Raw genomic sequence first — 113,075 nt, 5'->3', positions numbered from 1 at the left:
CTGGAAGACGAGCCCGAGCAACCCCTGCAGGACGAAGATGCCGACCTGGTGGCCTTGCTCAAGGCCCTGGCCGAACACCCGATGGTCGAAGCGCTGAACATGGGTACCGAAGCGGCGGGCCAGCAATCACTGGCCAACCAGTTGGCGTACCTGTTGCCCTTCGCCGAAGAGGACAAGATCGATCTGTTGCAACTCGATGATCCGCAGCAGCGGCTGGATGCGATTCAGGCGTTGCTGGATGAGTTGCAGGGCGAGTTGTTCGCCTGACGCGGCCAAAAGATCGCAGCCTGCGGCAGCTCCTACATGAATTTGGTATGCATTCTGTAGGAGCTGCCGCAGGCTGCGATCTTTTGCTTTTGGCTAATACGCGTACCGCAACATCGTATGTGGCAAATGCCTCAATATGAAGAACCCGAACAATGCCACCAGTGACGGCAGCACCAGCCACCAGACTTTTGGCGGCATGGCGTTCAGCGAGGTCTGGCGCTGGCTGAGCCACAGGCTCGCGGCGCAGACGCACGATGCCAGCATCGCTCCTGCCAGCACATCTGTCGGCCAGTGTGCGCCGAGGTAAACCCGCGACAGGGAAATTGCCAGCGCCGGCAGGCACGCCACCAACAGCCAGGTCAGGCGCATGCGCGGGGGTTGTCCGCGGCCGGCCAGTACGGCGAGGGTCAGGAACAGCGCGAATGACCCGGAGGCGTGGCCGCTGGGCATGCTGTAGCTGGTCAGCGGGTCGCTCAATACTTCGGGGCGCAGGCGGGCAAAGAAGTGTTTGGTCAGGGTGTTGCCCAGGGCGGTGCAAAGCAGGGTGGTGGTGGCGAAGATCAGCTGGCGCCATTGCCGTGTAACCAGCAGCAGCACCACCAGCAAGGCGCTGAAGATCAGCATGTTGCGGAATTCGCCGATGAGGGTGAAGACCACCGCCACTTCATCGAGCATCGGGCTGCGGTGTTCCTGCACCAGGGTCATCACGCCTTGGTCGAGGGCATTCAGATGCGGATAGCCGATAAACAGGCCCGCCAGAATCAGCAAGCTCATGCCGGCAATGAACACCGTGGCCTTGCGATGGCGGCGCAGGCTGCTGGTGGCGCTAAGCCCGATCATGAGTGTAATGCTGCCGGCGACGATGCCGGCTTCAGGCCAGAAGCCTTCGGGCAGTGGCAGGCGAATCGCCGCGCCCGTAGCCCATCCCGGTAGCAGGTACGCCACCGACCAGCCCGCACCGGCTAGCAGGCTGACCGCAAAGAACCGTGGGAACGGCATGTCGAACATCCCGGCGACCATCGGCAACATGGGGCGCAAGGGGCCGATGAAGCGTCCGACCAGCAGGCTGGCGATGCCATAGCGCTGGAAATACGCCTCGGCCCCGGCGATCCATTCCGGGTGATGACGCAAGCCGGGCAGGCGCCGGATGTTCTGATGGAAGTGTCGGCCGAGGAAATACGAGACCACGTCGCCCAGCACGCCGGCGAGAAACCCCAGCAGCAGCGTTTCACTCAGCGACAGCGCGCCGCTGCCGGCCAGTACCGCCACGGCGAACAGCAATACCGTGCCCGGCACGATCAGGCCGGCAATCGCCAGGCATTCAACAAAGGCCACGATGAATACCGCTGCCGCCAACCATTGCGGGTTGACCGTCAACCAACCGGTCACGCTATCGAGCCATGGGCCCATAAAAACAACTCCATTGAATTCAAGTGGCCCTTGGCGGGCGAACAAAATCTACACAACACCACAAACCTCTGTAGGAGCTGCCGCAGGCTGCGATCTTTTGATCTTGACCCTTTAAAAGCAAAAGATCGCAGCCTGCGGCAGCTCCTACAGGGACCGGGCTCACAGCAGGATGTAGTCGCGACCTTCGACCTGGCCCCGCCGCAGCGGGTTCCGCGTGCAATAGGCGGCATAGGCCGCGTCAACGAAGCGGTACATCAGGTGGTCGTCGCGCCCATGGGGAATGCCCAGGCGCGTGGCCTGGATAACATGGGCGGGCGTCTGGCCGACGTCTTCCACCAGCAGCACCTCATGGTCGAAGCGCTTGGCGTCCCAGACCGGCACTTTCAGGCCCAGGGCCTTGCACAGCAGCGTTTGCCCCGCGCAAAGCTTTTGCGACGGGCGAGGGCGGCCCTGGGCGTCGGGGTTGTTCAGCAGCATCTGCGCCAGGCTCGAAGGTCCGCTCAGTTCATCGACCCAAGGGTAGGCGGACTTGATCAGCACTGCGTTACCCGGGCCCTGGGCGCTGAAGTTCAGCGAGTCACCTCCGCGGGCGTAATACATATAGATGTGCCCGCCATCCAGAAATAAAGCCTTACGCTTTTCCGTATAGCCGAGGGAGGCGTGGCTGCCTTTTTCTGCGCAATAGTAGGCTTCTGTCTCGATGATCCGCGCGCTGAGCCACAGATCACCGACCCGATGACGAATGACTTTGCCCAGCAAGTCGCGGGCGAGAATTTGCGCGTCGCGGTCGAAAAACGCGTCTGGGAGGCCCTTGGGCAGGCTCGCGGAGGACACATGAACAGGCAAGTTGGACATGGTGGGCAGCGTTTATCAAGGCTGAGTGAGTCGTGATGATAACAATTTGCTGCTTAATCCCGGCTGAACGTCGGCAAATTGCCCTCGATTTCGACCATCCGCCCGTCACCGCTGTTAGTCGGCGGACGCGACAGCTATAATCTGCCGCTTTACTCTTTACCAAGACCTAATCAAAGACCACTCCAGACCATGACTGAGTCCGTTCTTGACTACATGACCCGTTTGGGTCGCGCCGCCCGCGAGGCTTCCCGCGTCATCGGCCGTGCCAGTACCGCGCAGAAGAACCGCGCGTTGCAGGCCGCTGCCAATGCGCTGGATGCTGCCCGCGGCGAATTGACCGCTGCCAATGAGCTGGACTTGGCGGCTGGCCGCGCCAATGGTCTGGAACCGGCCCTGCTCGAGCGCCTGGCGCTGACCCCGGCGCGAATCGACGGCATGATCGTGGGTCTGCGACAGGTCGCGGCGCTGCCCGACCCGGTCGGTGCGATCCGCGATATGAGCTATCGTCCGTCGGGTATCCAGGTGGGCAAGATGCGCGTGCCGCTGGGCGTGATCGGGATCATCTACGAATCGCGACCGAACGTGACCATCGATGCCGCCAGCCTGTGCCTGAAGTCCGGCAACGCGACCATCCTGCGCGGCGGCTCCGAAGCCATTCATTCCAATCGTGCCATCGCCGCCTGCATCCAGCGCGGCCTGGCCGAGGCCGATCTGCCGGCCGCCGTGGTGCAAGTGGTCGAAACCACCGATCGCGCTGCCGTCGGCGCGCTGATCAGCATGCCTGAGTTCGTCGACGTCATCGTGCCCCGTGGTGGCCGTGGCCTGATCGAGCGCGTCAGTCGTGACGCTCGAGTGCCGGTGATCAAGCATCTGGACGGTATCTGCCACGTCTACGTGGGCGAGCACGCCGATCTGGCGAAGGCCCAGCGCATCGCATTCAACGCCAAAACCTACCGTTATGGCATCTGTGGTGCTATGGAAACGCTGCTGGTCGATCAAACCGTTGCGAAAGATTTCTTACCGGCGATGGCTGCCCAGTTCCGCGAAAAAGGCGTCGAACTGCGCGGCTGCGAACGCTCCCGGGCAATCATCGATGCCCTGCCGGCCACGCAAGAGGACTGGAGCACCGAGTATCTGGCGCCTATCCTGTCGATCCGCGTGGTCGATGGGCTTGACCAGGCCATCGAGCACATTAACCATTACGGATCCCATCACACCGATTCGATTGTCAGCGAACACCAGGGCGACACCCGGCGTTTCGTGGCTGAAGTCGATTCTTCGTCGGTGATGATCAACACCCCGACCTGCTTCGCCGATGGCTTTGAATACGGATTGGGTGCCGAGATCGGCATTTCTACTGATAAGCTGCACGCCCGCGGCCCGGTCGGTCTCGAAGGTTTGACCTGCGAGAAGTACGTGGTAGTGGGTGATGGCCAGTTGCGCGGACAGGAGCCGGCCTGACTTGGGCGACTTCGACCCGTCAGCCCCGGTAACCGCCAGCGCGCCTCGACCCAGACGCATCGGTGTACTGGGCGGGACCTTCGACCCGGTGCACATCGGCCATTTGCGTGGTGCGCTGGAAGTCGCCGAAACCCTGGCGCTCGATGAACTGCGCCTGACGCCAAATGCGCGGCCGCCCCACCGGGGTACGCCGCAGGTATCGGCCAAGGACCGGCTGGCGATGGTCAAGTGCGCGGTAGCCGGAGTGGCACCGTTGGTGGTAGACGCCCGCGAATTGCAGCGGGACAAGCCGTCCTACACCATTGATACCCTGGAGTCGATGCGCGCCGAAATGCCCGCCGAGACCCAGGTTTTTCTGCTTTTGGGTTGGGACGCATTTTGCGGCCTGCCCACTTGGCACCGCTGGGAAGAGTTGCTCCAGCATTGCCATATCCTGGTGTTGCAACGCCCGGATGCCGACAGCGAACCGCCGGATGCCTTGCGCAACCTGCTGGCAGCGCGCTCGGTGAGCGACCCGCTGGCCCTCAAAGGGTCGAGCGGACAGATTGCATTCGTCTGGCAGACGCCGCTCGCGGTATCCGCCACCCAGATCCGTCAACTGCTGGCCAGCGGTAAGTCGGTACGTTTCCTGGTGCCCGACGCGGTCCTGGCCTACATCGATGCGCACGGGCTTTACCGTGCGTCGAACTGAATAGGAGTGCCTCAAGGCACGTGGCAACAACGTGTATTGAAGCGCCCGAACATACGAGCAAAACGAGTTTTATATGACGAACAACGACGTAAACAAAGTTAAGCGTAAAGGCACGTTCAAGAGCGCCCCGCTGCCTGAGAAGGTCCTGGCAGCCGAGCCGCCAAAAGGCGACGAGCTGGTCAAGATCGCCGTCGCTGCCCTGGAAGACGTCAAGGCCCAGGACGTGCTGGTCATCGACGTTCGCGACAAGCAGAGCATCACCGACTACATGATCATCGCCACCGGTACCTCCAACCGCCAGATCGGCGCGATGCTGGACAAGGTCCGCGAAGCGGTCAAGGCCCTGGGCATCAAGCCACTGGGTGAAGAAGGCAAGGGTGACAGCGACTGGGTCCTGTTGGACATGGACGACGTGATCGTCCACATGATGACCTCCAATGCCCGCCAGTTCTACGACCTGGAGCGCTTGTGGAAAGGTGCCGAGCAGAGCCGTGCCGCCGATGGCAAACACCACAGCCCTGAAGTTGGTCACGAGCATTTCACCAAGCTCAACAAAGACCAGGAATAAGGAACGGCTGTGCGACTGCGACTGATCGCCGTCGGTTCACGCATGCCCAAATGGGTGGAAGAAGGCTGGCATGAATATGCCAAGCGTCTTCCGTCCGAGCTGGCGCTGGAACTGGTGGAAATACCGCTCAATACCCGTGGCAAGAACGCCGACGTGGCACGCTTCATCCGTCAGGAAGGCGAAGCCATGCTGGCCAAGGTCGGGCCCAATGAGCGCGTTGTCACCCTCGAAGTCCACGGCAAGCCCTGGAGCACCGAGCAGCTGGCGGTCGAGCTCGATCGCTGGCGGCTGGATTCGCGCACGGTAAATTTCATGGTCGGCGGTCCTGAGGGGTTGGCGCCGGAAGTCTGCGCCCGTGCCGATCAGCGCTGGTCGCTATCACCGCTGACGTTGCCGCACCCGCTGGTGCGAATCCTGATCGGCGAGCAGCTGTATCGTGCCTGGACAGTGTTGTCCGGTCACCCTTACCACAAGTAGTTCTGCCCTCATGTCCCAACCGATCCGCATCAAGGACCACGAAAAAGACGCCCGTCTGGTGCGTGGCCGCGTCGTGTTCGGGGCTATTGCGGTGGTGCTGCTGATTGGTGTGCTGATTGCGCGCCTGTATTTCCTGCAGGTCATCCAGTACGAATACCACTCGACCCTGTCGGAAAACAACCGCGTCCATGTGCAGCCGATTCCGCCGACTCGCGGGTTGATTTTCGACCGCAACGGCGTAGTGATTGCCGACAACCGACCCAGCTTCAGCCTGAGCATGACCCGCGAGCGCTCCGGCGACTGGCAGCAAGTGCTCGATGTAATCGTCGAGGTGCTGGAGCTGACGCCCGAGGACCGGGTGATTTTCGAGAAGCGCATGCGCCAGGGGCGACGGCCGTTCGAGCCGGTGCCGATCCTGTTTGAATTGACCGAAGAACAGATCGCCCGCATTGCCGTGAACCAGTTCCGCCTGCCCGGGGTGGAAGTGGTCGCGCAGCTGGTCCGTCACTATCCGCAGGGGGCGCACTTTGCGCACTCGGTGGGGTACATGGGACGGATCAACGAGAAAGAGTTGAAGTCGCTTGATCCGGTCAATTACAGCGGCACTCACCACATCGGTAAAACCGGCATCGAGCGTTTCTACGAGCCGCAATTGCATGGCCAGGTGGGTTACGAGGAAGTCGAGACCAACGCTCGCGGCCGTGTGTTGCGAGTGCTCAAGCGCACCGAACCGATTTCCGGCAAGGACATCGTCCTGAGCCTGGACATCAAGCTGCAGGAAGCCGCCGAAGCTGCACTCGGTGGTCGTCGTGGCGCGGTAGTGGCACTGGATCCGAAAACCGGCGAAGTGCTGGCGATGGTCAGCCAGCCGAGTTTCGACCCGAACCTGTTCGTCACCGGCATCAGTTTCAAGGCCTATTCCGAGCTGCGCGACTCCATCGACCGACCGCTGTTCAACCGTGTCCTGCGTGGCCTGTACCCGCCGGGCTCGACCATCAAGCCGGCCGTTGCGATCGCGGGGCTGGATGCGGGTGTGGTGACTGCTTCATCGCGGGTGTTCGACCCGGGTTACTACATGCTGCCCAACTACGACCACAAATACCGCAACTGGAACCGTACCGGCGACGGCTTCGTCGACCTCGATACGGCAATCATGCGTTCCAACGATACGTACTTCTATGACCTGGCCCACAAGCTGGGGATCGATCGGTTGTCGGCGTACATGACCAAGTTCGGCATTGGCCAGAAAGTCTCCCTGGACATGTTCGAAGAATCGCCAGGGCTGATGCCGACCCGCGAATGGAAGCGTGCGACCCGCCGACAAGCGTGGTTCCCGGGTGAAACGTTGATTCTGGGGATCGGGCAGGGCTACATGCAGTCGACGCCATTGCAGTTGGCCCAGGCCACGGCACTGGTGGCCAACAAAGGCGTATGGAACCGTCCGCACCTGGCCAAGACCATCGAAGGCGAGAAGCCGGTGGATGAGAACCCGATGCCGGACATCATCCTGCGTGACCCGGCGGACTGGACGCGGGTCAACCATGGCATGCAACAGGTCATGCACGGTGCCCGGGGCACCGCGCGCAAGGCCTCGATCGGCGCGCAATACCGGATTGCCGGCAAGAGTGGTACGGCCCAGGTGGTGGCGATCAAGCAGGGCGAGAAGTACGACCGATCCAAGGTCCAGGAACGTCATCGCGACCACGCCCTGTTCGTTGGCTTCGCGCCGGCCGACGATCCGAAGATCGTGGTCTCGGTGATGGTCGAGAACGGTGAGTCCGGCTCCGGCGTGGCCGCGCCGGTGGTGCGTCAAATCATGGACGCCTGGTTGCTGGACCAGAACGGTCATCTCAAGGCCGAATACGCCAGCCCTACTACCGCAGAGGCTACCGCCCGTGATGAATAATTTCGATCGCATGCTCTCCAGCGAGGATGTGATGCGCCGCCGTGCCACGCTGTTGCAGCGCCTGCACATCGATGGACCGTTGCTGATCCTGTTGCTGACCCTCGCCGCCGGCAGCCTGTTCGTGCTGTATTCGGCCAGTGGCAAAAGCTGGGACCTGCTGGCCAAGCAAGCCACTTCGTTCGGTATCGGCCTGGTGTCGATGATCGTCATCGCCCAGTTCGAGCCGCGATTCATGGCGCGGTGGGTGCCGCTGGGTTATGTGGTCGGGGTGATGTTGTTGCTGGTGGTGGACATCATGGGGCATAACGCCATGGGGGCCACACGCTGGATCAACATTCCAGGGGTGGTGCGCTTCCAGCCTTCGGAATTCATGAAGATCCTCATGCCGGCGACCATCGCCTGGTATCTGTCCAAGCGCACGCTGCCGCCGCAGCTCAAGCACGTGGGTGTCAGCCTGATGCTGATTGGCGTGCCGTTCATCCTGATCGTGCGCCAGCCCGATCTCGGCACGTCGCTGCTGATCCTGGCGGGCGGCGCTTTCGTTCTGTTCATGGGCGGCTTGCGCTGGCGCTGGATTCTCAGTGTGCTGGCCGCCGCCGTGCCCGTGGCGATCGCCATGTGGTTCTTCATCATGCATGACTACCAGAAGCAGCGAATCCTGACGTTCCTCGATCCCGAAAGTGATCCGCTGGGGACCGGCTGGAACATCATTCAGTCCAAGGCCGCGATCGGTTCCGGCGGCGTGTTCGGCAAGGGCTGGTTGCTGGGCACCCAGTCACACCTGGATTTCCTGCCGGAAAGCCACACCGACTTCATTATTGCGGTGCTGGGCGAAGAGTTCGGCCTGGTGGGCATTTGCGCGCTGTTGCTGATCTACCTGCTGTTGATCGGTCGCGGGCTGGTGATCACCGCCCAGGCGCAGACATTGTTCGGCAAATTGCTGGCAGGCGCCTTGACCATGACATTTTTTGTGTATGTTTTCGTCAACATCGGTATGGTCAGCGGCCTGTTGCCGGTGGTGGGGGTGCCGTTGCCGTTCATTAGCTACGGAGGAACTTCGCTGGTGACGCTGCTGTCAGCGTTTGGGGTTTTGATGTCGATCCATACCCATCGCAAGTGGATCGCGCAGGTTTGAATAAGGTGAAGAGTTCAATGCAAGTAATGCGTGGCTGGGCGACTCGATACGCGCCATGGGTCGGCCTGGTAAGCATCCTTGGTACTGCGCAGCAGGCGGTGGCAGGCGATTACGAAGGCTCGCCCCAAGTGGCCGAGTTCGTTGGTGAGATGACTCGCGACTATGGCTTCGCCGGTGAGCAATTGATGGGCGTGTTCCGCGAGGCGCAGCGCAAGCAATCGATCCTGGACGCCATTTCGAAACCCGCCGAGCGGGTCAAGCAATGGAACGAATACCGGCCGATGTTCATCACCGATGCGCGTATTGCCCGTGGCGTTGATTTCTGGCGTCAGCATGAGGCAGTGCTGGCCCGTGCCGAACAGGAATACGGCGTACCGGCGCAGGTCATTGTCTCGATTATTGGCGTTGAAACGTTTTTTGGCCGTAACACCGGAAATTTCCGGGTCATCGACGCGTTGTCGACCCTCGGTTTCGACTATCCTCCCCGTGCCGAATTTTTCCGCAAGGAATTGCGTGAATTCCTGTTGCTGGCCCGGGAAGAGCAGGTCGACCCGCTGACCCTCAAGGGTTCCTACGCCGGTGCCATGGGCCTGCCGCAGTTCATGCCCAGCAGCTTTCGCGCCTATGCGGTGGACTTCGACAGTGACGGCCACATCAATATCTGGAACAACCCGGACGATGCCATCGGCAGCGTTGCCAGTTATTTCAAGCGACACGGCTGGGTCGCCGGCGAACCGGTGGTCAGCCGCGCCGATGTGCGCGGCGAACAGGTGGACGAAGGTTTGACCACCGGTATCGAGCCGACTAAAACCGTTGGAGAGTTGCGGGCCCTGGGCTGGTCAAGTCATGATGCGCTGCGCGATGATATGCCGGTTACCGCCTTCCGCCTGGAAGGCGACAATGGCCCTGAATACTGGATGGGCCTGAAGAATTTCTACGCGATCACGCGTTATAACCGCAGCGTGATGTACGCCATGGCCGTACATCAACTGTCTGAACAGCTGGTCCAAGCACGGGGCGTCAAGTAATGCGGGCATTGCCTATGAATAAACCCCTGAAGCTGATGGCATTTGCCGCGTTGGCTATGCTGGTTGCCAGTTGTTCCACCAGTCGTGCGCCAACGCAGAAGTCGTCCACCGCCGTACGCTCGGCGCCGGGGCTGGACATCAACCGTGCCCACAAGGATGGCGCGCCATGGTGGGACGTCGACGTTTCACGCATCCCGGACGCCACGCCAACCCTGCACACCGGCCCGTACAAGGCCGCCCCTTACTCGGTACTGGGCAAAACCTATTTTCCGTTGCAAGAGTCCAAGACGTACGTGCAGTCGGGTACGGCGTCCTGGTACGGCACCAAGTTCCATGGCCAGAACACCGCAAACGGCGAAGTCTATGACCTGTACGGCATGAGCGCCGCACACAAGACCTTGCCGTTGCCGAGTTACGTCCGGGTGACCAACCTGGACAACAACAGGACTGTGATCCTGCGGGTCAATGACCGCGGCCCGTTCTATTCGGACCGGATCATCGACCTGTCGTACGCCGCCGCCAAGAAGCTCGGCTACGCCGAAACCGGCACCGCGCGGGTCAAGGTCGAAGGCATCGACCCGCAGCAATGGTGGGCTGCCAAGGGCCGTCCGGCGCCTTTAATGCTCAACGAACCGCAAGTCGCGCAGAATAACGCCCCGGTCATTACGGCTTCGGCCGGCACCATCGAGCAATGGACACCTCCGCCGCAGCAGCACGCCGCCGCAGTCGTCCCTGTTCAACTTGCCGATGCAAAAAAAAACGCTTCTGCACCAGCGTCTGGCCAGTATCTGCAGGTGGGCGCGTTCGCCAACCCGGACGCTGCCGAGTTGCTGAGGTCCAAGCTCAGCGGGATGGTGAAAACTCCGGTGTTCATCAGCTCGATCGTGCGCAATCAACAGACACTGCATCGAGTGCGCCTGGGGCCGATCGGTTCGCCGGGTGAAATCCAGCAAGTGCAGAACAGCGTGCGCCTGGCCAACCTGGGTTCGCCCAGCGTTGTGACGGAGTAATACGTAGAACTTGATTGACGGTTCATCTGCGGTTTTGGGGGGTGGACCAGGTTGTTGGCTCTATGAAGAACAAAAGCCCGGCAAGGGTTACAGAGTGAGCAGCTGAATACGCGATGACTCGTTAGAAAGTCATCTGATTAGTTTTGCCTTCGGGCAGTTTCCATTAGCGATTTCGAGAGACGGATGAACATCACCACCTTTGCCAAACGCCTGTGCCTTCTAGTCCCGCTGCTCCTCTCGCCTGCCGCATTCGCGGTCGAGATGATGCCGTCGCCACCGCAACTGGCCGCCAAGGCCTACGTGCTCATGGACGCCAGCAGCGGCAACGTGCTGGTCGAGAACAATGGTGACCAGCGTCTGCCGCCAGCCAGCCTGACCAAGCTGATGACCGCGTACATCGCGACCCTCGAAATCCGTCGTGGCCAGATCGGTGAAAACGATCCGGTGACCGTCAGCGAAAATGCCTGGCGTACCGGCGGTTCGCGGATGTTCATCAAGGTCGGCTCGCAAGTGACCGTCAGCGACCTGCTGCACGGCATCATCATCCAGTCGGGTAACGATGCCAGCGTTGCACTGGCCGAACACATCGCCGGCAGCGAAGACGCGTTTGCCGACATGATGAACAAGACCGTGGCCGACCTGGGCATGACCAACAGCCACTTCATGAACCCGACCGGCCTGCCGAACCCGGAACACTACTCGTCGGCTCACGACATGGCAGTGCTGGCCCGCGCGATCATTCACGAAGACCCGGCTCACTACGCGATCTACTCGCAGAAAGAGTTCTTCTGGAACGGCATCAAGCAACCGAACCGCAACCTGTTGCTGTGGCGCGACAAGACTGTCGATGGCCTGAAAACCGGCCACACCGACGAAGCCGGCTACTGCATGGTGTCTTCGGCCGTGCGTGACGGCATGCGCCTGATCGCCGTGGTGTTCGGCACCAACAGCGAAGTGGCTCGCGCCGCCGAGACCCAGAAACTGCTGACCTACGGTTTCCGTTTCTTCGAAACCCAGACCTTCTATCAGAAAGGTGCCGAGCTGGCCCAGGCGCCTGTCTGGAAGGGTTCCACCAATCAAGTCAAGGCCGGCCTGGCTGAAGACCTGACCATGACCCTGCCGAAAGGCCAGCTGAAAAAGCTCGCCGCCAGCATGACCATGAACCCGCAACTGGTTGCGCCAATCGCCAAGGGCGACGTGATCGGTAAAGTCGAAGTCAAGCTGGAAGACAAGGTGGTGCACAGCGCCGACCTGATCGCTCTGGATGGCGTCGAAGAGGGTGGTATCTTCCGTCGCATGTGGGATAGCATCCGTCTATTCTTCTACGGCTTGTTCAACTGATAGTGTGCTCCTGCAAGGTCTCGTGCTGATCCGGCGCGGGGCCTTGTCGTCGCCACGGCTTACGCTTACGAGGCCGTTACGCCATGACCGATACCGAAGTAAAGGCGCCTAAGATCGAATTCCCCAACGTTGATTACCCGGTTAAGGTGATCAGCGATACCGGTGTGGGCAACAAAGACAAGATCATTGCGATCGTCAAGAAGCATGCGACGATCAACCATGACCGTGTGGATGAACGCCAGAGCACCAACGGCAAATACACCACGATCCAGTTGCACATCGTTGCGACCGACCAGGACCAGCTGTACAACATCAACAGCGAACTGCGGGCCACCGGTTTCGTGCACATGGTGCTGTGATGTCCGGCACGCTGGGCTTTCGCGAACTTGGCCAGATGGCTTACGAGCCGGTCTGGCATGCCATGCAACGCTTTACCAACGAACGTGGCAGCGATGCCGCCGACGAGATCTGGTTGGTCGAGCACCCGCCAGTCTTCACCCAGGGCCAGGCCGGCAAGGCCGAGCACTTGCTGGTGCCGGGAGATATCCCGGTGGTGCAGGTTGATCGCGGTGGCCAGGTGACGTATCACGGCCCCGGGCAGTTGGTGGCCTACCTGTTGCTGGATGTGCGCAAGCTGGGGTTCGGCGTGCGTGACCTGGTGACTCGCATGGAGTCATGCCTCATTGAGTTGCTCGCCAGCTACGGTGTGACGGCGGCGGCCAAGCCCGATGCACCGGGCGTGTACGTCAATGGCGCGAAAATCGCCTCCCTGGGTCTGCGGATCCGCCACGGTTGTTCCTTTCATGGGCTGGCCCTGAACGTGGACATGGACCTGGAACCGTTTCGACGGATTAATCCCTGCGGCTACGCCGGGCTGGCGATGACCCAGCTGAGCGATCACGCAGGATCGATTGAATTTGCCGAGGTAAGTGCCCGGCTGCGCGCGCAGCTCGTCAAACACCTCGACTATGCTGAGCAGACGACCCTCACGGGCGGAATCGACTGATATGACTACTGATGCAGTGCAAACCATGATCCCGACGCTCGATGTCACTGAGCGCCCGGCCCCGCGTCCCAAGGTTGAAGCCGGCGTCAAGCTGCGCGGCGCCGAGAAGGTTGCACGCATCCCGGTAAAGATCATTCCGACCACCGAGCTGCCGAAGAAGCCTGACTGGATTCGTGTGCGTATTCCGGTCTCACCGGAAGTCGACCGTATCAAGGCGTTGCTGCGCAAACACAAGTTGCACAGTGTGTGCGAAGAAGCCTCCTGCCCGAACTTGGGCGAGTGCTTCTCCGGCGGAACCGCGACCTTCATGATCATGGGTGACATCTGCACCCGTCGTTGCCCGTTCTGTGACGTTGGCCACGGCCGTCCGAAGCCACTGGACGTCAACGAGCCGGAAAGCCTGGCCATCGCCATTGCCGACCTGAAACTGAAATATGTGGTAATCACCTCGGTAGACCGCGACGACCTGCGTGACGGCGGTGCCCAGCACTTTGCCGATTGCATCCGCGAGATCCGCAAGCTGTCGCCGAACGTGCAGCTCGAAACCCTGGTCCCGGACTACCGTGGCCGCATGGACATCGCCCTGGAAATCACCGCCGCCGAGCCACCGGATGTGTTCAACCACAACCTGGAGACCGTGCCGCGCCTGTACAAGGCCGCGCGCCCGGGTTCGGACTACCAGTGGTCGCTGACCCTGCTGCAACGCTTCAAGCAGATGATGCCGCATATCCCAACCAAATCCGGTTTGATGCTGGGTTTGGGTGAAACGGATGAAGAAGTCATCGAAGTCATGAAGCGCATGCGCGAGCACGACATCGACATGCTGACCCTGGGTCAATACCTGCAACCGTCGCGCAGCCACTTGCCGGTGCAGCGTTTCGTGCACCCGGACACCTTTGCCTGGTTCGCCGAGGAAGGTTACAAGATGGGCTTCAAGAACGTTGCTTCCGGCCCGCTGGTACGCTCTTCCTACCACGCCGACGAGCAGGCCAAGCTGGTCAAGGCCGAGTTGATGTCGTCCTGATTCGGTCATGAAAAACAGCCCGCAACGTTCAATCGGCCTTGCGGGCTTTTTTTGCCTGTCCCACAGCGACATCAGTCTTTTCCTGCGACTGCGCGATGCTTGATCCGCTTCTGTTTGTCTACGTTCCTGACTAATGTGTGTTTGATGTTTTCACGCAGGGAGATCCATGGATGAACGCAAGACCTGACCCGACGCTGCTTCCTCACACGCCTGTACCGGCTTTGCCGATGCAAGGCCTGATCGCTGTTATCGCGCCTGCAGGTCCGGCCGCGCTGGACACTAAAAAAGCCATCGCCTGGATGCGTGCTCGTGGGTATTCGCTGCGGATATTTCCCGGAGTGTTCGAAAAGGACGGCTATCTTGCCGGCAGCGACGAAGTGCGACTCAATGACCTGCACGCCGCGTTCACTGACCCTGAGGTCGATGCCATCATTTGCCTGCGCGGTGGCTACGGTACGCCGCGGTTGCTTGATCGCATCGATTTCCCGCTGCTACGCCAAAACGCCAAGCCATTCATCGGTTACAGCGATATTACCGCGCTGCACCTGGCAATCAGCCGTTATGCGGGTTTCGTAACCTTCCATGGCCCGCTGCTCAATGCCGATCTGCTGGGTGAGCGGCTACCACCGACCGAGTCCTCCTTCTTCAACATGCTCAGGGGCCAGTACAGGGCCGGCATGGTGCTTGCCCATCCGGTTGGCCGGCCCTTGACGACGATCGTGCCGGGTGTCGCCCATGGGCGCCTTCTGGGCGGCAACCTGTCGATGATTGCTGCAACCATGGGCACGCCTTACGAGATCGATGCAGCAGGTGTCATCCTGTTTATCGAAGACATCAACGAGCCGCTGTACCGCATCGACCGGCTGCTGACCCATCTACGCCTCGCGGGCGTGCTGCACAAGCTGCGTGGGGTTCTGGTAGGTGATATAGCGGGGGTAGAGGCCCAGGCCCTGGACCGATTGCTCAGGCAGACCCTGGAACCCTTGTGCATCCCGGTACTGGCCGGGTGGCGCAGCGGGCACTGCAATCCGAACCTGACTCTGCCGATGGGCGCTTTGGTGAAGCTGGATGCGGGGAGCCAGCAACTGTTTCTGGAGCAGAATGTCGTAAGGCGGTAGGTAGGAGCGAGCATGCTCGCGATGGTCGTGAACGATAATGCGGGAAATCTGACACCCCGCGGTGTTCTCGGGTTCATCGCGAGCATGCTCGCTCCTACAGCGATAAAGCTTTAGCGGTTACGCAACCCTTCCAGCAATTTGTGCGTCGGATACCCGTCTGCCGGCCAGCCAAATGACTGCTGGGCGCTACGGATCGCCTTGCGGGTGTTGGCACCAATGATCCCGTCGGCAGTGCCCGCATCGTAGTTCTGCGCACTCAGCAGGTTTTGCAGTTCGATCCGTTCGGTGCGGCTCAGGGGTAGATCATCCTTGGGCCACGTGCCGCTGATCAGCCCTGCGCCATTGAATCGCTCGGACAGCAGGCTCACCGCCAGGGCGTAGGACGACGAGTTGTTGTACTTGAGAATCGCGCGGAAGTTGTCGAGCACCAGGAAGGCCGGGCCGCGGTAGCCTGCTGGCAACAACAGCGCCGCGGACAATTGCTCGGAGCCTGCCGGGAACTGGCCGCCGTTTGGCAGCACTACGCCCATTTGCCGCCATTCGGCAACGCTCTTGCGAATCGAACCATCGGCGAGAACGTAGTTGAAGTTGCCCGGCAACTGCACTTCGAAGCCCCACGGCTGGCCTTTTTGCCAGCCGGAGCTTTGCAGGTAGTGGGCGGTCGACGCCAGGGCGTCGGTGGCGCTGCCCCAGATATCGCGGCGACCGTCGCCATCAAAGTCCACGGCGTGAGTGTTGTAGGTGGTCGGGATGAACTGGGTCTGGCCCATGGCGCCCGCCCAGGAACCCAGCATTTTGTCGGGTTCGATATCGCCTTGCTGGAGGATTTGCAGGGCGGCGATCAATTGTGCGTGAGCGAAGCCTGGGCGGCGGCCTTCGTAGGCCAGGGTTGCCAGGGAGTTGATCACCGACTTGCTGCCCTGGAACTGGCCGAAGTTGCTTTCCATGCCCCACACCGCGACCAGCGCCTGGCGGTCGACGCCGTAGCGTTGTTCGATGCTTTGCAGGATGCCAGCGTACTGGTCGACCAATGCCTGGCCTTTGCGAACGCGCAGCGGCGACAGGGCGCCATCGAGGTATTCCCACACCGGTTTTGCGAATTCCGGTTGGCTGCGGTCGGCACGGATCACGGCCGGGTCGAAGCTGACATTGGCGAAGGCGCGGTCGAACAGGCCGGCACTGATACCGGCGGCCAGGGCGTCCTTGCGAAAACCCGCCTGCCATTCGGCGAAGGTCTGGGTTGGCTGGATGTCGAGGTTTTCACCGCTCGGAACCACGGGCGCGGTGACCGCCGGGGCGGTGGCGACAGGGAGGGTCTGAATTGGCTGGGCGTCGGCGGCGGTGGGTTTTTCCGCGCAGGCGACTAGCAAAATGAGGCTGGAGGCAGCAATCAATTGGCGAAACTGCCAACGACGGGAAAGACAAAGGGGCATGCACGGGTCCAGGGCAAACGAATCAGGTACAGACCTTAACATGTTGAGCGAATGCTTGCCTTTCAGGCCGCCAGAAAGTAAGAAGCCTCCCAGTTGTCAGACTGGAAGGCTTCGCGGCGGTAGCTGCCTTTGCCTTTGCCGGCGCGTTCCTGGCGGCTGCGGAACAAGGGCTGGGCGACGATGGATTTGGCCTTGTTGGGGCCATGTTTAGATGGCTTTCTGCTCATGATGGGCTCTCGCAAGTGGAGTGGTTTTTGCGGGGCAAATCATCGGCCGAATTTGGGGTTCTGTCTAGTCCCTACAATATGTAGGACCTTTCGGACGTCTTTCCTGTAGGAGCGAAGGCGCCAAGCCTTATTCTGCGGGCAACGACAGTTTCTGCCCAGCCATCAACAGCGTCAGGCGACTCAAGCTCATCCACGGCGAACCCGCCGCCTGGCCCTTGATCTGTGCGTCGATGCGCTGGGCTTCGAGCAACAATTGCGCCCAGCGTTGTGCCGAATAACGTTGCAGGGCTTTGCTCATCAGCGGTTTACGCTTGTCCCACACCGGCGGCCTGGCCTGGCTGAAGGCCTTGTCCAGTGGGGTACCCTGGCTGTATTGCAACGAAATATTGGCCAGCAGGCGTAGTTCCCGGGCCAGGGCCCAGAGAATCACCGGGGGCTCGACACCTTCACCGCGAAGCCCTTCAAGCATGCGCAGCGCATGGGCGGCTTCGCCATTGAGAATGGCGTCGGTCAAGCCGAAAACATCGAAGCGCGCACTGTCGGCCACCGCGGCCTGTACGGTTTCGATGGTGATCTGGCCGCCTTCGGCCATCAGCTTGAGTTTTTCGATTTCCTGGGCGGCGGCCAGCAAGTTGCCCTCCACCCGTGCGGCGATCAGCTCGACGGCGTCCTGGCTGGCGGATAGCCCGGCCTGGGACAAACGTTGCCGGATCCAGCTGGGCAACTGGTTGGCATCCACCGGCCAGATCTGGACGAACTGGGTCTGCTGGCCTTCGACCAGCGCCTTGCCCCATTTGGTTTTCTGCGCACTGCCATCGAGCTTCGGCAGGCTGATCAACAGCACCGTGTCTTCGGCCGGGCGCGAGCAGTATTCAATGAGTGCAGCGGCACCTTTGTCGCCGGGTTTTCCGGAAGGCAGGCGCAATTCCAGCAGGCGTTTTTCGGCGAACAGCGACATGCTGGCGCCGGCTTGCAGCAAGGTACCCCAGTCGAAACTGGCGTCGGCGGCGAACACCTGGCGTTCGTCGAAGCCTTGTTGGCGAGCCGCCGCGCGGATGGCGTCGGCGGCTTCCTGGCACAGCAAGGGGTCGTCGCCACTGATGACGTAAACCGGCGCGAGGGCGCCTTGCAGGTGTTTGGCGAGTTGGGCGGGAGCGAGCTTCATAAGAGAGGGCAAACGGGGCGCCACAGCGCCCCGTAAGTCTTACTGCCGAGGCAGGTCGATGGGCGACTGACGCGGCGTGTTCGCCTCAGCCTTCTGCGCCGCTTCCAGTGCCGCGGCTTCCGCCTTGGCCTTGGCTTCGGCAGTCTGCTGCAACTGGTCCAGCTGGGCCGGGGTAAATTGCTGCAGGCGCAACATCATGCGTTGAACCAGCTCGCGACGCATTTCCTTGCGAGCGTCGGCGGCTTCCTGGTCGGAACCTACCAGGTTGTTGCCGTCATGGATGAACACCTTCTGCACTTCGAGCTTGTCGTTGAGCAGGGGCAGGTTGCCCTGGCCGCGAATGTCATAGCTGAGCACCGTGCTCAGTTGATATTCGCCCGTACGACCGGCGCCAGCGTAGCTGAGGATGCGCTGGGATTCCTGCTGGTCGGTCAGGATGAGTTTGTAAGGGGCGCCGTTGTAGACCTTGACGCCGCTGCTCACCAGCATCTGGCGCAGTTGCGTCACGGTATCGCCGTAGGCGTCGCGGGCGCTCAGGTCAAGTTCCTTGAGTGCCAGGTCGGTGGTGCCGGTGCCGCGCAGCTGGAAGCCGCAGGCGCTCAACAGGACCGCGAGCCCTATCACCAGCAAGTTGCGTTTGATCATTGTGTTGCTCCCCTTGAAACCATGTGGGCCAATCGAGCGGCCCGTAAGGTTTTGTTCGGCGCCCGGCACGGCCAGGCGCCTGATCCAATTAGCTGGCGACGATGTTGACCAGTTTTCCGGGCACCACGATCACTTTGCGAATGGTCAGACCATCGACGAAACGCAGCACGTTTTCGTTGGCCCGGGCGGCGGCTTCGACTTCTTCGCGAGTGGCGCTGGCCGGCATTTCGATCTGGCCGCGCAGCTTGCCGTTCACCTGGATAACCAGCGTCAGGCTGTCTTGCACCAGCGCGCTCTCGTCCAGCACAGGCCAGCCGGCATCGATCACCGGATCGGCGTGACCCAGGCGATGCCACAGCTCGTGGCAGATGTGCGGCGTGATCGGTGCCAGCAGCAGGGTCACGGTTTCCAGGCCTTCCTGAACCAGCGCGCGATCCTGCTCGGTGCCTTGTGCGGCTTTTTCCAGCACGTTCATCAGCGTCATCACCTGGGCGATGGCGGTGTTGAACTTGTGGTTCTGGCCGACGTCGTGGCTGGCCTGCTTGATCGCCTGGTGGATCGAACGGCGGATGGCTTTCTGCTCGTCGTTGAGGCCGGCGACGTCCAGTTGGCCCGGCAGGCCCTGGGTGACGTGCGCTTGAGCCAGGCGCCAGACGCGCTTGAGGAAGCGGTGCGAACCTTCTACCCCGGAATCGGACCATTCCGCGCTCATGTCAGGCGGCGAGGCGAACATCATGAACAGGCGGCAGGTGTCGGCACCGAACTGGTCGATCATCGACTGTGGGTCAACGCCGTTGTTCTTCGACTTGGCCATCTTCTCGGTGCCACCGATTTCCACCGGCAGGCCGTCGGCGATCAGCTTGGCGCTGATGACTTTGGCCTTGCTGTCGCGCTCGAGCTCGACGTCCGCCGGGTTGAACCAGGTGTAGGCGCCGTTGGCTTCACGACGGTAGTAGGTCTCGGCGATCACCATGCCCTGGGTCAGCAGGTTCTTGAACGGCTCGTTGGAACTGACCAGGCCTTCGTCGCGCATCAGTTTGTGGAAGAAGCGCGCGTAAAGCAGGTGCAGGATCGCGTGTTCGATGCCGCCGATGTACTGATCCACCGGCAACCAGTGGTCGGCTGCGGATTTTTCTACCAGGCCACCCTCGAAGTGCGGCGAGGCGTAGCGGGCGTAGTACCACGAGGACTCGACGAAGGTGTCCATGGTGTCGGTTTCACGCTTGGCAGGCTGGCCGCATTTCGGGCAGCTGCACTCGTAGAACTCGGGCATGCGCGCCAGTGGCGAACCGGCGCCATCGGGAACGACGTCTTCCGGCAGTACGACGGGCAATTGATCTTCCGGCACCGGCACGTCACCGCAAGTAGTGCAGTGGATGATCGGGATCGGGCAGCCCCAGTAACGCTGACGGCTGATGCCCCAGTCGCGCAGGCGGAACTGGGTGCGCGAAGCGCCGAGTTCTTTCTTGATCAGTGCGACTTCGATGGCGTCGAAGGCGCCGACGAAGTCGAGGCCGTCGAACTCGCCGGAGTTGATCAGCGTGCCGTGCTCGCCGTAGGCGTCTTGCCACGGGGCAGGGTTGGTGTCGCCTGCACTTGTACGAACCACGGATTTGACCGGCAGGTTGTACTTGTGGGCGAACTCGAAATCGCGTTCGTCGTGCGCCGGAACCGCCATGACTGCGCCGTCGCCGTAATGCATCAGCACATAGTTGGCGACCCATACTGGCAGTTTTTCGCCGGTCAACGGGTGCTCGACGAACAGGCCGGTTGGCAGGCCTTTTTTCTCTTGGGTCGCAACGTCGGCTTCAGCAACGCTGCCGCCCTTGCATTCAGCAATGAACGCTTGCAGCTCGGGGTTGTTTTGCGCGGCCAGGGTGGCCAGGTGGTGCTCGGCGGCCACGGCAACGTAGGTCGCACCCATGAGGGTGTCCGGACGCGTAGTGAAGACTTTCAGGGTGCCGGCTTCGCCGATGGAGTCGACGTTGTACGGGAACTGCACTTCCATGCCGCGGGATTTGCCGATCCAGTTGCGCTGCATGGTCTTGACCTGCTCAGGCCAGCCAGTCAGTTCGTCGAGGCTCTCCAGCAGCTCATCCGCGTAGGCGGTGATCTTGAAGTAGTACATCGGGATTTCGCGCTTTTCGATCAGCGCGCCGGAACGCCAGCCGCGGCCGTCGATCACTTGCTCGTTGGCCAGGACGGTCTGGTCGACCGGGTCCCAGTTAACGGTGCCGCTTTTTTTGTAGATCACGCCTTTTTCGAACAGGCGAGTGAACAGCCATTGTTCCCAGCGGTAGTAATCGGGCTTGCAGGTGGTCACTTCGCGCGACCAGTCCACCGCCAGGCCCAGGCTGCGCAACTGGCTTTTCATGTAGGCGATGTTTTCGTAGGTCCACTTGGCGGGCGCTACGTTGTTCTTCATCGCGGCGTTTTCCGCCGGCATGCCAAAGGCGTCCCAACCCATGGGTTGCAGGACGTTCTTGCCTTGCATGCGCTGGTAGCGGGAGATCACGTCGCCGATGGTGTAGTTGCGCACGTGCCCCATGTGTAGCTTGCCGCTGGGGTAAGGGAACATCGACAGGCAGTAGTAAGTCTCCTTGCCTGGCTGTTCACTGACTTCAAAGGACTTTTGCTCATCCCAGAATGACTGGGCGGCGGCTTCGATTTCACGGGGCTGATATTGTTCGTGCATGGCTACTTTTGAACTGAATAGGGGTGGCCTAATCCTCTTCAATGCGACGCTGGACGGTGAACACGCCAATTTGGCGTTTTTCGTTGCCCAGAGGAGCTGGAAGTGGAGTTACAGGAAGCGCCGTAGCATACATGACCGCACTCTATCGAGGGAAACCCTGATTACTGCCGCGCGTCTCGTGAAAACCGCTGCGAGGGCCGTTGGTCGCGGCGTCCAGCCGGTTTGTCGATGGAAGCTAAGCTCTAACTGGGGAGTAGTTCTTATCTTCCAATGAGGTGAGGGATGGTTGAGTCACGGCAAAAAGTTACAAAACCGGAGCTGTACGAAAGACTGATTGACCGTCTTGGAATGGCCCTGGATGCGGCGAAAACCGCTGGCCGGTTGCGTGATGAGCGTCCACTGGAGCTGGAGTTGCGTGGCCTGAGCCCCGCAGAGTTTGCATTGGTCAAGGCGTACCTCGATCGCAGTGAGCGTGAGACACACGGATGCTTGTCTGAGGCAGTGAAGCAACTCGACGCACCACGCACAGCCAAAATTATCTGGCTCAAGGACAAAGTAGCTGGCAGAGACGCGGTAAAGGTCCGGTCCCTGCAGTGCAAATAAGGCATAGAGCCATGCTCCACGGTATTTTGAAGCATAGTCCTTGCGTATTTATTGTCGCATTGCGTCAACCCACTTAGGCTTCGGGCATCTTTAAGGAGATGCCCGATGCCTTTTCGCTATTTCGTCAAACACCTTCTGATGCCGCCCGGCGTTCTTATCCTGTTGCTGGTGCTCGCCTGGTGGTGGCGCCGCTCAAGACCGCGACTTGCCGCTGGGTGCTTCGCCCTGGGCGTGGGTGGTTTCTGGTTGATGAGCCTGCCAGTCATGGTGCAGTGGGGCGCCGGGCTTCTTGAGCGTGAGGCACCCTTGGCACGCGACGAATGGGCAACGTTGGCCCAGCGCGCCGATGCGATCGTAGTGCTGGGCGCCGGGCGGGAGCGGGGCGACCTGGCGTGGGGCAGTGATCAACCCACCGGGATGGCACTTGAGCGAGAGCGCTATGCCGCTCGCTTGGCAAAGGCTTCGGGCTTGCCGATCCTGACCAGTGGCGGATTGCACTATGGCACGCCGCCCACCGAGGCCAAGCTGATGGCGGACTCATTGCACGATGATTTTGGCGTGGCGGTGCGTTGGCAGGAAGGGCGAAGTCGCACCACCTGGGAGAATGCTACGTTCAGCGCCGAGGTCTTGTTGCCTGAAGGCATCAAGCGCGTGGTGGTGGTTACCCAGGCCTGGCACATGCCGCGAGCGGTCTGGAGTTTTCAGAAGGCCGGGTTTGAAGTGGTGCCGGCGCCAGTGGGATTCTTGAGCGTGGACAACGCCGAGCCCCTGGGCGGATGGATGCCGGAGTTCAAGGCGATCTGGCGCAGTGGGCAGTTGTTGAATGAGGCTGCGGGGCAGGTCGGGTATTGGTTGTTCTACCGCTGAAGATCAAAGGATCGCAGCCTTCGGCAGCTCCTACATTTGGAATGCAATCCCCTGTAGGAGCTGCCGCAGGCTGCGATCTTTTGCAGGCGCCACAAATATTCAGACGGTCTTGGCCATCCGGCTGGCAATCAACGCCCAGCCAAACAACAGCACACACACAATGATCAGCGGCCATGAACGCCATTGCAGGTACGGTGTGAGGTTGTGCATGGGCACCACTTCGCCGTACAGGATGCCGCGTTCGAACTGCGGGATCTGCGTGGTGATCTGGCCGAACGGGTTGATCAGGCCGGTCACGCCATTGTTAGTGGCGCGGATCATCCAGCGGCCGGCCTCGAGCGCGCGCATTTGCGCCATCTGCAAGTGCTGCAGCGGGCCGATGGACGTGCCGAACCAGGTATCGTTGCTGATGGTCAGCAGCAGGTCGCTTTGCGCGGCAAGGCCGGCGGCGAACTCTGGATACACCACCTCGTAGCAGATAAACGGCGCAATCTGGTACCCCTTGGCCTGCAGCATGGCCTGGTCGGAAGGGCCGCGGGCAAAGTCCGACATGGGCAGGTCGAAGAACGCGATCAGGCCACGCAGCACATCCTGCAAAGGCACGTACTCGCCAAACGGCACCAGCTTCTGCTTGAGGTAGGTGCCATCGCCTTCGCCGACCACGGTAATGCCGTTGTAAAAGCGTTTTTCGTGATGGACCATTTCGCGGATCGGCACGCCGGTGATCATGGCCGAATCCCGTTCGGCGGCGAATTTGCCCATCATGTCCAGGTAGCCCTGGGCAGACTCCTTGAGCACCGGGATTGCGGTTTCCGGCCAGATCAGCAAGTCGACCCGTTTCGAGCTGAAGCTCATGTCGCGGTACAGTTCCAATTGCGCGTTGAGCTGCGCCGGGTCCCACTTCATGCTCTGTTCGATGTTGCCCTGAAGCGCCGCGACACTCAGTGGCGCGCCTGATGGGCTGGTCCAGGCGTATTGCTTGAGCGCCATGCCGGCCACCCATGGGCCAGCGAGCAGCGCAATGCCCACGGCGATGAAACCTTTGCGTCCGGTGCGCACCAGGCGCATGGCGTTGTAGATCAAGGCGGCCGTCAGGGCCAAGGTAAAGGATATCAGCCACATCCCGCCGACAGGCGCGAGGCCGGACAGCGGGCCGTCAAGCTGGCTGTAGCCGGAGTAGAGCCATGGGAATCCGGTCAGGAACCAGCCTCGAAATGCTTCCTGGCCGACCCACAGCGCCGCAAATGCCAAGCTGTCCGCCAGCGGTGCTTCGTTGCGTCGCAGCCAGCGCGCCCAAATCCAGGCAGGCAGGGCGAAGAACCAGGCAATCGCCGCGGTGAAGATCAACATCAGGAAGCCGGCCAGCAGCACCGATGCACCACCGAAGTGATGAATGCTGTAATAGATCCAACTGGTACCGGCGCCAAACAGGCCGAAGCCGAAACACCATCCACGGCCCAAGGCCTGCCGGGGATTCAGTTCACGCAAGCCGGCATAGAAAAGCCCGACCGCCAGCAGTGCCAGTGGCCAGATATCGAACGGCGCCAGGGCCAGGGTGGTGATTGCACCGGCCGCCACGGCCAGCAGGTTACCGGGCCAGCCGGGGCGGGTTGTCCAGCGCATTTCAATCCTTAGGTTTTTACCGGGCGATAGGTGTCAGTCGCAGCAAATGAATCCGCCGACTGTCGGCGTTCAGGATGCGAAAGCGATAGGCGCCGATTTCGGTGATTTCGTTGCGTTTTGGCAGGTGCCCGAACGCGCTCATCACCAGGCCACCCACGGTGTCGAACTCATCGTCGGAAAATTCGCTGTCGAAGAACTCATTGAAGTTCTCGATCGGCGTCAGGGCCTTGATCAGGAAGTCGCCGCTGGGCAGTGGCTTGATGTAGCTGTCTTCTTCGACGTCGTGTTCGTCTTCGATGTCGCCGACGATCTGTTCCAACACGTCTTCGATGGTCACCAGGCCTGCCACGCCGCCGTATTCGTCAATGACGATGGCCATGTGGTTGTGGTTGGCGCGGAACTCACGCAACAACACGTTCAGGCGTTTGGATTCCGGCACGAAGGTAGCCGGGCGCAGCAGGTCCTTGATGTTGAAGCTGTCGCCGTTCTCCCTGAGGATCAACGGCAGCAAGTCCTTGGCCAGCAGCACGCCCATCACGTCATCGTGGCTTTCGCCGATCACCGGGTAGCGGGAGTGGGCCGAATCGACCACGGCAGGCAGGAACTCGCGGGGTGTCTGGGTCGCCTTGATGCTGATCATCTGTGAGCGCGGGACCATGATGTCCCGTACTTGCAGGTCGGCAACCTGGATAGCGCCTTCGACGATGGCCAGCGCTTCGCTGTCCAGCAGTTTGTTCTGATGTGCATCGCGCAGCAGCTCCAGCAGCTCCTGGCGGTTCTTCGGCTCGTGGGCAAAAGCCTGGGTGAGCTTACCCAGCCAAGACTTCTGCCCGTTGCTCGATCGATCTTCGCTCATAGCGATTACTCTGAATCCTTTGTTGTTTCGGTAGGGGATAAATCGGTTTCGTCGTCCGCGTACGGATCGCGATAGCCCAGTTCTGCAAGCAACGTTCGTTCCAGTGCTTCCATCTCTTCGGCTTCGTCGTCATCTATATGGTCGTAACCCAGCAGATGCAAGCAGCCGTGAATCACCAGGTGCGCCCAATGGGCCTTGAGCTCCTTGCCCTGCTCGACGGCTTCTCGCTCGACCACGGCCACGCAGATCACCAGGTCGCCCAGCAGCGGGATGTCGAGGAACTCGTCCGGCACATCGGCAGGAAACGACAGGACGTTGGTGGCGTAATCCTTTTGTCGCCAGGTGTTATTCAGTTCGCGGCCTTCGGCTTCGTCGACCAGGCGAATGGTCATCTCGGAGTCGGCGCTGCGCTGGCGCAAGGCCAGTTCGCACCATTGGCGGAACTCGGCTTCGCTGGGGGCGGGCGCTTGAGTCGCAATTTGCAGATCAAGCTCAAGCATCGCGTCGGCTGTCCTTTGGCGTTTCATCGATGGCACGATTTTCGAAACGCTCGTAGGCCTCGACAATGCGCTGCACCAGCGGGTGACGCACGACGTCCTTGGGCATGAAATGGGTAAAGCTGATACCCGGAACATCCTTAAGCACTTCGATCACGTGGTGCAGCCCGGACTTGGTGCCTTTAGGCAGGTCGACCTGGGTGATGTCACCGGTGATGACGGCGGTGGAGCCGAAACCGATCCGGGTCAGGAACATTTTCATCTGTTCGACCGTGGTGTTCTGGCTTTCGTCGAGGATGATGAAGCTGTTGTTCAGCGTACGGCCGCGCATGTACGCCAGTGGGGCCACTTCGATCACCTGGCGCTCGATCAGCTTGGCGACGTGTTCGAAACCGAGCATTTCGTAGAGCGCGTCATAAAGCGGGCGCAAATACGGGTCGATTTTCTGCGACAGGTCACCGGGCAGGAAGCCGAGCTTTTCACCGGCTTCGACCGCCGGACGCACCAGCAGGATACGCCGGATCTGTTCACGCTCCAGGGCATCCACTGCGCAGGCGACGGCCAGGTAGGTCTTGCCGGTACCGGCCGGGCCGATGCCGAAGTTGATGTCGTTGCCAAGGATTTCCTTCACGTAGCGCACTTGATTCAAGCCGCGAGGGCGAATCATGCCTTTCTTGGTGCGCAGGGCGACGGAGGCATCGGCAGGCGAATGGTTGTCCAGCTCTTCGACGGCCGATTCCTGCAGGAACAGGTGAACCATGTCCGGCGACAACTCGGTACCCTTGGTTTCCCGGTACAGGCGGCGCAGCAGGTTTTCCGCGGAGGTGGTGTGCTTACGCTCGCCGATCAGTTCGAACTGGTTTCCGCGGTTGCGGATCTCGATAGTCAGGCGCTGTTCGATCAAGCGCAGGTGCTCGTCGAACTGCCCGCACAGATTGGCAAAGCGGCGGGCCTCGAAAGGCTCGAGGATGAAACGATGTGGTTCGATGGGTGCGTTCAAGGTCGTATTTAGCCGCCCTGGGGCAATTGGGATGATTCAAGGATAGCGCCAGTGGCGCGGGTGCGAAAGCTCTTAAATATCGCAACGCAAAACACCGCCCTGTAGGAGCTGGCTTGCTGGTGATAGGGGCGCCACGGTACATCAGGCGCACCGCGTTATCGTTCATCGCCAGCAAGCCGGCTCCTACATCAACGAGCCCCGCAGCGAGTGCGGCTGTGCGGCGTCGATGTGCACATCGGCAAACTGGCCGATCAGGGTCGGATTGTCGCAGCGGAAGTTGACGATACGGTTATTCTCGGTTCGCCCTTGCAGCTCGCCAGGGTCTTTCTTGGAGTAATCGGTTACAAGAATCCGCTGAGTCGTACCGACCATTTGTCGGCTGATTTCAAAGCCCTGCTGGTTCAGGCGATGTTGCAGGGCGTTCAAGCGCTCTTTTTTCAGCTCTTCCGGGGTTTCATCGACCAGGTCGGCGGCCGGAGTGCCCGGGCGCTGGCTGTAGACGAACGAATAGGAGAAGTCGAAACCGACGTCCTGAATCAGCTTCATGGTTTGTTCGAAGTCTTTCTCGGTTTCGCCGGGGAAACCAACGATGAAGTCCGAACTGATGCAGATGCCCGGCACGGCAGCGCGCAACTTGCGCAGTTTGGATTTGTATTCCAGCGCCGTGTGGTTGCGTTTCATCGCCGCGAGGATGCGGTCCGAACCCGATTGCACCGGCAGGTGCAGGTGTTTCACCAGCTCCGGTACTTCGGCGTGGGCCTGGATCAGGCTGTCGGAGAATTCCAGCGGGTGCGAGGTGGTGTAGCGGATGCGGTCGATGCCATCGACTGCGGCGACCACGCGGATCAGTTCGGCCAGATCCGCCAGGCGACCGTCATGGGTCTTGCCGCGATAGCCGTTGACGTTCTGCCCCAGCAGCGTCACTTCGCGCACGCCGTGTTCGGCCAGGTGAATGATTTCGGCAATCACGTCGTCGAACGGGCGGCTCACTTCTTCACCGCGGGTGTAGGGCACCACGCAGAACGTGCAGTATTTGCTGCAACCCTCCATCACCGACACGTAGGCGCTCGGGCCATCGATGCGTGGCTCGGGCAAGTGATCGAATTTTTCGATTTCGGGGAACGAGACGTCGACTTGCGGCAGCTTGGTGATGCGCGCGGCGTCGATCATTTCCGGCAGGCGGTGCAAGGTCTGCGGGCCGAATACCACGTCGACATAGGGCGCACGGTCGCGAATGGCGGCGCCTTCCTGGCTGGCTACGCAACCGCCGACGGCGATTACCATGTCCGGGTTGGCCAGCTTCAGCTCGCGCCAGCGGCCCAGTTGGGAATAGACACGGTCCTGGGCGCGCTCGCGGATCGAGCAGGTGTTGAGCAGGATCACGTCGGCGTCTTCAGCGCGCGCCGTGACTTCCAGGGCCTGGTGTTCGCCCAACAGATCGACCATGCGCGAGCTGTCGTACTCGTTCATCTGGCAACCGTGGGTTTCGATGTAAAGCTTCTTGGCCATGGATAGAGTCATCACGTGATTCAAAGAACCGCGCATTATAGGGAACATGCACTCAGGTTCCTACCGCTGCGCGTCCGGCGGCTATGCTATAGTTCGCGCCCTCATTTTTATCCCCCGATGTGTTGCTCGCCCACCATGACCAAACGTGAAGCTCCAATCTACAAGGTGATTTTCCTCAATCAGGGCCAGGTGTTCGAAATGTACGCCAAGCAGATCTATCAAAGCGATCTGTGGGGCTTCCTGGAAGTGGAAGAGTTCGTCTTTGGCGAGCGCACACAGGTAGTCGTAGACCCGAGCGAGGAGAAGCTCAAGGCCCAGTTCGAAGGGGTCGTGCGCAGTTTCGTGCCAATGCATTCGATCGTGCGCATCGACGAGGTCGAGCGCCTGGGTACACCGAAAATCAGCGAAGCCCGCGGCACGGTCGGCAATGTGATGCCGTTTCCGGTGCCGATGCCTGAGAAGTAGTCTTCAAGACCGAGTCGCCTCATTCGCGAGCAGGCTCGCTCCCACAATAGATCAACTGTGGGAGCGAGCCTGCTCGCGAAGGGGCCGTCAGATCAATACTGAAGTCAGGGAAGCGGCGCGAACGGCGTCCGCCCATCGGCACTCTGCAATTCCATCAGGTATTTACGGAAGATTTGCCCCAGCACCTGAGTGGCGACTTCCAGTTCCTGGCGCGGCATCTTCTCGGCGACTTCGTCGGCCGTGTCCAAGGCTTCTTCCGCACCGTTGACCGCCGCCATCTTCAGTACGATGTACGCCTGAATATTATTGGCCGGTACGCCCTCGCCGTGAAAGAACATGGTGCCGAGTTTGAATTGGGCCTGCGCATGGCCTTGCAGCGAGGCTTTTTCGAAGTAGTTCAGGGCTTTATTGAGATCGCGTGGCGCGTTATTCCCATCGTAGTAGAACTCACCCAACTCGTATTGCGCTTGGGCATCCCCTTCATCCGACGCTTTCTGGCAGGCAGCCAGTGCCTGTTCCAGGTCTTGCGGCTGGGTATTGAGGGTGCAGCGACCCATCGCTGGGATTAACAACGAGTTACCGCCTGCTTGTGCGAGCGCGAGCAGGGGCTGAAGGAGCAACAGGCAGCCCAGTGAAAGGGCGCGGCCGGTGCGGTTCATGGGAATCGACTTACCTCTGAGGGGCGCGCGGACCCATCGAGGGGATCCAATAAGCGCGCATTATGAAATAAGCAGGGCCAACCTTACAAAGTCTTTACTCGTTTTTCTGCTGCGCGGGAAATATATCGGCCACTTAACAGGGATTATTAGCAGATGAGCAGGAAAAAGGGCAGGAGTGAAGGCTGACGCCGGCAATGGCCAGCGTCAGCGCTACGGCGTTACTTCAGCGCAGCAAAGGCGCGCTCGGCGGCATCCAGGGTCAGTTTCAGCTCGACTTCGCCGTGGGCGATCGAGGTGAAGCCGGCTTCGAAAGCGCTTGGCGCCAGGTATACGCCACCTTCGAGCATCAAGTGGAAGAAGCGGCCGAACAAGGCGGCATCGCTGGCCATCACGTCGTCGAAGGTCACAATGTCGTCGGCACCGCTGAAGTACAGGCCGAACATGCCACCGGCCTGGGTGGTCACGAAGGGAATACCAGCCGCATCGGCTCGCACTTGCAACCCGTCGAGCAGGCGAGTGGTGTAGTCGGTCAGTTCGTCGTGGAAGCCCGGGCGGCTGATCAGGCGCAAGGTGGTCAGGCCCGCCGCCATCGCCAGCGGGTTACCCGACAATGTACCGGCCTGGTATACCGGACCCAGCGGGGCGATACGCGACATGATTTCACGCTTGCCGCCAAAGCAACCGACCGGCATGCCGCCGCCAATGATTTTGCCGAAGGTGGTCAGGTCCGGTGTCACGCCGTAGTGAGCCTGGGCGCCGCCAAGGGCAACACGGAAACCGGTCATCACCTCGTCGAAAATCAACACCACGCCGTGCTTGTCGCACAGGGTCCGCAGGCCTTCGAGGAATCCTGGGGCCGGCGGCACGCAATTCATGTTGCCAGCGACCGGTTCGACGATGATGCACGCCACGTCCTGACCGACTTCGGCAAGCATGGCCTCGACGGCATCAATGTCGTTGAATGGCAGGGTCAGGGTGTGTTTGGCGAACGCGGCGGGTACACCCGCCGAGCTCGGCACGCCTTGGGTCAAGGCCCCGGAGCCGGCCTTGACCAGCAGGCTGTCGGAGTGGCCGTGGTAGCAGCCTTCGAACTTGATGATGCTGTCGCGACCGGTAAAGCCACGGGCCAGGCGGATCGCGCTCATGGTCGCTTCGGTGCCGGAGCTGACCATGCGCACCATTTCCATCGACGGCACCAGCGAGCAGACGAGATCCGCCATCTGGGTTTCCATCTCGGTCGGCGCGCCGTAGGACAAGCCGTGTTCAAGCTGCTTGCGCACGGCATCCAGGACTTGCGGGTGACTGTGGCCCAGGATCATCGGGCCCCAGGAACCGACGTAGTCCACATAGCGCTTGTCGTCTTCGTCGGTGACGTAGGCGCCTTCGGCATGCTTGAAGAACAACGGCGTGCCGCCAACGCTCTTGAATGCACGGACCGGCGAGTTCACGCCACCGGGGATGTGTTTCTGGGCATTGGCAAACAGGGTTTCGGAACGAGACATGATCGGGCTCTCAAATCAGATTTTCAGTAATTCGTTAAAGGCGCGGGCGCGGCGGGTCACTTCAGCCGTGCTCTCGGCGCCAAACAGGCCATGTACCACGGCGAGCAGATCGACCCCATGGGCCACTAGCGGGGCGGCGTTGTCGAGGGTGATGCCGCCGATCGCGCAGATCGGCAGATGCAGTTTGCTGCGGGCCTGGTCGAGCAGGTCGAGACTGCAGGTCGGGGCGCCGGGCTTGGTGTTGGAATTGAAGAAGCGGCCGAACGCGACATAACTGGCGCCTTCCCTGGCGGCTTGCTCGGCCAATTCAAGCTGCGCGTGGCAGGTCGAGCCGATGATCGCTTTGGAGCCGAGCAGGGCGCGGGTCGGCGACAGCGGGCCATCGGTCTGGCCCAGATGCACGCCCACGTTCAGGCGGGCCGCCAGCTCGGCGTCGTCGTTGATGATCAACTGGGTCTTGTAGCGTTCGCACAGGTCGCGCAAGGCTTCGGCTTCACGCAAACGACGGGCCTCATCGCTGCTCTTGTCGCGGTATTGCAGCAGGGTGACGCCACCTTCCAGCGCCGCCTCCACGTACGAAAGAAATTTACCGGCCAGCAACTGGCTGTCGGTAATGGCGTACAGGCCACGTAGTTTCATCAAGCAAGCCTCACCGCAGCTAATAGAGAGTTACGAACAGAAGTCCAGTGGCAGGCGGCGTGGCACGAATTGGCCTTTGCCCAACTGCTCCGCATCGCGCAGGGTGCGCCACGTGTAGTTAAGTGCAGTCTGTACGGCGCTGGCGAGGTTTTCACCTTGGGCCAGACGGCCGGCAAGCGCACTGGCCAAGGTGCAACCCGAGCCGTGATAGCTGCCCGGCAAACGTTGACAGGTGTAGGTTTCGCGCAAGCCGTCGCGGCTGTACAGGCGGTTGTGGATTTCGGTTTCGTCGCCATGGCCGCCGGTGATCAGCAGGTGTTTGACGAACGGCAGGAGTTTTTCAGCGCACTCATCCGCGGTGCCTTCAGGCAGTTCGGCGAGGATACGGGCTTCGGGAAGGTTGGGGGTGGCGATGATCGAGAGCGGCAGCAGGCGTTCGCGCATGGCGTAGCCGACTTCGTCCTTGCCCAGTCGACCTCCGCCACCGGCGCGCAGTACCGGGTCACAGACCACCGGCAAGTGCGGGTGCGCCGAAAGCAGTTCGACCACGGTGTCGACCATTTCCAGGGAACCGAGCATGCCGAGCTTGACCGCCGCGACTTCGGAATCGTTGAGCACGGCATTGGCCTGGGCCAACACCCACTCACGGTCGAGCACGCGAAAGTCAGTGACATTGACGGTGTCTTGCACGGTCAGGGCGGTGACGGCCGGAGCCGCATGGCAACCCTGAGCGAGCAAGGCTTCGATATCTGCCTGCAAGCCGGCGCCACCACTTGGGTCGTGGCCGGAGAGACAGAGGACAACGGGGCGAGAGCTGTAGATATTCATGGTGCGCGAGCTTACCACCAAACATCTTTTTTCGAAGCCCGCTGCGCGACAGTCAAAAGATCGCAGCCTTCGGCAGCTCCTACAGGGTCTTCAGGTCGACGCGAAAACCGTAGGAGCTGCCGAAGGCTGCGATCTTTTGATTTTGTGACCAAACCAAACGCTCTATCTCAATAATCTTCGCTGGAACTACCGTTCTAGAGCCTTTGTGTGAAAAATTTCGGTAGTGCTCATTAGCCATCAACGGCTATGCTAGAGTGGATCCAAACCAATAACAGGTATCACCGGTTTTACGTCTACTCAAAAGGAATGGGGGGCTTCCTGACAGGACCGGACAGGCCATGCTGGGGCATAAATGCGCTATTTGCTGATGTTTGTGTTGTGTTTGCCCCTCTTGGCGAACGCCGTTGAGTTCAATGAACTCACCCGAAGCCTTCCCCTCGGGCGAACCCTGCAAGTGTTTGAAGACGCGGGTGGTCAGGCGACTGTCGCGGATGTTCGTGCGCAGGCGGCAGCTGGCAACTTCAAGGCGCATGACAAGACCACCCTTAATGCCGGCTATTCGCGCTCGGTGTTCTGGCTGAAAATCGACCTGCATTACCGCCCTTCAAACCCGACTGCGCAACGGACCTGGCTGCTGGAGTTGGCTTACCCACCGCTTGATCACCTTGATTTGTATCTGCCTGACGAGAGCGGCAACTATCAATTGGCCAGGCAAACTGGCGACGCCTTGCCGTTCTCTAGTCGTGAAATACGCCAGAACAACTATCTGTTCACTTTGGAATTTACGCCTGACCAGGCGAAAACCCTGTACTTGCGCCTGCAAAGCCAGGGGTCGATCCAGGCGCCGGTTACGTTGTGGTCCAGTACGGCCTATCTCGAAGACCAACCGGTGCGCCTCTATGTGTTGGGGCTGATCTACGGTGTATTGCTGGGCATGCTGGTCTACAACCTGTTCATTTACCTCAGCGTGCGCGATACCAGCTATCTCTACTACATCTTCTACATCGCCTCGTTTGGCTTGTATCAGCTGTCGGTGAACGGCGCGGCCGTGCAGTATTTCTGGCCAGATAATCCCTGGTGGGCCAACGCTTCGACGCCTTTTTTCATCGGTTGTGCCGGATTGTTCGGTAGCCAATTCGCCCGCAGCTTCCTGCAGACCGCCACCCTCAGCCGCTGGATGGACCGCTTGCTGCTGGCGTTGGTGGCATTCGGCGCGTTGGTAGTCGGGTTGTCCCTGATGACCAGCTATGCCTTGGCCTTGCGCCTGGCCACGACCCTGGCCCTGACCTTCACGGTGGTGATTTTTGCCGCGGGGATTTTCGCCTGGTTGCGCGGGTTGCGGGTTGCGCGCTATTTCATCATTGCCTGGTCGGCGTTTCTGCTAGGCGGCATCATCAATACATTGATGGTGCTCGGTTACCTGCCGAATGTGTTCCTGACCATGTACTCCAGCCAGATTGGCTCGGCCATCGAAGTGGCGCTGCTGTCCATGGCCCTGGCCGACCGTATCAACGCCATGCGCGAGCAGCAGGCGCAAACCCTGCTCGACGCCGGGCAAAAACTTGAGGCGCTCAACCAGCAGCTGGCACACAGCAACAAGCTCAAGGACGAATTCCTCGCCACCCTGACCCACGAATTGCGTACGCCCATGAACGGCGTGATCGGATCGCTGGAGCTGATGCAGACCGTCGAGATGGACCCTGAGCTGGAGCAATATCAGCAAACGGCTGCGGGATCGGCGCGGGACATGATGCGCATGGTCAATGGCATTCTCACCCTGACCGAACTGCAGGCGGGCAAGCTCAAGGCTTCTGCGACCACCTTCAGCTTGCGCAACGTGGTGGAGGCATTGCGTGCCCAGTTCTACGGCAATGCCGCGAGCAAGTCGCTGGACTTCAAGGTCGACGTGGCACCGGGTGTGCCGGATCGCTTGGACGGCGATAGCGCCAAGCTGGCGCAATGCCTGGAGTGCCTGCTGGATAACGCCATCAAGTTTACCCGGGTCGGCGGGCTGGCGTTGCGGGTCACCGGGAAACCAGTCAACCCAGAGCGACTGGCGTTGTCCTTTGCGGTGATCGACACCGGTATCGGCTTCACTGACCTTGGAGAGGCGACGATGTATCAGCGCTTCTTCCAGCTCGATGGTTCGATGACGCGCGAGTACGGCGGCCTGGGTGTCGGCCTGGCCATCTGCCGGCAACTGGTGGAATTGCTTGGCGGACGCCTGACGCACCGCTCCGAGCCCGGGCGCGGCAGCCGTTTCCAGCTTGATGTCGAGTTTGACATTGCCACACCGCAGCGACCTGCCACACCGATCGCGACGCGGGAATCGCCGCGGCTGCGCCAGCCTCAGGATTGCAGCGTATTGCTGGTGGATGACAACAACGTCAACCAGTTGGTGATGCGCGGCATGTTGCTCAAGCTCGGGTTTCGCGTGCGCACCGCCGACAGCGGCCTGGCCGCGCTGGATTTTTTGCAGCGCGAAACCTTCGATGCGGTGCTGGTCGATTGTCAGTTGCAAGCGCTCGACGGCGTTTCCGTGTGCTGCCGGATCCGGGCATTGCCCGGTTACGCGCAAGTGCCGATATTCATGATCGCCCTGGGGACTGAGCTGGAGCGCTGCGAGAGCGGCGCGATGATTGACCATTTGAGCAAGCCGGTGAAATTCGAGGACTTGCAGGTCGCGCTTTATCGTCGCGTGCTCTGTTCAGAGCAGGGCGAAAGCGCCGACAGTTAGGCAGATATGACACTTTGATCGGCCAGGGGGCGGTGCTTAACTGAAGTCCCTTGGCTGAGCAAAGGAGCCCCGTCATGAACCTGCATCAGTTCGCCGAAACCCACGAAGTCACCAACCAGCCACCCTCGCTGGATGGCACCAACCTGTATCGCATCGACCTGCCCCTGCAGGAGTGGGCGCGGCGTTTCGGGGCCGGTTGGGCCGAATCGCGGATCGATGCATACGGCGCGCTCGCCGGCGGACCGTTGATGGCGGCGGGTTTCCTGGCCAATCAGAACAAGCCGATTTTCAGCAGTCATGATCGCTATGGACATCGTATCGACCTGGTGGAGTTTCACCCGGCCTATCATGAATTGATGCGCGCAGCGATCGAGCATGGCCTGACCTCGTTGCCCTGGGCGCATCCGCAGTCCGGTGCGCATGTCGCCCGCGCCGCCATGACCTATCTGCATAGCCAGGCCGAAGCCGGCAGCGGTTGCCCATTGACCATGACCTTCGCCAGCGTCCCGGCGTTGCGCCTGCAACCGGACCTGGCGGATCAATGGCTGCCGAAGATCCTGTCCACGGAGTACGACCCGCGTAATGTCGGCATGGCCCACAAGGCTGGCGTCACGATTGGCATGGCCATGACCGAGAAGCAGGGCGGCACCGATGTCCGCGCCAATACCACCAAGGCTTATCCGGTGGGCGCCAGCGGTCCTGGTCAGGCGTACGAACTGGTGGGGCACAAGTGGTTCTGTTCGGCGCCCATGTGCGATGCCTTCCTGACCCTGGCGCAGACGGACAAGGGGCTGACCTGTTTCCTGCTGCCGCGGCATCGTCCGGACGACACGCGCAATCAGTTCTACATCCAGCGCCTGAAAAACAAACTCGGCAACTGTTCCAACGCCTCCAGCGAAGTGGAGTTTCGCGGGGCCTTGGCGTGGATGGTCGGTGAGGAAGGGCGCGGCGTGCCGACGATCATCGAGATGGTCGCCATGACCCGTTTCGATTGCATGGTCGGCTCAAGTTCGTTGATGCGCCAGGCGCTGACCCAGGCCAGCCACCACTGCGCCCACCGCAAGGTTGGCGGCAAGTTGCTCAGCGAACAGCCCTTGATGCAGAACGTGCTGGCGGACCTGGCGCTGGAAAGCGAAGCCGCCCTGGCCTTGAGCCTGCGCATGGGGCGGGCGCTCGATCATCTGGACGACTCACAGGAAGCCAAGTTCGCCCGGCTGGTGACAGCGGTGGGCAAGTACTGGATCTGCAAGCGCGCGCCGGCCATGATCAATGAAGCCGCTGAATGCATGGGCGGGGCGGGGTACGTGGAAGACAGCATCTTGCCGCGCCTGTACCGCGAGGCTCCGGTGAACTCGACCTGGGAAGGCTCCGGCAACGTGCAATGCCTTGATGTGCTGCGCGCCTTGTCCAAGGAACCGGGCGTGCTCGATGCATTGTTCAGCGAATTGGGTGATGGTCATGGCGATAAACGCCTGGCCGCGCACATCGCCCAATTGCAGTCGGCCTTCAAGGATACCGACGATATTCAATACCGTGCCCGGCAGTTGACCGAAGACATCGCCCTTGGGTTACAGGCGAAGCTGTTGTTGGAGGCGGGGAATACGGCGGTGAGTGACGGGTTTATCGCCAGTCGCCTGAATGGCGGTGGGCGGGTTTATGGCGGGTTGCCGCGTGGGTTGAATGTGGAAGCGATTGTTGCTCGTTCGACTCCGCAAGGTTTCTGAACTGTGGGAGCGAGCCTGCTCGCGAAAGCGATCTGTCAGCCACATCGATATTGGATGTGCCATCGCCTTCGCGAGCAGGCTCGCTCCCACAGGGGATCTGCGGCGCTCCCTGCATTTGTGTCGCCACTGTTCCCGTGAAGCGACGATACAGGCAAGATGAAGGCCTGCAAGTCAGAACACAGGATGCTGATCGTGACCGAAGCTTTTATTGTCGTTCAAACCGCCGAGCAAGCTGTAGACCGGCTTGCTCTCTTGCACAATCGTGCAACCACCGCTCTGAGCCAGGCGCTCAAGCGTTATCTCAAGGATCGTGTCGAGCCGGACGCCGAACAGCGGGCAATGTTTCGTTATCCCGAACTGCGTCTGACCTACCACTGCCAGGGCGAAGTCCCGCAGACCACGCGGGCCTACGCCAAGGTCCAGTTGCCAGGCACCTACAGCGTCACCGTCACCCATCCCGCTGCCTTCCGTAAATACCTGCTGGAGCAACTCGTGCCGTTGATGCACGACTTCACCGTGACCGTGGAGGTCGGTGTCAGCCAGCAGAACATTCCTTATCCATACGTGGTCGAGCAGGGCGATGAGTTGGCCGGCTCCGGTGTCACCGCCGCCGTGCTGGCGCGGGTGTTCCCGAGCACCGACCTGTCGGCGGCGACCGACGGTATTGCCGACGGCTTGTACGATTGGGAAAACACCGATCCGCTGCCCTTGGCGCTGTTCGATGCCGCCCGAGTGGATTTTTCCCTGCGCCGTCTGGTGCATTACACCGGTAGCGACTGGCGGCATGTGCAGCCATGGATCCTGCTGACCAACTATCACCGTTACGTCGACCAGTTCATCGTCCATGGCCTGGAGCAACTGCGCAAAGATCCGCGCTTCGTGCGCATGGTGCTGCCGGGTAATGTGATCATCGAAAAGAGCATGGATCACGGTGAAGCCTCGGCGATTGCCGCAGGTGTGGTCTGGCATCGCTACCAGATGCCGGCCTACCACCTGATTGCTACTGATGGCCACGGCGTGACCCTGGTCAATATCGGCGTCGGCCCGTCCAACGCCAAGAACATCACCGACCACCTGGCGGTACTGCGTCCGCATTGCTGGCTGATGATCGGCCACTGCGGCGGGTTGCGTCAGTCCCAGACCATTGGCGACTACGTGCTGGCCCACGCCTATATGCGCCGTGACGGCATTCTCGACCGGGTCGTGCCGCCAAATATTCCGATTCCGGCCTTGGCCGAAGTGCAGCTCGCACTGCAACAGGCGGCGGCCAACATTACCGGCGAAAAGGGCGACGAGCTGAAAAAGCGCCTGCGTACCGGCACCGTGCTGACTTACGACGACCGTAACTGGGAGCTGCGCTGGGCCCAGGAACGGCCGTTGATCAACTTGTCCCGCGCCGTGGCAGTGGACATGGAAAGCGGTACGATCGCGGCCCAGGGTTATCGCTTGCGGGTGCCTTACGGCACGTTGCTTTGTGTGTCGGACAAGCCCCTGCACAGCGAAATCAAGTTGCCTGGCTCAGCCAACGCCTTTTATGAGCGCGCGGTCAGCCAGCACCTGAAAATCGGTATCGAAGCCGTGGACTTGTTGCGCACAGAGCTCAACTCGTTGCACTCGCGCAAACTGCGCAGCTTCGACGAGCCGCCGTTCCGCTGATTTGGCGATGGTCATTTAACGGTCGGGCTACTAGCATTAGCAGCCCTGACCGTTAGATGTTCCTTCACCATGTCCCGTGTGCAACGTCCTGTTTCCCGCCGCCCTGGCGCAAAGCCATCCCCAGCAGCCCCGCGCCGTGTCGCCAAGGCGCCTCCCGCTGCGCCCAGGCTGATCCTGTTCAACAAACCCTTCGATGTGCTGACGCAATTCAGTGACGCAGAAGGGCGCGCGACCCTCAAGGACTACATCGATGTCCCGGGGATCTACCCCGCAGGACGGCTGGACCGCGACAGCGAAGGTCTACTGCTGCTGACCAACGACGGCCAGCTCCAGGCACGCATCGCCGACCCGAAACACAAACTGGCCAAGACCTACTGGGTGCAGGTTGAAGGCGAGCCGAGTGCCGAACAGTTGCAGCGCTTGCGTGACGGTGTCGAATTGAACGATGGCATGACCTTGCCTGCGCAGGCGCGGCAACTGGATGAGCCGCCGTTGTGGCCGCGTAACCCGCCGGTACGCTTTCGTAAAAGTGTGCCGACCAGTTGGCTGGAACTGGTGATTCGCGAGGGTCGCAATCGGCAGGTGCGGCGGATGACGGCGGCGGTCGGGCTGCCGACGTTGCGGTTGGTGCGTGTCAGGATCGGCGACTGGACGATCGAAGGGCTCGATCAGGGCCAGTGGAAGGAAGTGCCAGCGCGCTTATAAAGTGCCGGATTCGATCAGGCCAATGACCACGCTCTTGATCACAAATGCAGCAACGCCAAGGCCCAGCACGAAAAACAGAATAAACGAGCCAAACCGTCCGGCCTTGGACTTCTTCGCCAGATCCCAGACGATGAAACCCATGAAAATGATCAGTATGCTGACCAGGCCGGTCATCATCCACTCTTCGAAAACTGCAGGATCCATTGAACATCTCCGCGCGGGCGAGGCTAAAAGGGCGCGGCGAGTATACGCCAATGGATGTTGGCAATGAGTTGACCTGCGGCAGCGTGTCGCAGCTATTCGTCGCCCGACCTGCTCTCGTAGGAGCTGCCGAAGGCTGCGATCTTTTGATTTTGCTTTTAATAAACAAGATCAAAAGATCGCAGCCTTCGGCAGCTCCTACAGAAGCAGTTCAGCTGCGCAGATGAGTGAGCGGTAACTCAGTGCTGTTTAAAACCTGATTGAGCACAAAACTCGAGCGCACACTGGTCACCCCTTCAATCCGCGTCAAATGCCCCAGCAGCAATTTCTGGTAATGGTCCATGTCCGGCACCACGACCTTGAGTTGATAATCGGCATCCATCCCGGTCACCAGGCTGCACTCCAGCACCTGCGGCAAGGTGCGAATGGCGGCCTCGAAGTTTTCGAATCGTTCCGGCGTGTGCCGATCCATGCCGATGAGCACATACGCCGTCAGGCTCAAGCCAAGCATCTTACGGTCGAGCAGGGCGACCTGGCGGGTAATGTAGCCGTCGTCTTCCAGTTGCTTGACCCGCCGCGAGCAGGGGGAGGGCGACAGGCCAATGCGTTCGGCCAACTCCTGATTGGAGATGCGCGCATCGCGCTGCAATTCAGCCAAAATGCTCAGGTCATATCGGTCAAGTTTGCTCATCGAACGGTCCCTTGTCATAACTATTGCGACAGATTATCTATCCAGGGTTAAAAATTGCGCAAGTGATGTTTATTTGAGCAATATTCGCAATCCTCTGCCGGTGCTCCGGGCCTATTCTTATCACCAGAATCACTGCTCGGACAAACAGTCCAATGCGGCCCGCCGAATCAGGCCCGCCGCGGTCGCCACCCCCACAGGGGATGTGCTGACCCCCGAGCTGCACACTGTCCAGAAGACGGCGTGAGGTGAGCCGACGTCAAAAGCGTCGAGCACGGACGAAGTTCTCAAGGGGAGGCCGACGGGTCTCCCCTTTTTCTTGCCTGTCATTTGGCACCCGCCCTCAATAAATAAGTTCCGCGACTGATAACCTGTTGCAGAACCGGCCTGTGCATTTCCAGTCTTACCTACAGGCCCTGACCCGTATAGAGGAAAAGCATGAGATTGCGCATCTGGCGGTTGGCCGGTGTTGGGCTGTTGTGTGTCAGTGTCACCGCGCAATCGCTGGCCGACCAGCCGCAAAACCGCGGTCCGGATGGCGGACAACACGAGGGCGGTGGCCATCAGGGCCATGCTGGCAACAACCCGCCGCGTCCGCAAAATGGTCAGCAACCGAATCAGCACAACGGCCAGAACCAAAATCAAGACAACGGCCAATGGCAGACCCGTCCAGCGCCGGACTACAACAGCCGGGTGCGTTCGCCGCCACCACCGCCGCAACTGCCGGCCAATGACCTGCCCATCCAGCCACGACCCGACACCGTGCAACAGACCCAACAGCCTCGGCGTGGTTACTATCAGGACGAGCCGCGGCGCAACGATTCCAACGCGCACTGGAATGGCTATATCGGCGCACCTTCCAACGACAGCAACCAGTGGCAGGGCCGTCCCAGTGGCCACGGCAACGGTTGGGGCCCCGGCCCGCAGTATCGTCCGGGGCACGTGATCGACCGCTTCCCGGACCGCGACTACCGTGTGCCCTATGGGGGCCGGGATTACTACTACTCCGGCGGCTACTGGTATCGCCCGCAAGGCCCGCGCTATGTGGTGGTGCAGCCGCCGCGCGGGATTCGCGTCCAGTACCTGCCTGATTATGCCCGTGAGGTCTGGATCGATGGCTCATTGCTGTTCCTGGTAGCCGGCGCCTACTACGCCTATCAGGAAAACACTCAGGACTACAGGGTGGTCGAGCCGCCTGGCCAGCCGTTGGCCACCGGCAATGGTTACGACGTGGAGGCTTATCCGGCCAACGGCCAGTCACCGGAGCAGATCAACCAGGATGGATACGATTGCTATCGCTGGGCGGTCGAGCAGAGTGGTTTTGATCCGAGGGTCGACACCTGGCAGCCGGACCCGGCGGTGGTGCAGGCCTACCGCCAGGCCCAGGGTGGTTGCCTGGATGGTCGCGGTTATCGGGTGACGTTCTGAGCACCGGCCTTGACGACTTCCTGCGGATCGGCGTGCACCAGCACTTCGGCCCGCGGGTAGGCGGCGTGAATGGCGTCGGCGGCCTGGTCGCTGATGCCATGGGCGACTGACAGGGTCAGTTCCCCCGGCAACTCCAAGTGCAGCTGCACAAACCACTGGTTGCCGGAAATCCGCGTGCGCAAATCATGGGCGCCCAGTACCCCCGGTACTCCGCAGGCCAGCTCCAGCATGTGCTGGCTGACATCCGGCGGCAGCTCCTCATCCATCAAGACCGCAAAGCTTTCCCGAGCGATCGTCACCGCGCTCCAGAAGATGTAGGCGGCAATGCCCAGGCCGAACCACGGGTCGACCTGATGCCAGCCAAACCCGGCCAGCACCAGCGCCACCAGGATGCTGCCATTGAGCAGCAGGTCCGAACGGTAATGCAGGGAGTCGGCGCGCACCGCGTTGGAGCCGGTGGCCTTGACCACGCGATGCTGCACCATCAGCAGCGCCAGGGTCAGGCCCAGCGAGAACACGATCACCCCGATGCTGATCCACGGTGCACCCACCGGTTCCGGATGCTTGAGCCGATCCCATGCCTGTAGCGCAATCAACACCGCACTGCCGCCGATAAACAGCGCCTGGGCCATGCCGGCCAATGACTCGGCCTTGCCATGCCCGTAGCGATGGTCGTCGTCGGCCGGGCGCAAGGCGTAGTGCACGGCCAGCAGGTTGAGCAGCGAAGTCACGCCGTCAAGCGCCGAGTCGGTCAACCCGGCGAGCATGCTCACCGAGCCGCTCAGCCACCAGGCGATGGCTTTGGCGACGATCAGTGTGCAAGCCACCGCCACCGAGGCACGGGTTGCCAGCCGCAGCAGGCGGGCGTGTTCGACGCTTGAGATCATGGGTGCGGATTTTCCTTATCGTGCCCCGATTACGCGGCGGGTTGCAGGCCGAACATGGCCAGTTGCTGGGCGCTGCCCTTGTGCTGGATCAGGCGTGGATCGTCCAGCGGCAAGCTGCGGCCCGTTTCACGCTCCAGGATGGTCTGCAACTTGAGGTTATCGACCTTGCCGTCGGCACCGATGGCTTCCTTGAGTTTTTCCGGCGCCACCTGTGCGGTTTCGCCCGGTGCGTAGTAAATCGCGCCGGTGGCGAAATCCACGGCGAACGCGATCAGGCCGGGGATGATATAGAACAGCAGGCCCACGGCATCGAGCACGGCAATGGCCGGGTCGATCTTGCCGTCGATCTGGCCACGGCGATCAGGGTAGAAAATCGAACCGCATGCGGTGATCTGCGTTAGCAGGGTCGCGATCAATACACCGCCAATCAGGCGAAAGGGAACACGCATGTGAAATCTCCTGGGTAATTTCAAAACGAAGCGTAGTCGGTAGAAATTAAGACCCTGACGAACGCCCCGCAGTTCGCCGTTATACTCGCCGCTCTGTTTGGGAGCCAGCATGATTTCTTTGCCGATTGATGAAGTTTTACCCGCTCTGCGTGAAGCCCTCGCTGCACGCCACGAAGTCGTGCTCGAAGCACCGCCCGGTGCCGGTAAGACCACCCGTGTGCCCTTGGCCTTGCTGGATGAGCCGTGGCTGGCCGGGCAGACGATCCTGATGCTCGAACCGCGCCGCCTGGCCGCGCGGGCGGCAGCGGAGCGCCTGGCCAGTGAGCTGGGCGAGAAGGTCGGCGAAACCGTGGGTTATCGCATTCGGCTCGACAGCAAGGTCGGCCCCAACACCCGAATCGAAGTGGTTACCGAGGGCATCCTTACCCGGCGTTTGCAGGACGATCCGGCGCTCGAGGGCGTGGGCCTGTTGATCTTCGACGAGTTCCACGAACGCAGTCTCGACGCCGACCTGGCGCTGGCCTTGAGCCTCAATGGCCGGGAACTGTTCCGTGACGATCAGCCGCTGAAAATCCTCTTGATGTCGGCCACCCTGGAAGGCGAACGGCTGGCCGGATTGCTCGACGACGCGCCGATCCTGCGCAGCGAAGGGCGCATGTACCCGGTGGCAATGCGCTGGGGCCGGCCATTCCAGGCAGGCGAATTCATCGAGCCACGGCTGGTGCAGACCATTCTCGAAGCCTTGAGCGACGAAACCGGCAGCGTGCTGGTGTTCCTGCCGGGGCAGGCCGAGATCCGTCGCGTGCATCAACAACTGGCCGATGCGCTGGGCAATAACACGCAAATCCTGCTCTGCCCATTACACGGTGAACTGGACCTCGCCGCGCAACGGGCGGCGATTGATCCGGCGCCGCCGGGTCAACGCAAAGTGGTGCTGGCCACCAACATCGCCGAGACCAGCCTGACCATCAATGGCGTGCGGGTGGTGATCGACGCCGGGTTGGCGCGGGTGCCGCACTTCGATCCCGGCAGCGGCATGACCCGTCTCGATACACAACGGATTTCCAAAGCCAGTGCTACCCAGCGTGCGGGCCGGGCAGGGCGACTGGAACCGGGTGTGTGCTATCGCTTGTGGTCGCAGGATCAGCACGAACAATTGGCGGCTTATGGCAGTGCGGAAATTCTTTCGGCGGATCTCGCCGGGTTGGCGCTGCAGCTGGGGCGTTGGGGCGTGACACCGGGCCAGTTGGTTTGGCTTGATGTACCCCCGGCAGCCGCTTATGCACAAGCTCAGGACTTGCTGGTTCGTCTGGGCGCGCTGGAGGGCGAAGCACTGACACGCCATGGTCAGGCCATGGCCGAGCTGCCAGCGCATCCTCGTATCGCGCACCTGTTGTTACGTGGACAGGCGCTCGGCTTGGCGGACATGGCTTGCGATGTCGCGGCCTTGCTCGGCGAGCGCGATATCCTGCGTGGCGCCGGTGCCGACTTGCACAGCCGATTGGCGCTGTTGTCCGGCGAAGCGCGCGGCGCTCGTGGCGCCCAGGGTGGCGTACAACGGGCCCGGCAACTGGCGCGGCAATATCGCGGTTATCTGCGCGCCAAGGCGTCGGAGCCGGTCGCCGATCCAGATCATCCACGCTGGCTCGGTGCGCTGCTGGCCTTGGCCTATCCCGACCGCGTCGCCCAACAGCGCCGTGCCGGCGGTGCCGAGTATCGCCTGGCCAACGGTCGCGCCGCGCTGTTCGCCGAGGCCGACAGCCTGATGAAGCAGCCGTGGCTGGTGATCGCCGATCTCGGCAGCCGTCAGGGCCAGCGTGAGGAGCGGATTTATCTGGCGGCGGATTTCGATCCGGCGTTGTTCGACTCGGTACTGGCCGAACAGGTGCGATGCGTCGATCAGCTGGATTGGGATGAGCGCGAAGGTGTGCTGCGGGCCGAGCGCCAACGCAAGGTGGGCGAGCTCATCCTCAGCCGCGAACCGCTAACCGGTCTCGATGAAGCCGCCCGCAGCCAGGCGCTGGTCAACCTGGTGCGACGCAAAGGCCTGGAGCTGCTGCCGTGGACTCCGGAGTTGCGCCAGTGGCAGGCACGGGTGGCGTTATTGCGCCAGCTGGACCTGGGTGGAAAGGGCGAAAGCGATTGGCCAGATGTCAGCGATGCTGCGCTGCTGAACACCCTTGAGCATTGGCTGATGCCGTATCTGGGCAAAGTCTCGCGCCTCAGTCATTTCGCCAATCTCGACCTCTCGAGCATCGTTCACAACCTGTTGCCATGGCCGCTGCCACAACGCTTGGACGAGTTGGCGCCGCACCACCTGAGCGTGCCATCGGGTTCATCGATTCGTCTGGATTACAGCGAGCAGCCGCCGATTCTGGCCGTGCGCTTGCAGGAGCTGTTCGGCCTGGCCGAAACCCCACGCATCGCCGGTGGCCGGCAGGTGGTCAAGTTGCATTTGCTGTCCCCGGCGCGAAGGCCCGTGCAGGTGACCCAGGACCTGGCGAACTTCTGGCGCAGCACTTACGCCGAGGTGAAAAAAGACCTCAAGGGACGCTACCCGAAACTATTCCATAAGTTAGACCCTTGGGTTGAATCACTTAACAAAAAAGGATTGACAAAAAAGGATTGATATTCATCTCGTAACTGTGAACATTGACGCATCTACGCATTGAGAGGCGGATGTGCACATGTCGTCATACGAGAACTCTGCTCATACAGGCAGGCTGGTCATTGTCCCTCGAGTGCGGGATGCTTTTGCTGATCTGTACGTTTCTAACAAACCTCGTGGAGCGACCCCCACGCTCTTGGTAGCCACTCAGCCACCCATTGAACTATTCCAGGTCAATGAGTTTGGTAGCAAGAACGGCGAGCGCGATGTGTACAACTTCCCTGTGTTGTTCCATCGCTGCGGTCTGCCGTGGATCGAGGCGAACTCATATCTTCTTAACCTCGTCAAAAATAAGCATGCACGGACTAGGCCGACAGACAAGGCCCGTCGCACTGCAAGCAGGCTCTTAGACTACCTGTTGTTCTGTGAGGATCAGGAGATTGATTGGAAAGACTTTTCCGGCAAGCGACCACCGCTTAGACCAACATACCGCTATTTCAGGCATTTGATTGATGATGGCGGAAAGTCTCCTGCGGTAATTAACCAATATACAAATATCGTATATGATTTCATTAAGTTTGTTTCGTTGAATTGGCACTATGAAATTGATATGGAGCGCGTTGATACGGTAAAGAAAGTTAGGCTCTTGCTGGAAAGTGGTCGCGGAGCCAGGATGATTGAAGTTGAAAAGCGCAGCCAGACGCTTCCAACGTCTAAGAAAAGTAATGTTCCCATTGGCTTTGTCCGTGACGATGGTGAAGATTTAAGACCGCTCACCAATGAACAGCTTTCCGAGTTGTTGGCGATAATAGATGATGAGAGAAATTGGTCGCAGCAGGAACGACTGATACTTCTTGTTGCATTGATGACTGGCGCGCGGAAGCAGACAGTCCTGACCTTACGTATGAAGCACCTTGAGGGTTTTACAGAGGACAATCTTCATCGTGACAAAACATACCATCTGCATGTGGGGCCTGGGACTGGTATTGATACCAAACGCGATAAGCCTCAGATGCTTCATGTACCGAAGCAACTGGCTGATGACCTGAAGGTTTTTGCTAGCAGTCCTATGGCAGTCAAGAGACGGGGATTGTTGCGCGAGAAATTAAAGAAAGAGCATAGCAGTCTTGAAGCGTTGAATGATGACGATATGTATGTGTTTCTATCTGATCAAGGTAATTGCTATTACATGGCGGAAAGTGATCCGCGTTATTTAGAGGTTAAGTCAAGGCCGACGGGGCAGGTGACCGAAACCATAAAACGAAAATTGATTAAGTATGCATCAAAAGAATTTCCTCTTGGTTTTACGTATCATTGGTTAAGGGCAACCTTTGCTTTTCAGTTGTATCAGCATTTGCTGCCGTTATTGGCGTCGGGGCGCTTGCAATATGGTGAGGAGGTTTCACTTGTTCAGAGGCGCCTGTATCATTCAAATCGAGAAACGACAGAGAATTATCTGAAGCTCTTTCGATTGCACTCTGATAAGTTGGCTGCTCAAGAGCTTTACGAAGATGAGATTTTCGGATTCGGAGACTACAGTGATCTGAGATTGGAGAGCGCTAATGAGTGATTTGGACCAAATGGTTATCCGTGAAACGGATGTGGTCACCTTGTCTCAGCTAGGACAAGATTTTCTGTATCCAGAGCGTTTGCGATTGAAGCTTGATCCTCGTGCCATTAAAAGCCCTATTGATATAGGTTCATTTGCCTATTCGGTTAGGTACATGGGAGTCAGGTCATGCAGGGAAGGGGTTCCAGTTGTTATTGGATCGTTCATTAGTGGTCGGAGGATGCTGGTAAGAACCATTGGTGATTATTTCAATACTGGTGGATTAAGAGATAGAAGCATCCTTGGTGAGTTTAAAAGTTTTAAGTTTGTATTGGATTGGTGTGATGCCAGTGGGCATGTAGACGCGTTCGACAATGTAAAGTCTGCTAGGGTGGCATACAAAGGATTTAGAGAATTTCTTCTGCATCAAATTTTGGCTCTGGGGAAGTTAAAGCCAATCAGTTGCTTTGCTCGTCAGAGGGCATTTAAGCTTCTTATTGGTCTTCACTTCAAAGATGGTGCTGATTATATTACAAGAGGCGTGCCTGGTATTAAGGCGAACCGGAAAAGCCCTGAGCCTCCGAGAGAAGATAATGTAAAAAGCTAAATAAATGTCTGCATTGATGTTGCGTCTCGATTTAGTTCTTTTGTCATGAGCGGGGAGCCATTCCCCTGTCGGGTTAAATTTTCAGGTCTAGAGGCTGTAGTTTTCCCTATTTATGGCGCGACGCTAACCCCGTATTCGAATGGTAAGAGGCTTCACTGCCTTAATCTCGTGGAAGCACGGGTGGCTACGCCAGAAGAATATATGGCTAGTGGAGCACGAGTTAGTAAGCTGGATATAATTCGCCGGTCGCTTGGCGATACGCAAAAAACCATAGATGAAGCGAATACGGATCTTCGGCATGAGCAAAGGATGCGTTTGGCATCCATGTCTGCCAGTGCATATGCATGTCTTTTTATTTTGATTACAGGGGCAAATCCTAGCGAGTTTGTGCAGTTTGAATATGCAGAAGCTCTTGAAATTGAGCGGTCGGCGATAAAGAAAGAGTTGACGGCGGTGAAGTTTCGGGCGAAGGGAAGGACGACGCGCTATCCAATCGGTAGAAAGGGGCTTCAGTTGCTAAGAGCCTATTTGAAGCTAAGACAATGGATGCTTAACGGACAGAGCTGCGAGTATCTTTTCTTCAGAATGCGTAAGGATGGGGTCTATTCTGGAGAATATAGTCAGTTGAACGAGAATTTTTCTAGTGCATTTTTTAGGCGGCTTAGAGGAGTGTATTTGCCACCTGATGCGAAGAATATCCCAGCATCTGCGGTAAGAAAGTTCAAGAGTTTGGTTTTACATGAATTGAGAGTTTCGCCATCATTAGTAGCCGAGTCGCTGAATCATTCACAGCGTACGAATGCATCAAATTACTCAGAAACCACGGTGGAACGGCAAGAGCAGGAGTTCGGTATCTACTGGGAAGCTGTGCGCAAGGCTGCGGAGGTGGTTCGAGAGCGTGGTGCCAAGGAGGAGGCTGCCACTGTTGTAGGGCACTGCGAAGACTTCAATCATCCAGTGCAAACACGCGAGGAAGTGCCGATTCAACCGAATTGCGAGACGCAGTACGGGTGCCTCTATTGTGAGAACTATATGTGTCATGCGGATGAAGAGGATGTTCACAAACTCCTAAGTCTTCAGTACGTTGCTAACGCAGTGAGGAAAACTACCGCAGATTTACAGCATGCCGAAAGGCTATTCAAGGACCTTTCTATTCGCATTGAGTTTATCCTTGAAGCTGTCTCCGAGCGCTCAAAGGAGAGTTCGACCCTAGTCGCTGAAGTTAAGTACAGGGTGCAAAAATTGGGCGATCTGACGCCTTTTTGGGAGAGGCGCTTGCAACGTTATGAGAAGGTGGGGGTGGTATTTTGAGTTCTACGTTTTTTAGTGATTTGTTCTCTGGCGTGGCGGGAGTCGGCTCTGTTCCACCGGATCCTTATGATGAAGAGGACGGCGTCCCTCCTGATAGCTTTGTGATGTGTCGCGATAGAGATGGGAATGCTACAGCGGTCTATGGGGATGATGTGTGGGATTTAAATCCTTATCGCCTTAGCGCGAACAGAGTTAATTTGTTTCGGTTTGACGGCATGTTGGATGGTGAGGGCGTTGAACGGCGGCGCTTGATAAATGAAGTAAAATATATTTTTTTCTGCCTTATTTTTTATGTAAGTGCGGGGCATATTGGTCGGCTTAGCCCGTCTTCTTTGTTACAGTATTATACTGTTCTTCGCTCTGCCGTTCGGTATTGTTATGCGCAGAGGGATAGAGAAATGGTCGGGGTGTTGTCACTCCAGCAACTTTTTACTATTCCGATATATCTTGCTGCCTTCCTCAGGGAATGTAAGATGTGTCAGAGTAAGGTCAAGAAGCTTCGTGCGCTGCTGCGGCACTTAGTTTCGGTAGGGGAGAAACGCCTTGGGTATCGAATTCAGGGTGTTTTTGATGTGGATTTCGGATTGGAAGGGTATAGGGAAGGATTGCAGCACCCTGTTATACCAACTCGTATCTATCTTGAGATAATAAATATTCTCGGTGATAGGGTTGATCAGATTTTTTCTGGTATTGATTCTCTTGAGGAGTTTATTGCCTCCTTTGAGGATAGAGTTTACGGCACAAGTATCAATTTTCAACGCTGCACTATGAAGGTTTCGAAGCGGGATGTCCGGCCTATATTTGAGGAAGCTATTGCGCAGCACCAGTTGAATAGCGTTTTTGCTGGGGATTTTATCTGTAAAGAGCGAATGGGGTTGTCGTTAGCGTTAGCTAAGGTCCAGTATATTATTAAAACTATTATCCACACCTATACAGGGATGCGCGATCAAGAGGTCGCGAGACTTCCGTATAATTGTCTTTCACAGTCTGTCGTTGTTCCTGATACGACGGATAGTCGGGGTGTTGTCCGAGATCGAGCAAGGATGGTTGATCTTATATCCACCACGACAAAATTTGAAGGGTACAGGCAAGTCGAGGCTTGGCTTGCCACTGAAGACGTAATTAAGGCGGTCAAGGTGGGGCAGGCAATCTGCCGAGGTCTTTCAAAAATTTATAAGACTGATGTCAATGATATGCCGCTTTTCCTTAATCCATCAATCATTGTGAGAAAAGGCGATATAGAGGTTGGCGTTACGATTTGGAGGGTCGAAGCAAAGCCTGAATCACTGGCAACATCAATTCTGATTGAACAGTCGGATTTGGCTGAGCTTGCGGCCACCGACCCAGGAAGAGATTTTTCTGCTGAAAACTCTTTTGCCGTTGGCATGCCTTGGAATTTAACTAGTCATCAGTTTCGACGCTCACTGGCATTTTATGGTAGCAGTAGCGGCTTTATATCACTGCCTAGCTTGAAGAAACAGTACAAACACATGACGTTACAGATGGCGCGCTACTATGCCAACAATTTTGAAAATCTCAAAACTATCTTTGGCTATTACGATTCGGAGAAGAAAGAGTTCGTTCTACCCCAGAATCACATGGCGTATGAGTTTCAGATGGGAATGCCGATGAGTGTCGCCTATGACATTCTGACGGAGGTTCTGGGAGAAAACATACCTCTCTTTGGAGGCGTTGGAAGTTACATCAATAAGCAGCGTCAGCGCCTTGAAAGCGGGGAGGCTCAAATTGCTGATGTGCGCGCTGAAACGATGAAGCGGGTCGCTAATGGTCACCTCCGATATCGCCCAACGCTGCTCGGTGGTTGCACTAAAGTTGGGGAGTGCGATTCCTATCTTCTTGGTGACTTTACGACCTGCTTGAGCTGTGAGGGCTCAATCATCAAACCTCAGAAACTAGATGAAGCTATTAAAGACGCTGAAAGAGAACTTGCGGTGTACGAGGAAGGTTCTGGCGAGTATCAGATTACAAAGGGTGATTGGGATAGACTGGTTCGATACAGACATCGTCTGATTAATGTTATGGAGGTTGAATGATGTCTGGTGGGATCACATCTGACGGCGTTAAAATATGCGAGGCGGCGTTTGAGCGCCTTAAAGCGGGGTGCCCAGTCATTTCCGCACATGTAGGTATCGACGGATCAAAGATCACGGCAGGTATTGTTAGTGTTGAGGCTGGATTCGATCGTGGTTATTTGAAAAGGTCTCGCGGCTCGCACATGCCTTTAATTGCCAGAATAGAGGCCTATCGAACAGAGTGCAGCACGACAAGCAACTCTAAGGCTTTACAGATTAAGCGCGCCCAGAATAAGGCCGGGAGGGCTGTGGTTGAGCTTGAACAAGCCCGAGAGCAACTTTACCAAGTGCTTACGCAGAATCTGCAGCTAGTTGAACGTGTAAAGGAATTGGAGAATAAATTGAAGCGCTATCAAAGTAGCTTGGATTTTTAATTTGAGGGAGTGGCGTATTCGTAAATTCATGCCTGTGCAATGGCCAAAAAATTAGTAACCAGAGGTAGCCATATCCAGTTCTTTCATCAGATATCTTGTCTCACTTTGAAGGGCCACAAGCGTCCTAAGTTGATCTTCAATTACCAAAGCGAACACACCGAAATTTGGGAGAGCAAGGTGCTTCAAATGGCCCGGGGGGATTCCGTGGAGTACGGTGATGAAGCGGGAGCCCTTGTGAAGCTCAGTCAGTGATCGACTGCACCCTAAAAGCCCTCCCAACCATGCTTTTTGCTCTAAAGGATCCTTGATTACCGCGGCGTTATACTGAATAAAATAATTCAGACCCTGGCACTTCCCCACAATGTGCGAAGAATCATGGTTGATTGAAAACCAGGTATTTGCACAGTTGTGCCAACCCTTTGCATTCGACCTGAAGGGCACTGTGCATAGCACAGCCCCTTCCAGCTGAGTTTTCGGTTAGTTGGCTTCTTTCACTGCGCTAAGGAACGCGCAAGTTCGTTCCTGTTGCGGGTGTTCAAAGATCTGCGCGGGAGTGCCCTGTTCGTGAATCTGCCCCTTATAAAAGAAGCATACGCGATCGGCGAATTCCCGGGCGAAGCCCATCTGGTGCGTGACCATCAGCATCGTCAGGTTGTGCTCGGCGCCGAGTTTGCGGATCACGTTAAGTACTTCGCCGCACAGTTCCGGGTCGAGTGCCGAGGTCACTTCGTCGAACAGCATGACTTTGGGCCGCATGGCAAGTGCCCGGGCGATCGCCACCCGCTGTTGCTGGCCGCCGGACAGCTGCGAAGGGTAATGGCCAAGCTTGCTGCCCAGCCCCACCAGTTCCAGCAAGTCTGCTGCCCGTTCGCGCGCTTCAGCGGGTTTCATGCCAAGGACTTGCACCGGCGCTTCGATGACATTTTGCAACGCAGTCATGTGCGGGAACAGGTTGAAGCTCTGGAACACCATGCCGATCTTGCCGCGCACCCGGCGGATATGCCGATCATTGGCCGGCACTAGCACACCGTTGCGATTGGGCATGTGGGTCAGCAAGTCATCCTCGATGCGGATCAACCCGTCATCGATGCCCTCGAGCGTCATCAGCACCCGTAATAATGTGGATTTACCCGAGCCGCTGGGACCGATAATCGCGACTTTCTCACCCGGCGTGACGTCTAGGTTCAAGTGGTCGAGCACGGTGAAGTTGCCGTAGCTCTTGGTGACGTCCTGAAAGCTGACGATCGGCTTGACCGATCTGGTTTCCTGCATGGCCGTGGCCTCCTGCGAATGCAGCGGGGTCGGGTTGCTGCGCCGGGAAAGGTCGCTGGGTGTCGAGAGTGGAGAAGTCATTAGCGTAGCTCCAGGCGCAGTTCGAGGCGCCGTACCAAATAAGCCAAGGCGATGCTCAGGGCGAGGAAAAACAGACCGACCATGGTGATCGGTTCCAGGTAGCGGAAGTTCTCTGAGCCGATGTTCTTGGCCTGTTGCATGATCTCCACCACAGTAATCGCCGACAGTACCGGCGTGTCCTTGAGCATCGCCACTAGGTAGTTGCCCAATGGCGGCAGGATCGGCCGCAGGGCTTGGGGCAGGATGATGTTGCGGTAGGCGCTGTACGGGGCGATGTTCAGCGCCGTGACCGCCTCCCATTGCGCACGCGGCACGGCGTCGAGGCCGCCGCGATACACCTCGGCGATGTAGCAGGCGTAATGCAGGCCTATGCCGAGAATCCCCACTTGCATCGCGGTCATGCTGACGCCGTAATTAGGCAGCACGTAGTAAAGAAAATACACCTGGATCAGCAGCGGTGTGCTGCGAATGAACTCGATCACCCCGGTGGCTGGCCACGATAGCCAGACTCTGCGGCTGCGTCGACCAATTGCCAGGAACAGACCTAGCACAATGGCGATCAGGAAACCGATCAGGGTAATCCCTACGGTGTTAAGCGAAGCGCGCAGTAAATCGGGGAGGATTTGCCAGGCATAGGTCCAATCAAACAGTGTCATGACAGACCTCCCCGCATCCGCCCGCGAGCCAGATGGAGCTCAATGCGACGCATGCCGATATTGATGGCTTGCGCCAGGATGAAGTACATCACCAGCGCAAGGCTGAAAATTTCCAGGGTCTGGAAAGTCGCCTGATCCAGTTGACGCGCCCGGAAGCTCAGATCGGATAAAGTGATCAATGACACCAGCGAAGTATTTTTCAGCAATTCAATCAGCAGATTGGTGCCCGGCGGAATAGCGGCCAGCAACGCCTGCGGAAGAATAATGCGGCGAAAGCGCTTGTAGCCGCTGAAGTTCAGTGCTGTGGACGCTTCATACTGACCCTTCGCGACAGAGCTGATCGCGCCGCGCATCACCTCTGCGCCGTAAGCACCAATGTGCAAGCCAAGGCCGACGATGGCCACGCTATAGGGGCTCAGTTCAAGGTTGAACGGTGGCAGCGGTAGCACGAAAAACAGCCAGAACAATTGCACCAGCAACGACGTGCCGCGAAACACTTCAATGTAAGCAACGGAAAACCAACGCAATGGCCGCCATGGCGACATACGCCCCAGGGCCGCGAGAATCGCCGCGACAATCGCCAGCAGCGAACCGAAGATCGTCACCTGGAGCGTCACCCAGGCGCCTTGTATCAATAGCGGAAGTAATTCACCCATGGTTTAAACCTGGCCATCCGGATTAAGCAGGGAAATAGGCATCGCACCGTGACGCCATGCCTGTTTCGACTATTGAGCGCAGAGCTCGGCAGCCGTTTTTCTTGTCACGTTGGATTTGTCAAATCCGAAAGGAGCGACCGCCTTGAGGTGCTCTTCGGAGCCCAGCCACTTTTTCAACTCCGCGTTGACCGCATCGCGTAGGTCTTTGTCTTCCGGACGGAAGGCGAGAGCACCGTATCCTATGTGCGACGGGTCGTCCTTGAACTCGGTGACTGCTTCGACTTTTTCTCCACCCTTGGCGGCCAAACCTTTCATGGTCAGTTGAGTACCCACGGCGGCATCGGCACGACCGGCGCGCACGGCTTGCAACTGAGCTGTGGTGTCCGGCACCTGGAGGATCTGCGCGTCTTTCACGCCCGAATCCCGCGCATACGCCAGGTTCACCGTACCGGCCATGATCGCCAGTTTCACCTCGGGATTCTTGGCGATGTCTTCATAGCTGTGTAGAGCCTTCGGGTTGCCTTTGGCTGTAAGCAGTGCGTCCGGCAGTTGATACTGCGGATCGGTAAACAGCACCTGCTTGCAGCGGGCCGGCGTGATGTACATGCCGGCGGCAATCACGTCGAAGCGCCCGGCGCGCAGGCCCGGGATCAACGAACCCCATTCGGTCAACACGCCGTCGACCTGTTTGATGCCCATTTTGGCAAAGATGGCTTTGGCGATTTCCGGTGATTCACCGGTGACCCTGCCGTCTGTTTCGGTAAAGGCGAACGGGGTTTCGTTGGCATAACCGATACGGATGCTGCTGTTCTGTTTGACGGTTTCCAGTGTTGTAGCGGCTTGGGCGCTGGCGGCCAGGCCGAGCATCGCGCAAGCCACGAACAGGCGACGCAAAGCATGGGTGCTGCGGGAAGGGAAATTGCTCATCGATAAAATCTCCTGTTTCTTGTTGACCCGTCGGTGACGGCTCTGTGGTAGGAGGCAGTGTTACAAGAGCAAAGCGTACAAGAACTGATCCCATGGATCGGGACACAGTCCGGTACAGGTCGACTGATTTTGTTGTGGGGGCTTGAAGTGTGCCCGGCTATCGACCTTGAGCCGAGCATACAAAAGCTCTGAGCATCATTGTATTGCACTAGGACAATTGCTTTGCATGGATTCTAGCGAGATGCTGTCCCGACGAGTACAGACCCGGGTTTTAGCGCTGATGGACAAGTGGAAAGCAGCACTGGAAAACGCCCGTAGCGGCGAGTCCAAATACAAGATTCTAGTGCAGGCAATTGCCGACGATATCGAGCAGGGTGTCCTGGTCAATGATCACCGCCTGCCACCGCAGCGGCACGTTGCCGATGCCATGGGCATCAGTGTGCAGACGGTCACCAACGCCTATAAAGAGCTGGAGCGCCAGGGGCTGGTGCGTTGCGAAGTCGGGCGCGGCAGCTTTGTGTCGCGGCGCATGAGCGATCGAGTGGCTACCTATATTCTCGATAGCCCCGAACGGGCCCTCGTGGATTTTTCCATCACGCGGATCCTGCACACCCGCGAGCACGACCAGTGCTGGCGTGACACCTGCCGCGAGCTCAGCACGGAAGAGGATCAGCCGTGGATTCACGCGTTTCGTCCGATTGCCGGTTTCGAGTCGCACCGTGAAGAGGCCATGCACTGGATCGGACGGCAAGGACTGCGGGTCGAGCGCGATGGCATCCTGATTACCAATGGCGCGGCCCACGGCATCTTCCTTGCGCTGGCATCTCTGGCGGGCCCCGATGATGTAGTACTTTGCGAAGGGGTCACCGATCACGGAGTGATTGGCAACTCCCAAGTATTGGGGTTCACCCTCAAAGGCCTGGAGATGGACCGTTATGGCATTGACCCGGAACATTTCGAAGACATGTGCAGCAACGAGCGCATCACCGCGCTGGTGTGCACGCCGAACCTGAACAACCCGACCACCAGCCTGATGCCGGACAGTCGTCGGCGGGAGATTGCCGACATCGCCCGGCGTTTCGGCGTGCACATTATTGAGGACGATGTATACGGCCCGTTGCTGGACGAGCATCGCGCGCCGCCGATTAGCCATTACCTGCCAGAACTGTCGTTCTATTGCACCAGCATGACCAAGTCGGTGCTGACCGGTTTGCGCATCGGCTATCTGGTGGTGCCCAAGCGTCTGGCGTTGCGCACCGAGAGCATCTTGCGGGTCAACAGCTGGATGGCCACGCCCATGGTCTCCGAAATCGCCGCGCGCTGGATTCGTGACGGTCGCGCCGACACGCTCGTGCGTTTGCAGCGCAAACTGTTGGCCGGCCGTCAGGCGATGGTCAGCGAATACCTGGGCGAGCACCTGCTCGGCCAGCATCCTCATGCATTGAATGCGTGGGTCGGTATTCCCCCGCATTGGGAGGTCGACAGCCTGGTGCGGGCCCTGCGTCACCGGCACATTGCAGTCACGTCGCCTGACCCGTTCACCGTGCGTGGAACGCCTCGGGCTCGAGCGTTGAGGATCTGTGTCGGCGCCGAATGCAGCGACGAAGAAATGCGCGATGCGCTGATTGGCATGCGCGAGATATTCGGGCAGTACCCGCAAATCCACGATTTTTGACCGGGAAAAAGTCCCCCAAAAAGTTTGTCGGCTAAATTGCCCTAGTACATTCATTGCGACAATCCAGTCCTCTTAGACTGCGCCTAACACCACAGTCGGGACGCGATCATGTCATCGTTGCAGCTACATGATGTTTACCTCGCTCGCCAGCGCATCGAATTGCTTGTCCGGCGTACCCCCATGGAATATTCGCCCAGCCTCTCGCAGCGATTGGGCGTGGCGGTGTACCTCAAACTCGAATCCCAGCAAATCACCGGCAGTTTCAAATTGCGCGGCGCGAGCAATGCCGTGGCGCAGCTGAGCGCCGAGGAGAAAACGCGTGGCGTGGTGGCGGCGTCGACCGGCAATCACGGTCGTGCTCTGGCGTATGCCGCTTCCCGACAAGGCGTGAAGGCGACGATTTGCCTGTCGCATCTGGTGCCGGCGAACAAGGTTCAAGCCATTCGCGATCTGGGCGCCGAGGTATGCATCGTCGGCCAGTCCCAGGACGACGCCCAGCGTGAAGCCGAACGGATCGCCAACGAGCAAGGCGCGACATTGCTGCCGCCGTTTGATCACCCGGCCATCATCGCCGGGCAGGGCACGCTGGGGCTGGAAATCCTCGAACAGCAACCGGACGTGGCGCAAATCCTCGTGCCATTGTCCGGCGGCGGTTTGTTTGCCGGTGTGGCGCTGGCGATCAAAAGCGTCAGCGCGAACATCATCACCCACGGCATCAGCATGCAACGCGGTGCGGCCATGCACGGCAGCCTCGCAGCTGGGCATCCGGTGGAAGTCGAAGAGCTGCCGACCCTGGCCGACTCGCTCGGCGGTGGTATCGGCCTGAACAACCGTTACACCTTCAACATGACGCGCGATCTGTGTGACCACCTGCATTTGCTCAGCGAGACTTCCATCGCCAATGCCCTACGCCATGCCTATCGCGAAGAGCGTCTGGTGCTGGAAGGCGCGGCCGTGGTCGGGATTGCCGCGTTGCTTGATGGATTGATTGAGCCGCGCGGGCCGATCGTGGTGGTGGTCAGTGGCCGTAACGTCGACGTCGATCAGCACCTGCGCGTCCTCGCAGGCGCGGATGCGTGAACCCCAACAATAAAAACTGAATGGAGTGCCGCATTGATGAGTGATATCACCTTATTGAGCGAAGCTGATCTGCGTGCCTGCGTGGCACTAGACCTGCCGAGCATCGAAGCCATCGAACAAGCCTTTGTCCTGCTGGCCACGGCAGCAGTGGCAATGCCGCCGATCCTGCGTCTGGACATCCCCGAGCACAACGGTGAAGTGGACGTGAAGACTGCGTACCTGCCAGGCCTGGAACGCTTTGCGATCAAGGTCAGTCCGGGTTTTTTCGACAATCCGACACTTGGGCTACCGAGCCTCAACGGCATGATGATGCTGTTGTCGGCACGCACCGGTTTGCTCGATGCCTTGTTGCTGGATAACGGTTATCTGACCGCCGTACGCACAGCAGCGGCGGGCGCGGTCGCTGCTCGTGCGCTGTCGCGGGTTGACAGTCGCAGCGTGGCGCTGATCGGTGCCGGCGAACAGGCGGCGTTGCAGCTTCAGGCGTTGCGCCTGGTCCGGCCGATTGAATCCGTTCGAGTCTGGGCACGTGACCGCGCCAAGGCTGAAGCCTTCAGCACCGAATTGGCGCGTGACAGCGGTCTGGTGGTCACGCCTTGCGCGAGCATCGACGAGGCCATGGCCGGCGCGGACATCGCGATCACCTGCACCCCGAGCCGCGAACCTTTGATCGAAGCGCGCCATCTGCACCCCGGCCTGCACATCACTGCCATGGGCTCCGACGCCGAACACAAAAACGAAATTTCCCCCCAGGCGCTGGCGCAGGTCGACCGCTACGTGGCAGATCGCTTGAGCCAGACGCGAATCCTCGGCGAGTTGCATCACGCTCTGGCGGCCGGCGTTATTGCCAACGAATCGGGCTTGGCCGAATTGGGACAAGTGCTCGCGGGCCAGCGCCCGGGTCGGACCAGCGATGCGCAAGTCACCTTGTGCGACCTCACAGGCACCGGCGCCCAAGACACCGCCATGGCCAATCTGGCCTTCGAGCGCGCGCGCTCGGCCGGCAAGGGCTTTCAGTTCGGCAGCTAATCCATTTTTTTCATCCGTGCGTCATTTATCAGAGGGCATGTGCATGTCTCAGATAGTCGTCAATCTCCCGTTCGAACGGGAGGAATACGCCCAGCGTCTGGCCAAGGTTCGAGCGGCCATGCAGGTTCAGGGCATCGAGCTGTTGCTGGTCACCGATCCGTCGAACATGGCCTGGCTGACCGGCTATGACGGTTGGTCGTTTTACGTTCACCAATGCGTGTTGTTGGCGCTCGACGGCGAGCCGGTCTGGTTCGGTCGCGGACAAGACGCCAACGGCGCCAAGCGCACGGTGTTCATGCAGCACGAGAACATCGTCGGTTACCCGGACATCTATGTGCAGTCCCGGGAACGCCATCCGATGGATTACCTGTCGCAGGAAGTCATCAGTGCCCGGGGTTGGGACGCGCTGACCATCGGCGTGGAAATGGATAACTATTACTTCAGCGCCGCCGCGTATTTGTCGCTGCAGAAAAACCTGCCGCAGGCCAAGCTGATCGACGCGGTCGGGTTGGTGAACTGGCAGCGAGCGATCAAGTCGCCCCAGGAAATCGCTTACATGCGCATCGCTGCGCGCATCGTCGAAAACATGCACGGGCGGATCCTCGAACGGATCGAGCCGGGCATGCGCAAAAATGAACTGGTGGCTGACATCTACAGCAGCGGGATCCTCGGCGCTGATGGCCATGGCGGCGATTACCCGGCCATCGTGCCGCTATTGCCGACCGGTGCCGATGCCAGCGCGCCGCACCTGACCTGGGACGATTCGCCGTTCGAAAAGGGGGCCGGGACGTTTTTCGAGATTGCCGGTTGCTACAAGCGTTATCACTGCCCGTTGTCGCGCACGATCTACCTGGGCAAACCTCCACAGCATTTCCTCGACGGCGAAAAAGCCGTGGTCGAAGGCATCGCCGCTGGACTGGAAGCGGCGAAACCGGGCAACACCACCGGCGACATCGCTGTGGCGTTTTTCAAAGTGTTGCAGAAGTTCGGCATCCACAAGGACAGCCGTTGCGGCTACCCGATCGGGATCAGTTATCCGCCAGACTGGGGCGAACGCACCATGAGCCTGCGTCCCGGCGACACCAGCGTGTTGCAGCCAGGCATGACTTTCCACTTCATGCCGGGACTGTGGATGGACGATTGGGGACTGGAAATCACCGAAAGCATTCTGATCACCGAGACCGGCGTCGAGACGCTGTGCAACGTGCCACGCCAACTGTTCGTGAAGGATTGAGCCATGAGCGAATTGCCCGATAATCCGATCAGCGCCACGGTGGATTTTGCCCGCGAAGGCGTGCAACACGGGTTCCTCAAATTGCCGTACTCCCGGGACGACTCGGCCTGGGGCGCGGTGATGATTCCGGTCACTGTGATTCAGCGCGGTGAGGGTCCGACCGCGCTGCTTACCGGCGGTAACCACGGTGATGAATACGAAGGCCCGGTGGCGCTGAGCAAACTAGCCCAGGGTCTGACGGCTGCCGAAGTCACGGGGCGGGTGATTATCGTCCCGTTCATGAACACCCCGGCGTTCCATGCTGGTCGGCGCACGTCGCCGATCGACAAGGGTAATCTCAATCGCAGTTTCCCCGGTAAGCCGGACGGCACCGTGACCGAGAAAATCGCCGACTACTTCAACCGGACCTTATTGCCCTTGGCGGACTTCGTGCTGGACATCCATTCCGGTGGCCGCACCTTGGATTTCCTGCCTTTCGCAGCTTGTCATGTGCTGCCCGACAAAAATCAGCAGGCGCAATGCGAAGCCGGAATGCGCGCTTTCAATGCACCTTACAGCATGCGCATGCTGGAACTCGATGCCGGGGCGATGTACGACACCGCCGCCGAGCGTCAGGGCAAAGTCTTTGTCACGACCGAACTGGGTGGCGGTGGTTCGTCCACAGCGCGCAGTGTGGCGATTGCCGAGCGCGGGGTGCGTAATCTGCTGGTGCATGCGGGGATTCTCGAAGGTGAGATCCAGACCACGGGGTCAATCATGCTCGACATGCCCGATGCCAATTGCTTCATCGCCAGCGAACACGACGGCTTGCTGGAAATGTGCCGCGATCTGGGCGACAAAGTGAGCAAGGGCGAAGTGATCGCCCGCGTTTACGACGCTACCCGCAGCGGCGTCGCCCCGGTGGAATATCGCGCGGCCCGCAGCGGCCTGCTGGCGGCGCGCCACTTTCCCGGCCTGGTGCAGTGCGGCGATACCATTGCAGTCATCGCCGATGTATTGACCTGACCCCAAACCCTGTGGAAGCGAGCCTGCTCGCGATTGCGGCGTTACATACATTAATGATGTGACTGAAATACCGCCATCGCAAGCAGGCTCGCTCCCACAGGTTTCTCCCACACATTTAGGAGATTTTCGGACCATGCACAAGCTCGATCGCTATGACCTGAAAATCCTGCGAATCCTCGCCGAAGACGGTCGGATCACCAAGTCGAGCCTGGCCGAGGCGATCAATCTTTCGGTGACCCCGGCGTGGGAGCGGGTTCGCAAGCTGGAGGCGCTTGGGCTGATCAAAGGGTACCGAGCGCAGATCGACTGGTACGCGGTGTTCAAAAGCCAGCAGGTGCTGGTGGAAATCACCCTGGCCCGGCACACCGCCCAGGACATGCGGCGTTTCGAGCAACGCATGAACGAGGCCGCCGAAGTGGCGTTCTGTTACGCCACCGGTGGCGGCGTTGATTACATGGCAATGATCCAGGCGCCGGACATCGACCATTACCAGCGGTTTATCGACCAGTTATTGCTCGATGACCTGGGCATCGAGCGCTACTTCACTTACATCGTCACCAAAACCATCAAGACCGGGGGGGGCTTGCCAGCCGAGCTGGCGCAGGAGCCATAAACCGGCGCAAAACCTTCACCGCAAAAAGCCCTTGTTTGCCGGTGTTCAATCAGAAAAAACCTGTGATGACGCCCCGCCAAACGCCAAATCACCTGGGCTGCACTGCCCTAGCATGGACTCACGCACACAGTTTGGAGTGAACGCCATGACATACAAACATCCGCTGTTGTTCAAAGCACTTTGCTACGTAGACGGGCATTGGGTCCACAGTGAGAGCGGCCACAGCGTCGCCGTGCACAATCCGGCCGATCAGAAGTTGATCGGTCATGTGCCGATGCTCGATCAGTCTCAGATCATCTCCGCCGTTGATGCTGCACACCGGGCGTTTGCGGCCTGGCGTGAACAAAGCCTCGATGCCCGCGGGACGATTCTGCGGCGCTGGGCGGCGTTGATCCTTGAGCATCAGGAAGACCTGGCGCGCATCCTCAGTCAGGAACAAGGTAAACCCCTGGCCGAGTCACGCGGCGAAATCGCCTACGCCGCCAGCTTCATTCCCTGGTTTGCCGAAGAGGCGCGGCGTCTTTACGGGCAGAACATTCCCAGCCATATCCCTGGCGCGCACTTAGGCACCGTCAAGGAACCGGTCGGCGTCTGTGCGCTGCTGACCCCGTGGAATTTTCCTTCGGCGATGATCACCCGCAAAGCCGCCGCGGCACTGGCTGCCGGTTGCACTGTGGTGATCAAGCCGGCCCATGAAACACCGTTTTCCGCATTGGCTCTGGCGCAACTGGCAGAGGAAGCGGGCTTCCCGGCAGGCGTGTTCAACGTGGTGCTGGGCGAACCGCAAATGGCCATGCAAACCCTGGTGCAGGACACTCGCGTGCGTTCGGTCAGCTTCACCGGCTCAACCCGCGTCGGTAAATTGGTCCTGCAAGCGGCTGCCCAGGATGTGAAGAAGGTGTCGCTGGAGCTGGGCGGTAACGCGCCGTTCATTGTCTGCGCCGATGCTGATCTGGAACTGGCGGTGAAAGTCGCAGTGGAGGCCAAGTTCCAGACCTCCGGCCAGGATTGCTGTGCGGCCAACCGGATCATGGTGCATCGTTCGATTTACCCGGCGTTTCTCAACCGCTTTGCCTCTGCGGTGCGCGAACTGCGGGTAGGCCCGGCGCTGGTGGGTGATCAGGAGCAAAGCGTCGACATCGGCCCGTTGATGCATCAGGCGGCGTTCGATGTTACGGCCGAGCGCGTCGAAGACGCCCTGCTACTTGGTGCACAACGGCTGGTCGGCGGTGAAGCGCACGCCCTCGGCGGGTTGTTCTACCAGCCGACGGTGCTGGCCGACGTTACGCCGCAGATGCGTATCTACCGCGAAGAGAATTTCGCGCCGATCGCCGCCGTCATGCCTTTCGACACCCTCGAGCAAGCCATCGAAATGGCCAACGACACCGAATACGGTCTGGCGGCCTACATTTGTTCCAACCGCCTGGACCTGATCTACCCCCTGATTCGCCGCCTCGACCACGCCATGATCGCGGTCAATGGCGTCAAGTTTACCGGCCATCCGATCCCGTTCGGTGGCATGAAAGCCTCGGGGCTGGGCCGCGAGGGCGGCACCGAGGGCTTCGAAGCCTTTGTCGAAACCAAATACTTTTGCCTGCACCATCAAGGCCAGTTCTAAGGAGATCCGCCATGAGCCAAGAACTCGATACGCTGTTCGAACAAGATCGCGCGCACTTCATGCACCCGTCGACCCACGCCCATGACCACGCCAGCGGCGCGCTCAAGGGGCGCATCATCAAGAGTGCGTCGGGTATTCGTATTCGCGATCATGAGGGCCGCGAATTCATCGACGCCTTTGCCGGCCTGTACTGCGTGAACATCGGCTACGGTCGCACCGAAGTCGCCGATGCGATCTACAAGCAAGCCAAGGAGCTGGCTTACTACCACACCTACGTCGGCCATTCGACCGAAGCGATCATCGAGCTGTCGAGCCGCATCATCGACTGGGCGCCCGAGGGCATGAAAAAGGTCTACTACGGCCTGTCCGGTTCCGACGCCAACGAAACCCAGATCAAATTGGTGCGCTACTACAACAACGTACTGGGCCGCCCGCAGAAGAAAAAAATTATCTCCCGTGATCGCGGTTACCACGGTTCGGGCATCATGACCGGAAGCCTGACCGGCCTGCCGAGCTTCCATCAGCATTTCGACCTGCCGGCCGAAGGCATCAAGCACACCGTGTGCCCGCACTGGTACCGCAAGGCGCCGACCGGCATGGATGAAGCGGCGTTCGTGCGCTATTGCGCCGAGGAGCTGGAAAAAATGATCCTGGCCGAAGGGCCGGACACCGTGGCCGCGTTTATCGGCGAACCGTTGATGGGTACCGGCGGCATCATTGTTCCGCCAGCCGGCTACTGGGCCGCGATTCAAGCGGTGCTGAACAAATACGACGTGTTGCTGATCGCCGACGAAGTGGTCTGCGCTTTCGGTCGGCTGGGTTCGAAGATGGGCAGCCAGCGTTACGGTATGCGCCCGGATCTGATCACCACTGCCAAAGGTCTGACCAGCGCCTATGCGCCGTTGTCGGCGGTGATCGTCGGTGAAAAAGTGTGGAGCGTGATCGAAAAGGCGTCCGAATCCCAAGGTGCCATGGGCCATGGCTGGACGTACTCGGGGCATCCGATTTGTGCCGCCGCCGCCTTGGCCAACCTCGATATTCTCGAGCGGGAAAACCTGACGGCCAACGCCGAGAAGGTCGGCAGCTACCTGAACCGTCGGTTGCGTGAAACCCTGGAAGGTCATCCGCTGGTGGGTGAAGTGCGCGGCGACGGTATGCTGGCTGCCGTTGAGTTCATGGCGGATCGTGAGCAGCGTACCCCGTTCGATGCGGCCTTGAAGGTCGGCCCGAAAGTGTCGGCGGCCTGTCTTGAGCGCGGCATGATTGCCCGGGCGATGCCCCATGGCGACATTCTTGGCTTCGCACCACCGTTGATCCTGTCCGAGGAAGAGGCCGACCTGATCGTCGACATCACCAAAAGCGCGGTCGACCAAGTAGCCAATGAGGTGCTGGGCTGACGCCATCGGGTCTGAGCATTCGTCCCCCCCCAAAAAAAAAGGCCGTCCGATCAGTGATCGGGCGGCCTTTTTTCACTGTAAGTCGCAATAGTTAACAAGTACAAAAAATGGTTTACAAGATGCGGCGATCTCGATACTTCAAGATTTGTGAAAACTCGCCCCTCCTCGATTCTTCCACTCCGCGGTCATCCACCGCCAGGGACTGAGTCTTAATTCCAATGGAGTTGAGCCACATGCTTGTGCTCATGCGACACCCTAAGGTGTCAATCTTCATTGCGTCTCCTCGAAAACCGACGGTGATGCCTGTCAATCCGTCCCTCATATGTCCTATTATTTTGTCAATCCTACCTAACCTCATTGACAGTCAACCTTCTTTGGGCGAATTCCTGCCCAACCGAGTGATTTCAATATCCGGAACAGTGTCAATGTGGGGGATCGATAGGTAATACTGTATATTACTGGCCGGACGACCCGCTGGTGGCCGAAGCCACGGCACGGATCAAGCCGCGCAAGCCATGACGCCGCGATCTACGGCGCGGCGGGCAGCAGGAACCGTGCAATCACCGGCAGATGATCGGAGATGCGCAGGGTATCGTCTTGCCGCACCGTCGCCTCGACCCGTTTGATTCGCGGGCTGTAGAACAGATAGTCGACGGTCCGGTCCGGGCCGTTCAAGCCGGTATCGTTGGGGTAATGGGTCAGCCAGCGCGCGCGGTCGATGCCACTGGATTCGTTGTTGGTGGGAATCATCGGGTACTTGTCCCACAACAGATGCAGGGCGCTGTCGGCGGAGTAGGGGGTGCGCTGTTCGCTGGGCAGGCGCTGGTATTGCCCCAGCGGCAGCAGGTTGAAGTCGCCACCGATCAGCCAGGGCGTGCCGCGGCTTTCGAACTTATCGAGAACCTTGGCCACGGCCGCGATCTGTGCCTGCAGCGTCTCGTCAGGTTGGGTCGCTCGCTCCAGATGGGTATTGAGGACGGCGAGCTGGCCGCCGTCGCTCAATGGCAGGTACGTCACCAGCAAGGCGTTTTTCGGCTGGAACTGGCGACTGATCGGGTTGGCCGATGCGATGGGCAATTGCAGGCGTTCGGCGTGCTCGATCCGATAGCGACTCAGGGTCGCCAGTTGCCGGCCGACGCTGCCGAAAATGTGCGGGTTGGGCACGAAGTCAGCCTTCCAGTCGAAGGCATGGGCGCTGCACGGATACAGGTCGGCGAGCCGCTCCTGCAGCAGTTTGAGCTGGTTCTGGTAATCGCTGGCCTTGGCGCCGTCATCGAGTTCCTGCAGCAGCACGACATCCGGCTGCTCGTCGCGGATCACTCGCGCCACTTCGTCGAGGCTGAAGGCCATGTCTTCCGGTGTTGGGGAATCGTCGTTGCCGGCGGCCAGGTCATTCCAGAAGACATAGCGCTTGCCCGCCAGGTACTGGACGTTCCAGGTCATGACCTTCAGTGCCTGGCCGGGTGCCAGCCCTGGCGCTTGAGTACTGCACGCGACCGGCGCTATTTCCCTGGCTTCGGGGCGCCAGGTCAGGCTGTACGTCATTACGCAGACTACGCCGATGACGATCAACAGTCCCAGCAAGGTGTAGCGCAGTAGTCGGGGCATGGCTCGGCTTATCGCGTTACGGAAGTTGCCTCCGAGCATACCCGACTGACGAGCGGTCGCCCACGGTCAACGTGGTCCATCGATTTTTTCCGGTACTTCGCTGATCAGCATGAACAGGCGGAACAGCACCACGCTGGTGAACAGTTGCAAGAAACTGTGGGCACTGTCGATCAGCATTGAGATAGCCGGGTTTTGCGGCTCAGGGTACGCCGCCAACGTTGCACCCTTGAGCAACCACAACGGCCCCATTACACACAGGATGCACACCAGGATGCGCATGAAGTGGCCACGGGTCAGGCGCAGGCTTTCCTTCATGGCCTGCAATGGCGCCAAGCCACGCAGCACCAGCAGGTACTCGCCGAAAGCCAGGGTCACCATCAGCCAGATGCCCGGCAGGAAGTACAGCGACAAGCCCAGCAGGATCAGCAATGTGTTCAGGGCGGTCAGCAAGGCGAAACGCGGCCACAGATAGGCGGACCTCGACAGCAGCTCGCGGTTACTGGGCGATTCGCCTCGGCTGCGGGCATCGAGGAACAGGATCAGGGCGGCGGTGTACAACGGATAGACCAGCAAGCCGACGATCACACTGATACCGGGGAAACTGTCCGGCTCGGTGGAATGGTCGACCACTTGTTGCAACAGGGCCTCGATGATCACCAGTGGCAGGCACAGCTGCACGATCTGGCCCAGATTGCGTTTGAAGAAATACAAGGAGTCACGCAGTACATCGAACGGATTCATCGGTTGGTATCGCTGGTTGAAAGCAGTGGCCCACTTTAACCGATGATGCGCGGGAGGGCGCAAACGTAAACGTTCGGTAAAGCTCATTGAAACAACTTGTTTCAGCCTCCATTAAGGTCGAGCGCCTTATCCTCTATGGGCAAAGGCAACGATTTTCCCGGCAATCTACGAGGTCGCCATGAACAGCGAAGAACAAACCCTGATCGATGGACTGTTTTCCCGGCTGCAACAGGCCGAGACGGACTCAGCCCCGCGCGACGCCCAAGCCGAGGCGCGGATCAAGGAACACCTGGTGCGCCAACCGGCGGCCGGTTATTTCATGACCCAAGCGATTCTGGTGCAGGAGGCGGCGATCAAGAGCCTCGACGGGCAGAACCAGCAGCTGACTGCGCAAATCCAGAAATTGCAGGCCGAACTGCAGCAAGCTAAGGCGCAAACGCCGGCCCCTGCATCGAGCGGCGGCTTTTTGTCGAGCATTTTTGGTGGTAGTTCGCAGCCTGCGCCCACGCAAAGTGCGCCGGTGTCTGGCGGTGGTGGCTGGCGCGAGCCGGCGCGGCCTTCGTTCAACACGCCGCCGCAACAGAGCTTCGGTGCTTCTCCACAGCAGGGCTATGCACCCCAGCAACAGGCCCCCGCAGCGGGTAGCGGCTTTCTCGGTGGGGCGCTGAAGACCGCGGCCGGTGTGGCGGGTGGCGTGATGCTGGCACAAGGCATCAGCAGTCTGTTCCACCACAACCAGGCACCCCAGGAAATCGTCGAAGTCATCAAGGAAGAACCGGCCCAGGTCAACGACCAGGGCAACAATGGCTGGGGCGATGACCAGCGCATGGCCGGCAATGAGCCCTATGCCAACGACCAGGGCGGTTTTGCCGATGCCGACTACAACGATGACAGCTCATCGTTCTTTGGCGGCGACGACGACTCCTTCGTCTGATGCACCATTCGTCCGGGGCGCTGCGGCGCTTCGGGCCGATTATTCGCGAAAGTCTGCTTTTGGCTGGCATACTGGGCGACTTTTCGGGCCTGGTGCCTGATCCTGCCTGCGCTTTATCGAGGTGCCCGGTGAAAAAAATCGCAGTGTTCGCCGATGTTCAGAACCTCTACTACACCGTACGCCAGGCTTATGGCTGCCACTTCAACTATGCCGCGTTGTGGGCTGATATCAGCAAGCAAGGCGAGATTGTCGAGGCCTACGCCTACGCGATCGATCGTGGCGACAGCAAACAGCAGCAGTTCCAGCAGATCCTTCGCAACCTCGGTTTCACCGTGAAGCTCAAGCCCTATATCCAGCGCAGCGACGGCTCGGCGAAGGGCGACTGGGACGTGGGCATCACCCTCGACATCATGGACGCGGCCGACCATGTCGATGAAGTGGTGCTGGCCTCTGGCGACGGTGATTTCGACATGCTGCTGGAACGCATCATCAGCAAGCACGGCGTGCAAGCGGTGGCCTACGGCGTGCCGGGCCTGACGGCCAACTCGCTGATCCGCGCCGCCAGCCGCTACGTGCCGATCGAAGGCGCGTTGCTGCTCAAGAATTGATTTTTACGGAGTTCAAACAGGTTTGGAACGCATAGCAGTCATCGACTTTGAAACCACCGGGATCTCTCCGAGCAGCAGTTGCCGGGCCACGGAAATTGCCGTGGTGATCCTTGAACAAGGGCGCATCGTCGAGCGTTACCAGAGCCTGATGAACGCCGGCGTGCGCGTCCCGGGCTTCATCGAGCAACTGACCGGCATCAGCAACGCCATGCTGCGCACCGCGCCTTCGGCCGAGCAGGTGATGAACGAGGTCAACGAGTTTGTCGGCACCACGCCATTGCTGGCCCATAACGCCGCGTTCGACCAGAAGTTCTGGGACTTCGAACTGGGGCGGATCAAACGCACGCGCCTGCAGAACTTTGCCTGCTCACTGTTGCTGGCCCGACGCCTGATGCCTGCGGCACCTAACCACAAGCTCGGCACCCTCACCACCTTCGCCAACCTGCCCCACACCGGCAAGGCTCACCGGGCTATGGCCGATGCCGAAATGGCGGCTAACCTGACGGTGCACCTGGCCGAAGAACTGCGGCACAGGCATGGCCTGAGCGAGCTGTCCCATGATCTGTTGTGCAAATTGCAGAAAGTGCCGGCGGCGAAGGTCAATGAACACCTGAAGCGGCATCGTGGGTTCTGACCGCGACAGGATTCCCCTGTGGGAGCGAGCCTGCTCGCGAAATCAATTGATCATTCAACATTGATGTCGACTGACACTCCGCTTTCGCGAGCAGGCTCGCTCCCACAGTGGATCACCTACAACAATTAAATGCCCTTGCCATTCCCTTCCAACTGCCCCAACGGCACCCGCTTTTCTATCGCACTCGACAACACGATCGACGTCTTGCTGAAGCCAAACGTGGCAATCCGGTTGATCAACTCTTCCAGCTCAGGCATCGACCCCACCGCCGCTTGCATGATCACGCAAGGATCACCAGTCACGCGGTGGCATTCAGTCAGTTGCGGGATCTTGATCAGGTCGTCGTAGGCTTTCTGGTTGCCGTGCTGGTTCAGGCGCAGTTCAATCACACACTGGATCGGCAAGCCGAGCTTGGCCATGTCGACTTTCGCCTGGTAACCGGTAATCACGCCGCTGGCTTCGAGTTTGGCCACGCGTTCGGCCACGGCCGGGGCGGAAAGGTTGACCTTGCGCGCGAGGTCGGCGTAGGACGCGCGTCCGTTTTCCAGCAGGGCGCTGAGCAGCATGCGGTCGTACTTATCCATCGAGGCAGCTCCTGAAAATGACCGACTTTCGAAAGCACGGTTTATAGCGCTGAACTCCGTGTTTTGAAAAGTGTACCGGCGGTTTAAACAGGTTTTGTAACTTATTTTCCAGCGTTAGCCTTTCTAGAATAGCCGTTCACCTGTTCTGCCTGTGAGCTGCCCATCATGTCCGGCCTACGTCGCTTCCCCTTACCGTTGATCGCTGCCTTTTTCGCGCTGTACGTGATTTGGGGCTCGACCTACCTGGTGATCCGCATCGGTGTGGAGTACTGGCCGCCCTTGCTGCTCGCCGGCATTCGCTTCGTGATCGCTGGGAGCCTGATGTACGCCTACCTGCGCTGGCGCGGGGCGCCAGCGCCGACCTGGGCACAATGGAAAGCTGCGGGGATCATCGGCGTATTGTTGCTGGCGTGCGGCAACGGTGCGGTCAGCGTGGCCGAGCACACGGGGGTGGCTTCCGGCGTGGCCGCGCTGGCGGTGGCGACGGTGCCGCTGTTTACCTTGCTCTGTGGCTATTTCTGGGGCGCGCGTAATACCCGTCTTGAATGGGCGGGTGTTGCACTCGGGATGATTGGCATCGTCATGCTTAATCTCGGCTCCAACCTGCAATCGAGTCCTTTGGGAGCGGCATTACTGATCTTTGCCGCGGCAACCTGGGCATTCGGCTCAGTGTGGAGCAAACACTTGCCGTTGCCTCAAGGCGCAATGGCCAGTGCCGTGGAAATGTTGGTCGGCGGCGTAGTGTTGCTGATCGGCAGCGCGGTAAGCGGCGAGCACCTGGAGCAGGTCCCGCCCATTGAGGGTTGGGCGGCGCTGGCGTACTTGACCGTGTTCGGTTCGATCATTGCCTTCAACGCCTACATGTATCTGCTCAAGCATGTGCGTCCGGCGGCGGCCACCAGTTATGCCTACGTCAACCCGGCGGTGGCCGTGTTGCTGGGGATCGTGTTTGTCGGAGAAACCATTGGCATCGAAGAAGCATTGGCCATGTTGGTGATCATCAGTGCCGTGGTGCTGATTGGCCTGCCGCAGTGGCGTCGCACACCGGAGCGGCCAGTGGTGAAGTTGGAGCCGACGGCGGTGCCGACAGAATCCCGTGTGAATTAGGGTAAACTGCGCGCCATTGCAAACATGTTTCGCGTAATCGCGCTGATTTTTCCTACGGTACTCCCATGACTTTCGCCACCCTTGGCCTGATCGAACCCTTGCTGCGCTCCCTTGAGACGCTCGGCTACCAGACTCCGACGCCAGTTCAGGCGCAAGCCATTCCGGCGGTGCTGGCAGGTCGCGACCTGATGGCCGCCGCCCAGACCGGCACCGGCAAGACCGCCGGTTTCGCGCTGCCACTGCTGCAGTTGCTGGCCATGGAAGGGCCGAAAGTCACCGCCAACTCGGTGCGTGCGCTGATTCTGGTGCCGACCCGAGAGCTGGCCGAGCAGGTTCACGAAGCGGTTCGCCAATACGCCGAGAACCTGCCGTTGCGCACCTACGCGGTGTACGGTGGCGTCAGTATCAACCCGCAAATGATGAAGCTGCGCAGCGGCGTCGACTTGTTGGTGGCGACCCCGGGCCGTTTGCTCGACCTGTTCCGCCAGAACGCGCTGAAGTTCAATCAACTGCAAACCCTGGTGCTGGACGAGGCCGATCGCATGCTCGACCTGGGTTTCTCCGAGGAACTGGCGAATATCTATCGGGCACTGCCCAAGAAGCGCCAGACGTTGCTGTTCTCCGCCACGTTCTCCGACGACATTCGCCTGCTGGCCGGGCAAATGCTCAATGACCCGCTGAGTATCGAAGTCAGCCCGCGCAACGTTGCCGCCAATACGGTCAAGCAATGGATCGTGACGGTGGACAAGAAGCGCAAGCCGGAGCTGTTTGTGCACTTGATGCGCAAGGGCAAGTGGAAGCAAGTGCTGGTGTTCGCCAAGACCCGCAACGGCGTGGACGCGCTGGTGGAAAAACTCCAGGGCCTGGGCATCAACGCCGATGGCATCCACGGCGACAAACCGCAGGCGACTCGTCAGCGCGCGCTGGACCGCTTCAAGCTCAGTGAAGTGCAGATCCTGGTCGCCACCGATGTCGCGGCCCGGGGCCTGGATATCGAAGACCTGCCGTTGGTGGTCAACTTCGATTTGCCGATCGTGGCCGAGGATTACATCCACCGCATCGGTCGCACCGGGCGTGCCGGCTCCACGGGCGAGGCGATTTCCTTGGTGTGCGCCGATGAAGTGAATCTGCTGTCGGCCATCGAGATGTTGACCCGCCAGACGCTCAAGCGTCAGAACGAACCGGACTTCGAGCCAGAGCATCGTGTGCCAGACACCGACGCCAGTGGTCAGGTAATCAAGAAGCCGAAGAAACCGAAGAAGCCAAAAACGTCGGGTGGTGGCGGTAAGCGCAATCTCGGCAAGTGGGTCGATAGCGGGGAGGCTGCGCCAGCGGAGCCTTCGATCAAGCCTGTGCGCAAAGTGCCGGTGTTCAACACTGGGCCGCGTAAGCGTAAGCCTTGATTAGCGGCGGCGTCTGTTAGGCCGCCTTCGTCGGAGCGCCGCCCGGAGCTAGCTCGCTCCCACATTGATCTTCTGTGAACACTGTATTTGTGTACGACACAGACCCATTGTGGGAGCGAGCCTGCTCGCGAAGGGCGAGCCTTGGTCTTCAGCCCTTGCGCTGCAACCACTCCACCATCCCCAATCCCGCCGCACGCCCACTGGCGAAACACGCCGTCAGCAGATAGCCGCCCGTTGGCGCTTCCCAATCGAGCATTTCCCCCGCGCAGAAAACCCCAGGCATTTGCTTGAGCATCAATCGTTCATCCATCGACTCGAACTTCACACCGCCCGCGCTGCTGATGGCTTCGTCCAATGGTCGGGTCTTCACCAGGGTTAGGGGCAACGCCTTGATCGCTTTGGCCAGCAATGCCATGTCGGTAAAGGTTTCGGCAGATGTCAGCTCTCGCAACAACGCCGCTTTCACCCCATCGATGCCCAACTGACTGTGCAAATGTTTAGCCATCGAGCGTGAGCCGCGCGACTTGCTCAGTGCAGCCTGGATTTTATCCACAGGCCGGCCTGGCAGCAGGTCCAGGTGAATGGTTGCCGAGCCGTGCTGGTTGATCGCTTCACGGATCGCTGCCGACAGGGCGTAGATCAGGCTCCCTTCAATCCCGGTCGCAGTGATCACACATTCACCCAGCCTTGGTGCGTCATCATTGAGGCCGATCGCAATGTTTTTCAGCGGCGCACCGGCGAATTTGCTGACCATCAAATCACTCCAGGCCTGCACCTCGAAGCCGCAATTACTTGGCTGCAGCGGCGCGAGTCCTACAGCCTTTTGCTCCAGTGGCAGCATCCACCCGCCGTCCGAACCCAGGCGCGACCAACTGCCGCCACCCAGGGCGAGCAAGGTGGCATCGGCTTGAACGGTTTTTTCGCCATCGGGACAGTCGATGCGCAAACCGCCGCGATCATCCCAGCCGAGCCAGCGGTGGCGGGTGTGGATAACTACGCCGCTGTCGCGCAGGCGTTTGAGCCAGGCACGCAACAGCGGCGCGGCTTTCATGTCGGTGGGGAATACGCGGCCGGAGCTGCCGACGAAGGTGTCGATGCCCAGCCCGTGAATCCACTGGCATAAGTGATCGGCGCCAAAGCCACGCAGCAGCGGCGCAATCTGTGGTGCGCGTTCGGCATAGCGCGAAAGAAATGCCGGGTAGGCTTCCGAATGGGTGATGTTCATGCCGCCGACACCGGCAAGCAGAAATTTTCGTCCTACCGAAGGCATGCCGTCATACAGGTCGACCTTGATCCCGGCCTGGCTCAACACTTCAGCCGCCATCAGGCCGGCGGGGCCGCCGCCGATGATGGCGACATGGGAAGGGGAGGCGGTCGGGGATTGAGTCATAGGGAGCGCTGCGGTTTTGGCGGATGAGGCCGGGCATTCTAACAGCCCAGTCCCCGGTGGGAGCGAGCCTGCTCGCGAATGCGTTATGTCAGACGCATCATGGTTGGATGTTCTGCCGCCTTCGCGAGCAGGCTCGCTCCCACAAAGGTTTCGTTGGCGTTATTGAGGCTGGTTAAAAAACAACCACCGCTCCGCAGCCCACACCCCGCATGGTCTGTAGTCCCTTTCACTCAGGTTATCCACAGGCGGTTCCACAGGCATTGTGGGTAAAGCATCCACAACTCAGTGACAGCCTGATGACTGCCAGACCCGCTCGGCGCTGTGATGCAGGATGCCATGGCGGCGGGCGAGGGCCTGGCGGTCCTTGCTGTACCCGCCGCCGATCACGCCGACCACCGGGATATCGCGGCCCAGGCAATGGCGCATGACGGCTTCATCGCGAGCGGCGACGCCTTGGTCTGTCAGCTTCAGGTAACCGAGCGCATCATCCTTATGCACATCGACACCCGCGTCATACAGCACCAGGTCCGGCTGATAGAGGGGCAAGAGGTAGTTGAGCGCATCGTCCACCACTTTCAGGTAATCGGCATCGCCCATGCCGTTGGGAAGCGGGATGTCCCAGTCACTTTCGGCCTTGCGTGTGGGAAAGTTCTTTTCGCAGTGCAGGGAAACGGTCACCGCCTCTGGAGTGTCATGCAGAATACGTGCAGTGCCGTCGCCCTGATGCACGTCGCAGTCGAAGATCAACACCCGATTGACCCGGCCACTCTCCAGCAGGAAACGGCTGATCACCGCCAGGTCGTTGAAGATGCAGAAGCCAGCGGGGTAATCGTAATGCGCATGGTGGGTGCCACCCGCCAGGTGGCAGGCCAGGCCATGTTCCAGCGCCTGCTCCGCCGCCAGCAACGAACCGCCGACCGCGCGCACCGTGCGCCGGGCCAGGGCTTCGCTCCAGGGCAGGCCGAGCCGCCTCTGGTCCTCGCGGGACAAGTCGCCACTCATGTAGCGCTCGATATACGAAGGGTCATGGGCGAGGGCGAGAATGTCCGCCGGGCACAACTGTGGGCGCAGCAGGTCGGCGTCGCGCGTGAGACCGCTGTCCACCAGGTGATCGCGCAGCAGGCGAAACTTGTCCATGGGAAAGCGGTGATCCGCCGGGAACTCGGGACTGTAGTCTTCGTGGTAGATCAGCGGCAGTGGCATGATGATTTCGTTGCGCAATGAGTGAAGGATCCTACCAGCGTTGTAGACTGGCGGCATGGAATTGGGGGGGGGAACGATGGAGCCGATACTCGAACTGGCGAGCGCTCGATTGCTATTGCGGCAGTGGCGCGATGAGGATTTGCCGGAGTTTGCCGCGATGTGCGCCGATCCACAGGTCATGCGCTATTTTCCCGCACCCTTGAGTCGATTGGAAAGTGCCTCGTTGATTGGCAGGGTTCGCGAGCACTTTGCCGAGCACGGTTTTGGCTTCTGGGCGCTGGAGCGCAAAGACACCGGCCAGTTCATCGGTTTTACCGGTCTGGGCGTGGTCGGTTTCGACGCGCCTTTCACACCGGCCATTGAAATCGGCTGGCGCCTGGCGCGCGAGCATTGGGGCCTGGGTTATGCCAGCGAAGCGGCATGGACCGCTCTACGCTGCGGGTTTGATCGCTTGGTTCTGAATGAAGTCGTGTCCTTTACCACGGTCGGCAACCTGCCGTCGCAGAAAGTCATGCAGGCGATCGGCATGCAACACGATCCGGCCGATGATTTCGATCATCCCAGGCTTGCCCTCGATCATCCCCTGCGTCACCACGTGCTGTATCGCATCAGCCGCGAACAATGGCTGCAAACCTTGCATGGATAACCTGGCACGGACGTTTACAATGGCCCCTATGTTGGCACGGGCCAGAAAGTGAATCGACCGACGCAGCCAGGACTGCGCGGCATTGCGTTGTGTGAGGAGAGTCTGAATGAGCCAAGTGTTGGATGATCTGGTTGACCTGCTGAGCCTGGAATCGATCGAAGAAAACCTGTTCCGCGGCCGTAGCCAGGACTTGGGTTTTCGTCAGCTGTTCGGCGGCCAGGTGCTCGGTCAGTCGCTGTCGGCAGCTAGTCAGACCGTTGAAGAGGCGCGCCATGTGCATTCGCTGCATGGTTATTTCCTGCGCCCGGGCGATGCCAAGTTACCAGTGGTTTATTCCGTGGACCGCGTGCGCGACGGCGGCAGTTTCAGCACTCGCCGGGTCACGGCGATCCAGAAAGGCCAGCCGATCTTCACCTGCAGCGCCTCGTTCCAGTACGACGAAGAAGGTTTCCAGCACCAGACCCAAATGCCGCAAGTGGTCGGACCGGAAAACCTGCCATCGGAACTGGAACTGACCCAGCAACGCGCCCACCTGATCCCCGAGCACATGCGTGAAAAACTGCTGTGCCCGAAACCGATCGAATTCCGGCCCGTCACCGCGGAAGATCCCTACAACCCGAAAGCCAGCGATCCGATCAAATACGTCTGGTTTCGCGCCGACGGCGCCTTGGCCGACTCTCCGGCATTGCACAAGTATCTGCTGGCCTACGCCTCGGACTTCGGTCTGCTGACCACCTCGATGCTGCCCCACGGCAAATCGGTCTGGCACAAGGACATGCAGGTCGCCAGCCTCGACCACGCATTGTGGTTCCACGCCGACCTGCGCGCCGATGACTGGTTGCTGTATGCGATGGACAGCCCATGGGCCGGCAACTCTCGCGGCTTCTCCCGTGGCAGCGTGTTCAACCGCGCCGGGCAACTGGTGGCCTCGGTCACCCAGGAAGGCCTGATTCGCCATCGCAAGGATTGGGCATGAGCCTGGCCGACGTACGTCATTGGGTGTTCGACATGGACGGCACCCTGACGGTGGCTGTGCATGATTTCGCAGCGATTCGCATCGCGTTGGCGATCCCGCCTGAAGCCGACATCCTGACGCATCTGGCGGCGCTGCCGGCCGATGAAGCCAGCGCCAAACACGCCTGGCTGCTCGAGCACGAGCGCGATCTGGCGCTAGGTTCGAAACCGGCCCCGGGGGCTGTGGAGTTGGTGCGTGAATTGGCCGGGCGCGGTTATCGCCTGGGCATTCTCACGCGCAATGCCCGTGAACTTGCGCATGTCACGCTGGAGGCTATCGGCCTGGCCGACTGCTTTGCGGTAGAAGATGTGTTGGGTCGCGATGAGGCGCCACCGAAGCCGCATCCAGGAGGATTGCTGAAACTGGCCGAAGCCTGGAAGGTGTCGGCCAGCGATATGGTGATGGTCGGTGATTACCGTTTCGACCTTGATTGCGGTCGTGCGGCGGGAGCGCGGACGGTGTTGGTCAACCTGCCGGATAATCCGTGGCCGGAGTTGACCGATTGGCATGCGAGCGATTGTGTCGAGTTGCGGCAGATGCTGTCGGTGTGATTTTTAAGGGGCAAAGATCGCAGCCTGCGGCAGCTCCTACGGAAACAACGCCTGCTGCCCCTGCGGTGAAGTAAACATCCCATCTCCGTTATGCCCGACCCCGGGCACTTCAATCAGTTGCTGCTGCAACCCTTGCGGTTGCAGCCGCTTCAGGTAAGCGAAGTAGTAGCGCCCTCGGGCCAACCGATACGGCCCCTGGGCCTTAGCCTCGCAGGATTTATCCAGCGCCGGGTGGTTCGGGTCGACGTCCTGCTGCCCCAGCAGATAAACGATGTTGCGCTTGAGGTACTTTTCCTGCAGCAGCGCGGCAGTTTGTCCTTCTGCGTAGGCAGGTAGATCTGTCAGACCGTATTTCCAGCGGTTGAATTGCGGGCAACCCGCATGACTGAAGGCCACTGGCCGACGCTCATCGAAATAGGTGTAGGAAGAGGGGTTAGCGATCACGTAGCGCACCTGCACGCCGGCGGTTTCCAGGGCGGGCTGGTCGTGGCCCAACAAGGCATAGCGCTGAACCACTTGAGCGCCCGCCGAATGACCGGCAATGACGATTTGCTTCAAGTCCGGAAATTGCTGGCGATCACCCAGGCGGGCAATGATTTCGTCCAGCGCTTCGTAGGAACTTAAGCGAAAAGGGGCTGTGGATTCACCGCCCGCCATCCACTCATCGCCTTGCCAGCGCAAGACGGTGTCCGCTACCGGGTGCTGTGCAACGTCGTCTTCATTAAGAAATTGCGGCGCGATCACCAGGGTCGTAGCGCTTTGCCCGGCCAGTTCGGCCGCGCGTTCGGCACTTTGGAGGTAGGTCTGCGCATTGCGCAAGCGCCCATGGACGATGATCAATACCCGCTCGATTTTTGGCGGGGCCGGGCTGATGCCCACCGCTATTTCACCGGACTTTAACAACAGGCGCCCGGGGCTGATTTCCTTGACCCCATGCTCCGCAGCCTGGGATGTTGTGCAGGTAAACAGTAAGACTAACCACCACTTTTTCATTTACAGATTTTTCGCCGCAAAGGTATCGCACTGGCCAACCTGGCCCTGGGCGAATCCGGTTTTGAACCAGCGCACCCGTTGCGCTGACGTACCATGGGTAAACGAGTCCGGCACCACACGGCCCTGACCTTGTTGCTGCAAACGATCGTCGCCGATGGCGTTCGCAGCGTTTAACGCTTCTTCAATATCGCCCGGCTCCAACCAGTTCAGGCGCTTCTGCGCGTTGTTGGCCCAGACTCCGGCCAGGCAATCGGCTTGCAGTTCCTGGCGCACCAGCAAACCACCATCGCCTTCCATCTGCCGGCCTTGCTGGCGGGCGGCCTGAATCTTTGCCGAAACACCGAGCAAGGTTTGTACGTGGTGACCGACTTCGTGAGCGATCACATAGGCCTGGGCGAAATCGCCCGCGGCAGCGAAGCGCTGCGACATTTCCTGGAAGAAGGCCATGTCCAGATAAACCTTCTGGTCTGCGGGGCAATAGAAGGGACCGGTCGCCGATGTTGCCAGTCCGCAGGCCGAATTGACCCGATTGCTGAATAGCACCAGGGTCGGATCCTTATATTGCCGGTCCGCCTGCTGGAAAATCTGCCGCCAGGTGTCTTCGGTATCACCGAGAATTGAGCGGACGAACTCGGCCCCTTCATCCGTGGCCGGTGGCGCCTTGCGCGTCTGCGACGTGGTGGGCGCCGATTGTTCGCTCATCTGCCCGGTCAGTTGTCCGAGAATCTGCATCGGATCCTGGCCGGTGATCCAGCCGATGCCCACGATCAGCAGGATCGCCGTCAGGCTCAGGCCCTTGCCGCCACCAAAACGCATCCCGCCGCCACCGCCGCCGACATCATCGCCACGGGCATCGACCACGTTGTCGCTGCGTCGGCCTTTTTTCCATAGCATGTGGGAATCCTCTGATGTTGCGGGTAAAGAACCGTGGGATGAGTGTTGCTGCTCAGTTGGAGCGGCGCCAGTCCGGTCGTCAGACAGCCATGAGCGGCAGCGGTTCTATCCAGGCCGCGACATTAGAGGCTTCATTGACGGGCGGGTATCACAGCACGTCGGCGGCGAAGGTGTCACAGGCCTCCGGCAGGCCTGTGGCGAAACCGGTCTTGAACCAATTCACGCGCTGCAGAGAAGTGCCGTGGCTGAAGGTCTCTGGGCGAATCTGGGCATTGCGCGCTGCCTGCAACTGGTCGTCTCCGAACATTGCCGCGGCATGCAGTGCAGCTTCAATATCCCCCAACTCCAGCCAGTCCAGGCGCTGTTGCGCATGGTGCGCCCAGACACCGGCCAGGCAATCGGCCTGCAACTCCGCACGCACTTCCAGCCCGCCATCGCCACTGACGGGTTGTTGCTCGAGCAAGGCTTTTTCGAACGGTCCGGAAAGGCCCAGCTCAAGCTGCACGTGATGCCCGATTTCGTGAGCGATGATGTAGGCGCGCGCGAAGTCACCGACCACTGAAAACTGCTGCTCAAGCGTGCGGAAAAATTCGAGGTCGAGGTACACCTGCCGATTGCCCGGGCAATAGAACGGGCCACTGCCGGAGCTGGCGAAACCACAGCCCGAGACCACACCATTGTTGAACAGTGTCAGGGTGGGATGTGGATATTGCCGGCCCATTTGCGCGAACAGTTGGTTCCAGGTGTCTTCGGTATCGCCCAGTACCGACTGGACAAACGTTAACTGCAGATCTACTTCAGGCTCGATCGATGGTTGAGGGAGGGGGCGATCCAGGGTGTACGAGGGTTCGAGCTTGGTAATGTCTGCTGGCGTGTTCTGTGTCGAATAGAGCCCGGCGCTGGCCAGGGCGACGGCGGCCAGCCCTGCGGCCAATGTTGTCCCTGTAAGCGTGCGGGCATCCTTGCCCTTGCGTATGTCGTTCACGTTTTTGCTGCGTCTTGCCTTGTTCCATAGCATGTTGACGGTCTCTCATAGATTGATGGGGCGTATAGCGCCGGGTCTATGAATAACCGCACTGGCAAAGGCGTGTGGGTGAAATGTGTAAGGTTTGGTGAGGCCACAGTCATTGCGGCAGGTGTCGCACAATGAAAGTGGCTTTTTCGCGGTTATCGATCGAACGCGTCCCACACCGGTGCAAAGTCCGGACTGACCAGACGCTCGCGCTTGGACAGGCCGGCGATCAGCGCACGGTCCTGATCATCCAGGTTGACGGCAAGCGCTGCCAGGTTGGCCAATTGGTTGGCCTCGCTACTGGCCTTGGGGATAGCTGCCACGTTCGGTTGATCCAGCAGCCATTTGAGTGCGATCTGGGTCGGCGATACCCCGTGTTTGGCGGCGATCTGCTGGATAACCGGAACATCCGTCACCCTGTTGCGTGCCAGCGGCGAATAAGCCGTCAGTGCCAGATCGTGTTGACGGGCGTAGTCCAGCAGTGCGTTTTGTCCAAGCAGCACGTGGTACTCGACCTGAATGGCAGACAACGGCGCGCCGAGCTCCTCGACGACGGTGCGCAGCAGGGGGAGCGGAAAATTCGCCACGCCAATATTGCGCGCCAGCCCTTGCTCCTTGAATGACGCCAGGGTTTCGATCGTACGCGGCAAGTCCCAATCGGTGCTGGGCCAATGGATCATGAAAAGGTCGATGTAGTCGCTGTGCAAGGCCTTGAGGCTGCGGTCCATGGAATGGCGCATGGCGTCGGGTTGTAACTGGTCCCACCAGACCTTACTGGTGACGTGGATTTGTTCTCGGGGTGTCGGACTGTTCAGCAGCGCCTGACCGACAGCGTCCTCATTGTTGTAGGCAGCAGCGGTATCGATGTGTCGATAACCCAGCGCCAGGGCCTGTTCCACTGCTCGCGTGCACGCTTCACCGAGCATCGGCCAGGTGCCGAGGCCGAGCTTGGGCATGTTCAAACCCTGTGCGTTAACGATGTGCTGCATGGTCGATCTCCTTTTCATAAGCAGTGACGCCGGCGATATGACGCGCGGCGATGTAGCCGAACGTCAGCGCCGGCCCCAGGTTGATGCCGCCAGCAGGGTAGTGGCCGCCCATGATGCTGGCCATGTCGCCTCCCGCCGCGTAAAGGCCGGTGATGACCTGGCCCGAGTCGTCGAGGACCTGGGCGTGTTGATTGACCTTGAGCCCGGCAAAGGTGCCGAAACAACCCGGTTCGACTTTCACCGCATAGAACGGTCCTTGCTCGATCGGCGCAACGCAAGGGTTGGGCTGCTGCAGCGCATCACCCTGTTTGCGGTTATAGGGCGTTGAGCCGCGTCCGAACTGCGGGTCCTGGCCGTTGCGCGCGTGGCGGTTGTAGTCCGACACGGTGGTGCGCAAGCCGACCGGGTCGATGCCGCAAGCCTGTGCCAATTCCTCCAGTGTCTTGCCGGTTTTCAGATAACCACTGCGGATAAAGGATGACAGCGGCACCGGAAACGGCCGGGAAATACCCAGGCCATAACGTCGTTGAAAGCCATGGCTGCAGATCAGCCAGGAGGCCACTTCTTCGCCGGGCGGGGCGCTGGCGACCATGGCTGTCACATAGTCGTAGTAGCCGTTGGCTTCGTTGACGAAGCGTTGACCGTTGCTCAGCACACCGATGATTCCAGGCTTGCCGCGCTCGATGATGTGCGGGAAGTGGCCGATACTGCCATCACGGTATGGCACTCGTGAAACCGGAGCCCAGGCCACCGGCGATGCCTGGTTGGTATCGACTTTGGCGCCGGCGCTCTCGCCCAGCCGCAGGCCATCGCCAGACACGCCGAGGGGCGGCAGTGCCAAGTGTTCGTGTCCGGTTGGTGTACGGGGGAAGAGGGACTTGCGCCGTTCGACGTCATTGGCAAAACCGCCGGCCGCGAGCACCACCGCCCTGCTTGCGTTGATACGGATCGAACCCTTTGCAGTGCGAACCACCGCGCCTTGTACCCTATCGTTGGTGCGCAACAACTCAGTAACGGGGGCTGATTCCCACAGCAACACGCCAAGATCGTCGGCGGATTTGGCCAGGCGCGCTACAAGCGCCACGCCGTTGACCAGTTGCATCGCCCGGCCATGCACGACAAGGTCGAGCAGATGGCGAGTGAAACGTCGGGTAACGTGCCAGGCCGCCGGCAACGAACGGGTCAGGTTGAGAAACGCGGCAAGGTCTGCGCCCGCCATGATCGGCATGCCCATGAAGGAAGTTTCGCGCATGGTTTTGCGCAGGCGCTTGAGCAGCTTGCCGACGTTGCGCGCGTCATAAGGCGCGGCGATCACCGAACGCCCACCGGTACCGGCGCCCGGCGTGTCGCCGTGAATGTCGGCAATCGCGTTGCCATCGGCGAATTGCAGCGAGGTGTGCTGTTCGAAGAACGTGACCATGCGCGGAGCGGCTTCAAGGAAGGCGTCGATCATTGCCGGGTCATAGCGATCACCCAGTTCGTGTTTCAAGTAAGTGCGCGGTTGTTCAACGTCTTCGACGATGCCGGCCCGTCGGGCCAGGGGATTGCACGGTACCCACGCCCAGCCACCGGACCAGGCGGTGGCGCCGCCAAAAACCGGGTCCTTTTCCACCACTATCACTTTCAGGCCATGCCAAGCGGCCGTCACGGCTGTTGCCAGGCCCGCCGCACCGGAGCCGACAATCAGCACATCGCAATCGATGTCGGGGGAGCAGTACGGTTGGGCAGGCATGGTTTGAAACTCCGCTGTGGTTTATTTTGGAATTTAATTCCAGAAAATATATGAGGCAGAAAGAGGGGCGGCAAGTCGACGCTGTATAAAACGGGGCGGTTATCGCACGGGCAGTTCCAGATTTCGCATTCCTCAGGTTCTCTTCTAGAATCGAACAAATTTTGCGTGGACATCCCCATGGCTGGCAGTCAGATCGAACGTGTTTTCAGTGTGCTGGAAAGCCTCACCAGCGACCCTCGTGGCCTGCCGATGCAGGTGCTGGCGGAGCAGTTGGACATCCCCAAGAGTGCTACCCACCGCTTGCTTGCCGAGCTGATCCGCCTCGGCTACGTGCGGCAGAATCCAGAAAATTTGCGCTACCACTTGTCGACCCGGTTGGTGGCGATGGGTTTCCGCTATCTGTCGAGCAGCGGCGCCGATATCGTGCAACCGGTGCTCGACCGGTTGGCTCAGGAAACCGGCGAACTGGTGCGTCTGGGAGTGATCGAAGGCGAGCGCCAGACCTGGATCGCCAAGTCCCAGGGGGCTCGTTCCGGCCTGCGTTATGACCCCGATATGGGCCGGGATGCGCCGCTGTTCTATACCGCTTCCGGCCATGCCTGGCTGGCGTGCATGAGCGATGCCGAAGCGTTGTCGCTGGTGGAGCGCCAGGCAGCGGCCCCGCCGCTGGAGCTAGGCCCGAATGCCCCAAGGTCCAACATTGAATTGCTTGAACGCTTGCGTCTGGCAAGGGAGCAGGGCTACGCCTGTGTCGAGGAAAGTTCTGCGGTAGGTACCTCGGCGATTGCCGCGGTGGTGCGTCATCCCGGTGATGGCCGGGTGATCGGCGTGCTCAGCATCGCCGGGCCGAGTGCGCGAATGCCGGGGGCGCGGCTGCATGAATTGGCACCGTTGTTGTTAGCGTTTACCGAGGAGTTGTCGGCCGCGAGTCTGGCCTCAGAACTATTTAGCTAAAGCCTCTACAAAACCCCTGTGGGAGCGGGCTTGCTCGCGAACGACGGAGCGTCAGTCAATATTTAAGCTGTATGACACACCGCATTCGCGAGCAAGCCCGCTCTCACATTTGATCTGTGTTGAGCTTTTTAAAGCTGTGCGCTGTTCGAACACTTTCAATGTGCGCGTGTGTAAGAATCTGGAACTCGGTTCTAAATTGTTGATGTCGAACCTTTCAACAACAATCACAAGAGGACCGCACCTTGAGTTCACCATTGCGAATAGCCCTTATCGGCACTGGCAATATGGGCCAACAGCATTACCAGCAACTGAAAACCCTCAATGAAGCGACTTTGTGCGCAGTGGCCGACCCCGGTCCGCACGCATCGGGTCTTGCGAAGGATTGGGGGGTGGAGTATTTCGCCGATCATCTTCAGATGCTGGAGCAGGCGAAGCCTGCGGCCGTCATTATCGCCAACCCGAACGTGCTGCACGTCAACACCGCACTCGATTGCCTGGCGGCCGGCGTACCGGTGTTGCTGGAAAAGCCGGTGGGCGTGCACCTGGATGAGGCCCGTGAGCTGGTGGCTGCCTCGAAGTCGAGCGGCGTTGCGGTGTTAGTCGGCCATCATCGCCGTCATAATCCCTTGATCGTCCGTGCCCATGAACTTGTCCACAGCGGCGCGTTGGGCCGATTGAGCACCGTCACCGCGCTCTGGCAATTGCGCAAGCCCGATAGCTATTTCGAAACGGCCTGGCGCCGTGAACCCGGTGCGTGCATGTTGTTGACCAACCTGATCCACGACCTGGATCTGCTCAGGCATCTGTGTGGTGAAGTTCGCCAGGTGCAGGCCATCACCAGTAATTCCGTTCGGGGGTTTGCCAATGAGGATTGCGCGGCGGTGCTGTTGCAATTCGACAACGGTGCGCTGGGCAGCCTGACCGGGTCCGATGCGGTGGCGGCACCCTGGAGCTGGGAGCTGGGCTCGGGGGAGAACCCGGTGTATCCACGCCAGGCCGATCAACCGTGCTATTTGCTGGCGGGAACTGCCGGGGCGCTGAGCATCCCGCAGCTCAAGCGTTGGCACTACACGCAAGCGGACGGTGGATGGCATCAACCCCTAGTCTCGACTGACGAGCCTTTCAGTATCGATCAAGCGCTGCGCTTGCAGTTGCAACACTTCGTGCGCGTTGCACGTGGGGAGGTCGAACCGCTGGTGAGTGCCGCCGATGCAGCCCGCACCCTGGCGCTGGTCGAGGCGATTCGCCAAGCCGCTGAAACCGGGCGCGCCTGCGCACCGGCCTTGATCGAGGATTGACCATGAGTGAACGAATCTTTTCCCTGGCCAGTCTGACTGTGCTGGAGTTGTCACCACCGGACATGGTCGAAGTCGCGGCACGGGCCGGTTACAGTCATGTCGGCTTGCGCCTGGTGCCGGCGACGCCAGAGGAACACCATTTCGCGTTGGTGGCCGATGAAGAGCTGCGGCGCCAGACCCAGGCACGTCTGCGCGATACCGGCATTCGTGTCCTGGATGTCGAGATCCTGCGGCTGAAACCGGACACCGTTGTTGCCGATTTCGAGCGGGTGCTGGCAGTGGGTGCCGAATTCGGTGCCAGTGAATTGCTGGTGGCGGGTAACGATCCTGACGAGCAACGAATGACAGAGAATTTTGCCCGGCTGTGTGATCTGGCGGCGCCTTACGGGTTGCATCCGCACCTGGAGTTCATGCCCTGGACCGACGCGCGCGATTTGCAGCAAGCCGTGCGCATCGTGGAAAAGGCTGAGCGCGAAAACGCGGCGGTGCTGGTCGACGCCTTTCACTTCGATCGCTCTGGATCGCGGCTGGAAGATCTGGCCAGGGTTGCCCCCTCGCGGTTACGGTATGCGCAGTTGTGTGACGTGGCGGGTCCCAGGCCGCAAGACATGGCAGAGATCTTGCGGCAGGCGCGTAATGAACGGCGTTTTCCCGGCGACGGCGATTGTGATCTGCCGGGGCTGTTGCGGTGTTTGCCGGCTAACATTCCATTGAGCCTGGAGATTCCCACCGTGCGACTGCTTGAGCAGGGCGTGAGCGGATTGGAACGAGCGCAAATGGCGTTGGATAAAACCCGCGAATTGTTGGCGCGGCTGTAAGCGGTGCTGCGCACCTATCGTCGGAGTGCCGCCCAGGCCAAGCCACGCTCCCACAGATTCTTTGCTGATTCCTGGGGGCGTGGCTTGCCTGTGAGGCTTTGACTTTTGATGTACACAAAGGAACCCCAATGACCGTCAGCACCCCGCTTTCCGGCGTCAACAAACCCTTCAAAGGGATCCTGCTGATCGTTGTCGCAACCTTCCTGTTTTCCAGCCATGACGCCATATCGAAGTACCTTTCCGGGTTCTATCCGATTGTCATGGTGGTCTGGGCGCGTTATGTGGTGCATACCTTGCTGATGGCGGGGATATTCCTGCCGCAATCCGGGCTGCGTGTGCTGCGTACCAAGCGGCCGCTGCTGCAACTGGTTCGGGCGTTGTGCCTGCTGGGTACCAGCCTTTTTTTCACCACGGGGTTGATGTACATCCCGCTGGCCGAGGCAACCTCGGTCAACTTCCTGGCGCCGGTGCTGGTCACGGCATTGTCGGTGCCGTTGCTGGGGGAGAAGGTCACCCGAGGCCAATGGCTGGCGGTGATTTGCGGGTTTATCGGGGTGCTGGTCATCGTCCATCCCGGTGGTGATTTGTTCACCCCGGCGGTGCTGCTGCCATTGTGCTCGGCGCTGTTTTTCTGCTTCTACCAACTGCTGACCCGCAAGCTCAGTGAGATCGACAGCCCGACCACCAGCAACTTTTTTGCCGGGCTGTGCAACACCTTGGTCATGAGTGCACTGGTGCCGTTCTTCTGGCAGGTGCCGACCTTGCTGCACGGCGCAATGATGCTGGCGCTGGGCGCCTGCGGCATGACCGCGCACCTGTTCTTGACCCAGGCCTTCCGCCATGCGGCGCCGGCCTTGCTGGCACCCTTCAGCTATTGCCAGATCGTGTTTGCCGGCCTGCTGGGCTGGCTGCTGTTTTCCCACACTCCGACCCTGACCACCATCGTCGGGATCGCCATAATTTGCTGCAGTGGCCTGGCGGCGGCATGGCAACAAAGCCGCCGTTGAGGTCACTCAGAACCTGAAGCGCAGCACCAGGTTCTGCAGGCCTGCAGCCAATTGCGACAGTTGTTGGCTGGTGGCGCTCGTGCGGGTCGAAGCATCGGCACTTTGCAGTGACAGGTCGCGGATGTTCAGCAGATTCCTGTCCACTTCGCGGGCCACGGCGGATTGCTCTTGCGATGCGCTTGCGATCACCAGGTTGCGCTCGTGGATCTGCTCCATGGCCCGGGTGATTTGCGCCAGCGCGAGGCCAGCTTCTTCGGCAATCGACAGGGTGGCGGCGACGCGCTGACTGTTGCCATGCATCGACTGCACCACACTCTCGGTATCGCCCTGGACCCGGCCGATCATCTGTTCGATTTCCCGGGTCGATTGCTGGGTGCGATGGGCCAGTGCGCGCACTTCATCGGCGACCACCGCAAAACCACGCCCGGCTTCCCCGGCCCGTGCCGCCTCGATCGCGGCATTGAGCGCCAGCAGGTTGGTCTGTTCGGCGATGGCGCGAATCACGTCGAGCACCTTGCCGATTTCCCGGGATTGCTCGGCCAGGGTTTGCACCTGTTGCAGGGCGATGCCGGCATCGGCGCTCATGGCCTGAATCGAGTCCAGTGTCTCGATGACCCGCGCCTGGCCCTGGCTGGCCTGCTGTGTCGACTGACGCGTGCTGTCAGACGTCGACACGGCATTGCGTGCGACTTCTTCCACCGCGACCGTCATCTCATTGACCGCGGTGGCGGCTTGTTCGATTTCGTTGTGTTGCTGCTGCAGTCGCCCGGAATCCTCGTGGGTGCTCTGCTGCATTTGCTCGGCGGCTGCATTCAACTGGTTCGACGCGGTGCTGATTCGCTGCAGGGTTTCGCGCAGGCTGGTCTGCATGATCGACAGGGCGGTGAGCAGGCGCGCGGTTTCATCGCCACCCTGGCTGTGTATCGGTGTGCCGAGATCGCCGGCCGCCACTTGCTCGGCCACTGCCACCGCCTGGCGGATGGGCACCACGATACTGCGGATCAGCAGCCAGGCGAGCATAACGGTCAGCAGCGACACACCCAGCAAGGCCCCGATCACCGTGATTTTCACCTGGCCATAGAGCGTGTCGGCTTGCGCGGCGGACTGACTGACTTCGTCGGCGGTAAGCGCGACCAGTTCGGCGAACTGGTCGCCGCTGCGAGTCGAGTAGTCCTGGATTTCGCCATTGAGCAGTGCGGTCATTTCGTCGAGGCGGTTTGCCTGCGACAGGCGTTCGTATTGCGCCAGCGCCTAGCGGTAGCGGGTGACCGTCGCCACGAAATTTTCGTACGGCACCCGGTTGTAGTCGCCTACGAGCGGGGTGAACTTTTCCAGTGCCTGGGCAAGCCAGCCCTGCACTTGATGCAGGCGCGTGACGGTCGCGTCGAGCACCTTGGGCTCGCGATTGAGCGCCATGCGCAGGCTGAGTAAGCGAATGCTCAGGACGTAGTCGCGAATTTCACCCAGATAACGGGTGCTGGGCAGGGAGACGTTCTCGGTGTGCTGGCCGGTGGCGCGTACTTCGGCGACCTGCTTGAGAGCGAACAAACCTTGCAACAGGACCAGCAAGGCGATGAGGCCGAAGCTGATCGTGGCGCGCTTGGCGATGCTCAAGTGACCTGGCGACATGGTTTCACCTCCTTGGCGATGAACGAACATTCACGGATTCATAAAAAACAGGCACAAAAAAAGCGCAGGCCCGAATCCGGGCCTGCGCCGAGGGAACATCAGTCTTCTACTTTCGGGATCTTGCGCGGTGCCATGAAGTACATCCAGGTCAGCGCGATGAAGTACATCGCCGGGATCAGGGTGAACAACACGGTGTAGTTGTTGTTGGTGATGGTCAGGATGTGGCCGACCAACTGGGTCATGAACATCCCGCCAATCGCCGCACACATGCCGCCGAAGCCGAACACGGTACTCATCATGTGCTTGGGCGTGTAGTCCATCACCAGGCTCCAGATGTTCGCGGTCCAGGCCTGGTGCGCACCGATGGCCAAGGAGATCGCGGCTACCGCCACCCACAGATTGCTGGAGCCGGCGGCCATGATCACGCCGATGATGCAGCAGGCGAACAGGAACATGGACATCAGGCGCGCCTTGATTGGGTTGACGCCGCGACCGATCAGGAACGAGGACAGGATCCCGCCGCCGACACTGCCGAAGTCGGCGGTGAGGTAGATGATGATCAGCGGAATGCCCATCTGGGTCACGTTGATGCCCAGGTTGTATTGCTGATTGAGGAACGGTGGCAGCCAGTACAGGTAGAACCAGAACACCGGCGCCGTGATCGAGTAGGCGAGGGCGAAGGCCCAGGTGCCGCGCATGCGCAGGATCTTCGAGAAGGGTACGCGGGCTTGTTCCGGTTCCACTTCGTTCTGGATGTAGTCCAGTTCCGACTGTTTGACGCGTGGGTGATCTTCCGGGTTGAAGTACTTCAGGCCCCAGAACACCAGCCAGATCCCGCCCAGCGCCGACATGCACAGGAACGCAGCCTGCCAGCCCCAGACATGGAGGATCAGCGGCAGCAGCATCGGAGTGAACATCGCACCGACGTTGGTACCGGCGTTGAAAATGCCGGTGGCCACGGCGCGCTCGCCAGCCGGGAACCACAGGCGCGTGGTTTTCACACAGGCCGGGTAGTTAGCGGCTTCAGTCAGGCCGAGAATGAAGCGGCAGACCATGAAGCCGACCGCCGAAGTGGCCAGGCCGTGGGCGCCCGTCGCCAGGCTCCACAGCAGCACGGCGCAGAAGAATACGCGCTTGACGCCGACCCGGTCGATCAAGCGGCCTTGCAGCACGAAACCGATGGCGTAGCCGACCTGGAACCAGAAGTTGATGTTGGCGTAGTCCATCGCCGTCCAGCTCATTTCCTTGGCCAGGATGGGCTGCATGACGCCGAGGGCGGCGCGGTCGATGTAGTTCAGGGTGGTGGCAAAAAACACCAGTGCCAGCATGCCCCAACGGGTTTTGCCGACAGCCATGGCGCCGCGGATTTTGTCGCCGATGCCGCCAGAGGCAGCGCTCATGGCCGGAGCCATGCGTGAGCTAGGTGCAGGATTCATATGTGCCATCCGTTCAATGACTGACAAGCAAGGCTCGTCGGGACTTCAAGGGCGCGTGATCAATCGATGGCGATGGGCGCAGGACTGATCGGCTGGTTTCGTCGGCTGACGGTTTATTCAGCGAGCGGCACGGGAGTGCCGGCGGTGCGCAAGGTTCGGATGGACGCCAGGCAGGGCGTAATGACGGTGGTTCGAGTGAACGAGGCGTTGAATGAGCGCATGAGCATATACCCGGTTTTTGAAATTTTTATGTGGTGTTCAGGGTCGTTGGTAACTGAGGCCGTCGGTGGTTGACCGGACTCAATGTGGTGTTGATGTTGCGCATTGAGCAAAAAATCGTCAATTCGCTAAAGCCCATTTTGTTCGATAATCGCACGCAAAACTAACTGGGTAGTACACTTTAAATTGCTGTGTGAGATCGTGCAGCCAATAATTCACTCAAAGCTAAACGCGATCTCCGTAGGAGCTGCCGAAGGCTGCGATCTTTTGATCTTAATAAGCCAAGTCAAAAGATCGCAGCCTCCGGCAGCTCCTACACAGAGCCAAGCGTGCGATGCCCCTAACAAGATTGCCTCCACCACCGGGAGTCGAAAAAATGCAGCGTTCCATTGCCACCGTGTCCTTGAGCGGTACCCTGCCGGAAAAACTCGAAGCCATTGCCGCCGCCGGTTTCGATGGCGTCGAGATCTTCGAGAACGACCTTCTCTACTACGACGGCAGCCCGCGGGAAATTAAACAGATGTGTGCCGATCTCGGGATCGCCATCACCCTGTTTCAACCGTTTCGGGACTTCGAAGGCTGCCGCCGTGATCGCTTGTCACGCAATCTGGAGCGGGCCGAGCGCAAGTTCGACCTGATGCAGGAGCTGGGCACCGACCTGGTGTTGGTGTGCAGCAACGCCTCGGCCGATTCCATCGGTGATGAGCAGGTTTTAGTCGATGATTTGCGCCTGCTGGCTGAACACGCTGGCGCGCGTGGTCTGCGCATCGGTTACGAAGCGCTGGCTTGGGGGCGTCACGTAAACACCTACCAGCAAGTCTGGAACATCGTCCGTCAGGCCGATCACCCGAGCCTCGGCGTGTTGCTCGACAGTTTCCATACGCTGTCGCTCAAGGGCGATCCGAGGGCTATCGCCGAGATTCCCGGCGACAAGATTTTCTTCGTGCAAATGGCCGATGCACCGATCCTGGCCATGGATGTGCTCGAGTGGAGCCGGCATTTCCGTTGCTTCCCGGGCCAGGGCGAATTCGATTTACCTGGTTTCCTCGCGCCGATCATCAAGAGTGGCTACACCGGGCCATTGTCGCTGGAGATCTTCAACGACGGTTTCCGCGCCGCACCGCCACGGGCCAACGCTGCTGACGGCTTGCGCTCGTTGCTGTACCTGGAAGAGAAAACCCGCGAGCGCCTGGCCCAGGAGGCCAAGCCTGCCGGCAACCCCGAGATCCTGTTCGAGACACCGAAGGCCAGCGAATACAACGGCATCGAGTTTCTCGAATTCGCCGTGGACGAAAGCCTCGGCGCCAAGCTCTCCCATTGGCTGGAGCGGCTGGGTTTCGTCAAGGCCGGGCAGCATCGCTCCAAGAGCGTCAGCCTGCTGCGCCAGGGCGATATCAACCTGATCCTCAACTCGGAACCTTACTCGTTCGGCCACAGTTTCTTCGAGGCGCACGGACCATCGCTGTGCGCCACTGCCGTGCGAGTCAAGGACAGTGCCAGCGCGCTGGCCCGGGCGGTGGCCTACAAAGGCCAGCCGTATCGCGGACTGGTCGGCCCCAATGAACTGGAACTGGCCGCCGTGCGCGCGCCGGATGGCAGCCTGATTTACCTCGTCGATCAAGACGCCGATGTCTATGGGACCGACTTCAACCTGCAGCCGGCTGCGGTGAGCAGCGGCGGCCTCAAGCGCATCGACCACATGGCCATGGCACTGCCCGCCGACAGCCTCGACAGTTGGGTGCTGTTCTACAAGAGCCTGCTGGATTTCGAGGCTGACGACGAAGTGGTGCTGCCCGATCCCTATGGTCTGGTGAAGAGCCGCGCGCTGCGCAGTCGCGACAGTTCGATCCGTCTGCCGCTGAATATTTCCGAAAACCGCAACACCGCCATTTCACACGCGTTGTCGAGTTATCGCGGCTCCGGCGTGCACCACATCGCGTTTGATTGCGACGACATCTTTACCGAAGTCAGTCGGGCGAAAGCGGCAGGCGTGCCGCTGTTGGATATTCCGCTCAACTATTACGATGACCTGGCGGCACGCTTCGATTTCGATGACGAATTCCTTAGCGAGCTGGCCTATTACAACGTGCTGTACGACCGTGATGCCCAGGGCGGTGAACTGTTCCACGTGTACACCGAGCCGTTCGAGGGGCGGTTTTTCTTCGAGATCATTCAGCGCAAGAACGGTTATGCCGGTTACGGTGCGGCCAACGTGGCGGTACGCTTGGCGGCCATGGCCAAATCCCGCAGCGGTGCCGTGCGTCAGGCAAAGTTGTAGGAAAATCGTAACTACGCCGACAAACCGCTGCCGCACGGCTTCCTTCACTGTGCGGCGCGGCTCATAATCGCCAGCCTGTGCAGTGATGGCCGTGAGCCCGCAATGACAATAACTTCAGAACTCTCCGCAGCAACTGATCAACCGATTGCCGAGCCGCGCAAGAGTCGCAAGAACAACCCGGAGAAAACCCGGGAGAACATTTTGCAAGAAGCGATAGTCGAGTTCGTTCAGCAAGGGCTGTCCGGGGCTCGCGTCGATGCCATCGCTGAGCGCATCCACACGTCAAAGCGCATGATCTATTACTACTTCGGCAGTAAGGAGCAGCTCTACGTCGAGGTGCTGGAGAAACTCTACGGCGATATCCGCAGCACCGAAAATCGCCTGCACCTGGCGGAGTTGGCGCCGGTGGAGGCGATTCGGCGTCTGGTGGAGTTCACCTTCGATCACCATGATCGCAATGTCGATTTCGTGCGTATCGTCAGCATCGAGAACATTCACAACGCCGAATTCGTGAAACGCTCCGATGCGATCAAGGCGATGAACAACACCATCCTCGATTCACTGGGCGAGATCCTGCGTCGCGGTGCCGAACAGGGGCTGTTCCGCACCGGCCTCGACCCGCTGGACGTGCATTTGCTGATCAGTTCGTTCTGCTTCTATCGCGTGTCGAACCGCCATACCTTCGGCGAGATCTTCCAGATCGACTTGCCGGACGAAAGCATCAAGCAGCGTCATCGGGAGATGATTTGCGAGTCCGTTCTGAGATACCTGCAGGCGTAATTAAGCTGGGTGAATCTCCTTTATAGGAGCCGGCTTGCTGGCGATAGCGTCTGTATGATCGCCATCGCCAGCAAGCTGGCTCCTATAAATTGCATCAGCCATTCATGCTCTGAAAATGCTCCAGCATCCGCTGCGCATCCGGCACCACGCCGCTGAACAATTCGAACGCCTTCACCGCCTGGAACACGGCCATGTTCCCGCCATCGAGCGTACGGCAACCCAGTGCGCGGGCATTGCGCAGCAGTTCGGTTTCCAGTGGGAAGTAAACAATCTCCGCCACCCACAATTGAGCTCGAAGCAACTCGACCGGCACCGGCATGCCTGGCAGTTTTTTCATGCCCATGGGGGTGGTATTGACCAGGCCATCAGCCTCGGCCAGGGTTAGTGCCAAATCATGGCCGGCCACTGCGCGGTTACTGCCGAAATGCTGGTTGAGATTGTCAGCCAGGCTCTGCGCGCGACTGATTTCCACATCGAAAATACTCAATTGTCGTACGCCTTCGCTCAGCAACGCGTGAGCCACGGCCGCGCCAGCGCCACCGGCGCCCATTTGTACGACGCGCTCAACGGCAACGCCCTGCAAACCACGGCGAAAACCTTCGGCAAACCCCAGGCAATCGGTGTTGTGGCCGATGCGCTTGCCGTCCTTCAGCACCACGGTGTTCACCGCGCCAATGCCCCGGGCTTCTGGCGATAACTCGTCGAGCAGCGGGATGATCGCCTGCTTGCACGGAAAGGTGATGTTCAGGCCAGTGAAGTTCATGCGCTCGGCGGCCGTCAACAGGTCGGGCAGGGCGTTGCTGTCGAGTTGCAACTGATCGAGGTCGATCAGTCGATAGAGATAACGCATGCCCTGGGCGTCGCCCTCGTGCTCGTGCAGCGCCGGGGTACGGGACGCCTGGATGCCGGCGCCGATCAGTCCGGCCAATACCGTTTGGTTCTGGTTCATGCTGCTTGCCCCTTCAGACGCTGGCTGAAATGCTCCAGGGCCAGGCGATAGCCATGGCTACCGAAGCCAGCCATTACCGCCGTTGCAATGGCCGAGACGAAGGAGTGGTGACGGAAAGGCTCGCGGGCGTGAACGTTGGATAGGTGCACTTCGATCACCGGCAGTTCGCTGGCGACCAGCGCGTCGCGGATCGCCACCGAGGTGTGCGTCCAGGCGGCGGGATTGATCACGATCCCGGCACAACGGCCGCGGGCGGCATGAATCCAGTCGAGCAGTTCGCCTTCGTGGTTGGTCTGGCGAAACTCCACCGCCAGGCCGAACTCTTCGGCGGCTTGGCCGCACAGCGCGGAAACATCTGCCAGGGTTTCATGGCCATAGGTCGCCGGTTCGCGGGTGCCAAGCAGGTTCAGATTCGGGCCGTTGAGTACCAGAATGATAGGGGGCATCAGTGTTCTCCACATATTATTTTTGGCATTGGCCGATGTTTCAGCCTGTGGAGATAAAATGTACCAGATGGTTAATATGGTCAATTGGACAGCCCGCTGGTGGGCGTAATGTGTGCGGTGATCGGACAAAAAAGATCGAAGCCTGCGGTGCCTCTATATTTGAAACCCGTTCCCTGGAGGAGCTGCCGCGGGCTGCGATCTTTTAACGAGGCAAATGCTCGACCAGGAAATCAATGAATGCCCGTAACCGCAGGGGCATGTGGCGACTTTGCGGGTAGAGAAGGGTAAACGGCCGGGAACGCCCCCCATAAGGTTTGAGCACTTCCACCAGCGAGCCATCGGCCAATTCCTTTTCGACGATAAAGCGATAGGTCTGAAACAACCCTGCACCATGTTTCGCCAGGGTGACGCCACCTAACACATCGTCGGAACAAACGAAGTTGCCCTCGGCCAGAATCTCCCGTTGCACGCCGTTGTCGCTGAACAGCCAGGCAATGCGTCGGCCACTGCTGGGCAGTTCGTACTGAATGCATTCGTGCTGTTGCAGGTCGTCGAGGGTTTGCGGCGTACCGGCACGCTTGAGGTATTCAGGGCTGGCAATCATCACCAGCGCGGCGTCTTCCAGTTGCCGGGCGATCAGGCCGGAATCGGGAATCGCGCGCACGCGAATCGCCATGTCATAGCCTTCACCAACGAAATCGATGTTGCGGTTACTGATGTGCGACTCGACCTTCACCGCCGGAAAACGCGCACGAAAGGCAGGTAGCAACGGCAGGATGCGGTGATGGGCATAGGTGGTCGGGATACTGATGCGCAGGGTGCCTGACGGTACCTGTTGCTGGCCCATGACTTCGCGCTGGGCTTCCACCAGTTGTGCCAATGCCTGGCGGCATTCTTCGTAGTAGCGCCGACCACTGTCGGTCAGGTTTACGCTGCGAGTGGTGCGCGCAAACAGCCGCACGCCCAGGCGTTCTTCCATGCGCGACACCGAGCGGCTCACCGCGGCCGGCGTGACCCCTGCCACCAGCGCGGCGGCAGTGAAGCTGCCAGCTTCGGCAGCCAGGCAAAACAGCTCGATGCTGCCCAGTTGAAGATCGTCGAATTGTCGCTGCATGATTGATTACACCGGGGATCAAATGAAGTCTGTGAATGAGTATTTATCAAATGCCCGTACGCAGATACAGTCAGCTTCACTTAATGAGCGAGCAGGAGAAGCAGCATGCCTTTCGTCAGCGTACGCATCACCCGTGACGGCGTAACCCGGGAGCAGAAAGCCCAAGTCATCGCCGAGATCACCGAGACCTTGCAGCGCGTCCTCGGCAAGCCGCCGGAGCTGACCCACATCGTGATCGAGGAAGTCGATACCGATAACTGGGGGTATAAGGGGATTACCACGACTGAATTTCGGAAAAATCAACCGGGGTGATTGTGGGCCCGAGACTGAAAAGCCGTCCTTTGTGACGGCTTTTTTGTGGGGGCAAGGAAAGGATTGCTTACGATTCTTCGGAGATGTTCATCACGCCGATCGCAAGCTTGAGCGCTAGGCTCAGACGAGAACTCAGTACTCAGCGCCAGGTGCCGGTGGTCGGATTTACCAGGGAATGTCGAGCCTGCTGGCTCAATAACCTAACGGATGGGTTAGCATGAAGATATACAGCTACAAGGGGCTTTCAGTCCGGATCATGTTGCGTGATGAACATTGTCCACCTCATGCGCATGTGAAGGCTGGAGCGTGGAGTGCGCGATTCAAGTTCAGCTTTTGGCACAACAATGTCGAACTCTGGGACGTCATTCCGTTATCGCGCCGGCCACCCGCTGCGGTGCTTGAGGGTTTGCGTCAGTCGCTCAAACAACCTGTCCATTTGTTGCGCGCGCGTGGCATCTGGTGGCGAAAGATCGGAACGGTCTGTCTTGAAAATCAATTGTGGGATTGGCAGAGCAACGAAGTCGTTGTGGTGAAGGGAATTGTCAGTACAACCAACATGATTGGATCAGCTCACTACGAATCTGAAACGAACAAGACGCGCTTATCTCTGATAGGTATGCACGAAGTTGTGGAGATCGAGTTATGAAAACGGTAAAGGCCAAAGTTCAGGCAGACACGCCGATAACAGAACGTGGCGTGGACGAAGCCATTGAGCGGGGGAAATCACGCAGGAGCTCTGGCCTGCAAGCAACGGCGGTTACCTTCCTGGCACCGTATCTGGCGATAACCTTCGAAGATGGCGGTGGCATCTTGCTGCCCGTTGCGAATTATTCTGAGTTCGATGATTTCGAGGCCAAGGATTTTGCCGGCCTAACTGTTGGTTTCGACGGTACTGCTCTGTGTCATGAAGAAAAAGACCTGGATGTCTCTCTCGCAGGCATGATTTCGGCGAGCCAGTCTTTGATGGCCATGGCAGCCTCGGTAATTGCCTCACGCAATGGCCGACAGATTAGCAGCGCAAAATCCGAAGCCGCTCGGGCCAATGGCAGAAAAGGTGGACGTCCACGCAAGGCCGATGTCGTCCTTTGAACAGGCACAAAAAAGCCGTCGTGATGACGGCTGATTTGTTTGTGGCCTCTGCAATCACCGACGGGTCAGCAACACCCCGGATTCCATGTGATGCGTCCACGGGAACTGGTCGAACATTGCGCATCGGGTGATGCGGTGGGTGTCGTGCAGTTGGGCGATGTTGTCCGCCAGGGTTTGCGGGTTGCAGGAAATGTACAGGATGTTGTCGAAGCGTCGGGTCAGCTCGCAGGTGTCCGGGTCCATGCCGGCACGGGGCGGGTCGACGAAGACACTGCCGAACTCATAGCTCTTGAGGTCGATGCCGTGCAGGCGACGGAACGGTCGCACTTCGTTCAGCGCTTCGGTCAGTTCCTCGGCAGACAGGCGCACCAGGGTGACGTTGTCCACAGCGTTTTCACTGAGGTTGCTCAGCGCGGCATTGACCGAGGTCTTGCTGATTTCGGTCGCCAGCACTTTGCGCACGCGGGTGGCGAGCGGCAGGGTGAAGTTGCCGTTGCCGCAATACAGTTCCAGCAAATCGTCTGCGCGATCACCCAGCGCGTCGTATGCCCAGTTGAGCATCTTCTGGTTCACGGTGCCGTTTGGCTGAGTGAAGGCACCTTCGGGCTGGCGATAGCTGAAGGTGCGGCCGCCGACTTCAAGTTTCTCGACGACGTAATCGTGACCAATGACTTCGCGTTTGCCCTTCGACCGACCAATCACGCTGACGTTGAGCTCGGCAGCCAGTTTCGAGGCCGCTGTGTGCCAGTGCTCGTCCAGCGGGCGGTGGTAGCACAGGGTGATCATCGCATCGCCGGCCAGGGTGGTCAGGAACTCCACCTGAAACAGCTTGTGGCTCAGGGCGGCACTGGCTTGCCACGCGGCCTTGAGCTGCGGCATCAACTGATTGATGCGTTGGCTGGCGATCGGGAACTCTTCGATCAGGATTGGCGTGCGCTTGTCTTCCTGGGAAAACATCGCGTAGTGACGCTCACCGGCTTCGCGCCACAGGCGGAACTCGGCGCGCAGGCGGAAATTCTGCAGCGGCGAGTCGAAGACGACCGGCTCCGGTGCATCGAATGGTGCCAACAGGTCACGCAAACGCGTGACCTTGTCTTCGAGTTGGACGGCGTAGGCCTGGGAATCAAAAGTCATGCGTTGAACCAACCGAGCTTGATCACGAACAGGATCGACAGGATCACCAGCGCCGAATTCAGCTCACGGCCACGACCGGACATCAGCTTGATGGCGGTCCAGGCAATGAAACCGAAGGCGATGCCATTGGCAATGGAATAAGTAAACGGCATGGCCAGCGCGGTGATGACGACCGGCGCGGCGACGGTGATGTCGTCCCAGTCTATTTCGGCCAGGCCAGATGTCATCAATACGGCGACGAACAGCAGTGCCGGCGCCGTGGCGAACGCGGGAACGCTGGCTGCCAGCGGCGAGAAGAACAGTGCCAGCAGGAACAGGATCGCCACGACGATGGCGGTCAGGCCAGTGCGACCACCCGCACTCACGCCAGCGGCGGATTCGATGTAGCTGGTCGTGGTCGAGGTGCCCAGCAGGGAGCCGGCCATCGCGGCGGTACTGTCGGCGATCAGTGCGCGGCCCATTTTCGGCATGTGGCCATCCTTGCCCATCAATCCGGCGCGCTTGGCGACGCCGATAAGGGTGCCGGAGTTGTCGAACAGGTCGACGAACAGGAAGGCGAAGATCACGCTGACCAGACCGATGTCCAGTGCGCCCTTGATGTCCAGTTGCAGGAAAGTCGGAGCCAGCGACGGCGGCATCGACATCACGCCGCCGAACGGCGTGAAGCCCATCAGGATGGAAACAATGGTCACCACCAGAATACCGATCAGCACCGCACCACGCACGGCGAGGGCTTCAAGGGCAACAATCAGGGCGAAGCCGAGGGTCGCGAGGATCGGTGCCGGTTGTTTGAGGTCACCGAGGCCGACCATGGTCGCCTGGTTGCTGACCACGATGCCGGCGTTGTGCAGGGCGATCAGCGCCAGGAACAGGCCGATACCGGCGGCAATGGCCGAACGCAACGGCAGCGGGATACTGTTGATGATCCACTCACGGATGCGGAAGATCGACAGCAGGAAGAAGCACACGGCCGAGATGAACACCGCACCCAGCGCCACTTGCCAGGTATGGCCCATGTGCAGGACTACGGTGTAGGTGAAGAAGGCATTCAGGCCCATGCCCGGCGCAAGCGCGATCGGGTAGTTGGCAATCAGGCCCATGACCGCGGAGCCAATGGCGGCTGCCAGGCAGGTGGCGACGAACACCGCGCCCTTATCCATGCCAGTCTCGCCGAGGATGCTCGGGTTGACGAACAGGATGTAGGCCATGGCCAGGAAGGTGGTGACGCCCGCCAGAATCTCGGTCCGCACGTTGGTGTTATGTGCCTTGAGTTGAAACAGCCTTTCCAGCATGTCTGCTCCCCGTGGCGCGCCCGGCGCCGTGAATGTATCGACCTCAACAGCAAAGCACAGACCGCTGAACGCGCCTGGGAAATTACTGTGGGCCGGAAAAAGCCGCGCATCATACCAGCAGCTTGGGGTTATGGCTGCCTATGGCGGTGATCGTCGTCGATGTTTTGCGTTTAATCCAAACCAGCCATACTGCGCGCTGGTTTTTTGTGGTGGTAACGGGATGACAAAGCGTCTGGAAATCATGTCCGGTGTCTTGATGGCATTGTCGCTGGTGGCACACCCCGCGACGGCGGCACCGGCACCGCCGTTGACCGAGGTAAAGGTGCTTAAGGTCGAGTCGCCAGGCTGTGGTTTTGAGACGATTGACAAAGGGCAGGCACAGACCCGCTGCAACCACGCGGGCCCGAACATCAGGATCTACGTACTGGAAGTGGGCTACGGGCGCAGCCAGCCCCACGTCGCGCTGGATGGCTTCGAAGTGGATGGAACCCGCACGCCGGTCTGTGCTTATGACAACGGCAACCTGACCGACTGCTCGCAAAGGACCAAGGTTGTCGGCAACCTGTACATTTTCAATCTGGCGGGTAAGCAGGAGGGTACGTTCACCTTCAGCAACACTTCGATCAACGCACCGGGCAACACAATGTCGACCCAGCTTTACATCAAGTAACGACAGGGGCCCGAACAAGCGTCAGGAAAGCTGACTACGCTTTAGGAACTATTCCGTGGATTGTTCCCATGACTTTTCGAGCCTTGATTACCCTCGCCGAGGGCACCGATGACCTGCAGACCGTGACCTTGATCGATGTATTGCGCCGCGCCAAGGTCGAGGTGGTGGTCGCCAGCATCGAAGGGCGGCGCATGCTCACCTGTGCAAGAGGCACGCGCTTGACGTGCGATGCCATGCTGGTGGATTTGCTGGCCCAGCCGTTCGACCTGATAGTCCTGCCAGGCGGTGCCGTAGGGACGCAACATCTGACCGCCCACCAACCCCTGCAACAACTGATCAAGGACCAGGCCGCGGCGGGGCGCCTGTTCGCCGGTATTGCCGAAGCGCCCGCGGTAGCCCTGCAAACCTTTGGCGTACTACGCCAGCGGCGCATGACTTGCCTGCCCTCGGCCAGCCATCAACTGTCGGGCTGTACCTTCGTCGATCAACCGGTGGTGGTCGACGGCAACTGCATCACAGCCCAAGGCTCGGGTGGCGCTTTGGCATTTGCCCTGACGCTGGTGGAGCAGCTATGCGGCAAAGCCACGCGGGCGATGGTGGCGGGGGAGTTGTTGGTGTAACGAGCCTCAGGCCTTCACCTCTTCCATCGGCACATGCATCCGGTCGCGGTTGGCCAGGGTCGGGAATAGCTTCATCCAGGTCCCTGTCACCACCAACGTGCCGATACCGCCCATGACCACTGCCGGCACGGTGCCGAACCAGTGGGCGGTCAGGCCGGATTCGAATTCGCCCAACTGGTTCGAAGCGCCAATGAACAGGCCATTCACGGCGCTCACCCGGCCGCGCATTTCGTCTGGGGTTTCCAGTTGCACGAAGGATGCGCGGATCACCATGCTGATCATGTCAGCGGCGCCCAGCACCACCAGGACGGCGAGGGAAAACCAGAACGAGGTCGACAGGCCGAAGGCGATCGTCGCCACGCCGAACACGCCCACAGCGGTGAACATTACCCGCCCGACATTGCGTTCCACCGCAAATCGCGCCAGGAACAGCGACATCAGCAACGCGCCCACCGCCGGTGCCGATCGCAACAGGCCCAGCCCCCAAGGCCCGGTCAACAGAATGTCCTTGGCAAACACCGGCAGCAACGCGGTCGCACCTCCCAGCAGGACCGCGAACAGGTCAAGGGAAATGGCCCCGAGAATGTCCGGGCGACTGCGGATGAAACGGATACCCGCCAACAGTGAATCCAGTGTGGCCTTGCCCTTGTTCAGGGGCGTTTGCCGGGCGGGCAGGTTGAGCATCAGCGCGCAGGCAATGATGTACAGGATCACCGTCGGGCCATACACCCAGACGCTGCCGAAGGCGTAGAGCAAACCACCGAGTGCCGGGGCGACGATGGTTGCCGATTGCTGGGCCGATTGCGCGGCGGCCACGGCGCGGGGGAACAGTGCACTGGGCACGATGCTCGGCAGCAAGGCTTGAGTGGTCGGCATTTCGAAGGAACGTGCGGCGCCGAGCAGGAACGCGAGGATGAAGATCATTTCCCGGGTGACATGGTCGGTTGCGCTGCCGATCGCCAGCGACAAGGCGATCAGCGCTTGCAACGATTGGCAGATGGCCGCGACCTTGCGTCGATCGTAGCGATCGGCGACATGCCCGGTGTGCAGCATGAACAGTACCCGCGGTGCGAACTCCACGAGCCCGACCAGGCCAAGGTCAAGTACGTTGCCGGTCAGTTGATAGAGGTTCCAGCCAATGGCCACGGTGAGCATCTGAAAGCCGCTGGCGGTAAAGACCCGGGCCAGCCAGAAGGCGATGAAAGGGCGATGGCGACGTAACAGCAAGGGCTCTTGGCTCGGCATTTGAAGGCAAGTCTTGGAAGGGAAAGGGCGAGGTTATCACCAACCTGTAACAGGAAGTTGCCATGGGAAAAAAATTCGTTAGCCAAGCATCGATTTCGCCAGCCGTTTGCCAACTGCTCCTTGGGCATTCATTTCAATCTGTTTCTGAAGCCGTGAGGCAACTTGTCACGCGGCAAAAGACCACGCGGGTCAACCTCGCAAATGGGACTACTCTTTCATCGTTGCTTGATCCAGATCAAAACCCACAAAAGGAATTGATCCGGCGGCCGGTTGGCCAGACTCCCTGCGTTGTGATGCGTACAAAAAAAGAACAAATAGAGATTCGCCACACTCCATATCCGTGGGGGCCGTGGGTGCAGGCTTCGAGCCCGCAGCCGTACTACCTGACAGAGGAAAACTTATGTTCGGTTTAGAGGCACTTGATCTCGCCCGAATTCAGTTCGCGTTCACTATCTCGTTCCACATCCTGTTCCCAGCCATCACCATCGGCCTGGCGAGTTACCTGGCGGTACTCGAAGGCTTGTGGCTGAAAACCCATAACGACACCTACCGCGACCTCTACCATTTCTGGTCGAAGATCTTTGCCGTCAACTTCGGCATGGGTGTGGTCTCGGGACTGGTCATGGCCTATCAGTTCGGCACCAACTGGAGCCGTTTCTCGGACTTCGCCGGCTCGGTGACCGGGCCGCTGCTGACCTATGAAGTGCTTACGGCTTTCTTCCTCGAAGCCGGATTCCTCGGCGTCATGCTGTTCGGCTGGAACAAGGTCGGGCGCGGCTTGCACTTCTTCGCCACGGTCATGGTTGCCATCGGCACGCTGATCTCGACCTTCTGGATTCTCGCCTCCAACAGCTGGATGCAGACCCCGCAGGGCTTTGAAATCGTCAATGGCCAGGTCATTCCGACCGACTGGCTGGCGGTGATCTTCAACCCGTCTTTCCCTTATCGCCTGATGCACATGGCCACGGCGGCCTTCGTTGCGACAGCATTCTTCGTCGGCTCCTCGGCGGCCTGGCACCTCTTGCGCGGCAAGGACAACCCGGCAATCCGCAAGATGTTGTCCATGGCGATGTGGATGGCACTGATCGTCGCGCCGATCCAGGCCGTTATAGGGGACTTCCATGGTCTCAACACGCTGAAACATCAGCCGGCAAAAATCGCTGCGATCGAGGGGCATTGGGAGAACCACGGAAACGAGGCGACTCCGCTGATCCTGTTCGGCTGGCCGGACATGAAGGAGGAGAAAACCAAGTTCGCCGTCGAGATTCCGTACCTGGGCAGCCTGATCCTGACTCACTCGCTGGACAAGCAGGTGCCGGCGCTCAAGGAGTTTCCACCCGAGGACCGACCGAATTCGACCATTGTGTTCTGGTCGTTCCGGATTATGGTCGGCCTGGGGTTCCTGATGATCTTCACCGGTCTGTGGAGCCTGTGGCTGCGTAAACGCGACACGCTCTACACCTCGCGGCCGTTCCTTTACCTGGCGTTGTGGATGGGGCCGTCCGGCCTGATTGCGATTCTCGCGGGCTGGTTCACCACTGAAATCGGCCGTCAGCCTTGGGTAGTCTACGGATTGATGCGCACGGCGGACGCGTCTTCAAACCATAGCGTGATGCAGATGAGCATCACCCTGATCCTGTTCGTCGTGGTGTATTTCGCCCTGTTCGGTGCTGGCCTCGGCTACATGATGCGCCTGGTGCGCAAGGGGCCGAAGATCGACGAAGGCAAGGAAACCACTGAGGGTGGCCCCGGCAAGAAACGCACACCCGCTCGTCCTTTGTCCGCAGCCGACGACGAGCAAGCCGATGCCGACCCCATCGTGACCAAGGAGATTTGAATCATGGGTATTGATCTTCCGCTGATCTGGGCCGTGATCATCATCTTCGGCATCATGATGTACGTGGTCATGGATGGATTTGACCTGGGCATCGGCATTCTCTTTCCGTTCATTCCCGGCAAGACCGACCGCGACGTCATGATGAACACCGTGGCCCCGGTCTGGGACGGCAACGAAACCTGGCTGGTACTGGGTGGTGCGGCATTGTTCGGGGCTTTCCCGCTGGCCTATTCGGTGGTGCTCTCAGCGTTGTATCTACCGCTGATTTTCATGCTGATCGGGCTGATTTTCCGCGGCGTGGCGTTCGAGTTTCGCTTCAAGGCCAAGGATGACAAGCGTCACCTGTGGGACAAGGCGTTCATCGGTGGCTCGATTGCCGCAACGTTCTTCCAGGGTGTGGCATTGGGGGCATTCATCGATGGCTTGCCGGTGGTAGACCGGCAGTTTGCCGGCGGCTCGCTGGATTGGCTGACACCCTTCACCCTGTTCTGCGGCGCTGCACTGGTGGTCGCGTATGCGCTACTGGGTTGTACCTGGCTGATCATGAAGACCGAGGGCAAGTTGCAGGAACAGATGCACGACTTGGCGCGACCCTTGGCGTTCGTGTTGTTGGCGGTGATCGGTATCGTCAGCATCTGGACCCCTCTGGCTCACGCCGAAATCGCCGCCCGCTGGTTTACCTTGCCCAACCTGTTCTGGTTCCTGCCCGTGCCGATCCTGGTGTTGGTGACGCTCTATGGCCTGATCCGTGCCGTGGCCCGCAACGCGCACTACACGCCATTCCTGCTGACACTGGTGCTGATCTTCCTCGGCTACAGCGGCCTGGGGATCAGCCTGTGGCCGAACATCGTGCCGCCGTCGATCTCTATCTGGGACGCTGCAGCACCACCGCAAAGCCAAGGCTTCATGCTGGTGGGCACGTTGTTCATCATCCCGTTCATCCTGGGCTACACCTTCTGGAGCTATTACGTGTTCCGCGGCAAGGTTACCCATGAAGACGGATACCACTAGTCACGCACCCGCGTTGGCGTCGGCCACGGCGCCATCGATCGCAAGGAGATCGAAGCAATGACCGGTAAACATTCCCTGCGCGACATTGAGCAAGCCGAAAAAAAACCGCTGTGGCAGCGGCTCGGCTGGTTGGCCATGATCTGGGCTGGCAGCGTCGGTGCGCTGTTCATCGTGGCCAGCCTGATGCGGATGTTCATGAGTGCCGCAGGCCTCAGCACTCCCTGAAACAATCGACATCCCATCGCGCAGCCTCAGGTGCGCAAGAAAAACCCTCCCGAGCGGGAGGGTTTTTCTTGCGCGTTATTTGCGCGCCTTGAGGATCACGAATTTCGGGGTGGCTGCCACTTGCTCGACCCCGCGGAACAACCGCGCCAATTTGCTGTGATAGCCCAAATGACGGTTGCCGACGATGTACAGCGCTCCGCCCACCACCAGCGCCTCCCGGGCCTGCTGGAACATCCGCCAGGCCAGGAAATCACCGACGACCTGTTGTTGGTGAAACGGTGGATTGCACAGCACCACATCCAGCGACTGGGGTTCCTGCCCCGCCAGGCCATCGCCGGCCCGCACGATCACTTCCCGCTCACCCAGCGTGGCGCGCCAGTTCTCGGCGGCCGATTGCACTGCCATGAAGGATTCGTCTACCAGCGTGTAGTGCGCTTGCGGGTTTTGCAGGGCGCTGGCGATGGCTAGCACGCCGTTACCGCAACCGAGATCGGCGACCCTTGCGCTGCCGAGGTTCTTCGGCAAATGCGGCAAGAAGGCTCGCGTACCGATGTCCAGGCCTTCACGGCAGAACACGTTGGCATGATTGATCAGTTCGATCGCAGGCTCATCGAGTCGATAGCGGGTCGGGTAGGGGGATATAACCGTGGCTTTGGCTTGAGCCGTGGCGATCAACAGACGGGCTTTCTTTACCGCCAGCGAGGCTTGCACCGGGCCGATATAGCGTTCGAGCAGATCGCCGGCTGCGCGCGGCAGATGCTTGATCATTGCCCCGGCAATCACCTGGGCGCCCGGCGCCAATTGGCCTTGCAGGCGGATCAGTTGTTCTTCCAGTAAGGCCAGGGTCTTCGGCACCCGGAGCAGGACCCTGTCGAATGGCCCGGTGAACGGTTCGCTGGCCGGTACGTGAGGCACAGCGTCAAATGTCAGGCCATTACGGGCCAGGTTCTTTTCCAGGCCCTGCAAGGCCAGGAACGAATCACCGCTGCTGGTCACATTGACCTTGCCTGCCAGGCTGACGGCCAATGCACCAAAACTGTCGTTCAGCACGAGTACCCGCGTATTCGCCGCGGGCAGTTGTTCAGCCAGGTGATTGAGCAGGTACTCATCTGCAGCATCAAAGGCTTGCAGTGGTTCGTTTTGCTGTTCGGGCTGGCGGATCAGGTCGAGCTGGGCGAACGGGGTTTCGAGCAAGGGCATCGGGCAGGAGACTCTGATAGATGGACAAAGATGTTCCGCGGCCCTGAGGCGTTGTTGCGGGTGGGACCTTGCGAGTGAACGGCGGCATGACTTTTTACACGTCATCACTCAAGGGGGGTGTAAATGTTACGTTTTTTTCTTTTGGATTACTCGCAGGTTTTGTGATCAGCGCATCGCACCGCTGCCGAGATAACCGGCCTTGACCGCGGCAATGACGGCTGAAATCTTGTTGTTGACACCCAATTTGTCAATCGCACTCTGCACATGGAAATTGATGGTACGTGCACTGAGATTGAGGATCCTGGCGCTTTCCTCGGCCGTCTTTCCATCGGCGGCCAGTTTCAGCACGTCAATTTCCCGCAGCGACAAATGGGCGACAGTCAATTTTGGGCAGACCTTGGGAAGCGTTTTTACAACCAATGCATGCAGATGCCGGCCCATGAAGACGGAAAAGCCGAGCGTCTCGTACAGCTCAAATGCACTGATTGGACAATGGCTCCTGGCCAGGCTCAGGATGCTGCACAAACCGCTTTCATCGTCATGTACCGATTGCGACCAGCCATGCTGGAGTCCTTGCAACCCAAGCGCTTCCCACATCGATGGGATCTTGGAAAAAAGCTCTTCACTCCAAAGGATGGGCAGCATGGATTGATTGCAATAAGCCACTATTGGGTCGATATCTCTGAGTTGTTTCTCTTCATATTCGTTATTCCAGCTGGCGGGGTAATTATTGAATTTGAGTGTCTTTGTCTTGTCCGGTTTGGTTATATAAGTTGCTGAAAATTCGAAATATTTATATCCAATATTTTTTGCGAGGCTGAGTGACCCTTGGTAAGCGATGTCGATTTCAGTTGCGCTGGCTATCTGATTTAGCTGTGATTCCTTCCACCTTTCCATTTTTCAACTCCAATGTGTATTCACTCGAGTGCTTGATTCATGCCCAATAGGATCGGAGTGTAGGATTTTTCTTACGGCGCCGTGAGAACTTTTTTGTCCTAGATGAAGTTGTGACAAAGGGTGTGGGTTCTAAAGAGAAGTTTGTGTGAAAGATGGTTGTTAAATGTCGATGTTAATATATTGGCGTCCTGGCTAGCGGTTATTAACTGGTTAGTTAGGGAGGGGTGAGGCGGCTTGTATATCTATGTATTCGATATTGCTGCTTTAAAGACACTACAAATCGCCGGTGTTTCTGGGTGCCGCTTTGCGAGACACTGCGGCTATGTGTTGAAGGAGCACCCCATGACCGCCAGTGAAGAGAAATTTACCCGCCAGACCTTGCTCGACGTCCAGCCATTGACGCCGAACCTGTTCACCCTGCGCGCCACGCGGGATGCAGGTTTTCGCTTTCGCGCAGGGCAATTCGCCCGGCTGGGTGTGATCAAGGCTGATGGCAGTACGGTGTGGCGTGCCTATTCGATGGTGTCTTCACCCTACGACGAGTTTCTCGAGTTCTTTTCCATTGTCGTACCCGGCGGTGAATTCACCAGCGAGCTCAGTCGGCTGGGCATCGGCGATACGCTGTTGGTCGATCGACAGGCGTTCGGGTACCTGACACTCGACCGCTTCGTCGATGGGCGTGATTTGTGGTTGTTATCCACCGGTACAGGTCTGGCGCCGTTTCTATCGATCCTGCAGGACTTCGAGGTATGGGAAAGATTCGAGCGAATCATCCTGGTGTACAGCGTCCGGGAGACCAGGGAGCTGGCTTATCAAGCGCTAATCGCTGGCTTGGCACAGCGTGACTATTTGAAGGCATTTGCCCACAAATTACAGCTGATCAACACTGTGACCCGCGAGCGGCTCCCAGGCGCCCTCAACGGACGGATCACCACCTTGATTGAAAACGGCGAACTGGAGCGGGCGGCTGGCGTGGCGCTGACACCAGAACATTCCCGAGTGATGTTGTGCGGAAACCCGCAAATGATCGATGACACGCGCAAATTGCTCAAGCAGCGCGATATGCACTTGAGCCTCAGCCGGCGGCCAGGTCAGGTGGCAGTGGAAAATTTCTGGTAAAAAAAAACGGCGCCTTGCAAGCGCCGTTTGATTCAGGGTCGATTGTTCTGGGCCCGGAGCAAATCGCGAATCTCACCGAGCAACTCTTCTTCCTTGGTCGGAACCGGCGGCAGGGTGGGTGCGACGGCTTCTTCGCGCTTGAGGCGGTTGATGGCCTTGATGCCCATGAAGATCGCAAAGGCGACGATGACGAAGTCGATCAGGGTCTGGATGAATTTACCGTACGCCAGGACCACCGCAGGAACATCGCCTTGGGCAGCCTTGAGCGTAATGGCCAGGTCACTGAAGTCCACGCCGCCGATCAGCAAGCCAATGGGAGGCATGATCACATCGCCGACAAACGACGTCACGATCTTGCCGAAAGCAGCGCCGATGATGATACCGACGGCCATGTCGATCACATTGCCTTTGACCGCGAAGGCCTTGAACTCGTTTAACACGCCCATAGGTCATTTCCTTGTTACAGATGAGGTTGGTGAACGCAGTGTAAATCAGCAAATCGCATCCTGCTCGAAACGACTGCGTGCGAGGTTCGCCTGCAAAGGACCGGACCTTTGGCAAAAAGTTTACAAAATGCCGGTTATCCATGCGCAATCATTGCTTCTCGGCCGCTTCTCGGATTTGGTGATCTGGCGAGTGACTGGCGAGAAAGACTTAATGATTTGCGCTGTGTGATTTACCTTTGAATATTGCGACGCCTGTCATCTGGTTGCCATTTTTTAGACGGGTGTTTCCATTTGATAAAATCACTCGGCACCAAAAGCAGATGACAAGATTCGTGTGGCGATTTTCAACAAGCTGTTGTTGTACGTTTAAGTCGTTAATGGTTAGTGTTTGTACAGGTTTTTCTGCGCTTATTAACGGGAAGGAAGGTGTTTTTGGTTTTTGTGTATAAGTAACTAGTGCTTGGTACTTAGATTGTGTGTAGTTATAGATGTGTGCTTGAGTCGTGTCGAGCAAGTTTGGAAGCGTTGATTTGAAACTTATTCATTCAAGACAGGCCGTCATCGATCGTAACGCACCGAGGCGGCTGACCTGAGCTATCATCGCGGTTTTTGCCGGGAGTTCAGATGGCCAAGGCCAAGCGCATGTACGGCTGCACCGAGTGCGGCTCAACCTTTCCCAAGTGGGCCGGACAATGTGGTGAGTGCGGCGCCTGGAACACACTCACCGAAACCATGGTGGAGAGCGGCGGGGCAGCGGCACCCAGCGGTCGCACTGGCTGGACCGGTCAGCAGGCGCAAATCAAGACCTTGGCTGAAGTCAGTGTCGAGGAGGTCCCGCGTTTTTCCACGGCTTCCAGTGAGCTTGACCGGGTGCTCGGTGGTGGCCTGGTGGATGGCTCGGTGGTGCTGATCGGCGGTGATCCCGGAATTGGCAAATCCACCATTCTGTTGCAAACCTTGTGCAATCTCGCCAAGAGCATGCCGGCACTGTATGTCACGGGTGAAGAGTCGCAGCAACAGGTGGCCATGCGTGCCCGACGCCTGGGGCTGCCACAGGATCAGCTGCGGGTCATGACCGAAACCTGCATAGAAACCATCATTGCCACCGCCCGGGTGGAGAAGCCCCGGGTCATGGTGATCGACTCGATCCAGACGATTTTCACCGAGCAACTGCAATCTGCACCGGGCGGTGTGTCCCAGGTTCGTGAAAGTGCGGCGCTGTTGGTGCGGTACGCCAAGCAGAGTGGCACCGCGATTTTCCTGGTGGGGCATGTGACCAAGGAGGGTGCGCTGGCGGGGCCCCGGGTACTGGAGCACATGGTCGACACCGTGTTGTATTTTGAAGGCGAATCAGACGGGCGCCTGCGCTTGTTGCGGGCGGTTAAAAACCGTTTCGGCGCGGTTAACGAACTGGGCGTGTTCGGCATGACCGACAAGGGCCTGAAAGAAGTCTCCAATCCTTCGGCTATTTTTCTGACCCGCGCGCAGGAAGAAGTCCCGGGCAGTGTGGTCATGGCGACATGGGAAGGCACACGGCCGATGCTGGTGGAAGTCCAGGCACTGGTAGATGACAGTCACCTGGCCAATCCACGCCGGGTAACGCTGGGCCTGGACCAGAACCGATTGGCAATGTTGTTGGCCGTCTTGCATCGGCACGGCGGCATACCCACCCACGATCAGGATGTATTTCTCAACGTGGTCGGAGGGGTGAAGGTACTGGAAACGGCATCTGACCTGGCATTGATGGCAGCCGTCATGTCCAGTTTGCGCAACCGGCCGCTGCCCCATGATCTGCTGGTGTTCGGTGAGGTCGGCCTTTCCGGCGAAGTGCGGCCGGTGCCAAGCGGTCAGGAGCGCCTGAAGGAAGCGGCAAAGCATGGCTTCAAACGTGCCATCGTGCCCAAGGGCAATGCGCCGAAAGAGCCGCCTGCGGGTTTGCAGATCATCGCGGTCACCCGTCTGGAGCAGGCCCTCGACGCCCTCTTCGAATAACACCAATCCCCTGTAGGAGCGAGCATGTCGAATCGTCGCACCGTCGCGATGGTCGTTAATGATAACGCTGGGAACCTGGCACCCCGCAGCGTTCTTGAGTCCATCGCGAGCATGCTCGCTCCTACAGGGGGCATTCAGATTTCGATGAGCGCGCCCAGTTCGCGTTCAAGCTCGTGCGGATCGCCCAGATTGAATTCAATCAATCGCCGCAGGCGTTCAATGGACTCCAGGCTGATGTGCCTGCACACGAAACCCAATTGACCATGGTCTTCATGGGTCAATTGCACATCCATCGCAATGTGGTTGTCTTCGCTCAAATGTATGTCGACAGAAAAATCCTGCTGCGCGTTGCCAAGCCACGGCTCCGGTCGCTCGATCAGCAAGCCCTTGAGCGACAGATCGATCAGCTTCACCGGCCAGGTGAACGCTCCTTGGCTCAGATCGGTTCTGGCATCGAACGCAATACGTTTGAAGCGGCGACGTTCGGAAGGGTGCTCGCTCATGGCGCGATCCTCGGAAATGTACGCTGACTATAGACTGGCCTTGCAAAAGGCTGCCAGCGCCGGCAGGTGTCTAGACCAATGTCAGGGTATGGCCTTTGCTGTCAGGCGAGCTAAACTCGAGGTGGCTGTCTTTCTTGTCCACTCTGGCTGGAATAATAAAATGAAAAATAATAATAGCCCGCTACGCCACTTACCCTGGCTGCTGCTGGCAATCGTTGGGGCGTGCGCCCTGGGCGTGGTGGCACTGCGCCGAGGTGAGGCGATCAACGCTTTGTGGATTGTGGTCGCTTCCGTGGCCATCTATCTGGTTGCGTATCGTTACTACAGTCTGTTTATCGCTAACAATGTCATGCAACTCGATGCGCGACGGGCTACCCCGGCCGTGCTCAACAATGACGGTCTGGATTATGTCCCGACCAACAAGCATATTCTCTTCGGTCACCACTTTGCGGCCATCGCTGGCGCGGGGCCGCTGGTCGGTCCGGTACTGGCGGCGCAGATGGGCTACCTGCCCGGCACGCTGTGGCTGATTGCCGGCGTGGTGCTGGCCGGTGCCGTGCAGGACTTCATGGTCCTGTTCATGTCCACCCGCCGCAACGGTCGCTCCCTGGGCGACATGGTCCGCGAAGAAATGGGCCGCATCCCCGGCACCATCGCGCTGTTCGGCTGCTTCCTGATCATGATCATCATCCTCGCGGTGCTGGCACTGATCGTGGTCAAGGCCCTGGCCGAGAGCCCGTGGGGGATCTTCACGGTGATGGCGACCATCCCGATCGCGATGTTCATGGGCATCTACATGCGCTACATCCGCCCGGGTCGCATCGGCGAAATTTCGGTTATCGGCGTGCTGTTGCTGCTGGGGTCGATCTGGCTCGGTGGGCAGATCGCCGCAGACCCGGTGTGGGCCAAGGCCTTTACCTTCACCGGTGTGCAGATTACCTGGATGCTGATTGGTTACGGTTTCGTGGCAGCCTCTTTGCCGGTCTGGCTGATCCTGGCTCCGCGTGACTACCTGTCGACCTTCCTCAAGATCGGTACCATCGTCGCCTTGGCGATCGGCATCCTGATCACCATGCCTGAGCTGAAAATGCCGGCGCTGACCCAGTTCATCGATGGCACGGGGCCGGTCTGGAAGGGCGGTCTGTTCCCGTTCCTGTTCATCACGATTGCCTGTGGCGCGGTCTCGGGTTTCCATGCACTGATTTCCTCGGGCACCACGCCGAAGCTGTTGGATAACGAGGTCAACGCCCGTTACATCGGGTACGGCGGCATGCTGATGGAGTCCTTCGTGGCGATCATGGCCATGGTCGCGGCCTCGGTGATCGAGCCAGGCGTGTACTTTGCCATGAACAGCCCGGCGGCCGTGGTCGGCGGTGATGTGGTGGCCGTGGCGACCACGGTCAGCAACTGGGGTTTTGCGATTACTCCCGAAGCCCTGCAAGCGGTGGCCAAGGACATCGGTGAAACCACCATCCTGGCCCGTGCCGGCGGTGCGCCGACCCTGGCCGTGGGTATCGCGCAGATCCTGCACAGTGTGCTGCCGGGTGAAAACACCATGGCGTTCTGGTACCACTTCGCGATCCTGTTCGAAGCACTGTTCATCCTGACCGCGGTGGACGCCGGTACCCGTGCCGGGCGTTTCATGCTTCAGGACTTGCTCGGTTCCTTCGTGCCGGCGCTGAAACGTACCGAGTCCTGGGCAGCCAACTTCCTCGCCACCGCCGGTTGCGTGGCCATGTGG

The 113,075-nt window shown here is 59.5% G+C and carries 109 protein-coding genes (2 of these 109 running past the window's edge); 62 read left to right on the top strand and 47 right to left on the bottom strand.

What is annotated here, in order from left to right; translation table 11 throughout:
* On the top strand, positions 1–267 hold the end of the coding sequence (locus HGP31_RS27675; RefSeq protein ID WP_020798765.1) for an LON peptidase substrate-binding domain-containing protein. 324 nt of this gene lie to the left of the window's left edge; the window shows 267 of its 591 coding nt (coding positions 325–591); the start codon falls outside the window, past its left edge; it ends in the stop codon at positions 265–267.
* Between the two features lie 93 nt (positions 268–360).
* Here HGP31_RS27675 and HGP31_RS27670 read toward each other — a convergent pair whose 3' ends face one another.
* Together HGP31_RS27670 and HGP31_RS27665 are read right to left on the bottom strand one after the other, a co-directional pair.
* Positions 361–1,677, bottom strand: coding sequence for a bifunctional DedA family/phosphatase PAP2 family protein (locus tag HGP31_RS27670; protein WP_168758993.1), 1,317 nt, complete (start codon positions 1,675–1,677; stop codon positions 361–363).
* A gap of 159 nt (positions 1,678–1,836) precedes the next feature.
* The gene (locus tag HGP31_RS27665; protein ID WP_020798763.1) at positions 1,837–2,532 is read right to left on the bottom strand and encodes a DNA-3-methyladenine glycosylase; all 696 of its coding nucleotides are present in this window, start codon (positions 2,530–2,532) and stop codon (positions 1,837–1,839) included.
* A gap of 189 nt (positions 2,533–2,721) precedes the next feature.
* Here HGP31_RS27665 and HGP31_RS27660 point away from each other — a divergent pair, with 189 nt between their 5' ends.
* The 13 genes from HGP31_RS27660 to HGP31_RS27600 all read left to right on the top strand — a co-directional run bounded on the left by HGP31_RS27660 (position 2,722) and on the right by HGP31_RS27600 (position 15,297).
* Complete coding sequence (locus HGP31_RS27660) at positions 2,722–3,993, top strand: glutamate-5-semialdehyde dehydrogenase (RefSeq protein ID WP_020798762.1); 1,272 nt, start codon at positions 2,722–2,724, stop codon at positions 3,991–3,993.
* On the top strand, positions 3,962–4,684 hold the full coding sequence (gene nadD, locus HGP31_RS27655; protein WP_033044782.1) for a nicotinate-nucleotide adenylyltransferase: 723 nt from the start codon (positions 3,962–3,964) through the stop codon (positions 4,682–4,684). Before HGP31_RS27660 ends, nadD begins: the two co-directional genes overlap by 32 nt.
* Before the next feature lie 73 nt (positions 4,685–4,757).
* Complete coding sequence (rsfS, locus tag HGP31_RS27650) at positions 4,758–5,252, top strand: ribosome silencing factor (protein ID WP_020798760.1); 495 nt, start codon at positions 4,758–4,760, stop codon at positions 5,250–5,252.
* Positions 5,253–5,261: 9 nt separating this feature from the next.
* Positions 5,262–5,729 (top strand): 23S rRNA (pseudouridine(1915)-N(3))-methyltransferase RlmH, encoded by a 468-nt coding sequence (rlmH, locus tag HGP31_RS27645; RefSeq protein WP_007937439.1) that lies wholly within the window; start codon positions 5,262–5,264, stop codon positions 5,727–5,729.
* 10 nt (positions 5,730–5,739) lie between these two features.
* Positions 5,740–7,635 (top strand): penicillin-binding protein 2, encoded by a 1,896-nt coding sequence (gene mrdA, locus HGP31_RS27640; protein ID WP_020798759.1) that lies wholly within the window; start codon positions 5,740–5,742, stop codon positions 7,633–7,635.
* Between the two features lie 31 nt (positions 7,636–7,666).
* A complete protein-coding gene (gene rodA / locus HGP31_RS27635) occupies positions 7,667–8,770 on the top strand; it encodes a rod shape-determining protein RodA (RefSeq protein WP_050511646.1) in 1,104 nt (367 codons plus the stop codon).
* A 17-nt stretch (positions 8,771–8,787) separates the two neighbouring features.
* Positions 8,788–9,798: a lytic murein transglycosylase B gene (gene mltB, locus HGP31_RS27630; RefSeq protein WP_020798757.1), complete on the top strand. Its 1,011-nt coding sequence runs from the start codon at positions 8,788–8,790 to the stop codon at positions 9,796–9,798.
* Complete coding sequence (locus tag HGP31_RS27625; RefSeq protein ID WP_033044785.1) at positions 9,798–10,808, top strand: septal ring lytic transglycosylase RlpA family protein; 1,011 nt, start codon at positions 9,798–9,800, stop codon at positions 10,806–10,808. Before mltB ends, HGP31_RS27625 begins: the two co-directional genes overlap by 1 nt.
* Positions 10,809–10,991: 183 nt before the next feature.
* Positions 10,992–12,149, top strand: a complete 1,158-nt coding sequence (locus tag HGP31_RS27620; protein WP_020798755.1) for a D-alanyl-D-alanine carboxypeptidase family protein — start codon at positions 10,992–10,994, stop codon at positions 12,147–12,149.
* Positions 12,150–12,232: 83 nt separating this feature from the next.
* Positions 12,233–12,508 (top strand): DUF493 domain-containing protein, encoded by a 276-nt coding sequence (locus HGP31_RS27615; RefSeq protein ID WP_020798754.1) that lies wholly within the window; start codon positions 12,233–12,235, stop codon positions 12,506–12,508.
* Positions 12,508–13,155 carry a lipoyl(octanoyl) transferase LipB gene (gene lipB / locus HGP31_RS27610; protein ID WP_020798753.1) on the top strand — a complete coding sequence of 216 codons (648 nt, stop codon included), beginning with the start codon at positions 12,508–12,510 and terminating at the stop codon, positions 13,153–13,155. Before HGP31_RS27615 ends, lipB begins: the two co-directional genes overlap by 1 nt.
* A 25-nt stretch (positions 13,156–13,180) precedes the next feature.
* Entirely contained in the window at positions 13,181–14,179 is a 999-nt protein-coding gene (lipA, locus tag HGP31_RS27605; protein WP_162276382.1) for a lipoyl synthase, read from the top strand.
* Between the two features lie 170 nt (positions 14,180–14,349).
* Positions 14,350–15,297 (top strand): S66 peptidase family protein, encoded by a 948-nt coding sequence (locus HGP31_RS27600; RefSeq protein ID WP_020798751.1) that lies wholly within the window; start codon positions 14,350–14,352, stop codon positions 15,295–15,297.
* 110 nt (positions 15,298–15,407) lie between these two features.
* Here the strand turns inward: HGP31_RS27600 and HGP31_RS27595 are convergent, their stop codons facing one another.
* The 5 genes from HGP31_RS27595 to leuS form a co-directional block, all read right to left on the bottom strand.
* On the bottom strand, positions 15,408–16,730 hold the full coding sequence (locus HGP31_RS27595) for a lytic murein transglycosylase (protein ID WP_033044787.1): 1,323 nt from the start codon (positions 16,728–16,730) through the stop codon (positions 15,408–15,410).
* Between the two features lie 62 nt (positions 16,731–16,792).
* The gene (gene arfA, locus HGP31_RS27590; RefSeq protein ID WP_020798749.1) at positions 16,793–16,957 is read right to left on the bottom strand and encodes an alternative ribosome rescue factor ArfA; all 165 of its coding nucleotides are present in this window, start codon (positions 16,955–16,957) and stop codon (positions 16,793–16,795) included.
* Positions 16,958–17,084: 127 nt separating this feature from the next.
* Complete coding sequence (holA, locus tag HGP31_RS27585; protein WP_020798748.1) at positions 17,085–18,122, bottom strand: DNA polymerase III subunit delta; 1,038 nt, start codon at positions 18,120–18,122, stop codon at positions 17,085–17,087.
* A 39-nt stretch (positions 18,123–18,161) separates the two neighbouring features.
* Entirely contained in the window at positions 18,162–18,767 is a 606-nt protein-coding gene (locus HGP31_RS27580) for an LPS-assembly lipoprotein LptE (protein WP_020798747.1), read from the bottom strand.
* A gap of 88 nt (positions 18,768–18,855) precedes the next feature.
* Positions 18,856–21,462 carry a leucine--tRNA ligase gene (leuS, locus tag HGP31_RS27575; protein ID WP_020798746.1) on the bottom strand — a complete coding sequence of 869 codons (2,607 nt, stop codon included), beginning with the start codon at positions 21,460–21,462 and terminating at the stop codon, positions 18,856–18,858.
* A gap of 282 nt (positions 21,463–21,744) precedes the next feature.
* On the opposite strand from leuS, the gene HGP31_RS27570 reads away from it, so the two are divergent.
* Together HGP31_RS27570 and HGP31_RS27565 are read left to right on the top strand one after the other, a co-directional pair.
* On the top strand, positions 21,745–22,065 hold the full coding sequence (locus HGP31_RS27570; protein WP_020798745.1) for a hypothetical protein: 321 nt from the start codon (positions 21,745–21,747) through the stop codon (positions 22,063–22,065).
* 105 nt (positions 22,066–22,170) lie between these two features.
* Positions 22,171–22,932: a YdcF family protein gene (locus HGP31_RS27565; RefSeq protein WP_168758992.1), complete on the top strand. Its 762-nt coding sequence runs from the start codon at positions 22,171–22,173 to the stop codon at positions 22,930–22,932.
* Between the two features lie 99 nt (positions 22,933–23,031).
* On the opposite strand, the gene lnt is transcribed toward HGP31_RS27565, so the two are convergent.
* From lnt to miaB, 5 genes are all read right to left on the bottom strand, one after another.
* On the bottom strand, positions 23,032–24,555 hold the full coding sequence (gene lnt, locus HGP31_RS27560; RefSeq protein WP_020798743.1) for an apolipoprotein N-acyltransferase: 1,524 nt from the start codon (positions 24,553–24,555) through the stop codon (positions 23,032–23,034).
* Positions 24,556–24,571: 16 nt separating this feature from the next.
* The gene (locus HGP31_RS27555) at positions 24,572–25,411 is read right to left on the bottom strand and encodes an HlyC/CorC family transporter (RefSeq protein ID WP_020798742.1); all 840 of its coding nucleotides are present in this window, start codon (positions 25,409–25,411) and stop codon (positions 24,572–24,574) included.
* Between the two features lie 5 nt (positions 25,412–25,416).
* Positions 25,417–25,911, bottom strand: coding sequence for an rRNA maturation RNase YbeY (gene ybeY, locus HGP31_RS27550; RefSeq protein ID WP_020798741.1), 495 nt, complete (start codon positions 25,909–25,911; stop codon positions 25,417–25,419).
* The gene (locus HGP31_RS27545) at positions 25,904–26,908 is read right to left on the bottom strand and encodes a PhoH family protein (RefSeq protein WP_020798740.1); all 1,005 of its coding nucleotides are present in this window, start codon (positions 26,906–26,908) and stop codon (positions 25,904–25,906) included. Before HGP31_RS27545 ends, ybeY begins: the two co-directional genes overlap by 8 nt.
* 183 nt (positions 26,909–27,091) lie before the next feature.
* Positions 27,092–28,417, bottom strand: coding sequence for a tRNA (N6-isopentenyl adenosine(37)-C2)-methylthiotransferase MiaB (gene miaB, locus HGP31_RS27540; RefSeq protein WP_020798739.1), 1,326 nt, complete (start codon positions 28,415–28,417; stop codon positions 27,092–27,094).
* Positions 28,418–28,552: 135 nt separating this feature from the next.
* Between miaB and HGP31_RS27535 the strand changes: the two genes are divergently transcribed.
* The gene (locus HGP31_RS27535) at positions 28,553–28,882 is read left to right on the top strand and encodes a DUF1820 family protein (protein WP_008066015.1); all 330 of its coding nucleotides are present in this window, start codon (positions 28,553–28,555) and stop codon (positions 28,880–28,882) included.
* 104 nt (positions 28,883–28,986) lie between these two features.
* Here HGP31_RS27535 and HGP31_RS27530 read toward each other — a convergent pair whose 3' ends face one another.
* The 4 genes from HGP31_RS27530 to HGP31_RS27515 all read right to left on the bottom strand — a co-directional run bounded on the left by HGP31_RS27530 (position 28,987) and on the right by HGP31_RS27515 (position 32,510).
* Positions 28,987–29,541, bottom strand: coding sequence for a tetratricopeptide repeat protein (locus HGP31_RS27530; RefSeq protein ID WP_020798737.1), 555 nt, complete (start codon positions 29,539–29,541; stop codon positions 28,987–28,989).
* Between the two features lie 218 nt (positions 29,542–29,759).
* The gene (gene hemL / locus HGP31_RS27525) at positions 29,760–31,043 is read right to left on the bottom strand and encodes a glutamate-1-semialdehyde 2,1-aminomutase (protein WP_168758991.1); all 1,284 of its coding nucleotides are present in this window, start codon (positions 31,041–31,043) and stop codon (positions 29,760–29,762) included.
* Between the two features lie 15 nt (positions 31,044–31,058).
* On the bottom strand, positions 31,059–31,682 hold the full coding sequence (gene thiE, locus HGP31_RS27520) for a thiamine phosphate synthase (protein ID WP_020798735.1): 624 nt from the start codon (positions 31,680–31,682) through the stop codon (positions 31,059–31,061).
* Between the two features lie 30 nt (positions 31,683–31,712).
* Positions 31,713–32,510: a hydroxymethylpyrimidine/phosphomethylpyrimidine kinase gene (locus tag HGP31_RS27515; RefSeq protein ID WP_008052407.1), complete on the bottom strand. Its 798-nt coding sequence runs from the start codon at positions 32,508–32,510 to the stop codon at positions 31,713–31,715.
* Between the two features lie 352 nt (positions 32,511–32,862).
* Here HGP31_RS27515 and HGP31_RS27510 point away from each other — a divergent pair, with 352 nt between their 5' ends.
* From HGP31_RS27510 to HGP31_RS27495, 4 genes are all read left to right on the top strand, one after another.
* Positions 32,863–35,247 (top strand): hybrid sensor histidine kinase/response regulator, encoded by a 2,385-nt coding sequence (locus tag HGP31_RS27510; RefSeq protein ID WP_168758990.1) that lies wholly within the window; start codon positions 32,863–32,865, stop codon positions 35,245–35,247.
* A 74-nt stretch (positions 35,248–35,321) separates the two neighbouring features.
* Positions 35,322–36,971: an acyl-CoA dehydrogenase family protein gene (locus HGP31_RS27505; protein WP_168758989.1), complete on the top strand. Its 1,650-nt coding sequence runs from the start codon at positions 35,322–35,324 to the stop codon at positions 36,969–36,971.
* A 156-nt stretch (positions 36,972–37,127) separates the two neighbouring features.
* On the top strand, positions 37,128–38,627 hold the full coding sequence (amn, locus tag HGP31_RS27500; protein WP_020798730.1) for an AMP nucleosidase: 1,500 nt from the start codon (positions 37,128–37,130) through the stop codon (positions 38,625–38,627).
* A 69-nt stretch (positions 38,628–38,696) separates the two neighbouring features.
* A complete protein-coding gene (locus HGP31_RS27495) occupies positions 38,697–39,332 on the top strand; it encodes a pseudouridine synthase (protein WP_020798729.1) in 636 nt (211 codons plus the stop codon).
* Here HGP31_RS27495 and HGP31_RS27490 read toward each other — a convergent pair.
* The gene (locus HGP31_RS27490; protein WP_007937369.1) at positions 39,327–39,536 is read right to left on the bottom strand and encodes a DUF2788 domain-containing protein; all 210 of its coding nucleotides are present in this window, start codon (positions 39,534–39,536) and stop codon (positions 39,327–39,329) included. The genes HGP31_RS27495 and HGP31_RS27490 overlap by 6 nt on opposite strands.
* A 208-nt stretch (positions 39,537–39,744) precedes the next feature.
* The gene (locus HGP31_RS27485) at positions 39,745–40,224 is read right to left on the bottom strand and encodes an Lrp/AsnC family transcriptional regulator (protein WP_007894448.1); all 480 of its coding nucleotides are present in this window, start codon (positions 40,222–40,224) and stop codon (positions 39,745–39,747) included.
* 435 nt (positions 40,225–40,659) lie between these two features.
* On the opposite strand from HGP31_RS27485, the gene HGP31_RS27480 reads away from it, so the two are divergent.
* The gene (locus tag HGP31_RS27480; RefSeq protein ID WP_168758988.1) at positions 40,660–41,649 is read left to right on the top strand and encodes a DUF6515 family protein; all 990 of its coding nucleotides are present in this window, start codon (positions 40,660–40,662) and stop codon (positions 41,647–41,649) included.
* Here HGP31_RS27480 and HGP31_RS27475 read toward each other — a convergent pair.
* Both HGP31_RS27475 and HGP31_RS27470 read right to left on the bottom strand, forming a co-directional pair.
* Positions 41,631–42,536, bottom strand: coding sequence for a cation diffusion facilitator family transporter (locus tag HGP31_RS27475; protein ID WP_020798726.1), 906 nt, complete (start codon positions 42,534–42,536; stop codon positions 41,631–41,633). The genes HGP31_RS27480 and HGP31_RS27475 overlap by 19 nt on opposite strands.
* Before the next feature lie 29 nt (positions 42,537–42,565).
* Complete coding sequence (locus HGP31_RS27470; RefSeq protein WP_020798725.1) at positions 42,566–42,985, bottom strand: hypothetical protein; 420 nt, start codon at positions 42,983–42,985, stop codon at positions 42,566–42,568.
* A 109-nt stretch (positions 42,986–43,094) separates the two neighbouring features.
* On the opposite strand from HGP31_RS27470, the gene hrpB reads away from it, so the two are divergent.
* The 6 genes from hrpB (at position 43,095) to HGP31_RS27440 (ending at position 51,527) form a co-directional block, all read left to right on the top strand.
* Complete coding sequence (hrpB, locus tag HGP31_RS27465; protein ID WP_168758987.1) at positions 43,095–45,614, top strand: ATP-dependent helicase HrpB; 2,520 nt, start codon at positions 43,095–43,097, stop codon at positions 45,612–45,614.
* Between the two features lie 58 nt (positions 45,615–45,672).
* Positions 45,673–47,163, top strand: coding sequence for a site-specific integrase (locus HGP31_RS27460; protein ID WP_168758986.1), 1,491 nt, complete (start codon positions 45,673–45,675; stop codon positions 47,161–47,163).
* Complete coding sequence (locus HGP31_RS27455; protein ID WP_168758985.1) at positions 47,156–47,749, top strand: hypothetical protein; 594 nt, start codon at positions 47,156–47,158, stop codon at positions 47,747–47,749. The genes HGP31_RS27460 and HGP31_RS27455 overlap by 8 nt, the downstream gene beginning before the upstream one ends.
* A 180-nt stretch (positions 47,750–47,929) precedes the next feature.
* Positions 47,930–49,060 (top strand): site-specific integrase, encoded by a 1,131-nt coding sequence (locus HGP31_RS27450; protein WP_205896187.1) that lies wholly within the window; start codon positions 47,930–47,932, stop codon positions 49,058–49,060.
* Between the two features lie 398 nt (positions 49,061–49,458).
* Positions 49,459–51,114 carry an integrase gene (locus HGP31_RS27445; protein WP_420850704.1) on the top strand — a complete coding sequence of 552 codons (1,656 nt, stop codon included), beginning with the start codon at positions 49,459–49,461 and terminating at the stop codon, positions 51,112–51,114.
* Positions 51,111–51,527 (top strand): hypothetical protein, encoded by a 417-nt coding sequence (locus HGP31_RS27440; protein WP_060764059.1) that lies wholly within the window; start codon positions 51,111–51,113, stop codon positions 51,525–51,527. Before HGP31_RS27445 ends, HGP31_RS27440 begins: the two co-directional genes overlap by 4 nt.
* A 477-nt stretch (positions 51,528–52,004) precedes the next feature.
* On the opposite strand, the gene ehuA is transcribed toward HGP31_RS27440, so the two are convergent.
* The 4 genes from ehuA to ehuB form a co-directional block, all read right to left on the bottom strand.
* Positions 52,005–52,799 carry an ectoine/hydroxyectoine ABC transporter ATP-binding protein EhuA gene (gene ehuA / locus HGP31_RS27435; RefSeq protein ID WP_060764057.1) on the bottom strand — a complete coding sequence of 265 codons (795 nt, stop codon included), beginning with the start codon at positions 52,797–52,799 and terminating at the stop codon, positions 52,005–52,007.
* A gap of 80 nt (positions 52,800–52,879) precedes the next feature.
* Entirely contained in the window at positions 52,880–53,536 is a 657-nt protein-coding gene (ehuD, locus tag HGP31_RS27430; protein WP_060764056.1) for an ectoine/hydroxyectoine ABC transporter permease subunit EhuD, read from the bottom strand.
* Positions 53,533–54,192 (bottom strand): ectoine/hydroxyectoine ABC transporter permease subunit EhuC, encoded by a 660-nt coding sequence (gene ehuC / locus HGP31_RS27425; RefSeq protein WP_060764055.1) that lies wholly within the window; start codon positions 54,190–54,192, stop codon positions 53,533–53,535. The genes ehuD and ehuC overlap by 4 nt, the downstream gene beginning before the upstream one ends.
* Before the next feature lie 69 nt (positions 54,193–54,261).
* Entirely contained in the window at positions 54,262–55,119 is an 858-nt protein-coding gene (ehuB, locus tag HGP31_RS27420) for an ectoine/hydroxyectoine ABC transporter substrate-binding protein EhuB (RefSeq protein WP_060764054.1), read from the bottom strand.
* 280 nt (positions 55,120–55,399) lie between these two features.
* Here ehuB and ehuR point away from each other — a divergent pair, with 280 nt between their 5' ends.
* The 8 genes from ehuR (at position 55,400) to HGP31_RS27380 (ending at position 64,770) form a co-directional block, all read left to right on the top strand.
* Complete coding sequence (ehuR, locus tag HGP31_RS27415) at positions 55,400–56,794, top strand: MocR-like ectoine utilization transcription factor EhuR (protein WP_168759235.1); 1,395 nt, start codon at positions 55,400–55,402, stop codon at positions 56,792–56,794.
* A 108-nt stretch (positions 56,795–56,902) separates the two neighbouring features.
* Entirely contained in the window at positions 56,903–57,874 is a 972-nt protein-coding gene (eutB, locus tag HGP31_RS27410; protein ID WP_076964526.1) for a hydroxyectoine utilization dehydratase EutB, read from the top strand.
* Between the two features lie 36 nt (positions 57,875–57,910).
* The gene (eutC, locus tag HGP31_RS27405) at positions 57,911–58,903 is read left to right on the top strand and encodes an ectoine utilization protein EutC (protein ID WP_060764071.1); all 993 of its coding nucleotides are present in this window, start codon (positions 57,911–57,913) and stop codon (positions 58,901–58,903) included.
* Between the two features lie 43 nt (positions 58,904–58,946).
* Complete coding sequence (gene doeA / locus HGP31_RS27400) at positions 58,947–60,137, top strand: ectoine hydrolase DoeA (protein WP_060764070.1); 1,191 nt, start codon at positions 58,947–58,949, stop codon at positions 60,135–60,137.
* Positions 60,138–60,140: 3 nt separating this feature from the next.
* The gene (doeB, locus tag HGP31_RS27395) at positions 60,141–61,142 is read left to right on the top strand and encodes a N(2)-acetyl-L-2,4-diaminobutanoate deacetylase DoeB (protein WP_060764069.1); all 1,002 of its coding nucleotides are present in this window, start codon (positions 60,141–60,143) and stop codon (positions 61,140–61,142) included.
* 133 nt (positions 61,143–61,275) lie between these two features.
* Positions 61,276–61,755 carry an Lrp/AsnC family transcriptional regulator gene (locus HGP31_RS27390; RefSeq protein ID WP_060764068.1) on the top strand — a complete coding sequence of 160 codons (480 nt, stop codon included), beginning with the start codon at positions 61,276–61,278 and terminating at the stop codon, positions 61,753–61,755.
* A 145-nt stretch (positions 61,756–61,900) separates the two neighbouring features.
* Positions 61,901–63,373, top strand: coding sequence for an NAD-dependent succinate-semialdehyde dehydrogenase (locus HGP31_RS27385; RefSeq protein WP_168758983.1), 1,473 nt, complete (start codon positions 61,901–61,903; stop codon positions 63,371–63,373).
* Positions 63,374–63,384: 11 nt separating this feature from the next.
* Complete coding sequence (locus HGP31_RS27380) at positions 63,385–64,770, top strand: aspartate aminotransferase family protein (RefSeq protein ID WP_060764066.1); 1,386 nt, start codon at positions 63,385–63,387, stop codon at positions 64,768–64,770.
* 528 nt (positions 64,771–65,298) lie between these two features.
* Here the strand turns inward: HGP31_RS27380 and HGP31_RS27375 are convergent.
* A complete protein-coding gene (locus tag HGP31_RS27375; protein ID WP_020798723.1) occupies positions 65,299–66,378 on the bottom strand; it encodes an endonuclease/exonuclease/phosphatase family protein in 1,080 nt (359 codons plus the stop codon).
* Between the two features lie 66 nt (positions 66,379–66,444).
* Positions 66,445–67,119 carry a YciC family protein gene (locus HGP31_RS27370; RefSeq protein WP_020798722.1) on the bottom strand — a complete coding sequence of 225 codons (675 nt, stop codon included), beginning with the start codon at positions 67,117–67,119 and terminating at the stop codon, positions 66,445–66,447.
* Positions 67,120–67,297: 178 nt separating this feature from the next.
* Between HGP31_RS27370 and HGP31_RS27365 the strand changes: the two genes are divergently transcribed.
* The 3 genes from HGP31_RS27365 (at position 67,298) to HGP31_RS27355 (ending at position 69,295) form a co-directional block, all read left to right on the top strand.
* The gene (locus HGP31_RS27365) at positions 67,298–68,053 is read left to right on the top strand and encodes a DUF2076 domain-containing protein (RefSeq protein WP_168758982.1); all 756 of its coding nucleotides are present in this window, start codon (positions 67,298–67,300) and stop codon (positions 68,051–68,053) included.
* 128 nt (positions 68,054–68,181) lie between these two features.
* Positions 68,182–68,661 (top strand): LabA-like NYN domain-containing protein, encoded by a 480-nt coding sequence (locus tag HGP31_RS27360; RefSeq protein ID WP_007946629.1) that lies wholly within the window; start codon positions 68,182–68,184, stop codon positions 68,659–68,661.
* A 22-nt stretch (positions 68,662–68,683) separates the two neighbouring features.
* Positions 68,684–69,295, top strand: a complete 612-nt coding sequence (locus HGP31_RS27355; RefSeq protein ID WP_020798720.1) for a 3'-5' exonuclease — start codon at positions 68,684–68,686, stop codon at positions 69,293–69,295.
* A gap of 125 nt (positions 69,296–69,420) precedes the next feature.
* On the opposite strand, the gene HGP31_RS27350 is transcribed toward HGP31_RS27355, so the two are convergent.
* Positions 69,421–69,879, bottom strand: coding sequence for an Lrp/AsnC family transcriptional regulator (locus tag HGP31_RS27350; protein WP_020798718.1), 459 nt, complete (start codon positions 69,877–69,879; stop codon positions 69,421–69,423).
* A 165-nt stretch (positions 69,880–70,044) separates the two neighbouring features.
* Here HGP31_RS27350 and yedA point away from each other — a divergent pair, with 165 nt between their 5' ends.
* Positions 70,045–70,986 carry a drug/metabolite exporter YedA gene (yedA, locus tag HGP31_RS27345; RefSeq protein WP_020798717.1) on the top strand — a complete coding sequence of 314 codons (942 nt, stop codon included), beginning with the start codon at positions 70,045–70,047 and terminating at the stop codon, positions 70,984–70,986.
* Between the two features lie 65 nt (positions 70,987–71,051).
* Positions 71,052–72,389, top strand: coding sequence for an RNA helicase RhlE1 (locus tag HGP31_RS27340; protein WP_020798716.1), 1,338 nt, complete (start codon positions 71,052–71,054; stop codon positions 72,387–72,389).
* Between the two features lie 148 nt (positions 72,390–72,537).
* Here the strand turns inward: HGP31_RS27340 and HGP31_RS27335 are convergent, their stop codons facing one another.
* Together HGP31_RS27335 and HGP31_RS27330 are read right to left on the bottom strand one after the other, a co-directional pair.
* Complete coding sequence (locus tag HGP31_RS27335) at positions 72,538–73,779, bottom strand: TIGR03862 family flavoprotein (RefSeq protein WP_168758981.1); 1,242 nt, start codon at positions 73,777–73,779, stop codon at positions 72,538–72,540.
* Between the two features lie 282 nt (positions 73,780–74,061).
* Complete coding sequence (locus HGP31_RS27330) at positions 74,062–74,982, bottom strand: histone deacetylase family protein (protein ID WP_083350195.1); 921 nt, start codon at positions 74,980–74,982, stop codon at positions 74,062–74,064.
* 76 nt (positions 74,983–75,058) lie between these two features.
* Here HGP31_RS27330 and HGP31_RS27325 point away from each other — a divergent pair, with 76 nt between their 5' ends.
* From HGP31_RS27325 to HGP31_RS27315, 3 genes are all read left to right on the top strand, one after another.
* Positions 75,059–75,628: a GNAT family N-acetyltransferase gene (locus tag HGP31_RS27325; RefSeq protein WP_020798712.1), complete on the top strand. Its 570-nt coding sequence runs from the start codon at positions 75,059–75,061 to the stop codon at positions 75,626–75,628.
* Positions 75,629–75,734: 106 nt separating this feature from the next.
* Complete coding sequence (gene tesB, locus HGP31_RS27320; protein WP_020798711.1) at positions 75,735–76,604, top strand: acyl-CoA thioesterase II; 870 nt, start codon at positions 75,735–75,737, stop codon at positions 76,602–76,604.
* The gene (locus tag HGP31_RS27315; RefSeq protein ID WP_020798710.1) at positions 76,601–77,194 is read left to right on the top strand and encodes an HAD family hydrolase; all 594 of its coding nucleotides are present in this window, start codon (positions 76,601–76,603) and stop codon (positions 77,192–77,194) included. Before tesB ends, HGP31_RS27315 begins: the two co-directional genes overlap by 4 nt.
* A 36-nt stretch (positions 77,195–77,230) precedes the next feature.
* On the opposite strand, the gene HGP31_RS27310 is transcribed toward HGP31_RS27315, so the two are convergent.
* The 5 genes from HGP31_RS27310 to HGP31_RS27290 form a co-directional block, all read right to left on the bottom strand.
* Positions 77,231–78,187 carry an alpha/beta fold hydrolase gene (locus HGP31_RS27310; protein ID WP_168758980.1) on the bottom strand — a complete coding sequence of 319 codons (957 nt, stop codon included), beginning with the start codon at positions 78,185–78,187 and terminating at the stop codon, positions 77,231–77,233.
* Positions 78,188–79,081, bottom strand: coding sequence for a KPN_02809 family neutral zinc metallopeptidase (gene ypfJ, locus HGP31_RS27305; RefSeq protein ID WP_020798708.1), 894 nt, complete (start codon positions 79,079–79,081; stop codon positions 78,188–78,190). It abuts the gene before it with no gap.
* 148 nt (positions 79,082–79,229) lie between these two features.
* On the bottom strand, positions 79,230–80,099 hold the full coding sequence (gene ypfJ / locus HGP31_RS27300; RefSeq protein WP_168758979.1) for a KPN_02809 family neutral zinc metallopeptidase: 870 nt from the start codon (positions 80,097–80,099) through the stop codon (positions 79,230–79,232).
* Positions 80,100–80,248: 149 nt separating this feature from the next.
* The gene (locus tag HGP31_RS27295; RefSeq protein ID WP_168758978.1) at positions 80,249–81,082 is read right to left on the bottom strand and encodes an aldo/keto reductase; all 834 of its coding nucleotides are present in this window, start codon (positions 81,080–81,082) and stop codon (positions 80,249–80,251) included.
* Complete coding sequence (locus HGP31_RS27290) at positions 81,066–82,814, bottom strand: FAD-dependent oxidoreductase (protein WP_033043179.1); 1,749 nt, start codon at positions 82,812–82,814, stop codon at positions 81,066–81,068. The genes HGP31_RS27295 and HGP31_RS27290 overlap by 17 nt, the downstream gene beginning before the upstream one ends.
* 177 nt (positions 82,815–82,991) lie before the next feature.
* Between HGP31_RS27290 and HGP31_RS27285 the strand changes: the two genes are divergently transcribed.
* From HGP31_RS27285 to HGP31_RS27270, 4 genes are all read left to right on the top strand, one after another.
* Positions 82,992–83,768, top strand: a complete 777-nt coding sequence (locus HGP31_RS27285) for an IclR family transcriptional regulator (protein ID WP_020798704.1) — start codon at positions 82,992–82,994, stop codon at positions 83,766–83,768.
* A 242-nt stretch (positions 83,769–84,010) separates the two neighbouring features.
* The gene (locus tag HGP31_RS27280; protein WP_168758977.1) at positions 84,011–85,066 is read left to right on the top strand and encodes a Gfo/Idh/MocA family protein; all 1,056 of its coding nucleotides are present in this window, start codon (positions 84,011–84,013) and stop codon (positions 85,064–85,066) included.
* A 2-nt stretch (positions 85,067–85,068) separates the two neighbouring features.
* Positions 85,069–85,884, top strand: coding sequence for a sugar phosphate isomerase/epimerase family protein (locus HGP31_RS27275; RefSeq protein ID WP_168758976.1), 816 nt, complete (start codon positions 85,069–85,071; stop codon positions 85,882–85,884).
* A gap of 128 nt (positions 85,885–86,012) precedes the next feature.
* Positions 86,013–86,891 (top strand): DMT family transporter, encoded by an 879-nt coding sequence (locus HGP31_RS27270; protein WP_020798701.1) that lies wholly within the window; start codon positions 86,013–86,015, stop codon positions 86,889–86,891.
* A gap of 6 nt (positions 86,892–86,897) precedes the next feature.
* Here the strand turns inward: HGP31_RS27270 and HGP31_RS31080 are convergent, their stop codons facing one another.
* The 3 genes from HGP31_RS31080 to HGP31_RS27260 all read right to left on the bottom strand — a co-directional run bounded on the left by HGP31_RS31080 (position 86,898) and on the right by HGP31_RS27260 (position 89,956).
* The gene (locus HGP31_RS31080; protein ID WP_476748418.1) at positions 86,898–87,911 is read right to left on the bottom strand and encodes a methyl-accepting chemotaxis protein; all 1,014 of its coding nucleotides are present in this window, start codon (positions 87,909–87,911) and stop codon (positions 86,898–86,900) included.
* 231 nt (positions 87,912–88,142) lie between these two features.
* Positions 88,143–88,520: an MCP four helix bundle domain-containing protein gene (locus tag HGP31_RS31070; protein ID WP_420850683.1), complete on the bottom strand. Its 378-nt coding sequence runs from the start codon at positions 88,518–88,520 to the stop codon at positions 88,143–88,145.
* Between the two features lie 98 nt (positions 88,521–88,618).
* Positions 88,619–89,956: an MFS transporter gene (locus HGP31_RS27260; RefSeq protein ID WP_083349778.1), complete on the bottom strand. Its 1,338-nt coding sequence runs from the start codon at positions 89,954–89,956 to the stop codon at positions 88,619–88,621.
* Positions 89,957–90,551: 595 nt separating this feature from the next.
* On the opposite strand from HGP31_RS27260, the gene quiC reads away from it, so the two are divergent.
* Positions 90,552–92,453 (top strand): 3-dehydroshikimate dehydratase QuiC, encoded by a 1,902-nt coding sequence (gene quiC, locus HGP31_RS27255; RefSeq protein WP_168758975.1) that lies wholly within the window; start codon positions 90,552–90,554, stop codon positions 92,451–92,453.
* Positions 92,454–92,555: 102 nt separating this feature from the next.
* Complete coding sequence (locus HGP31_RS27250; RefSeq protein WP_020798696.1) at positions 92,556–93,233, top strand: TetR/AcrR family transcriptional regulator; 678 nt, start codon at positions 92,556–92,558, stop codon at positions 93,231–93,233.
* 94 nt (positions 93,234–93,327) lie between these two features.
* Here the strand turns inward: HGP31_RS27250 and HGP31_RS27245 are convergent, their stop codons facing one another.
* The 3 genes from HGP31_RS27245 to HGP31_RS27235 form a co-directional block, all read right to left on the bottom strand.
* A complete protein-coding gene (locus tag HGP31_RS27245) occupies positions 93,328–94,182 on the bottom strand; it encodes a shikimate dehydrogenase (RefSeq protein WP_033040935.1) in 855 nt (284 codons plus the stop codon).
* The gene (gene aroQ, locus HGP31_RS27240; protein ID WP_020798694.1) at positions 94,179–94,628 is read right to left on the bottom strand and encodes a type II 3-dehydroquinate dehydratase; all 450 of its coding nucleotides are present in this window, start codon (positions 94,626–94,628) and stop codon (positions 94,179–94,181) included. Before aroQ ends, HGP31_RS27245 begins: the two co-directional genes overlap by 4 nt.
* Before the next feature lie 202 nt (positions 94,629–94,830).
* On the bottom strand, positions 94,831–95,742 hold the full coding sequence (locus HGP31_RS27235) for a LysR family transcriptional regulator (RefSeq protein WP_033040933.1): 912 nt from the start codon (positions 95,740–95,742) through the stop codon (positions 94,831–94,833).
* 105 nt (positions 95,743–95,847) lie between these two features.
* Here HGP31_RS27235 and HGP31_RS27230 point away from each other — a divergent pair, with 105 nt between their 5' ends.
* The 3 genes from HGP31_RS27230 to HGP31_RS27220 all read left to right on the top strand — a co-directional run bounded on the left by HGP31_RS27230 (position 95,848) and on the right by HGP31_RS27220 (position 97,143).
* On the top strand, positions 95,848–96,054 hold the full coding sequence (locus HGP31_RS27230; RefSeq protein WP_020798692.1) for a tautomerase family protein: 207 nt from the start codon (positions 95,848–95,850) through the stop codon (positions 96,052–96,054).
* A 217-nt stretch (positions 96,055–96,271) separates the two neighbouring features.
* A complete protein-coding gene (locus tag HGP31_RS27225) occupies positions 96,272–96,700 on the top strand; it encodes a hypothetical protein (protein ID WP_033040932.1) in 429 nt (142 codons plus the stop codon).
* On the top strand, positions 96,697–97,143 hold the full coding sequence (locus tag HGP31_RS27220; protein ID WP_020798690.1) for a DUF2442 domain-containing protein: 447 nt from the start codon (positions 96,697–96,699) through the stop codon (positions 97,141–97,143). The genes HGP31_RS27225 and HGP31_RS27220 overlap by 4 nt, the downstream gene beginning before the upstream one ends.
* Before the next feature lie 54 nt (positions 97,144–97,197).
* On the opposite strand, the gene trmA is transcribed toward HGP31_RS27220, so the two are convergent.
* Both trmA and HGP31_RS27210 read right to left on the bottom strand, forming a co-directional pair.
* Positions 97,198–98,277: a tRNA (uridine(54)-C5)-methyltransferase TrmA gene (gene trmA, locus HGP31_RS27215; protein ID WP_020798689.1), complete on the bottom strand. Its 1,080-nt coding sequence runs from the start codon at positions 98,275–98,277 to the stop codon at positions 97,198–97,200.
* A complete protein-coding gene (locus HGP31_RS27210; protein WP_020798687.1) occupies positions 98,274–99,569 on the bottom strand; it encodes an NCS2 family permease in 1,296 nt (431 codons plus the stop codon). Before HGP31_RS27210 ends, trmA begins: the two co-directional genes overlap by 4 nt.
* A 220-nt stretch (positions 99,570–99,789) precedes the next feature.
* Here HGP31_RS27210 and HGP31_RS27205 point away from each other — a divergent pair, with 220 nt between their 5' ends.
* A complete protein-coding gene (locus HGP31_RS27205) occupies positions 99,790–100,239 on the top strand; it encodes a DUF4879 domain-containing protein (protein ID WP_020798686.1) in 450 nt (149 codons plus the stop codon).
* Positions 100,240–100,307: 68 nt separating this feature from the next.
* On the top strand, positions 100,308–100,859 hold the full coding sequence (locus HGP31_RS27200) for a DJ-1 family glyoxalase III (protein ID WP_020798685.1): 552 nt from the start codon (positions 100,308–100,310) through the stop codon (positions 100,857–100,859).
* Positions 100,860–100,865: 6 nt separating this feature from the next.
* Here HGP31_RS27200 and HGP31_RS27195 read toward each other — a convergent pair whose 3' ends face one another.
* Positions 100,866–102,104, bottom strand: coding sequence for an MFS transporter (locus HGP31_RS27195; RefSeq protein ID WP_083349777.1), 1,239 nt, complete (start codon positions 102,102–102,104; stop codon positions 100,866–100,868).
* A 62-nt stretch (positions 102,105–102,166) separates the two neighbouring features.
* Between HGP31_RS27195 and HGP31_RS27190 the strand changes: the two genes are divergently transcribed.
* From HGP31_RS27190 to HGP31_RS27175, 4 genes are read left to right on the top strand one after another with little or no spacing between them, the layout of a single operon-like run.
* On the top strand, positions 102,167–102,517 hold the full coding sequence (locus tag HGP31_RS27190) for a hypothetical protein (RefSeq protein WP_151143322.1): 351 nt from the start codon (positions 102,167–102,169) through the stop codon (positions 102,515–102,517).
* On the top strand, positions 102,505–103,941 hold the full coding sequence (locus HGP31_RS27185; protein ID WP_020798683.1) for a cytochrome ubiquinol oxidase subunit I: 1,437 nt from the start codon (positions 102,505–102,507) through the stop codon (positions 103,939–103,941). Before HGP31_RS27190 ends, HGP31_RS27185 begins: the two co-directional genes overlap by 13 nt.
* A 3-nt stretch (positions 103,942–103,944) precedes the next feature.
* Positions 103,945–104,952, top strand: a complete 1,008-nt coding sequence (cydB, locus tag HGP31_RS27180; protein WP_008066100.1) for a cytochrome d ubiquinol oxidase subunit II — start codon at positions 103,945–103,947, stop codon at positions 104,950–104,952.
* Positions 104,953–105,009: 57 nt separating this feature from the next.
* Complete coding sequence (locus HGP31_RS27175; protein WP_083349776.1) at positions 105,010–105,177, top strand: DUF2474 domain-containing protein; 168 nt, start codon at positions 105,010–105,012, stop codon at positions 105,175–105,177.
* A gap of 75 nt (positions 105,178–105,252) precedes the next feature.
* On the opposite strand, the gene HGP31_RS27170 is transcribed toward HGP31_RS27175, so the two are convergent.
* On the bottom strand, positions 105,253–106,377 hold the full coding sequence (locus HGP31_RS27170; protein ID WP_168758974.1) for a methyltransferase: 1,125 nt from the start codon (positions 106,375–106,377) through the stop codon (positions 105,253–105,255).
* Positions 106,378–106,542: 165 nt separating this feature from the next.
* Positions 106,543–107,274, bottom strand: a complete 732-nt coding sequence (locus tag HGP31_RS27165) for a helix-turn-helix transcriptional regulator (protein ID WP_168758973.1) — start codon at positions 107,272–107,274, stop codon at positions 106,543–106,545.
* A gap of 342 nt (positions 107,275–107,616) precedes the next feature.
* Between HGP31_RS27165 and HGP31_RS27160 the strand changes: the two genes are divergently transcribed.
* On the top strand, positions 107,617–108,393 hold the full coding sequence (locus HGP31_RS27160) for a ferredoxin--NADP reductase (protein ID WP_168758972.1): 777 nt from the start codon (positions 107,617–107,619) through the stop codon (positions 108,391–108,393).
* Between the two features lie 32 nt (positions 108,394–108,425).
* On the opposite strand, the gene mscL is transcribed toward HGP31_RS27160, so the two are convergent.
* Positions 108,426–108,839: a large-conductance mechanosensitive channel protein MscL gene (mscL, locus tag HGP31_RS27155; protein WP_020798678.1), complete on the bottom strand. Its 414-nt coding sequence runs from the start codon at positions 108,837–108,839 to the stop codon at positions 108,426–108,428.
* A gap of 624 nt (positions 108,840–109,463) precedes the next feature.
* Here mscL and radA point away from each other — a divergent pair.
* Positions 109,464–110,831 (top strand): DNA repair protein RadA, encoded by a 1,368-nt coding sequence (gene radA, locus HGP31_RS27150; protein ID WP_020798677.1) that lies wholly within the window; start codon positions 109,464–109,466, stop codon positions 110,829–110,831.
* A gap of 134 nt (positions 110,832–110,965) precedes the next feature.
* Here radA and HGP31_RS27145 read toward each other — a convergent pair whose 3' ends face one another.
* Complete coding sequence (locus HGP31_RS27145) at positions 110,966–111,334, bottom strand: PilZ domain-containing protein (protein ID WP_020798676.1); 369 nt, start codon at positions 111,332–111,334, stop codon at positions 110,966–110,968.
* Between the two features lie 160 nt (positions 111,335–111,494).
* Between HGP31_RS27145 and HGP31_RS27140 the strand changes: the two genes are divergently transcribed.
* On the top strand, positions 111,495–113,075 hold the 5' portion of the coding sequence (locus HGP31_RS27140; protein WP_083349772.1) for a carbon starvation CstA family protein. The gene runs 486 nt beyond the window's last position; only the first 1,581 of its 2,067 coding nucleotides appear in the window; the start codon lies at positions 111,495–111,497; the stop codon falls past the right edge of the window.

The sequence above is a fragment of the Pseudomonas umsongensis genome (genome assembly GCF_012647205.1).
Taxonomy (GTDB): Bacteria; Pseudomonadota; Gammaproteobacteria; order Pseudomonadales; family Pseudomonadaceae; genus Aquipseudomonas; species Aquipseudomonas umsongensis.
Note: the sequence above shows the minus strand (reverse complement) of the source record. Positions and strands in the feature narration are given on the sequence as shown.

Coding starts and splice junctions, on each gene's coding strand:
- HGP31_RS27670 (WP_168758993.1), bottom strand. CDS start 1,677: ATGGGCCCATGGCTCGATAGCGTGACCGGTTGGTTGACGGTCAACCCG.
- HGP31_RS27665 (WP_020798763.1), bottom strand. CDS start 2,532: ATGTCCAACTTGCCTGTTCATGTGTCCTCCGCGAGCCTGCCCAAGGGC.
- HGP31_RS27660 (WP_020798762.1), top strand. CDS start 2,722: ATGACTGAGTCCGTTCTTGACTACATGACCCGTTTGGGTCGCGCCGCC.
- nadD (WP_033044782.1), top strand. CDS start 3,962: ATGGCCAGTTGCGCGGACAGGAGCCGGCCTGACTTGGGCGACTTCGAC.
- rsfS (WP_020798760.1), top strand. CDS start 4,758: ATGACGAACAACGACGTAAACAAAGTTAAGCGTAAAGGCACGTTCAAG.
- mrdA (WP_020798759.1), top strand. CDS start 5,740: ATGTCCCAACCGATCCGCATCAAGGACCACGAAAAAGACGCCCGTCTG.
- rodA (WP_050511646.1), top strand. CDS start 7,667: ATGCGCCGCCGTGCCACGCTGTTGCAGCGCCTGCACATCGATGGACCG.
- mltB (WP_020798757.1), top strand. CDS start 8,788: ATGCAAGTAATGCGTGGCTGGGCGACTCGATACGCGCCATGGGTCGGC.
- HGP31_RS27625 (WP_033044785.1), top strand. CDS start 9,798: ATGCGGGCATTGCCTATGAATAAACCCCTGAAGCTGATGGCATTTGCC.
- HGP31_RS27620 (WP_020798755.1), top strand. CDS start 10,992: ATGAACATCACCACCTTTGCCAAACGCCTGTGCCTTCTAGTCCCGCTG.
- HGP31_RS27615 (WP_020798754.1), top strand. CDS start 12,233: ATGACCGATACCGAAGTAAAGGCGCCTAAGATCGAATTCCCCAACGTT.
- lipB (WP_020798753.1), top strand. CDS start 12,508: ATGTCCGGCACGCTGGGCTTTCGCGAACTTGGCCAGATGGCTTACGAG.
- lipA (WP_162276382.1), top strand. CDS start 13,181: ATGATCCCGACGCTCGATGTCACTGAGCGCCCGGCCCCGCGTCCCAAG.
- HGP31_RS27600 (WP_020798751.1), top strand. CDS start 14,350: ATGAACGCAAGACCTGACCCGACGCTGCTTCCTCACACGCCTGTACCG.
- HGP31_RS27595 (WP_033044787.1), bottom strand. CDS start 16,730: ATGCCCCTTTGTCTTTCCCGTCGTTGGCAGTTTCGCCAATTGATTGCT.
- arfA (WP_020798749.1), bottom strand. CDS start 16,957: ATGAGCAGAAAGCCATCTAAACATGGCCCCAACAAGGCCAAATCCATC.
- holA (WP_020798748.1), bottom strand. CDS start 18,122: ATGAAGCTCGCTCCCGCCCAACTCGCCAAACACCTGCAAGGCGCCCTC.
- HGP31_RS27580 (WP_020798747.1), bottom strand. CDS start 18,767: ATGATCAAACGCAACTTGCTGGTGATAGGGCTCGCGGTCCTGTTGAGC.
- leuS (WP_020798746.1), bottom strand. CDS start 21,462: ATGCACGAACAATATCAGCCCCGTGAAATCGAAGCCGCCGCCCAGTCA.
- HGP31_RS27570 (WP_020798745.1), top strand. CDS start 21,745: ATGGTTGAGTCACGGCAAAAAGTTACAAAACCGGAGCTGTACGAAAGA.
- HGP31_RS27565 (WP_168758992.1), top strand. CDS start 22,171: ATGCCTTTTCGCTATTTCGTCAAACACCTTCTGATGCCGCCCGGCGTT.
- lnt (WP_020798743.1), bottom strand. CDS start 24,555: ATGCGCTGGACAACCCGCCCCGGCTGGCCCGGTAACCTGCTGGCCGTG.
- HGP31_RS27555 (WP_020798742.1), bottom strand. CDS start 25,411: ATGAGCGAAGATCGATCGAGCAACGGGCAGAAGTCTTGGCTGGGTAAG.
- ybeY (WP_020798741.1), bottom strand. CDS start 25,911: ATGCTTGAGCTTGATCTGCAAATTGCGACTCAAGCGCCCGCCCCCAGC.
- miaB (WP_020798739.1), bottom strand. CDS start 28,417: ATGGCCAAGAAGCTTTACATCGAAACCCACGGTTGCCAGATGAACGAG.
- HGP31_RS27535 (WP_008066015.1), top strand. CDS start 28,553: ATGACCAAACGTGAAGCTCCAATCTACAAGGTGATTTTCCTCAATCAG.
- HGP31_RS27530 (WP_020798737.1), bottom strand. CDS start 29,541: ATGAACCGCACCGGCCGCGCCCTTTCACTGGGCTGCCTGTTGCTCCTT.
- hemL (WP_168758991.1), bottom strand. CDS start 31,043: ATGTCTCGTTCCGAAACCCTGTTTGCCAATGCCCAGAAACACATCCCC.
- thiE (WP_020798735.1), bottom strand. CDS start 31,682: ATGAAACTACGTGGCCTGTACGCCATTACCGACAGCCAGTTGCTGGCC.
- HGP31_RS27515 (WP_008052407.1), bottom strand. CDS start 32,510: ATGAATATCTACAGCTCTCGCCCCGTTGTCCTCTGTCTCTCCGGCCAC.
- HGP31_RS27510 (WP_168758990.1), top strand. CDS start 32,863: ATGCGCTATTTGCTGATGTTTGTGTTGTGTTTGCCCCTCTTGGCGAAC.
- HGP31_RS27505 (WP_168758989.1), top strand. CDS start 35,322: ATGAACCTGCATCAGTTCGCCGAAACCCACGAAGTCACCAACCAGCCA.
- amn (WP_020798730.1), top strand. CDS start 37,128: ATGAAGGCCTGCAAGTCAGAACACAGGATGCTGATCGTGACCGAAGCT.
- HGP31_RS27495 (WP_020798729.1), top strand. CDS start 38,697: ATGTCCCGTGTGCAACGTCCTGTTTCCCGCCGCCCTGGCGCAAAGCCA.
- HGP31_RS27490 (WP_007937369.1), bottom strand. CDS start 39,536: ATGGATCCTGCAGTTTTCGAAGAGTGGATGATGACCGGCCTGGTCAGC.
- HGP31_RS27485 (WP_007894448.1), bottom strand. CDS start 40,224: ATGAGCAAACTTGACCGATATGACCTGAGCATTTTGGCTGAATTGCAG.
- HGP31_RS27480 (WP_168758988.1), top strand. CDS start 40,660: ATGAGATTGCGCATCTGGCGGTTGGCCGGTGTTGGGCTGTTGTGTGTC.
- HGP31_RS27475 (WP_020798726.1), bottom strand. CDS start 42,536: ATGATCTCAAGCGTCGAACACGCCCGCCTGCTGCGGCTGGCAACCCGT.
- HGP31_RS27470 (WP_020798725.1), bottom strand. CDS start 42,985: ATGCGTGTTCCCTTTCGCCTGATTGGCGGTGTATTGATCGCGACCCTG.
- hrpB (WP_168758987.1), top strand. CDS start 43,095: ATGATTTCTTTGCCGATTGATGAAGTTTTACCCGCTCTGCGTGAAGCC.
- HGP31_RS27460 (WP_168758986.1), top strand. CDS start 45,673: ATGTCGTCATACGAGAACTCTGCTCATACAGGCAGGCTGGTCATTGTC.
- HGP31_RS27455 (WP_168758985.1), top strand. CDS start 47,156: ATGAGTGATTTGGACCAAATGGTTATCCGTGAAACGGATGTGGTCACC.
- HGP31_RS27445 (WP_420850704.1), top strand. CDS start 49,459: ATGGTCGGGGTGTTGTCACTCCAGCAACTTTTTACTATTCCGATATAT.
- HGP31_RS27440 (WP_060764059.1), top strand. CDS start 51,111: ATGATGTCTGGTGGGATCACATCTGACGGCGTTAAAATATGCGAGGCG.
- ehuA (WP_060764057.1), bottom strand. CDS start 52,799: ATGCAGGAAACCAGATCGGTCAAGCCGATCGTCAGCTTTCAGGACGTC.
- ehuD (WP_060764056.1), bottom strand. CDS start 53,536: ATGACACTGTTTGATTGGACCTATGCCTGGCAAATCCTCCCCGATTTA.
- ehuC (WP_060764055.1), bottom strand. CDS start 54,192: ATGGGTGAATTACTTCCGCTATTGATACAAGGCGCCTGGGTGACGCTC.
- ehuB (WP_060764054.1), bottom strand. CDS start 55,119: ATGAGCAATTTCCCTTCCCGCAGCACCCATGCTTTGCGTCGCCTGTTC.
- ehuR (WP_168759235.1), top strand. CDS start 55,400: ATGGACAAGTGGAAAGCAGCACTGGAAAACGCCCGTAGCGGCGAGTCC.
- eutB (WP_076964526.1), top strand. CDS start 56,903: ATGTCATCGTTGCAGCTACATGATGTTTACCTCGCTCGCCAGCGCATC.
- eutC (WP_060764071.1), top strand. CDS start 57,911: ATGAGTGATATCACCTTATTGAGCGAAGCTGATCTGCGTGCCTGCGTG.
- doeA (WP_060764070.1), top strand. CDS start 58,947: ATGTCTCAGATAGTCGTCAATCTCCCGTTCGAACGGGAGGAATACGCC.
- doeB (WP_060764069.1), top strand. CDS start 60,141: ATGAGCGAATTGCCCGATAATCCGATCAGCGCCACGGTGGATTTTGCC.
- HGP31_RS27390 (WP_060764068.1), top strand. CDS start 61,276: ATGCACAAGCTCGATCGCTATGACCTGAAAATCCTGCGAATCCTCGCC.
- HGP31_RS27385 (WP_168758983.1), top strand. CDS start 61,901: ATGACATACAAACATCCGCTGTTGTTCAAAGCACTTTGCTACGTAGAC.
- HGP31_RS27380 (WP_060764066.1), top strand. CDS start 63,385: ATGAGCCAAGAACTCGATACGCTGTTCGAACAAGATCGCGCGCACTTC.
- HGP31_RS27375 (WP_020798723.1), bottom strand. CDS start 66,378: ATGCCCCGACTACTGCGCTACACCTTGCTGGGACTGTTGATCGTCATC.
- HGP31_RS27370 (WP_020798722.1), bottom strand. CDS start 67,119: ATGAATCCGTTCGATGTACTGCGTGACTCCTTGTATTTCTTCAAACGC.
- HGP31_RS27365 (WP_168758982.1), top strand. CDS start 67,298: ATGAACAGCGAAGAACAAACCCTGATCGATGGACTGTTTTCCCGGCTG.
- HGP31_RS27350 (WP_020798718.1), bottom strand. CDS start 69,879: ATGGATAAGTACGACCGCATGCTGCTCAGCGCCCTGCTGGAAAACGGA.
- yedA (WP_020798717.1), top strand. CDS start 70,045: ATGTCCGGCCTACGTCGCTTCCCCTTACCGTTGATCGCTGCCTTTTTC.
- HGP31_RS27340 (WP_020798716.1), top strand. CDS start 71,052: ATGACTTTCGCCACCCTTGGCCTGATCGAACCCTTGCTGCGCTCCCTT.
- HGP31_RS27335 (WP_168758981.1), bottom strand. CDS start 73,779: ATGACTCAATCCCCGACCGCCTCCCCTTCCCATGTCGCCATCATCGGC.
- HGP31_RS27330 (WP_083350195.1), bottom strand. CDS start 74,982: ATGCCACTGCCGCTGATCTACCACGAAGACTACAGTCCCGAGTTCCCG.
- HGP31_RS27325 (WP_020798712.1), top strand. CDS start 75,059: ATGGAGCCGATACTCGAACTGGCGAGCGCTCGATTGCTATTGCGGCAG.
- tesB (WP_020798711.1), top strand. CDS start 75,735: ATGAGCCAAGTGTTGGATGATCTGGTTGACCTGCTGAGCCTGGAATCG.
- HGP31_RS27315 (WP_020798710.1), top strand. CDS start 76,601: ATGAGCCTGGCCGACGTACGTCATTGGGTGTTCGACATGGACGGCACC.
- HGP31_RS27310 (WP_168758980.1), bottom strand. CDS start 78,187: ATGAAAAAGTGGTGGTTAGTCTTACTGTTTACCTGCACAACATCCCAG.
- ypfJ (WP_020798708.1), bottom strand. CDS start 79,081: ATGCTATGGAAAAAAGGCCGACGCAGCGACAACGTGGTCGATGCCCGT.
- ypfJ (WP_168758979.1), bottom strand. CDS start 80,099: ATGCTATGGAACAAGGCAAGACGCAGCAAAAACGTGAACGACATACGC.
- HGP31_RS27295 (WP_168758978.1), bottom strand. CDS start 81,082: ATGCAGCACATCGTTAACGCACAGGGTTTGAACATGCCCAAGCTCGGC.
- HGP31_RS27290 (WP_033043179.1), bottom strand. CDS start 82,814: ATGCCTGCCCAACCGTACTGCTCCCCCGACATCGATTGCGATGTGCTG.
- HGP31_RS27285 (WP_020798704.1), top strand. CDS start 82,992: ATGGCTGGCAGTCAGATCGAACGTGTTTTCAGTGTGCTGGAAAGCCTC.
- HGP31_RS27275 (WP_168758976.1), top strand. CDS start 85,069: ATGAGTGAACGAATCTTTTCCCTGGCCAGTCTGACTGTGCTGGAGTTG.
- HGP31_RS27270 (WP_020798701.1), top strand. CDS start 86,013: ATGACCGTCAGCACCCCGCTTTCCGGCGTCAACAAACCCTTCAAAGGG.
- HGP31_RS31080 (WP_476748418.1), bottom strand. CDS start 87,911: ATGCTCGCCTGGCTGCTGATCCGCAGTATCGTGGTGCCCATCCGCCAG.
- HGP31_RS31070 (WP_420850683.1), bottom strand. CDS start 88,520: ATGTCGCCAGGTCACTTGAGCATCGCCAAGCGCGCCACGATCAGCTTC.
- HGP31_RS27260 (WP_083349778.1), bottom strand. CDS start 89,956: ATGAATCCTGCACCTAGCTCACGCATGGCTCCGGCCATGAGCGCTGCC.
- quiC (WP_168758975.1), top strand. CDS start 90,552: ATGCAGCGTTCCATTGCCACCGTGTCCTTGAGCGGTACCCTGCCGGAA.
- HGP31_RS27250 (WP_020798696.1), top strand. CDS start 92,556: ATGACAATAACTTCAGAACTCTCCGCAGCAACTGATCAACCGATTGCC.
- HGP31_RS27245 (WP_033040935.1), bottom strand. CDS start 94,182: ATGAACCAGAACCAAACGGTATTGGCCGGACTGATCGGCGCCGGCATC.
- aroQ (WP_020798694.1), bottom strand. CDS start 94,628: ATGCCCCCTATCATTCTGGTACTCAACGGCCCGAATCTGAACCTGCTT.
- HGP31_RS27235 (WP_033040933.1), bottom strand. CDS start 95,742: ATGCAGCGACAATTCGACGATCTTCAACTGGGCAGCATCGAGCTGTTT.
- HGP31_RS27230 (WP_020798692.1), top strand. CDS start 95,848: ATGCCTTTCGTCAGCGTACGCATCACCCGTGACGGCGTAACCCGGGAG.
- HGP31_RS27225 (WP_033040932.1), top strand. CDS start 96,272: ATGAAGATATACAGCTACAAGGGGCTTTCAGTCCGGATCATGTTGCGT.
- HGP31_RS27220 (WP_020798690.1), top strand. CDS start 96,697: ATGAAAACGGTAAAGGCCAAAGTTCAGGCAGACACGCCGATAACAGAA.
- trmA (WP_020798689.1), bottom strand. CDS start 98,277: ATGACTTTTGATTCCCAGGCCTACGCCGTCCAACTCGAAGACAAGGTC.
- HGP31_RS27210 (WP_020798687.1), bottom strand. CDS start 99,569: ATGCTGGAAAGGCTGTTTCAACTCAAGGCACATAACACCAACGTGCGG.
- HGP31_RS27205 (WP_020798686.1), top strand. CDS start 99,790: ATGACAAAGCGTCTGGAAATCATGTCCGGTGTCTTGATGGCATTGTCG.
- HGP31_RS27200 (WP_020798685.1), top strand. CDS start 100,308: ATGACTTTTCGAGCCTTGATTACCCTCGCCGAGGGCACCGATGACCTG.
- HGP31_RS27195 (WP_083349777.1), bottom strand. CDS start 102,104: ATGCCGAGCCAAGAGCCCTTGCTGTTACGTCGCCATCGCCCTTTCATC.
- HGP31_RS27190 (WP_151143322.1), top strand. CDS start 102,167: ATGGGAAAAAAATTCGTTAGCCAAGCATCGATTTCGCCAGCCGTTTGC.
- HGP31_RS27185 (WP_020798683.1), top strand. CDS start 102,505: ATGTTCGGTTTAGAGGCACTTGATCTCGCCCGAATTCAGTTCGCGTTC.
- cydB (WP_008066100.1), top strand. CDS start 103,945: ATGGGTATTGATCTTCCGCTGATCTGGGCCGTGATCATCATCTTCGGC.
- HGP31_RS27175 (WP_083349776.1), top strand. CDS start 105,010: ATGACCGGTAAACATTCCCTGCGCGACATTGAGCAAGCCGAAAAAAAA.
- HGP31_RS27170 (WP_168758974.1), bottom strand. CDS start 106,377: ATGCCCTTGCTCGAAACCCCGTTCGCCCAGCTCGACCTGATCCGCCAG.
- HGP31_RS27165 (WP_168758973.1), bottom strand. CDS start 107,274: ATGGAAAGGTGGAAGGAATCACAGCTAAATCAGATAGCCAGCGCAACT.
- HGP31_RS27160 (WP_168758972.1), top strand. CDS start 107,617: ATGACCGCCAGTGAAGAGAAATTTACCCGCCAGACCTTGCTCGACGTC.
- mscL (WP_020798678.1), bottom strand. CDS start 108,839: ATGGGCGTGTTAAACGAGTTCAAGGCCTTCGCGGTCAAAGGCAATGTG.
- radA (WP_020798677.1), top strand. CDS start 109,464: ATGGCCAAGGCCAAGCGCATGTACGGCTGCACCGAGTGCGGCTCAACC.
- HGP31_RS27145 (WP_020798676.1), bottom strand. CDS start 111,334: ATGAGCGAGCACCCTTCCGAACGTCGCCGCTTCAAACGTATTGCGTTC.